The sequence below is a fragment of the Bacillus sp. FSL W8-0519 genome, assembly GCF_038005585.1.
Taxonomy (GTDB): Bacteria; Bacillota; Bacilli; order Bacillales; family Bacillaceae_G; genus Bacillus_A; species Bacillus_A paranthracis.
The window spans coordinates 1368351-1483332 of the sequence record NZ_JBBOTL010000001.1 but is presented as its reverse complement, the minus strand read 5'-3'; the positions used below and the strand labels follow the sequence as shown (position 1 = coordinate 1483332).

Here is a 114982-nt window from a genome sequence, read left to right as displayed (position 1 = left end):
TAATCCTTTCCTTTACACATATAAAAGAGGAGAGTGCGTGAAATGAAACAAGCAGGACAACCTATTCAAAATGAAAAACAATTAGAAACTATCAAAAATATACTTTTACAATCTTCGAAACGTGATGGCTTATTATTCGTATTAGCTGTAAATTCTGGCTTAAAAGTAAGTGAAATCTTACAATTAAAAGTTAGTGATGTAATCGATGAAAATGAAAATGTTCGCCATTCCATTTTATTTTACAATGAAAAAGTAAAGAAACATAAATGGTTCGCTGTAAATGAAGACTTACAGCACGCAATCGAAGACTACATGAAAGAACGTAAAACTTGGAAACGTAATGAACCATTATTAAAGTCTCAAAAAGGAACAAAATCTATTACGAGACAACATGCGTGGTACATTTTAAACAAAGCTGCAAAAGAAGTTGGATTAGAAGGGATTAGCTCACATACACTTCGAAAAACTTGGGGATATTGTGCATACAAATCAGGTGTTGATATCGCATTTTTACAACACTTCTTTGATCATAGTACTCCATCAAAAACTTTAAAGTATATCGGTATTGCTTAATAACTCTTATACATAAAAAAGGTTACCATTTATAAATGGTAACCTTTTTTATGTTTCACATTCTCTTTTCTTGTCTCTCCTATATTGTAGTGGTACTCTAATAGTAAGGGGGAGAAATTATGAACACTTTAACAATTGAATTACCGAAAGAAACGGCTGAAAAACTTGATTTATTAAAACAAGCTTATGAAAAGAAAACAGGTGCTTCTATTTCTGAGAGCACTCTTGTTCAAACACTTATCTCAAAAGAATTTATCCAAGCGATAACTCCTTTTGATTTACAACAATTCATCACTGGAAAAGAACAGCATTAATTGCTGTTCTTTTTTTATACGTTATCAGGAGTTTGCTAGAAATTTACCTCGAAACAACTCATTACTTCAGCCAAACTTCTATTAGAGATCTCCCTATCGCTCCTATCTCCTAAAAAGTTTTTTATTTATTTTTAGGAAAACTATTGACAATGATAATGATAACCATTATCATTTATTACGAAGCCAACAATTGATGAATCAACCAAACGCTCAGTAACATTGTTACCCCTCTTTTTCATATAGAAAGGCACTGTACATTCCCCCTGTTTGTACAGTGCCTTTCTTGTTTATTATCACTCAAACAAATTTAATTGCTCAGGCTTTGGCTCACCATATGTAATGTTCATCATTTTCATAAGCTGTTTCGCATTATCAGCTGCATCTCCGCCTGAATTATTGTTAAATAGTACATATATGTCCTTTGTCTTCTTTTTTAATTGTTCTAGTCTTTCTACCCATTCTTCTAATTCTTTATTGTTATAGCGATATAAGCAACGAACCGCTCTCCAATTTTCTCCTTTATCAAGCCAGCCATGAACATTCCGGCCATGGAAGCGTATTAACACCATCTCTGCACTCGTTACTTCTAATACGAGCGGTACTGACCCCATCCCTGCCTGTGGCTCATCACAAATTGTATGAATCCATTTCTCCTGCTCTAGAAACTGTAACGTCTTATCTCTCATTTCTGGATAAAACCATGTTTGATTTCGAAATTCTATCGCACACGGCAAACCTTCCATTTTTTCTTTCGTATATCGGAGAAAATCTACATTCTTCTTTTTACAATCAAACCATGGTGGATATTGAAATAAAATCGTTTTTAATTTACTAGCTTCAATTAAAGGAAGAATAGATTGTTTATATACATCAAACATCTCATCGAACGTAGAAAAAGGAATCTCTCCTTTCATATGTCCTGTCATTCCTTGATATGCTTTTACGATAAAAGAAAAATCTTTCGGTGTTTCCATTGCCCATTTTGTATAATTTCGTTCAGGTTGCATCGCATAAAATGAACTGTCCACTTCTACTATAGGAAAATACTCACTATATGTTCGTAATTTATTTCTATTTTCATAGGGGTCTATATATAAAGAATCATGATCTCCCCACCCTGTTACTCCAATGAAAAGCAAATATATTCCTCCCTTTTTCACTTCACTTTCTATCCATTCTACCCACTTTCTGAACACTTTGACCAATCAATTTCATTAAGTAGTCCCATCTTTAAGAGTATTCATATAAAAATATGATATACTAGATGGAAGAATTTTTAAATTGAGGGGTTATTTATTTATGCTTCCAAACGATGATATTATATCTCATGAAAAACGAATAGAAGAACTAGAGAATAAAGTACGTTTTTATGAAGAACTTGTAAATCAATTACCACATCATTTCACATATAAAAATCCACATATTGGTTTACAAATAAAGAAAACGAGATCGAATCATTCCATTCAAAACATACAAAAAGAGAATAAAGAGGCTGACTTTCAACTTACTTGCGATTCATTATTTTTATTTAAACAACTTGAAACATACTTTATTCATATTTTTGATGCTTTTTCACATCATGTAACCTTTGTTGATAATAAAGGAAATATAACTTTATGTAATCAGGCTGCAGCAGATGATTTTGGTGTAGTACGAAATGATATAATTGGAAAACCAATTCAACAATTACTAAAATTGCCTGAAGAAAAAATTAAAGCTCTAGAAACATTAAGAACAGGCACAGAAATATATAATGAAGAAGTTTTAGACAAAAACTATGGCATTTTAAATAACCGAATTATTCGTGATTATAACGGAGAGATTTTTAGGGTTATTAGTGTTTTTCATTATTTAAACACAGAACGTGATGCAGAAAAATTTTCGTTAGCAGGGCGAATCGCGGCTGGTATTGCGCATGAAGTACGTAATCCTCTTACAACCGTACGAGGATATTTACAATTTTTACAAGAAAATGTTTCTCCATCTAATAAAGAACTATTTAAAAACTTACTTATTCCTGAATTAGATCGCGCAAATAGTATCATTACAAAATTTTTATCTATTTCAAAAACACGGGAATTTACAAGAGAACCCTTTCCCATTAATACGTTTTTACGTGAGTATATTCAACAGTTACTAGCTAGTGAAGTCTTTTTACATAACATTTCAATTGATTATAATTTTTCTACCGAATTAGATGATATTTTAGTTCATATTGATCGTCATGAACTTGTGCAAGTTTTTTTAAACTTATTCCAGAACGCTGTCGATGCTCAAGGAGAAAAAAAACTTTCTATACAAATTACTAGTTACCGCCTTGATAATTTTGTTCGTATTACTTTCACTGATAATGGGACTGGTATTCCACCAGCGATTCAAGAATATATCTTTGATCCATTCTTCTCAACAAAAGATTCCGGTACAGGACTCGGCTTGGCAGTAACGAAAAAAATTATTCAAAATCATAATGGTACATTAAAAATGACTAGCAATGAAGATGGTACTACTTTTACTATTTCAATTCCAATCTTACCTAAAACAGCCCTTGAAAGATTAAATCAAGACAAATAAAATCCAATCCACGAACTGCATGTCAATTGTTAAATCCCTTAACAATCGACATGCAGTTTTTTATGTTGAACTTTTCTTCTTTACATTATATGAAACCTTCTCTATATCTTACTTATTTGTTTGCCAAGCGGGCCAATTTCTTATTTTTTTAGAAATGGTAGTTTGTCCATCACGAATTCAGTATAAATTTCATTTTAATATATAGTAATGACTATTGATTCTATGAAAGAAAGGAATGAAAAGATGAACAATAAAAATAAAGGAAAAGTATTTTATGGTAATGACTGTTGCGAAGTCAGAGCTTGTAGTCATATTAACATCTCTAAGTCCGAACTTACAGAATTTGTTAGACTCCTTCAAGTTTTTGGCCAAGCTATTCAAGCTGTCTTTCAAAACCCTTCTCAAACTAATATCGATAACTTGATAGCTGCGCTCAATAACTTACAAAAGTTCCTCAATTGCTTAGATTTATCCCCAGCACAAAAACAAATTGGAAATTCTATCATTGCTAATCTATTAACTATTTTAAGAACAACACCTTTCTCATGCGGAGCATTATACGTTGAACTACAAAGTCTGCTTAATTATTTATTGTATATCGCTAAGTTATTCAAAGTAGATTGTTGTACGACCGACAAACTAGTTAAACTCATAACAGAGATCCAAGCTATCCTAGTTCAATACGGATCAGGTTGTCTTGGAGGCGGAGGCGCTACGGGTGCTACGGGTGCTACCGGTGCTACCGGTGCTACCGGTGCTACTGGTGCTACTGGTGCTACTGGCGCTACTGGGCCTCAAGGACCGGCGGGGGCTACTGGGCCTCAAGGACCAGCGGGGGCTACTGGCGCTACTGGTGCTCAAGGACCTCAAGGCGTTCAAGGACCGGCAGGGGCTACTGGCGCTACTGGACCTCAAGGCGCTCAAGGACCTGCAGGTGTTCAAGGCGCTACTGGACCTCAAGGACCTCAAGGTATTCAAGGACCTGCAGGGGCTACCGGTGCTACTGGTGCTCAAGGTGTTCAAGGACCTGCAGGGGCTACTGGCGCTACTGGACCTCAAGGTATTCAAGGGCCTGCAGGGGCTACTGGCGCTACTGGTGCTCAAGGACCTCAAGGCGTTCAAGGGCCAGCGGGGGCTACTGGCGCTACTGGTGCTCAAGGACCTCAAGGACCAGCGGGGGCTACTGGCGCTACTGGTGCTCAAGGACCTCAAGGTGTTCAAGGGCCAGCAGGGGCTACTGGCGCTACTGGTGCTCAAGGACCTCAAGGCGTTCAAGGGCCAGCGGGGGCTACTGGCGCTACTGGTGCTCAAGGACCGGCAGGCGCAACAGGGGCTACTGGTGCTCAAGGTGCTACTGGTGCAACCGGACCAGCGGGTACACCAATTCCTGTAACGATCGCGGCAATCGGAAACTCAAATCCACAAACTATATCACCTGGAACAAACCTTCAATTCAATCAAGTGTTTGAATTAACTAATATCTCTTTCAATGATACTTCAGATACTTTAACGATTTTAGAAACAGGCGTATATGATATTAGTTTCTCAGCGTCTACAACTTTCCCAGGGTCTTCACCATTTGGATTCGGTATTTCATTCAATGGTCAACCACCTACTCGTAATTTCTCAACTAACGTTATCGGTAGTGCTGTTTCTTTCTCTACAATTGTTACTTTACAAGCTGGTACAACGATTGCTATACAGCCTACAGCAAACACTATTTCAATTCCTAACACAGGCGATACAACAGCAACACTATCTGTATTCCGAATTTACTAATTTTCGCTTAAGAAGTATATTTATAATAATATGTATCGTTTAACCGTGCATTAAATCTCTCTTTATATAGAAAGGAGCACTTATTTGGGAGGATAAGTGTTCCTTCTTTACGTTTCTTTACCTCAAATTTACTCTATCTTAATCCTTATTTTGTATGATAAATAGTGAAGTCAAAGATATGAAAGAGGGATGAAAATGAGAGTTATGTCACTAATACGCATTTGGTTTGCACTTATGGTATGCATTATTTTATGTGTAGGATTTTTTTTAACTCTAAAATATTCCACTATATCAAAAGCAGAGAGAAAAACTGCTCCATACAAACTTTTGTATACAAAACAAAGCAACATCCCTTATTCCAATTCCACAAATAATGAAAAAAGGGTTATAAAAGGAATGCTTATTACGAAAGCTTCTAGTTCCGAGGCGTTACTCCAAATTGCTGAAACGATTAAAAATCAGTATACAAATAAAAAAATCGATGAAATTACACTTTCTATCCACAATGAAAATAACGGTAATTACGAAGAAGAATTACCTTACGAACCTATTAGTAAAGGCAAAATAATCGTAACATACGATTCCGAATCCTTTGGCAGTACGAATATTGTACTTAACGAGTAATCTCATGTATCTCAACGGATATGGATTAATAGCTAATTAAGATAGACAAAAATCTCTACCGATTAAAATTTTATTTTGTTTTCATACAAAATAAGAGGCGAATTTTTTTATTCGCCTCTTTCTTTTACCAAAATGAAGGAATCCATTCTTTCACTTTATCAAGCCACTCTTGTTGCTCTTGTTTTCGTTGTTGTTCCTCTTCTTTCCTTCTCTTCTCTTCTTCTTTTCTTCGTTTTTCCTCTTCTATTGTAGTCAATTGTTTTTTATAATCAGCCTCAGATATGAGCGATAACTGAAATGCTTTTTGAGCTGGATTTGCGTTCGCTTTTTTCATAATATCCCGGAACATTGTCGTCGTAATTTGACTACCACCCGGAACATAATGATCGCTATCGGTTTTATCATATCCTACCCAAATCGCACCTACTAAATCTGGTGTGTATCCAACAAACCATGAATCCTTTGCACCGGTGCTCGGGCCATTTACAATTTGAGTAGTTCCTGTCTTACCTGCCGTATCAACATTATTAACTTTTGCCTTTTCGCCCGTTCCCTTTTCGACAACACCTTTTAATAAATATGTCATTTTTTGAGAAACTTTCTCACTCGTCACTCGTGTCTCTTTCTTATACCACTTTCCAAGCGTTTCACCTTCAGCATTTTGTATCTCCCTAATTGCATGAGCTTCCACTTGGACTCCGTCATTTGCAAATGTACTGTATGCTTGAGCCATTACAAATGGAGATGTCCCCACATGCATACCGCCTAAAGCAATCGGATACGTACGATCTTCTGGCACTAATGGAATACCAAATCGCTCTAAAGATTTCAATCCTTTATCTAATCCAATTTGTTCTAATAGCCACACAGCTGAAACATTATACGACTTTGCTACGGCTTCATACATTGTCACATCACCGTGAAAAGTATGATCGCTATTTTGTGGTTTATATTCTTTAATGTTAAATGGTTCATCTTTTAATATATCGTATACTTCATATCCTTGTTCTAACGCTGGTACATATACAGCCAAAGGTTTTAACGTTGAGCCCGGTTGTCTTTTTAATTGGGTTGCATGGTTAAACTGTAAAAACTGATACGGCCCTCTGCCTCCAACTAAAGCTGGTATACCACCTGTTTTGGGATTCATAAGAACTACACCCGTTTGCATGAGTTGGTCTGAGCCACTATCTTTGAAATAACTATCATTATTCACAACGTCTTCTACGGCCTGTTGTTTTTTCGGGTCAAGCTCTGTATAAATACGATAACCACCTGCTAAAATTTCATTTTGTGTTAATTCGTACTTGTCCATCGCCTCTCTAACAATATAGTCTACATATTGAGAGTATTTTCCCTTGTATTTATCATCAACGCCACGTTTTAACACAAGTCCACTCTCTTTTTCTTTATTATACTGTTCGTCCGAAATATACCCTTGCTCTTTCATTAAACTTAATACGACATTACGTCTTTCAATTGACTTGTTAAAGTTTTTATAAGGTGAATACGCAGATGGTGCTTTAATCAAGCCCGCAATCGTTGCTGCTTCTGAAATTGTTAAATCTTTTACATCTTTATCAAAATAAGATTTAGCTGCTCTTTTTATACCCCAAGCACCTTCACCAAAATAAATTTGGTTCATATACATTTCAATGATTTCATCTTTCGTATACGTACGCTCTATTTTTTTTGTTAAAAAATATTCCTTAATTTTTCGAGAGTATGTGCGGTCTTGTGTCAGAAATACATTTTTCGCAAGTTGTTGTGTAATTGTACTTCCCCCTGCTACAACTTCTCCTGCTGTAATATTTTTAAAAACTGCACTTATAATTCCACTATAGTAAATCCCGTGATGGTTAAAAAATTCCTTATCTTCTACTGCAACAATGGCCTGAACCATAATATCAGGAATATCTTTCTTTTTTACGCCTTCTGTTTTAGAAGAAGCTAATTTAGTCGCAACTTCATTATTTGCATCATAAATTAAGGTCGGCTGCGGAACAGCTTGCTTTAATTCAGATATGTCTTGAATAGAAATTATTATATTTATAGCAATAAATAGAGTAGCGAGCAAACTTCCTAATACAATTAATGAATTACGAAGCTTCTTCCTCTTGTTGAACCACTCCTGCATTTTTTTTAAGTGAGTGTTCTTCAATTTCATTCGTTCACTTCCTTCGTTTGTTTACACTCTTCTTTTCAAAAGGAAGAATATACCTCCTTTTAAATTTATTATAATAACGTAGTCTTTCCTGTAGTGTAAAGCTTTTCTTTCACATTCATACTTTTTGCAAGAAAAGGACATTCTACAAGTAAGATATTCAATATTGATTATTAATATTATTAATACAACAATAAGAGTTATGTTAAGTTTTTGTAAACTTTTCGATAAAATGTTTTAAAAAACGACAGTTTTTTGTTAGAATTGACTAGCCAATATATTTTACATATATTACTTTTGTGGGGGTAACTAATAATGGTCTTTAAATCAAAAAAAGATAAATTTTCTGAAATGTTAATGAATGTTTCCGAAAATTTAAAAGAAGGCGCGCAGTTTTTCGTGGAGTATAAAATTAAAAATGCTAGCGATTTAAAAGAGTTTTCTATGCGCATGAAAGAGTATGAGTCAAAAGGTGACTCATTTATTCACGAAATCATTATGGAGCTAAATAAAGCGTTTATTACTCCTATTGAACGTGAGGACATCCTACAGCTTGCAATGAGTATGGATGATGTATTAGACGGATTAGATCATAGTGCTGGTCTATTCGAAATGTATTCTATTACAGAAGCTGATGAATACATGATTAAATTCGTAGAAGCAATTAATCAATGTGCGATTGAAATTGCAAACTCTGTTGAATTAATGTCTAACAAAAAATTAGTCGACATTCGTACAAATGCGATTAAGATTAAAGATTATGAATCACAATGTGATGATATTCGCCGTCACGCGATTAAGCACTTATTCTCTCGTGAAAAAGATCCAATTAAGATCATTCAATACAAAGAGATTTACGAAGAGCTTGAAGAAGTAGCGGATAGCTGCCAAAGCGTTGCAAACGTATTAGAAACAATTATTATGAAGAACGCGTAAGGAGTTTGATCATGGATACACTCTTGATACTGACCGTTTTAGTAGTCATTTGCGCTTTAGCTTTTGACTTTATTAATGGATTTCACGATACAGCAAACGCTATTGCAACGGCTGTTTCAACGAAAGCTCTAAAGCCTAGACATGCAATTATTATGGCAGCTATTATGAACTTTTTAGGTGCGATGACATTTACAGGTGTAGCAAAAACGATTACGAAAGATATCGTTGATCCGTTCGCTTTACAAAATGGTTCTCTTGTAATTTTAGCCGCTTTACTTGCAGCAATAGCATGGAATTTGATTACTTGGTACTACGGTATTCCAAGTAGTTCTTCGCATGCAATCATTGGCTCCATCGCAGGTGCAGCTATCGCTGCTGCTGGTTTTAGTTCATTAAACTTTAAAGGATTCATAAAAATTATTGAAGCTTTAATCATTTCACCAATTATCGCATTTGTTATTGGTTATATCGTATACAGTATTTTTAAAGTCGTCTTTAAAAACTTTAATTTAACGAAGACGAACAAAAACTTCCGTATATTCCAGATTTTCACTGCTGCATTACAAGCTTATACACATGGTACGAATGATGCGCAAAAAGCAATGGGAATTATTACAATGGCTCTTATGGCGAATAGTTATCATACTTCTAGCGACATCCCGTTCTGGGTACAATTATCTTGTGCCATTGCAATGGGTCTTGGTACTTCTGTCGGCGGATGGAAAATTATTAAAACTGTCGGTGGACAAATTATGAAAATTCGTCCTGTAAATGGTGTAGCTGCTGATTTATCATCATCTCTTGTTATTTTCGGGGCAACATTCATTCACTTACCAGTTAGTACGACGCACGTTATCTCCTCTTCTATTTTAGGGGTTGGTGCTTCTCATCGTGTAAAAGGTGTAAAATGGGGAACTGCAAAACGCATGTTAATTACTTGGGTTATCACACTTCCTATTTCAGCTTCATTAGCTGCTTTATTTTATTCTTTATTACACTTAATCTTTTAATTAAAAGTCGTCTTCCTTATTTTTCTAGGAAGACGACTTTTTTGTGAACAAAGCTTTTTCTCATGAAAAAGCGTGTATAATAATTGGTGGATAAGTTATATAGAGGAGTTGGCAATTTTGGAATACATCATGTTACTTTTCATCGGGCTAATCGCCGGGACAGTCGGGAGCCTAGTCGGACTTGGCGGCGGAATTATTATTGTTCCGTTATTAATCGGATTACATAGCCTGTCACCACAACTTGCAGTAGGAACTTCAATGGTAACAGTCGTTTTTACGGGACTATCTTCCACCCTTACTTATATGAAGCATAAACGAGTAGATTACAAAAGTGGACTTATTTTATTTATCGGGAGTGGCCCTGGTGGTATCATCGGCTCGTGGGCGAATAAATTTTTAAACCAAGATACATTTTCTTTATATTTTGGGATTTTTCTTATTTTTGTCTCCATTCTTCTTATGTTACGAGACAAATTAAAACCCCTTTCTTTATCAAATATGACTGTAATCAAGCGCTCTTTTACAGATAACGAAGGAAACACTGTACACTATCAATTCCCACCGCTTCTCGCTATCTTTATCGCCTTTATAGTTGGTTTTATATCTGGATTATTTGGAATTGGTGGCGGTGCTTTACTTGTTCCAGCAATGATGCTACTTTTTGCATTCCCAGCACATATTGCTGTAGCAACTTCGATGTTTATCGTATTTCTATCAGCAATTGTAAGTTCTGCAACTCACATCTCCCTTGGAAATGTCAGCTGGATTTACGCATTAATTCTTATTCCTGGTGCATGGATTGGTGGAAAAATCGGGGCATATATTAATACAAAATTAAGCGGTAACGCCGTAATTAATTTATTGCGTATCACATTAATTATTCTTGGGACTAGATTAATCATTACTTCTTTTTTATAACGCGTTCTTTTTAGAATGCGTTTTTTCTTATACACATGAATATAAAAATCCTCCTAAGAGAACAAATAAAATTAGACAAACACATAATAACATGTAATTGGAAATATGTACTTTCTTCACGTTGACCACTCCTATGACTGCGACTGTTATCTTTATGATAGCGAAAAAATAATTCAGTTGCAGTTACAAAGTGCTAACAATGCAAAATCATTTATTACAAATTTTATCCTTATATTTCATTTCTTTGTATATTCTATCGGTTTAATAAAAAAAGATGTCATATTGACATCTTTTTTAATGAAGAAGTGACCATCCCATAAAATCTTCATGTACTTGGCACGCCCTCTTATCGTTTCGATCATATAATTCAGCATAACTATCTGTTTCTTCATCATAAGCCATCGTATAAATAATTTGGCCGTCTACTTCAACGGATAACACGACTCCACCTTTCATCTCTTCTACATGAATGATGGCATTCGCTGGAATTCTCATATCCGTCATTTTTATCGCATCTAACAATATACTAAACCCCCTACAGCGTATTCATTGCTAGTACTATTACACACTAAATAGTATACTACTGTAATAGCATATATTTCGTCAATGAAATTGCTGTTGTAAAGTATATTATCTTTATACATATACGCTAAAATAAAAGAAATAGAGATGTTTAAATGGGGGGCTAACATTGATTTTACACAAAGGAGATGTACTATTCCGTCAAGGTGAGGACGGTCCTTTATATTTTATAAAAACAGGTTTATTAAAAGTAGTAAGGTTAGAAGAAAATGGAACACCATTTCTATTCAATATTATCGTTCCAGGAGAAACGATACCTCACCATTCTTTAATTTCACCGAAGGAATATCACGGTACAGCAATCGCTTTAATGAAAACAGAAGTTGAACCTATAATGAGTAATGAATGGTATGATCAACTTCAAGCGGATCCTGCATCATATGCAAATATCGCTATGCAATTACAGTCAAAATTAAGAATGATGCAGCAACGTATCGACCAATTGACGACCGTCTCTCCGAAAGAACGCCTTCATCGCTTACAAGAATGGTTCACACTATATTTAGGTGACATTCCTATATATGAAATATTAACGCAAACTGAAATTGGTCAACTGATCGGTATACGCCGTGAAACAGTAAATCGACTATTACGAGAACAAATAAAAAACGAGGTAAAATAACACCTCGTTTTTTTTGCTTCTTAAAGCTCAATTTATTGTAAACTTGCTGCTGGACCGAAAAATTCATAATGAATATGTTCTTGTTTCACACCTAAATCAGTTAGTACAGCATTTATATGTTTCATAAATGGTATTGGACCACAGAAATAAAACTCTGCTTCAGTTGTCGGAATAATAGTTTGTAACCATTCTCTTTCAACAAAACCTTCTTTATCAAAGTTCTTCATTTCTAAATCTTTTTCAGTTGGTGCAGAATAACAAGTATATGCTTTAACTTGTTCATATTCATTATCTACTGCCTCAACGTGTTCTTTCATTGCATGTGTATTACTATTTATCGCTGCATGAACAAAACATACATTACGTTTTGAATCTTGTTCAATTAACGTATTTAGCATACTCATCATTGGTGTAATACCTACTCCACCACTAATTAAGACAACTGGTAAAGTTGAATCCATATTTAATACGAAATCTCCTGCTGGTGCACTTACTGGTAACATATCGCCTTCTTTTACATGATCATGTAAGTAATTAGATACTTTACCATCCGGCGTATCTATACCTTTTTCTTTCTTTACACTAATACGATAATATTCTTTTCCAGGAGCATCTGATAAGCTATATTGACGATTATGTGTATATGTTTCACCTTCGATATTTATTTGAACCGTTACATATTGTCCTGGGATGAATGAAGAAACTTTCCCTCCATCTTCAGGTTTTAAATAAAATGACGTAATAACATCGCTTTCCTTCACTTTTTTAACAACTACAAAGTTACGGAAATCTTTCCATCCACCTTCTTTATGTGCCGCTTCTTCATACATCTCTGCTTCAATGCTAATGAATGCATCAGCAATGACACCATACGCTTCTCCCCATGCGTTTAATACTTCATCAGGTGCACCTGCGACCTCTTTAATTGCACGTAATAAACATGTACCTACAATCGGATAATGCTCTGCTTTAATACCTAAACTTCTATGCTTATGACCAATTTGTTTTACAACTGGAATAATAGCTTCTAAATTATCAATGTACGTTGCAGCTGCATAAACAGCATTCGCTAACGCTTGTTGTTGTCTTCCCTTTTTCTGATTTGTATGGTTGAAAATATTCAATAACTCCGGATGTTCCGAAAATAAAATTTCATAAAATCTCGTTGTAATTTCAACGCCTTTTTCCTGTAATAATGGTACTGTTGACTTTACGATTTCAATTGTTTTTTCACTTAACATTGTATCCCACTCCTCTATTTCCTTAACTGTTTTTAGTTTAACTGAATTGTATAATACAGATTGTGATTTTAATCACTATTAACACGGTGTTTTTGTGAAAAATATATGAACATTGAACTTACAAAATAAAATAAGCCAACTAGAATGCTAGCTCGCTTATTATTTAGACTGTATCGCTTGTTCAATTACCCTTATATCTTTCCCATCTCCAACTTCTGTATACCCCCAGATGTTCGTTTCACCCCTATATTTATTTACAATAATGTCTAAATCATGGTATACGCGATGTGCATACACTACATACTCAATATTTTGGAGCTCCACACCTTTTTTTACAATTTCATAGCTTCTATTTACATCACGTTTTATTTTTTCATTCTTTATGTCTGTATGTATATTTTTTAACGATGATTCTTGTTGTTGAAACCATTGTTTAAATTGGTTCCAGTCCCCTTCTGTATAATTCTCTGCTTTACCATAATTTAAGAAATTATTATAACTTTCATGTGTCATACGAATAAAATCTAGTACTTTTGTCTCTTCTTGCACATCTTCTATTTCAGCTGTTGTACTTACCTCAGCGGGCTTATTCGCATAATGTAATAATACTTTCATAAGACTATAGCTCGCAATGATCATTACGATAATAATCACGAATACATTTAACAATTTCTTCATATACAGAACTCCTTCTCTACTAAAGATATTACAATGTATGACTATACTTGTAACATTCTCTCGTAGAAATATAATTCCTGTATAAATTCTTCCTATCATTTCGACAATATTCTTTTATACATTTCTCGTTGGCAAATGTTCTTGTAAAACAATATATCCTTCATAAGCTGCGTAGCCAAGTATAGCCATTAATCCGATATAACAAGCAAATACCGTCCATTTCGTTTTTGTATCCACTTTATAGTAGTTTTCCTGTTGTCTCTTTTCCGCATCCCATTCCTCTAATTTTCTTTCTGACATTTCAAATGCTTCTCTTATATGAATGGTATGTGTTTCTTTTTCATCTTCATACGGGACGTAATCCAGTGGCTCAAACTTCGGTAACAAATACTCTAACACTTCAATCTTTTGAAATTCTCCTGTTTTTAATTCTTTCTCTCTTTCTTTTTGCCTTAATACATTTATTTCATGTTGCATCATATATATATTTCGATGCACAGCACCAGTTTCTTTTAACTCCTCTTCAAGCCTTGCAACATATTCTTTCATTCCATCAATTTTATATCCTAATTCCTTAATTGGCTCATCTCTTTTTATTACTCTATACAATTCCATACAGCCGATAATAACAATAAATCCTCCCAAAATACTTTTAAAATAAATTGAATACCCAAATAATAAAACAAGCCCCGCTCCCCAAATTTTCGTACTTACAACTGAAATAATCCGTCCCCCGTCTAACGGAGAAACCGGAATTAAATTAAAGAAATTAATCATACTTCCGAGTAAAATAATGAGCGCCCAAAACGGCTCTTTCGTTATCATATAAAGTGGAATAGCCGGTAAAAATGAAAATAATCCGAAAAGAGGTCCCATATAGGCAATATATGCTTCATCTTTTGCATTTTTAGGCATCTCTTTCATCCCAATAAGAGCGCCCATAAATGGAATAAATATTGCTGGCGATGTTGGTATACCTTTCCTTTTCGCAGCCCATAAATGGCCCATTTCATGAATAAACAACAAATAAATGAGCGCTACCCCAAATTTCCAACCATATATAACCGCGTACGCACCAAGTGATAGAAACATACTAAATACCGTTGAAAACTTTGCTAATTTAAAAATTGCAAATACCCACTTTAACTTAGAAAGTAAAAATAGCCCTATTGCAACAAGAATTCCCCATAATCCTTTTTTATTATTTTTCATATTCCTCTCCTTTATCTTTCATTAATGAATCATATACATTCATCAAAGCTTGTTCTTTTCTCTATTATGACATATTTTTTTCTATTGTTAGAAATAATGTTTATATAATCCATTTTTAGCCAAAAATATAAATAAAAGGAGGTGCACACAATTGAATTTACAATCTCTCATAATAGGCGCTCTATCGTTTTTAGCTTCAACTCTTATTTTTTATACTGTTAGTTACGTATTATTATTAGATTTGTTGCCCAATCACGTATTTATTGCCCTTATCATCCTTTCCGCTCTTATGATTTCTTTCCTTATTACACGAAAATCAATGAATGAGCCATCTGCAAAAGCAAAGTAATAGAGAGGGGCGTCCCCTCTCTATTATCATTTCCTAGGAAAGTACATATAAAATTGACAAATTTTTATTCACCCCAATCCGTAAAAACTAAATAAAGATTCACTTTACCTTTGTAAATTCATTTTTTCACCATACTCTTTAACAATTTGAATAATATTTTGAAAAACACCTATTTTTTCTTGTTTACTATTTAATATTTTTAAATCATAATTTTCATAATATGTTTCTAATGACTTTAATTGTGATTCTGAAGCACCTTGTACCAGAACAGTAGCATGCAATTCATACTGTTTATATCCTTCCTTTACCTTTTCTCCTAAGATTTTTTCACTCTCTTTTGCTCCAATTAATTTTTGAACTTTTTCTGGAAAAATAACCTGCAAATAGTATTTTTGTTCCTTCTCTAACTTGTTGTATAGTGATTGTGAAATCGTATACCGTACTGTATAATTCACTTTTTGATCGCCCGCTTTAATATGAAACGCGGTAATCTGCAAATCTTTTTTCGTTACTTCCGTTAAAGGACCTACTTGTATCTCATCTTCTTTTTGTTCTGATACATTTGGAAATATAGCCAAAAGCTTTTCTGTATCTTTTTTATTCAGCATATACATAGCTTTCTTATGTTGTATCCATCCTCGTCTATCCTCTCCTCTTAGCCATGCATAATATGTTTCCTTTTTCCCATCTCTACTAATTTGTATTTCATATTCAGGTTCACCGAAGCTACCTGTTATTTCTTGTTTTTCAGCTTTATCTATAATGTCTATTACTACATTAGCTTCAGATTCCTGTAACTTTTTCTCTTTATCTTTTTTTTGTATAACGGTTACCTCTATTGTTTCTTTCACTTCATTCACCGTCTCTTCCACTTTTTTTGTTTCTTTTTTTTGCTCAACTTGACTACAAGATGCTAGTAACATAGCAAATAACAACAATACATATTTCCTTTTCAACTGAATCCTCCTTTTACAATAAGAAATTCTTATAATCTTCATATAAAAAACAAAAACGTGACACACTATAAAATACGCTATACTAAGCATTGAAAGGAGGTCTTTTTCATGCCCATTAATTTTCACGATGCAAATAATAAATACACATACGCACAGCGAAACGCCCATATTTCTTGGAGAGAAATGATAAAAAATATTACAGACATACAAAACAAACGAATAATTGATATCGGCTGTGGTGGCGGGATTTATACGAAAGAACTTGCTCTTATGGGAGCAAAAAGTGTTGTTGGGCTTGATTTTTCAAAAGAAATATTACAAGCTGCAAAAGAAAACTGTAATGGATTTTCAAATATTTCATTCATTCACGGTGATGCACATAGTACTCCATATCCTAACGATACATTCGACATTGTTATTTCGCGTGCGGTTATTCATCATTTGCAAGACATTCCTACATTTCTACGTGAAGCTTCTCGTATATTAAAGAAAAACGGTGTACTTATTGTACAAGACCGAACCATTGAAGATTGTACAATTCCTGGAAGCCCTGAACACATTCGTGGATATTTTTTCTCTATATTTCCGAAACTTATCGAAATAGAATCAAAAAGACGACCAAAAACCACCACGATACAACAAGAATTACAAAAATATTTTCTTCACGTGTTCCCCACTCAAACACAATGGGAAGTACGAAAAATACATGAGTCTGTCGAAGCATTATTGCAAGATTTATCCCCCCGAACAGGTCGATCCATTCTATACGAATTAACAGATTATGAACTTTCTCAACTTCTACAACAAGTACAGACTGCCTTACAAAACGTCTCTCCTATTATCGAAAGGGATAGGTGGACCATTTGGAGCGCCATGAAGTTGTAAGGAAGGAAGCCTCACAAAATAATGTGAGGCTTCCTTCTTTCATAATCTAATTTTGCAACACTCTTGATACCCTCCACTTCTGGCCTGTGCACTTCCACACTTCGGACATACTAAATATCTAGACTGATTTGTCAACAAACTACCTTTTTGAAAGAGTAAAACTTCTGCTTGTTTAAACGAACGCGAATAATATAACCACATAAAACCAATTATAGCAATAATGCCAAATAATACTCCCATCGCAAGCATTCCAGTCACCTCTTTTGGTTTGTTCTTTCCAGCAAGTGGATTGTTGTATTATTCTCTGTAAATTCAAATAATCCCTTCTTTACTCCTATAAATATCAACTTTCTCCGCAAACTTTACAATTCTCTACAACTTTTTACTCCCATTTTACAATCCAATTTACATCCCCCTTTACCTCAAAAAAAGAATATTACCTCAAATAATTCCGCATATAAATATATCTTTTTCAAAAAAATATTGACTTTCAAAAAAAAACATGTAACAATACTGTCAGAATACTTGAATAAAAATTCATTGACGAGAACGAGTACGTTATAGGACTGTCCCCCAGAGAGTTGGCGATTTGCTGAAAGCCAACGTTCAGTGCATAACCGAAAATCATCTCCGAGAAGTAGAACCGAATGTTATAGTAAGTTCTTACCGGCTGTCCCCCGTTACAAGGAACACGTATCATGTTGTACGTTGTAAAGCCGTATACATATAGACTCATTTCTACATGTATAAATTAGGGTGGTATCGCGGGTAAATATAACTCGTCCCTTTCTTTAGGGACGAGTTTTTTGTGTTCTTACAAATGAATGTAAAAAAGGAGGAAAAACAATGAACACTGTATCAAAAAAACATATTTTTTTCACGGGTCTTATGCTATTTTCTTTATTTTTTGGGGCAGGTAATTTAATTTTCCCTCCCATGCTTGGACAAAATGCAGGTGAAAACTTTTGGCCGGCAATGATTGGATTTTTATTAACAGGAGTCGGTTTACCACTACTAACTGTTATCGCAATTTCTCTATCAGGAAATGGTATGCAACAACTTGCAAGTCATGTTCACCCATTATTCGGAATATTCTTTACGGTAGTTGTATACATTGCCATTGGTCCTTCTATGGGTATTCCACGCGTTGCAAATGTCGCTTATGAAATGGGTGTAAGTTCTTTCTTACCAGAAACAATCCGTTCTAGCAGCCTAGTGCTATTTGTATATACAATCATATTCTTTGCTATCGTATATTGGCTGAGCTTGAATCCATCTAAACTTGTAGATCGCATTGGAAATATATTAACACCTATTTTATTACTCTCTATTTTCTTATTGTTTGTTAAAAGTGTATTTACACCACTCGGGCAATCAGGACCAGCGATGCAAGAGTATCAAACTTCCCCGATCTTCAAAGGATTTATGGAAGGATACTTAACGATGGATACCATTTCAGCACTTGCATTTGGAATTATCGTTGTAAATGCTATTCGCTCTAAAGGTGTGAATGATCGTAAATCCATTGCCATCGCAACAGCAAAAGCAGGACTTATTGCCGCTACTGGTCTCGTACTTGTATATGGTGCGCTTGGCTGGCTCGGTACAACTAGCGTCTCGCTCGGATATGCAAAAAATGGCGGACAGTTACTTACTGTTATCGTACAACAATTATTCGGTCCATACGGCTTACTTCTACTAGCTCTAATCGTTACACTCGCTTGCTTAACGACATGTGTTGGACTCGTATCTGCATGTAGTCAATATTTCTCAACATTATTGACTAAATTTTCATACAAAACATTCGCAAGTATCATTTGTGCTTTAGGGTTACTAGTTGCTAACTTAGGTTTAACAAAAATCATTGCCATCTCTGTTCCAATTCTACTCGTTGTATATCCAATTGCAATCGTACTTGTTCTACTATCGTTACTTCATAAATATTTTGGTGGATATCGTTCTGTTTATGTAGGTGCTTTAATTGGAGCAGCTATAGTGAGCGTATTTGATGGATTAAAACAAGGAGGTATTTCAGTTTCATTTATCACATCATATTTTGAATTTATCCCTTTATATAATGAAGGCATAGGCTGGCTAGTACCTGCATTAGCTGGAGCTCTTATTGGCCTTGCAATCGCTAAGCTAAGTGGCGCGAAAAAAGTTCCCTTACTAACCGAATCTTGTGAAGTAAAAGCATCCTAAAAAAACTCCCAAAAGGGAGTTTTTTACTTTTGATAAGCAGTATGATTAAAACTGCTTATTTTATACGCTTTCGTATAATAGTCGATATTTGTATCCACTGTTTCTACTTTGACAACATCGTAGCACTCTTCTTGCTTTATTAAAAATAAATAGTACTCTTCTGTCGCCTCAACAATTGCAATTTTATCTGTTTCAACATTATATTGTTCACAAAGCGCTTGTAATGCGTTCACATAATCCCCTAATTTTTTTGATTTATCCATGCCAAATATCGTTTGAACTAGCATATACATTCTCCCCTTTGTATGTACTGTTAACAACTAAATGATAACGCTTACATTTATTAGCGTCAATAAAAAGATTTTGTACAAACTAATAACCAGTGGGGACCACCCCACTGGTTAAAATTTCACTTTCTCATTTCGTCAATTGATGTCGAAACGCATAAATAACTGCCTGTGTGCGGTCACTTACATTTAGCTTATTTAATATATTGCTCACATGTGTCTTTACTGTTTTGAGGGCAATAAACAACTCGTCTGCAATCTCTTGATTACTTTTCCCCTCTGCAATTAATAACAAAATTTCAGACTCTCTTTCTGTTAACTCCTCATGCAAAGGTTGTTCTTTCTTCTGACGCATACGAGACATCATTTTACCAGTAACTTTCGGCTCTAATACCGTTTCTCCATCATAAGTAGCTCGTACAGCGTCTGCTATATCACTCGCTCTTGATGTTTTTAATAAATAACTTGTCGCTCCGGCCTCAATAACAGGATACAATTTCTCATCATCTAAAAAGCTCGTTACAACTACAATTTTTGCTTCTGGCCATTCTTGAATAATAGCACGTGTTGCTTCAACACCATCCATCTCATCCATGACAAGGTCCATCAAAATAATATCCGGCCTTAATTGCAAAGCTAACTCTGAACCTTTTCTTCCATTTTCAGCTTCTCCAACTACTTCAATATCTGGCTGCGTTGATAAATATGCTGATACACCCATTCGAACCATTTCATGATCATCCACTAGTAATACTTTAATCATGATTCTCCCCCTCTCTCAATCATAATCGGTACTTTTACTTCTATTTGTGTACCTTTATTTGGAAAACTAAGTACCTTTAATGTCCCACCAATTTCATGAACACGCTCTTGTATTGACCTTAATCCGTAAGAACCAGCCTTATTCACTCCTACTTTAAAACCTACACCATCATCAATAATTTTCAATATTGCATATTGATCAATTTTTCGAAGACGCACTTCTGTTTTCTTTGCCTTCGCATGACGTAAAGTGTTAGATAGCGCCTCTTGTACAATGCGGAATAAGTGATCTTCTACACCTTTTTTTAATTGAATCGGTTCAATTAACCATTCAATTTTCATATGTTGCTTTCTAGATAGTTCTGTTAATAATTCTTCTATACCTTCTGTTAGTTTCTTACCTTCTAACTGTACTGGGCGTAAATGAAGAAGCAATGCTCTCATCTCTGATTGTGCATTTACAACCATATTTTCAACAAGTTGCAACTGCTTTTTCGTCGTTTCTGGAAATTCAGCTACTTGTTCATTAATAGCCGACATCATCATCGACATTGCAAAAAGCTGCTGACTTACAGAATCATGCAGCTCCCTCGCCAATCGATGCCTTTCTTGGGAAATCGCTTCTTGTCTCATCTCTTCATTCCAATGAGCTCGTTCATTCGTTACTTTTTGAAAGAGTCCAGCTTGCTCCTCTAATCGACGAGCCAGACCGATTACTTTTCGTTCCACTTCATGAAATTCATCATCTGCAGTAAACGAAACATCGCTTGGAAAATTCCCTCGCTCCACTTCAAATAGAAACGTATTTAACCCTTGTATACGCTGCTCTATATAGTAACCGATTGCATATCCTACAATTCCCCCGATAAGTAAACTTGTAGTCATAATAAACAAGCCAATTGGAACAGAAGCGATGGATTCCTTCCATAATAAATCATATACTTGTTGCTCACTTTTCCATACATATACAATTGTACAAATGAGTGCGATACTAACTGAGGACAACATAGAATAACGAATATACATCCACGAAATATTTTTTTGTTTCTTCATTATACTTTCCTCACTTCCGTATCGCCTACGACAAGCGAAGAAATAATTTTAATACGACGAGGAGCCTCTTTATACTGCTCTGTTCTAAATGTAACATTGCGGTTAAACCCTGTCTCCTCATGACCTGGCAAGAGCACACGTCCGACAATAACAGAATGATTTAAAGACAGTTCAATATCATATGGCACATATAAACGAATATTACCAACGACACCCCGAATAACAATTACCGTTTCTCCTTCTGGAATCATGGCAGTTGTTAAATCTATTTCCACATCACAAGCACCATATTGAACATTTATATCCTCAAGTTCATAAATATGATCCATCATTCGTACATTGCCTACAAACATATTTTTCAAATATGGTTCTGTACGATATATTTGCTTCTCTTCGTCTATAATCCCTTTTTCTTTAATTTCAACCTTCATTGCCTTTTGCTTATGTCCTTGTTGAATCAATTGATAACCAATTAAAGCTAAACAAGCAAATACGACAAGAACAAATGCTGCTGATGAAAATAAGAAGAATAAAAATACGATACCACCAATAAATAAAAATACATTTCCCCGTACATAACGATTCTTTTTACGATAATGTCTTCCAAACATAAGCATAATAAATGCAAAAATGAGACCACCTGGTTCAAAATGTCCAAGTATCATATCAAGAAAAAGACCGAATCCAAATATGATGAGGAGCATCCCCATTAATTGTGTCTTTGAAAAATGTTTCTTCATTTCAGCTCCCCCCTTCTTGTCACATATACATAGAAGAAAAGGCATTGCTTTCCAACACCTTTTCTCCTATCACTATATCATAAGCCTGTTTTATAATATACTACTATTATTTTGTTAACTCTTTCGTTAACGATACATCATTCTTTTCTTTCATTTCACGCTCAAGCTTTGCAATCTTCATATCAAATGTATCACGTTCATGCTCCTCGTTCATACGAGTTTCTAAGTCGCGAATATGATCTTCAATTTCTTCAAAGCGTAAGAATGGATTATTTTCATCCATTTTATGCATCGCAGTATTCATACGACGATTTGCATGTGCCATATTTTCACGTGCCATTAATTCCATACGTTTTGCGTGCATTTCTTTTAATTTATTTTTCATTTCAGAAAGACGACGCTCTAACTCATCAATTTGTTCTACAACACCTGTATACATTTCTTCTAATCGAGTTACTTGCCCTTCATAATAAGCTACTTCTTCTAATGCACGCTCATGTAGTTGTAATTCGCCTGCTTCTTGAGCGATAATCGCTTGCTTAGATCTTTTATTCACGAAATAACGTGCTTGCTCAAGCTCACGGGCAAAGTTAGATTTTAATGTTTTATGACGCTGAATTAACTTCTCAATTTTTGTTATTTCACGCTCACTATCACGTAAATATTGGTTTAACATAGCAATTGGATTTTTTCTTTCTTTCTCATCTAACACATTATGAAAATCTGCTAAAATTGCATCGCGTACACGTCCGAATAAAGATTGTTTCATTATAATCTTCCTCTCTTCTACTTTATAAATTTGATTGATTTTATATTAGTTTTTCATTAACTTGTTCCACTCATCTTCAAAGTTGCTATATGGTTTAGAACTTTCTGGAGCAGAATCAACAACTACATCTTTTTCTTTTTTCCACTCACGGTATCCGTAGTATAAAACTACTAATGCTGCAATACCAATTAATGCTGGGGAATGAGAAAGGGCGATGGACAAGCCGATCAAACCAACAATACCCCAAGCTAACTTTCCAAAAAATGATTGTGCTCGCACAAATGATTTATAGCTCCAGTACACAACTCCTGCTCCGATTGCGAATCCTACAATACCAGCAAGACTACCAAGAGCAATTAAAGCTAAAATACCAGCCGCGATAAACGCTAGAAATTGTTTCATCTTGTGCTTGCCTCCCTTCGATTTGATACTCTTATCTTAACTATTTTTTCTTTTTTCCATAACGAGCTTAAGAACCGTTTTTAACTCAGACTTAAGACCGAGTTGCATTCAGCCTTTTGTAAAAACATACGGTAGCATGGGATCATTCACTCTTTTCCCGCACATAAAAAGCCGTACAGAGAACATTCTCTGTACGGCTTTCGTTACTTTTCATACACTTCATTTTCATTATGCTGTTTTATGATACTCTTTCTTTTCCGCTACTTTAGAAAACCTCGGGAAACCAATTAATATAGAAATGATTCCACATACTCCAACTAAGATTGGATAAAACGCATATGGTAACAGTTCAATTGGAGATAACGCCGCAAATCCTGCTGCTGTTAACATTTGCGCACCATACGGAATTAACCCTTGCACACAGCACGAGAAAAGATCTAATACACTCGCTGATTTACGAGGATCAATTTCATATTGATCTGCAATGTTTTTCGCAAGCGGACCTGTAAATATAATAGAAATTGTATTATTCGCTGTACACATATTCGTCATACCTACTAAACCAGCTATACCGAACTCTGCTCCTTTTTTTGAACGAATGTTACGCGTTAAAATATTCATTAAATATTGAATGCCACCATTATATTGAATCAATTCGACCATACCGCCAATTAAAATAGCGAGTAATACTAACTCCATCATACCGCCCATTCCAGTCGTTACACTTTTAAAGAAACTCTCTAACGTATAACTTCCATCTAAAAGACCGATAACCCCAGATAGTACAGTTCCACCAGTTAACACGATAAGTACATTCCAACCAAGTAGCGCTGTAATAAGTACTCCTGCATACGGTAAAATCTTTATCCAGTCAAAGCTATGCGTTTTAATCTGCGTATCACTTCCTAAAGTAATGATTACTAATAGTACGATTGTAATAATAGCCGCTGGTAATACAATTAAAAAGTTCGTTTTAAACTTATCTTTCATTTCTGTTCCTTGTGAACGTACAGCTGCGATTGTTGTATCTGAAATAAATGATAAATTATCACCAAACATCGCTCCGCCAACAACAGTAGCCATCGTAAGTGCAATTGAGATATCAGTTTGCCCACTAATACCTACAGCAATTGGTGCTAATGCAGCAATTGTTCCCATTGAAGTTCCCATCGCTAATGAAATAAATGCTCCTATAACGAAAATGCCAGCTACGATAAATCCTTGTGGTAAAATTGATAGCGCTAAGTTAACTGTAGAATCAACGCCACCCATCCCTTTTGCTGTTTCAGAAAATGCTCCTGCCAGTACAAAAATTAGAACCATAATCATAATGTCTGGGTTCCCTGCACCTTTAGCAAATCGTTCCACTTTTACATGAAAACTTTCTTTACGATTCATTGCTAAAGCGACTCCTACAGCAATTGCAATTGCTACAAGTATCGGCAATTTATAGAAATCACCTGTAATAATTCCAGAACCAATAAATAGCGCCAAAAATATCCCAAGTGGTAATAATGCCAAACCATTTCCTCTCGTTTCTTTCAAAGTACCATCTCTCCCTAGTTTCAACCTTTTTCTAATGAATAACAAAAGACCTCTTCCAACGAGAAGAGGTCTTATACATCTATAAGAAACGCTCTTCTCATCTTTCAAGCATATGCTTGCTGGATTTGGCACAGCACTCTGAAATCGAGTCCGCTGCCGAGGCATCGTAGGGCCAGTCCCTCCGCCTCTCTTTATAAGAAGGTTTCATATTTATTTTTTAATAATAATTTCTTCCCTAACTTTACTCGCTTACAAAACAAAAGTCAATTATTTTTTGTATAGATTTTTTTGGTAATTATACAAAAATTTGAATACAATAATCATTTTAACTTTTTGATTTCTTCTTCCAATATTGAAATCCAATAAAATTCATTATTTTTTATTGCAGCTATAATCCACTTTGTAGTGTACCAAGCTAACTCATACTCTTCTTTTGTAACATCGCCACTTTTATAAGCATCCTCTAACTCATCTTCATCCAATACATAGATTTTACCATTCGGTAATAATACTACATCTAAATATAAATCATCAAAATACGGTAAACCACGCTCGTCTATTTCATAGTCTTTCGCCACATCGATATAATATTGCACTAATTCCTTTTGATCATCTAACATAGCGGTAATCGCAAAGTTTTTCTCGTCTATGAAATATTGAATCCACGTATACTGATTACCAGCAATACAAAGTTCCTTACCATCATATTCTTTACAACTAGGTTCTCTCACCTTTTTTATTTCCAGTATTCCTAGCATTCCTTCTTCTATTTGCTTAACCGTATAATCCTTCTCTAGTAGTCGCTTCCACGAAGAACCGTCACCATATTTACGTTTCATTACGTCTGCTCCCCTTCTATATAGAAAAGCCCCCACATATTATGTGAGAGCTTGTTCAAATTATAATTAAGCTGCTTGCTTATTAGAAATTTCTTTCAAGTAGGCTTGTCCTTTTTCAGCGTCATATTGACCTTCCCATTTAGACATAACTACAGCTGCTAAAGAGTTACCTACAACGTTAACTGCTGTACGAGCCATATCTAGAATACGGTCAATACCTGCAATAAACGCTAAACCTTCAGGTGGAATACCTACTGTACCAAGTGTCGCTAATAATACAACGAACGATACGCCTGGTACACCTGCGATACCTTTTGATGTAACCATTAATACAAGCAATAATGTAATTTGTTGTGTAATGGATAAATCAATACCATACATTTGCGCTAAGAAAATAGCCGCAATTGCTTGATATAAAGTTGATCCATCTAAGTTAAATGAATAACCTGTCGGAATAACGAAAGATGTAATTGCTTTCGGACAACCGAACTTCTCCATCTTCTCCATGATTTTCGGTAAAACTGTTTCTGAACTCGCTGTAGAATATGCTAAGATCAGCTCGTCTTTTAAAATCTTAAAGAATTGGAAAATGTTAATTCCAAATATTTTCGCTGTAAGTCCTAAGACAACTACAACGAAGAAAATCATTGCCCCGTATACTACAATTAATAATTTCCCTAATGGAATTAACGAAGCAAGACCAAATGTAGAAACTGTAACTCCAATTAGTGCAAACACACCAAATGGTGCAAATTTCATAACTTGATTTGTTACGTAAAACATCGCATCAGCTACACCTTGGAAAAATTGAAGAACCGGTCTTCCTCTTTCACCAATTGCTGCTACACCTAAACCAAATAATACAGAGAAGAAGATAATAGCAAGCATATCTCCGTCAGCTAATGACTTTACAATGTTTGTTGGAACAATATTTACAAATGTATCTGCAAACGAATGACTTTGTACTTGCTCTGTCGTATGTGTATATTTCGAAATATCTGTCTTTGTTAACTGCTCCATATTTACGCCTTTTCCTGGTTGGAAAATATTCGCAATTAATAGACCGACAATAATTGCAATTGTTGTAATAATTTCAAAGTAAATAATTGTTTTTCCGCCTAGTCGACCTAATTTTTTAACATCGCCAACACCAGCAACCCCAACAACAATACTTGCTACAACAATCGGTACTACAATCATTTTAATTAGTCGGATGAAAATATCACCAATTGGTTGTAAGTAACTCACCACTGCTGGATTGCCAAAGAAAATCGCACCAACCGCAATACCAAGCACAAGTCCTATTAATATTTGCCATGCAAGTCCTATTCTTTTCATATTTGTTGTAACCCCCTCTTCGATGTGTCACTCTACCTCTCATTCTATATCTATAAAACTTGAAATTAAGAGTATTACATATTATTCGACAATTCACTACATTTTGTCCCTGTTAAAAATCATAAATCAAAATTTAAAATCTGACAACAAAATAAGTTTGCCCGAACGCAAATAATTTTCTTGACAAAAATAAAACCCATGTCAGAAAACCTAACATGAGAACGATTCCTTACTAGTATTTTATTGAGTTTCCAAATTAAATTTCACTACATAAAATAGACCTATTTATTCCTTTATTTAACAAAACATAATCCAGAACACACCTTTGTTACACAAATTAAGAAAGAGAATCACCATTACAATTATCGTAAAAAAATGATAAATTCCGACAAAACTTAGTAATTTTATAAAATTTTCTTTACATTATGGTTACAACGATAGACACTCTTCTTCTTATGATATATAACATTCATAGGGAAAGGAGCCAGACAACCATGAAAAAGAAATTTGTAGCGTTCAGCGTTTTAGCAGCAGGAACGATTTTTGCTTCCCCGTTACTTTCACCCGCATACGCTGAAACGAATCAAGATAAATTATCTAATATTCAATCTGAATTAGAAGGAAAACAAAATGACTTACAAAATAAATCAGCCGAGAAAGAACAAATAGAAAAAGAAATTCAAGAATTACAAAAGAAAATCGACGATTTAACTACTTCTATTAATAAAAACGAAGCTGAATTAAACGATACAAAAAAAGAAATTAGTAAGACACAACAAGTAATTACTGAAAAAAAGAAACATATAGAGCAATTACAAACAAACATAGATACGCGTCAGGAAGTTATTAAGCAACGACTGCAATCTATGCAAGAAAAACCTCGCACAAATATCATTACGGAAGTATTAACAAATTCTGCAAACATTGCTGATCTTGTTGATAATATGTACTCTGTCAGTTTAATTTTAAATAATGATACTGATATTGTGAAAAAACAAACAAATGACCAAGATGCTGTGACGAAAGAAAAAGAGGCTGTTGAGAAAAAAGAGCAACAACTGAAAGAATCCGAGCAAAAATTAGAACAAAAACAACAAGAATTACAAAACAACCAACAACAGCAACAAACTCTTATTAGCGATCTACATACGAAAGTAGCAAAAGTAGATTCAGAGATTGAAGGATTAGAAGAATCTAAAGGCATTTTAGAAAATCAGCGTCAAGCTGTTCAAAAGGCAATTGAAGAAGAAAAACGCGCAGAAGAAGCTCGTAAAGCTGAGGAAGCTCGCAAGGCGGAAGAAGCTCGTAAACAAGCTGCTACATCTGCTCAAACAGCTCAAGCGGCCCCAACACCACACGATACAAACATCGGAGGATTTATTAAACCAGCAGCTGGATCAAAAACTTCTGGTTTTGGCGTACGCTCTATAGATAACCATAAAGGAATCGATATCGCTGCTTCAGGAACTGTTCCAATTATTGCCGCTGCAGATGGCGTTGTTATTCGCTCAGAATTATCATCTAGTTACGGAAATGTTGTGTACTTATCTCACCGTATTAACGGAAAAACATATACAACAGTATATGCTCATATGAGTAGCCGTTCTGTATCAAATGGACAAACTGTAAAACAAGGAACTCAACTTGGATTTATGGGGAATACTGGCCAATCATACGGACAACATTTACACTTCGAACTTCATCTGGGAGAATGGAATGTCGGCAAGACAAACGCAGTTGATCCATCTCCTTATATAGGATTATAAAAAAACTCGGTGCATACCGAGTTCTTTTATTTCCACTTCACACACTATAGGCATTCTACATAGACTATAACTAAATGCCTATAGTTTACGGGGTGAATTATATGAATACACAATTACAGCAAGAAATACAAGAAGCTAGAGAGACTTTTATTGGCCGGATATTTACATTTGGTGGCTCAGTTTTATTTTTAATCGGATCATTCCTCGCAGTCATCACAGCCTACAAAGCATATAATCGCTTACTAAATACACCTACAACATAATAAAAAGACGGAGAAATCTCCGTCTTTTTATTATGCAAACATTTTAAATACACCTATCACATTTAAAAATACAATAATTACAGTTACTGGAATAACATAACGAAGTAAGAAGAACCAAATATTAAATAATGTTTTCCCTTTCGTTTCCGTAACTTCTAATTCTTTCATTAACATTTCTTTACTCATTTTATTTGGTACGAATAGCGAAATAGCTAGTACCCCTAACGGCAGCAATACGTTACTTACTGAGAAGTCGACTAAGTCAAAGAATGTTTTCCCAAATATTTTCACATCACTCATAATACCAAACGATAACGCTGACGGAATTCCAACCGCAAAAATTAGAATACCAATTAATAATGATGCTGACGGACGCTTTTTCTCATTATCTTTCGCAACAGATGCTACTACAATTTCAAGCATGGAAATCGCAGATGTTAGCGTTGCAAAGAAGAATAACACCAAAAACATAATGAAGAAAAATTGTCCAAATGGTATTTTCGCAAATACCGCTGGAAGGACGATAAATAGTAACCCCGGTCCTTCAGTCGGCTTAACACCTAATGCGAAAATCGCTGGAAAAATCGCTAATCCTGCAAGTACTGTAATAAAAACAGTTAAACTTACAATAGATGTTGCTGATTTTGCTAAATGTTCTTCTTTCTTCAAATAAGAACTATACGTGACCATTACCGAGGCCCCAACTGTTAGCGAGAAGAATGATTGTCCCATCGCGTATAAAATCGTATCTGCTGTCAGCTTTGAAAAATCTGGTTTTAAGAAGAACTCTACCCCAGCAAAAGCACCATCCAGTGTTAACGCACGAACAATAATTGCAATAAACAAAATAAATAATAGCGGCATCATATACTTACTTGCTTTTTCTATCCCTTTCTCTACACCTTTACTTACAACAAAAATCGTACAAAGCATAAAGACAAATTGCGCTCCAATCGCGCTTACTGGATTTGAAATCGTCTCACCGAATAATTGCCCATAATCAGTCACTCCATTCCAGAAACTTCCTGTCACACTATAGTATAAGTAAAGTAAAATCCATCCACCTACAACACTATAAAAAGATAGTACACTAAAACAAGTAACAACTCCCATACGACCAATCCAAGGATATAACTTGCTATTTGGCACCAATACTTTATACGCTGTAACTGCCTCTTTTTGCGTACTACGTCCAATAACAAATTCAGCTAAAAGGAGTGGCATACCTATAAATAAAGTTAATAGTAAAAATACAAGGAAGAATGCGCCTCCCCCGCCATTACCTGCAACATATGGAAATTTCCATATTGCACCAAGACCTACTGCGGCTCCGGCTGCTGCGAGTACAAAGCCTATTTTCGACGTCCATTGCTGTGTTTCTTTCATCATAAATTCCCCTTTTCTGAATATTTAAACTTTTATCAATTATACACTTTCATTTCATACTCGCACACCTCCTTTAGAAAATAAAAAAGTCCCCTACACGCAAATATGCATGTAGAGGACGATATATGTAATGTTAATACCGTGGTACCACCTCAATTGGATTGATAAATCCCACTTGTTCAAGTACAGGAAAAACTCCGATACTCTATCCTTTTAACGGCGGAACCCGGGTTGCCTACTACAATGTTCAACATACCTCTCGCAAGCCCATTCTGTATATCTTATCGTACCGGGCTCACACCTTACCCCAGCTCTCTGAACGTATCAAATATACATACTCTTCTTGCTCATCGATTTCATCTATTGAAGTTACTTGTGATTATAAATTATATTTTTATAGTTGTAAAGTACAATTTACTCATTATCCTATATGAACTCTTCTCTCTAATTCTTGTAAAAAAAATTCTCTTTTTTGTTCATTTTGAACATATATCGACTTCAATACCTCTTGCAACAATATATTTTTCTCTCTTTTCTCTATTTGTAATTCTTTCACCTTTATTCTAACTTCGTATAAAAAATCAAGATACGATTCATACGTCTCATCATATTTATTTGCGATATCATCTCGAATTTTTTTTGCAAGTTTTGGGCTCGCTCCGCCAGTAGAAACAGCCACATTCAGTAATCCACGATGAATCGCTGCCGGAAAATGAACATTACCACTTTCCGGATTCGTAATAACATTTACTAATTGATTCTCTGCGACATCTTCAGCAATTTGTTCATTCAATACAGCATCACTACTCGCTGCAACAACTAAAAAGGCGTCTTTAATATCACTTTTTTCATACTCCCTTTGATACCAACGAATTTTCTTTTCTTCTACAAGTTTCACTAAATTTGCATCCAATTCAGGACTTACCACGACTATATCTGCACCTTGTTTGAGTAAAGGAATAATTTTGAATCCCGCGACTTTCCCTCCACCAATGACAACAACACGTTTCTTCTCAACTCGCACTGTAAGTGGATACATATTGATCTCCCTTCAATAATTTCTTCGTTTTCTGAATTAACATATACTGAAACGCTTCATTCTTCCCTAAATATGGACTTATTTTTATCTCATCTAGCTCATATTGGCGTACTTCTTTTTCAATATGCTTCATAAGCAAACCTGTAAATAACAAGTAAGGCAGTACAACGATATTCTTTTCTTTTCGTTCTACAACTTCCTTTAACTTCTCCTCAAATTTCGGCTCGGCAGCTGCTAAATAACAAACTTCTACTTTTTTAATTTTCTCTTCCGTTTGAAATAAAGAAGCGATCCAGTTTATATCTTTTAGTACTTCAGGATCACTGCTCCCTCTTGCAACGAGAAGTAACGTCACTTCATTCTTATCTTCCTGTTCAATGCCACTTCCGCTATACACCGATTTAACAAGTGTTTCTGATACACCAAACGGATTACCATAGGTCACTTTAACATTCAAAAATTGATTAGTTAACTTTTCCAATTCAAACGGAATATCTTTTTTCACATGACCTGCCGCTAATAAAAAAACTGGAATAACAATAATCTCTGTAGCACCACGCTTCACACATGTACGGAAGCCTTCATCAATAGTTGGACTCGCTAACTCTAAAAAACAAATTTCTTGAATACTTGCCTCTACACGGTTCATACATGACGTAATAAATGCAACCGCTTCTTCTTTCGCTGCTTTCAAGCGACTTCCATGACATATATATAAGATGGCTTTCATTTTATAACACTCCACTTACTTGATACGTACTTTCTGTCTGTTTCTCAAACCAATGAATTTTTTCTCTAAAACGGACGACTTCTCCAATTACAATCATGCTTGGATTTTGGATTTGTTCTTTTTTCGCAACATCTACAATTGTTCCTAACGTCCCAACAACTGTGCGCTGCATAGATGTCGTTCCCCGCTCAATAATAGCAGCAGGCGTACTTTTATCTTTTCCATGCTTTATCAGTTGCTCACATATGTAGGGTAAATTGCTAACCCCCATATATACAGCTAAAGTCTCTACACCTTTCGCTAAATTTTCCCACTTCACTTCCTCTTCAGCATCTTCTTTTCTATGCCCTGTCACAATAGCAAAACTTGCACTTGCATCACGATGTGTCACTGGGATACCCGCATAAGCAGGTGCAGCTATTCCAGCTGAAATACCAGGAACAATTTCAAACGGTACACCTTGCTTTGCTAACGCTTCGGCCTCTTCTCCCCCTCTACCAAATACAAATGGATCCCCACCTTTTAGCCTCGTTACAATTTTTCCTTTTTTCGCATATTTGATAAGAAACGTGTTAATTGTCTCTTGCTTCATCGTGTGATAATTTGGTAGTTTTCCGCAATAAATTAAATCCGCTTCAGGCTTTGCATAAGAAAGCAATTCTTTATTCACGAGACGGTCGTATAAAATAACATCTGCTTTCTCAATGCATTTCAATCCTTTTACAGTAATTAAATCTGGATCACCAGGGCCCGCTCCAACGATATATACTTTTCCCATCATCTCTCCTCATTTCTACTATTAAAGTGAAACTTCCATCCTTATATAGGAATGGAAGTTTTCATTTCTTCATATTTCAATGTTCCTTACTCATGAATAACAAAGGCTGCGCTTTTTCGAATCTTCTTTTTTTCAAATAAAGCAATCTCCTTTACTTCTGGTAACGGTAAAAAATGTTTTTCAAGTTCAATCTCCGCCATCTTAAATGCCTTTTCTTCACTTTCAGCAACAACAACAATTGGAACAATACTATTCTCTAATACAGCTTCAAATCGATATAAATCCATATTGTCCCTCCTAAGACGCTATTACTTCTTCTAACACGTTATTTAACGCTGTTTGTAATGTCTCTACACCAACACGGCCTACAAAATCATAAAACGTTTCAGCTGGTAATTTATTTTCTTTGAAATAACTTATAAATGATGCGAGTACATCAGGTAGATCCTCGCCATCTATTTTTCCTTTTAACTTTTGATTATAAGCACCACCATCTAACAACGTTCCACCTACATATATTTCAAAGGCTTCAACAATTCCTTTTTCCTTCGTTTTCATTTTTACACCTTGTAATCCAATGTCAGCAATTTGACGTTGACCACATGAATTCGGGCATCCTACCATATGAATACGAATCGGAACATCGAGTGCAATTTGCGTATCTAAGTATTCGGCAATTTTTCGTAATCTTTCTTTCGTTTCTACTAAAGCAAGATTGCAATATTCAATACCAGTACAAGAAACCGCGTGACCAATAAACGATTTCGGATTTGCTGATATCGCTTCAAACAACGGCTCATTTAGCAAGCCAGTTACATTTTCTGGCGGAACATTCGGAATAATGAAGTTTTGTGAATTACATGTACGAATTTGTCCATTTCCATATTGTTTAGCAATTCTTGCAATCTCAAACATTTCTTCTGCATGTAGGCGTCCTACCGGCACATTAAAACCTACATATTTTAGTCCCTCTTGTTTTTGGTCTTGGACACCATAAAAGTATCCCGCATTCCAGCCTTTAAGAGCACTTTCTCCTTTACTTTGTAATGGTCCTGTATATTCTATTAGTTTCTCTTTAAACTTCTCTGCTCCCCAGTCTGCAACAAGAAATTTCAAACGAGCTAAATGACGTTTTTCACGATATCCAAAATCACGGAATATCGTAGCAATTGCAATCGCTACCGCCTTCACTTCTTCTGGCAAAACGAATACATCTAATTCATCAGCTAAATATGGACGAGCCGATAACCCACCGCCTACTTTTATATGAAAACCAACTTTTTTCTCACCATCTATTTCTTTCGTAGCAGGTGTAAATGCAACACAGTTAATCTCTGCGTTTGCTGCGTTATAAATGTTAGAACTAATAGACATTTTAAATTTACGTGGTAAGTTAGAAAACTCTTCATTATGTTGGAAGTAGTCATATACCTCTTTCACAATATGCGTTGTATCAAATAATTCATTTGCATCAATGCCAGCAAGTGGATTTCCCGTAATATTACGCGTTATATCACCACACGCCCCAGCTGAAGATAACCCAACTCTTGCTAACCTTTTAAAAATATCTGGAATTTGATGAATTTCTAACCAATGAAACTGAATCGCCTGTCTTGTCGTAATATCGATTACGTCACGTCCATAATCCTCAGCGATAGAAGCAAGCACTTCTGCCTGTGCATTCGTAATAATTCCAGAAGGAATATTTACGCGCATCATAAAATAACCCGCTTCTTTCGGTCTTTGTAAATACAACCCTGCCCATTTGAATGCGTCCCACTCTTCTTTCGGAATAGATTCGAAGCCATTCTCTGCATAGTAAGGAATATCATCAAAGATTTCCAATCCATCTTTTTTTAATTTATTTTTCTCAGTTTGATTTAATTTTTCATTGTTAGCCCATACTTTTTCATAACTCATTTTTTATCCCCCTATATAAAACTACGCTCTTGTAAGTATTTCACGATTTGTTCTGCACATTCTTCAATAGAATACTTGTGCGTTTGTACAATTAATTCCGCTTTCTCTGGTTCCTCATACGGTGAATCGATACCTGTAAAGTCTTTAATATCACCTTTTCTTGCTTTTTTATAAAGCCCTTTCGGATCACGTTTCTCACACTCTTCAATTGGACATTTTACAAACACTTCTATAAATTCATCTGCAGCTAATAGATCTCTAACTTGTTTTCGGTCTACTCGAAACGGTGAAATAAACGCTGTAAGAACAACAGTCCCTTGATCTACAAATAACTTCGCCACTTCGCCAATCCGTCTTATATTTTCCATACGATCACTTTCAGAAAAGCCTAAGTCTTTATTTAAACCGTGGCGTATATTATCTCCATCTAGTACATAGTTTCCAATATTCTTTTCAAATAGTTTACGAGCAACCGCGTTTGCTACTGTAGATTTACCCGACGCTGATAAACCAGTAAACCAAATTACAAAACTATGATGCCCATTCTTCACTCTTCTCTCATCTTTTGAAACAGAAGCTGTATGCCAAGTAATATTCGTATCCATTTCATTCTCTCCCTATTCTGTTACTACTTCTTTTTTCAAACCTTTAATTAGTACCTCTACTACCTCTTTACGACTAAATGTACTTGGAGGAATCTCACCGTTTCTTAATAGTTCTCTTACTTTCGTACCCGATAAAATAACATGATCTTCTTTTCCGTGCGGGCATGTTTTTGTCGAAGCCATCGCTTCACATTTCGTACAGTAAAAACTATGTTCAAAAAATAATGGTGTAATCCCTAACTCTTCCACTGTAAAGTTTGTAAAAATTTCTTGTGCTTCATAAGTTCCGTAATAATCTCCTACCCCAGCATGATCGCGCCCTACAATAAAGTGGGTACATCCAAAATTCTTTCTAACTAACGCATGGAATATTGCTTCCCTCGGTCCTGCGTAACGCATTGCCGCAGGAAATACACTTAAAAAGACACGATCTTTCGGATAATAGTTTTGAAGTAATACTTCATAGCTTTCCATCCTTACATCAGCTGGAATATCATCCGACTTCGTTTCCCCAACGAGTGGATTTAAAAAGAGTCCATCTACAATTTCAAGAGCAGATTTTTGAATGTATTCATGGGCACGATGCACCGGGTTCCTCGTTTGAAATCCTACTACTGTTTTCCAACCACGTTTTTTAAATTCTTCTCTCGTTTCAATTGGGTCTAAATGATAAGAAGGAAACGGATTATTTTCAAAGCGTTTCGTAAGAACAATAGCCCCACCGACATAAACATTCGGTCGTTCATATAATTTTTTCACTCCCGGATGAGCCTCATCCGTCGTTTTATATACTAGTAACGCTTCTTTTTCCTTATCAGGCACAAAAATATCTTCTATTTGAATGACACCATATACGTTTCCACCGTTAACAAGTTTTACTTCCTCTCCAACTTTTAGCGTCTCTGCTACTTCTTCTGTTACTGGTAATGTAATTGGTATACTCCAAACGCTCCCATTAGCTAAACGAAGCGTTTCTACAACCGAATCATAATCTTTCTTTCCTAAAAAACCAGTAAGCGGGCTATATCCCCCTGTTGCTAATAGTTCTAAATCACTTAACGCAATGTTATCTAGCCCAATTTCTTTTTCAATTTGTAATACGTCATATGTCTCGTCTACACGGTTTACTAATTCGTTTACTGTACTCATGTTCTATATCCCCTCTTAGTTTTATTTCAAGATTCATCTTATTGATAATGAAGACCACATTCAGTTTTCACTTTCCCAGCCCATCTACCATCTCTTGAATCGCCACCCTCTCCTACAGGCAACGTACACTTCTCACACCCAATACTTGGATATCCAATATCATGTAATGGGTTATACGGCAAGCTATGCTTGTATACATATCGCCATACCTCTTTCCACGTCCAATGAATGAGCGGACAAACTTTAATAGATTGAAAGCGATGATCTTGATTTATAAACTTTGTATGCTTACGCGTTTCTGATTGTTCCCTCCTCAACCCCGAGATCCACGCTTTTTCATTCGCTAATGATTCTTCTAACGGTAAAATTTTCCTAATCTTACAACAAAGATTAGGATTGCTTTCCCATAGCTTGTTACCATGCAAGTTAGCTTGTTCATCAAGTGTAAGTTTTGGCTGTTTTTCTATAATATTTAATGAAGGAAATCGTTCCCGCACTTTTTGAATTAATTCATACGTTTCTTGAAAATGAACATTTGTATCCAAAAATACAACTTTAGCAGATGGATTTACTTGGTTAATAAGATGCAGTAGTACCATCCCTTCCACTCCGAAGCTACATGCGTATACAATTTCACTTTTATATTCTTTATAAGCCCAACTCAATACAGATAACGCGCCTTTTGTTTCATCTTCTTCTGAAAATAAAACATCATTTTCTTCCCACGTTTCATACGTCAACATGTTTTTTCCCCCTGTAAAAGCAAAAAGGCGGTTTTAACCTAATGAAATAGGTTAAAACCGCCTCTAGTTTTTCTAGTCAGCGCTTTTTACTTTAAACGTACTTTTTCACTTTTCTCTAATTGAATGACTTTTCCATCTTGCACAACAATTGTAATTGAACCATATTTCATATCAGCAAGCATCGCTTCAATTTTCTCAGATACTTCCTCAAAATGTTCCCGTACGCTCACGCGAACAGCCCCCCTTTTTATTCATAAAAAAAATCTTTCCCATTTCGAAAAGACTGTTCGGTAATATATTTTACCTTATCTTTCAAAATGGATTCCATTTTGCTGGATTTAGCACCTTGCTTTCTATAAGCAGGTTGCCGAGCTTCGCCGGGCCAGTTCCCTCCGCTTCTCTTGATAAGCTTTGTATTTGTATTTTATCATAATTCTGATTTTTTTCAATCCTAGTTTTCCGATATATTTTAATTATTTTATTTTACAAAAAAGGAATTGCCCATCCGAACAACTCCTTTTTCCTCATTTAAACAAGTTCTTTAATACGTATGCGATCGTTCCCAATAATATTTTCATATGTTTCGCGCTCTACAACAATTTGTGATGTACCGCCTTTCACGAAGACGACAGCTGGTCTACGAATCCGATTATAATTATTCGCCATCGAGTACCCGTATGCCCCTGTACAAGAAATCGCTAGTAAATCGGCAGAGGCAACCTTCGGTAAAGTAATATCCCAAATTAACATATCTCCACTCTCACAGCATTTCCCTGCAATCGAAACAACTTCCTCGTTCTCATCATTCCCTCGATTCGCTAACATCGCTTCATAACGAGCGTTATATAAAGCAGGTCTTAAATTATCAGTCATCCCACCATCCACTGATACATATTTCCGAATACCCGGAATGTCCTTCACAGATCCGACTGTATAAAGTGTCGTTCCAGCATCACCTACAATGCTACGGCCTGGTTCAATCCATATTTCTGGCAATGGATAATTACATAACGTAAATTGTTCTCTCACCGCACTTGTTACAGCTCGCACATACGTCTCAAGAGTTAATGGTGTATCGGACTCTGTGTAGCGTATTCCGAATCCTCCCCCTACATTTAGCACTTTTACTACATAGTTTGTTCGCTCTCTCACTGCTTCTAAAAATTGACGAAGAACTTCAATCGCTCGCACAAAGCCAGCCGTTTCAAATATTTGTGATCCGATATGTGAATGAATTCCTAACACGTTATAATTTGATTTTTGTAAAGCAAGCTCAATTGCCTGCATCGCTTGACCATTTGACACGCCAAATCCAAATTTTGAATCATCTTGACCTGTTGTAATATATTCATGTGTGTGCGCCTCTACTCCGGGCGTTACACGAATTAATATGTTCACAAATTTCCCATGTTGCACTGCTAAATCATGCAAAATTTCTAATTCTAAGAAGTTATCTACGACAAAACAACCAATATTCGCCTGAAGAGCCATCACAATTTCTTCATCTGTTTTGTTATTGCCATGAAAATGAATGCGCGATGCAGGAAATCCTGCTTGTAGTGCAGTATATAATTCTCCTCCAGAAACAACATCTAATGACATATTCTCTTCACGAGCTACTCGGCACATCTCCATGCACAAGAACGCCTTGCTTGCATATGCTACTTGATAAGAGAACCCACTTTCTTTAAAAGCACGATGAAACGCGCGGCACTTTCCTCGAATTGACTCTTCATCGTATACATAAAGTGGTGTTCCATATTGTTTTGCTAGCTGCGTCGTGTCGCACCCTCCAATTTCTAAGTGTCCTTGCCCATTGATTCGGCTTGTGCCGTGTAAATACATTTGAATTCCTCCCTTATTTCCTCTAAAACTCATAACCCCAATCTTCTATTCATTGCAGCACGCTTTTAGATAGACAAAAAACGCGCGGAACAATGTTCACACGCGTTTCTTATTAGGAAAAATATATATTGAAAAAATAAACGAGTTGTTATCTCCTCAAAATAAGAAACCGCATCAACATCTCCAAATAGCTCTCCATAAAATAAATCTTATGACAGTACTACATTTATTCAATGCAGTCCCAATATATGAATAAGATGGTTATTCTTATATTTCGGCAATAGTCCCTTTCAACCTATGATCACAGATTCCATTAAATCTCCCATAGCTTACTCTTTCCTATCGCGGCCTCTACCTTTGAGAGTAGATGAGGTAAGTCTATTTAATTTTCAAACATCTAATTGTTGCTATTAACAATACCAAAGGACCATTTTATTTGTCAAACAATTTTTTATATTGCTTTTTTACAGTTTAGTTTCGTATCGTTTGGTAAGCGCTTTACTGAAACCTTTGTCACTTCCCATTCACCTTCTTCGTTATTAAATGTAATCGTTACCTTCTCAAATGGTGGCGCAATTTTCCCTGCAACACGTTCATACTTAGTCACTTCAATACTCGCTTGAAATAAATATGTACCGCTATACACTTTTTTTAAACTAATAATTTTCGGGCATTGATAAGGCTTCAAGCTCCCATATTGTTTTTCGATTGCTTTATTTATTTTCGGAAATAACACAGAATAAAGGGCATCTTCCATAAGAGGTGCATCATACTCTGCTACCGACACACTTGGTGAAGCAAAAAGTATAACACTACTGCATACTATAAAATATAATAATTTTCGCATTATAACCTCCGTATTGTTACACGATTCTTTCCGCGCACGATAATAATCATACATAGACACTCCATTTTATTGTCTCCTACTGCCCTTTTTCTACTCAATTGTTATAAAAAAGTCCACAACTCTCTTTTATTTTCGTATAATGATACTCATAGTATAATAAACATAATAATAAAGGACTGTTCGTATATATAAAATGAGGCGCTAATCAAATAGGCCCACAAGAACCGTCATGCTTTTTAGGAGAGGAGTATATTATGCTACAACGTCTGTTTCCAAAACTGCGATTCGCACTCGTTGCAGTCGTTTTATTATGGATAAAAACATATATTGTGTACAAGCTAGCGTTTGATATTAAAATTGATAATTTCTTTGAAGAATTTATGCTTTTTATGAATCCACTAGCTGCGTTACTTTTATTTTTCGGTTTTGCATTATTTGCATCTAAACACCGAAATCGCATTATAGTTGGAATTAGTTTTATACTGTCATTCATTTTATTTGGAAATGCAATGTTTTATGGGTTTTATAACGATTTCGTTACGTTCCCAGTATTATTTCAAACAAATAATATGGCTGATTTAGGGACGAGTATAAAAGAACTCTTTACGTATAAAACATTACTGTTATTCGCAGATGCGATCATCTTAATGTTTCTTTCGCGTAAATTCCCATCATTTTGCGACAAAACGCCGCTTTCTCGCTCTGAGAAGAGAACTTTCTTTAGCGGTGTAACAGCTCTATTAGCACTACAAATTGTTGTTTCTGTTATTTATAAACCACAAATGTTCTCACGCTCATTCGATCGTCAAACTGTCGTGAAAAATTTAGGTTTATACACATATCATCTATTTGATATTACACTGCAATCAAAATCTTCAGCTGAACGTGTATTTGCAAGTGGGGACGGGTTCTCTGAAATTAAAAACTATACAGACTCAAAAGATAAGCAAGTTGATAAGAACTTATTTGGATCTGCAAAAGGTAAAAATGTCATTTTGATTTCAATGGAATCTACACAAAGTTTTGTTATTAATAAAAAAATAAATGGAAAAGAAATTACTCCATTTTTAAACGAATTTATTAAAGATAGTTTTTATTTCGATAACTTCTATCATCAAACAGGACAAGGTAAAACTTCTGATGCTGAATTTATCGTTGAAAATTCACTTTATCCGTTAGACCGCGGTTCTGTATTCTTTACTCACGCAACAAATGAATATACAGCTACACCCGAACAATTAAAAAAATACGGATATTCTTCTGCTGTCTTCCATTCAAACGATAAAGCGTTTTGGAATCGTGATGTAATGTATCCTGCACTTGGATATGATCGTTACTTTAATTTGAATGATTACGTAGGCACAGAACAAATGTCTGTCGGTTGGGGATTAAAAGATAAAGAGTTCTTTGAACAATCTATTCCAAAGTTAAAATCCTTACCACAGCCGTTCTATACAAAATTCATTACTTTAACAAATCATTTTCCATTTCTTCTAAATCCAGAAGATCAATATGTTGATGAGTTTAATTCGGAAAGTGGCGTTGTAAACCGTTACTTCCCAACCGTTCGTTATACGGATGAAGCTCTTAAACAATTTATTAAACAATTAAAAGCAGAAGGACTGTATGACAACTCTGTTATTGTCATTTACGGAGATCATTACGGTATTTCTGAAAACCATAACGCAGCTATGGCTCAGTTCCTTGGGAAAGACGCTATTACACCATTTGATTCTATGCAATTACAACGCGTCCCTCTCATTATTCATGTACCTGGTCAAGAAGGAAAAGTCATTTCTAAAGTGTCTGGTCAAATTGATATTAAACCAACGCTACTTCATTTACTTGGTATTAAAACAAATAAATCAGTTGAATTTGGAACTGACTTATTTATTAAAGAAGAAGATCCACTTATGGTAATGCGTGATGGTAGCTTCGTTTCGAAAGATTATGTGTATACAAAAAACATGTGCTATAAACGAAACACAGGTGAAGAAGCAGACATCTCATTATGTCAACCGAATATTGAAAAAGCAAAAACAGAATTGAAACTTTCCGACAAACTCATTTATGGAGATTTGTTACGTTTCGATCCTAACAATCGGTATAAAACTGGAACTATGATAACGAACTTTGAATAATACAAGAAGAGGCTGTCCCAAAAAGTGCTTTTTAGCCAAAATCGAATAAAAAGTGAAGGGCAGAAATGTTAATTTTATAACGTTTCTGCCTTTTCAATTTCATGTGATCTTACTTCGAAAGAGACTTATGAGACAGCCCCTTCTTTTTTCACTTATTTTTCAAATCATTCTGATATGAAATCTTTCACAAATTGGGAATTTCTTTCGTGTGAAGAAGAAATTTATGGTATGATAAAATAAGTAAACTTTCATACACTAATTAAGAATTTATTACAGAAAGCAAGGGATCAGATTTTGTATAGAGCAGCTATTCCAAACTTATTTACACTCGGAAATTTATATAGTGGATTCTTGTCAATCGGCTATGCATCTTTAGGATATTATAAATCAGCTGCTATTTTAGTACTTATCGGGATGATGTTAGATAGTCTTGATGGGCGTGTTGCTCGTTTATTACGTGTTGATTCACAAATGGGAAAAGAGCTTGACTCGCTTGCGGATGTCGTAACATTTGGTGCAGCACCTGCTGTTCTCATGTATTACACATCTTTCTCTAATTATGGAATCATCGGACTATACATAGCGGGGCTATTCCCTCTTTTCGGAGCATATCGTTTAGCACGATTTAATGTAACACCATCTTCTACTTCAATGAAATATTTCACTGGGGTACCGATTACAGCAGCGGGAGGGCTTGTTGCTTTCTTAACATTATTTTCACATACCATTCCAAAAATCGTTCTTATTACAGTATTTGTAACGTTCGCATTTTTAATGGTGAGCCGCATTCGTATCCCAAGTTTAAAAGATGTACCAATTCCACGATATAGCATCATTATTACACTATTTTTAGTGGGCATCATTATCACAATGTACCAAACAGGGTTCGGTAATTTTTCTGTTTTCTTATTCATTGCTATTCCACTATATATTTTGTACATGCTATCTCAATTCCTTAGACAAAGACCATCAAAAAGAGCAAATAAAGAAAAATAAAAAGAAACCTTCCGATTCCGGAAGGTTTTTTTTTATTTTGTAACGAATACTTTTTGATTGACAGGCGTTACAGCTTCTTCGCCATTTAATACAGCTAAAATATTTCTTACCGCCGTTTCGGCCATCGCATCACGCGTTTCGAATGTTGCATTTCCTACGTGAGGAGCAAGTACCACATTCTTTAATCCTTTTAGCTCTTCAGTAATTTTCGGCTCAAATTCAAACACGTCAAGAGCTGCCCCTTCAATTTCATTTGTTTTTAAAGCATGAGCAAGTGCCGCTTCATGCATAATTGGTCCGCGTGAAGCATTTATAATATACGCTGTTTTCTTCATCATTTTGAACTGTTCTTCATCAATCATATGGTGCAATTTCGGATTATACGCACAGTTAATTGTAATAAAGTCTGCTGTTTGTAATAATTCTTCCAATGTTACATATGTTGCTTCCAGTTCACTTTCAGCTTCAGGCTTTCGATTTGGTCCTGTATATAAAACATTCATTCCAAACGCTTTCGCACGCTTTGCAACTGCCTTTCCGATTTCTCCAAGGCCGATAATTCCAATTGTCTTACCATGTACTTCGCGGCCTAAGAAAAATAACGGTGCCCATCCGTTAAATCCAGTTGTACGACATAGCGTATCACCTTCAGGAATTCTACGTGCCGCTGCTAAAAGAAGTGCAAATGTTAGTTCTGCAGTAGCTTCCGTTGATACTTTCGGTGTATTCGTTACCGCAATCCCTTTTTTTTCGGCATATGAGTAATCAATATTATCGTAACCAGCACCGTAGTTTGCAACAATCTTCAAATTAGGTGCCGCATCAATCACTTCTTTTGTCACCTTTGTAGAAAGTAGGCTTAACAATGCATCTTTGTCTTTTACACGCTCTGTTAATTCATCTAAAGAAATTAACTCCTCTTTATCGTACATTTCTACATCATGATCCTTTAATAGTTCTAATCCGATTGCTGGAATTTTCCCTGCTACTAATATTTTTGCCACTACTAACACCTCTTCTATAGAAAATAAGATCTCTCTTATCTTTCATTGTAAGAAATCCACATATAAAAACCAAGGAATTTGATTATAGTTTTGAAAATCGACACTTTTCCACAAAAAAAGAGGAGATGCAAGTCTCCCCCTCTTCTTATGCTTTTTCTTGCGATTGTTTTCCAAGCTTCACATCGATCGTTCCTTCTGCAACTGTATCACTAATTTGTTCCTCAATAACGGATTGAGATGTAGCATTCGTTTCAGAAGTATACGCTTGTTGCTGTGCACCTTGTACATTTTGTTTATTTTGCTGTTTCGACATTTCTTACCCTCCTTTTTATTCTTTCTTATTTTGAACAAAAAGATGGGTTTTCATCAAAAAATCGTGATCATTTTGAAATTGTTACTTCTTCTAGTAATCTCATCGTTCTAACTCGTTTCGTAAATGTAGCTAAGTGAGCAATATCATGATTACGTAACGTCTTTATATTCTCTTCCACATATTTTCCTAAATCATTCGGATAATGAGCATCTGAAGAGAGTGTGATCGGAACTTCGTGTTTAGCTAATACTTGTAAATATAGCGGACTCGGACACATTTCGCGCACAGGATAGCGATAGTACAATCCCGCATTTATTTCCGTTGCTGTATTTGTTTCTACTAATGCACGCGCAATTTTCTTATAATAAGAAAGTTGTTCATTCTCATTTAATCGATAATTAAATACTTTTATGTTGTCAAGATGAGCAATAATATCAAATAACTCAGAACGAACTGCGCACTCAACCGTTTTGAAAAACGTATCATATAAAACATATAAGTCATGTTCCTTAAAATATTCTTTCGTATCTGGATTATCAAATCCCCAGCCATTTAAAAAATGAACAGAACCAATTACATAATCAAAATCTCCTAATGCAAGTAAAGATTGTAATTGTTGTTCACCACCAATAAAATAATCTGCTTCAATTCCAAGTTTAAGCGTAACACCTCTTTTACTCCACCGTTCTTTCGCCTCTTCAATTGCCCTTGTAAAATCATGTAGTGAAGCTACCCTTACTTGGTCTAACCATTCCTTTTGTAAACGTCCAAGCCCCGAATCACTAATATCAACATATGTTTCATAGTATTCTTTCGCTTCATAAAAACGATATAAATGATCGACAATACCAACTTCTTTTATCCCTTTTCGCAAAGCTTCTTCTAAATATAAATCAATCCATTTCATTGTAAATGGCCCTTCATTCACACGTCTTTGCAGGCGTTCTTGTGTTTTCACAAGCCATTCCATAGAATGTTTTTCTTCTTTTAGCGGTTCATAATGTTGTAATGATTCATTTATTTTAGCTAGCCATCCTATTGAATATGGCCCTTCTTCTAAATGAATGTGATAATCCACCTTCATACATATTCCCCCTATAATGTATCTATTTCTCTTCTGTCCCCTACTCTCGAAAGCTTCCCATTTCTTTCTGTCACTTCCTCCATAATATCTTCTAATGATATATTTTTTTCGGCTAATAAAACGAAGCAGTGATACATTACATCAACCATTTCTTTCACTAGCTCTTCGTTATCATTATTTTTGGATGCAATAATTACTTCCGTACATTCCTCACCAATTTTCTTTAAAATTTTATCTTCTCCTTTTGAAAACAAGTAATTTGTATATGATTCAGAAAGTGGATTTCTCTTTCGTTCTTTAATTGTTTCGAATAGTAATGTAAAGGCGTTTTTCATATGTATCCCCCTATATAATTTTGTAATGAAAACATGTTTTTTCTCCCGTATGACATGCAGGCCCTACTTGCTTTACGACAACAACGATTGCATCTTGATCACAATCTAAATAAAGAGATTGCACATGTTGGACATTACCTGATGTTTCTCCTTTATTCCATAACGACCTTCTTGAACGAGAATAAAACCATGTTCTTTTCGTTTCTATTGTTTTTTCATACGCTTCTTCATTCATATAAGCTAGCATTAAAACTTCTTTTGTATCTTCTTCAATTACAACTGCTGGTAATAGTCCTTTTGAAAAGTTAGGTTTCATAGCCGCACCTCAACATTTGCATTTCTTAACTTTCTCTTTACGTCCCCTATTGTCGCCTCACCGTAATGAAAGATTGATGCCGCTAATGCTGCATCAACTGTTGTCTTTTGAAACACTTCTATAATGTGATCATCATGACCGCATCCACCTGACGCGATGACAGGTACGGAAACACTTTTTGAAATTTCTTCTGTTAAACGAAGGTCATATCCGTTTTTCGTTCCGTCTGCATCCATACTCGTTAATAAAATTTCGCCTGCGCCTAGCTCTGTAACGCGCTTTGCCCACCCGATTGCATCCATTCCCGTATCAACTCTTCCGCCGTTCACATATACATTCCACTTATCCTCCGCTACTTTTCTAGCATCAATTGCGACGACAATACATTGTGAGCCAAAATGCTCTGCCCCTTCTTCGATTAATTTTGGATTTCGCACTGCTGCTGAGTTAATTGAAACTTTATCTGCTCCCGCTCTTAGTAAATTGTACATATCTTTCACACTTGAAATTCCTCCGCCAACTGTAAGAGGAATAAATACTTTTGAAGCCGTTTTTTCTACAACATCTATAATCGTTTTTCGTCCTTCATGCGTTGCCGTAATATCTAAAAATACTATTTCATCTGCTCCTGCATCATTATATAAAGCTGCTATTTCAACAGGATCCCCGACATCTTGTAGTCCTATAAAATTTACACCCTTTACGACTCGCCCTTCTTTCACATCTAGACATGGAATAATGCGTTTCGCTAACATAACTTTGTTACCTCTAGCACTTCTTCTAAATCAATCGTTTTCTCGTAAAGAGCCTTACCAATTATGACGCCGTATATGTTCATATCATTTAACTTTTTCACATCTTGTATAGATGCAATTCCTCCAGAAGCAATAAGTCGAGTAGCAACGTTCTTTTGTAGTAACTCCAATTGCTCTACATTCGGTCCTGCAAGTGTTCCGTCTTTCGAAATGTCTGTAAACACAATCGTTTGAACACCTATCTTCTCCATTTGTTTTGCTAAATCAATGTAAGAAATTTCAGACACATCAAGCCAGCCTCTCGTTGCTACAAAACCATTTTTCGCATCAATTCCGACGATGATTTTTTCTTTATATAGACGAACTGTCTCTTCTAAAAATGGCTTATCATAAAGAGCGGCTGTTCCTAAAATCACTTTATCTACTCCTACTGAAAATAATTTCTCTACGGATACAAGTGATCGAATTCCTCCGCCAACTTGCACTGGAATACGTACTGCCTTGCAAATTCTTTCAATGACGGACAAGTTTAACGACTCACCAGCAACTGCACCATCTAAATCAACAATGTGCAACCGTTTCGCTCCAAATGTTTCAAATATAATCGCTTGCGCAACTGGGTCTTCATTCATTACTGTTTCTTTACTAAATTCTCCTTGATACAGTCTAACGCATCTCCCTTCTTTTAAATCGATAGCTGGGAAGATTTCCATGTTTCTACCACTCCTTTAAAATTTTTCAACATTTGCATGCCAATGTCACCACTTTTTTCAGGATGAAACTGCGCACCGTATATATTTCCTTTTGCTACAAAACCAGGTACTTTCACTCCATATTCACTTATTCCATATACAATTTCATTTGGACAATCTGCGTAATAAGAGTGGACATAATATACGAAAGAACCGTCCTCTACTCCATTCCAAAGCGCTATTTCTCCTTCTTTCTTTAACTCATTCCATCCCATATGAGGAATTTTATAAGGAACCTTTAACTTTCGAATAACGCCTGGCAATAAACTTAACCCGTTACAGTCTTGTAGTTCCTCACTTTTTTCAAACAAAAGCTGCATTCCTAGGCAAATACCTAGAAGTGGTTTTCTGGAACGTCCAATTTCTTGTAACACACGTACTAAATCTTTTTCTTCCAATACATCCATTGCTTTTGGAAATGCACCTACTCCTGGTAAAATCACTCCATCACTTCTAAAAATCTCTTCTTTATCACTCGTTACGATATACGCTGCTCCAATATGCTTTAATGCTTGTTCTACACTACGAATGTTTCCCATTCCATAATCTATAATGGCAATCAATTACAACATCCCTTTCGTTGAATTTACACCAGTAATATTGGCATTTCTTTCGACTGCTTCTCTAAGCGCTCTACCAAACGCTTTAAATAACGCTTCAATTTTGTGATGTGTATTGCTTCCGTATAAAATACGAGCATGTAATGTAATATTGGCAGCATGAGCAACTGCTCTAAAAAATTCTTCCGTTAGTTCTGTATCAAAATCCCCAAGCTTCGGATTCGTTAATTCTCCTTGAAATACAATATATGAGCGTCCACTTATATCAATTGCAACAAAGCCTAAAGACTCATCCATCGGTACATATGCTGAGCCGTACCTGTTAATCCCCTCTTTACTGTGCAATGCTTCTTTCAAACAATTTCCGAGTACAATCCCAACATCCTCAACTGTATGATGTGCATCAACGAATACATCCCCTTCTGCCTCCACTTGCAAACCGAATCTTCCATGCCTTGCAAATAAAGTTAGCATATGATCAAAAAAACCAACTCCCGTTCGTACAGAAACGTTCTTCCCATCATCAAGCTGTAAACTTAATTTTATTTTTGTCTCTGTCGTCTCACGTATTTGACTAGACTCACGCATTATTCTTCCTCCTCAAATCTTATTTGAATTGCTCTCGCATGCGCATGTAACCCTTCTTTATTGGCAAGCTCTACAATATGATGTTGGACATCTCTTAATGCTTCCTCTGTATAAGACAGAAAGCTTGATTTTTTCACAAAATCATCGACTGATAACGGTGAGAAAAACCTTGCCGTTCCACTTGTCGGTAACACGTGATTCGGTCCTGCTAAATAATCCCCGAGCGGTTCTGGTGCATATGGTCCAAGAAAGATAGATCCTGCATGTTTCACATAAGCTAGAGCATTCATCGGTTCTTTTATATGTAACTCTAAATGTTCCGGGGCAATTTCATTCGATAAATTTAGCGCCTCCTCTAAAGAAGGAACGATAAAAATGGCCCCATTTCTCTTTATTGATTCACGTGCAATTTCGCTTCTTGGTAATGTTTCTAACTGCCTTTCTATCTCTTTTTCTACTTCTTTTGCTAACTCTATATTTGTTGTAATACAAATTGCTGTCGCTCTCTCGTCATGTTCTGCTTGTGATAATAAATCAGCAGCAATATATTTTGCATTGCCGGTTTCATCTGCAATAACTACAATTTCTGACGGTCCAGCAATCATATCAATATTTACTATTCCATATACTTCTCGTTTCGCTAGAGCGACGTACAAATTTCCTGGTCCAACTATTTTATCCACTTTCGGAATCGATTCCGTCCCGTATGCTAAAGCAGCAATTGCTTGCGCACCACCTATCGTATAAATTTCATCTACTCCTGCAAGACTTGCAGCAACTAAAATATGTGGATCAATTCCTCCTTCTCTTGGCGGTGTTACCATTACAATCTTTTTCACACCAGCGAGTTTTGCTGGCAATACATTCATTAATACTGACGAAGGATACGAAGCAGTTCCGCCTGGCACATATACGCCTACATTCTCTAATGGCCGAATGATTTGTCCTCTCATGATGCCTTTACTCGCGCAATCGAACATCGATTGTCTTTTTTGCTTTTCATGGTACGAAATAATGTTTTTCTTCGCCTCTTGTAACGCTTCTAAAAATGAATTCTCTACAAACATACTCGCTCGTTTTATTTCTTCTTCACTTACACGAAACTCTTTCATCTTTACACCATCAAACTTTTTTGTATAAAAAGATAAGGCCTCATCCCTACTCTCCCTTACATTTTGAACGATTTCACTTACATTTCTTTGAACAGTTTCTTCTATTATATTAGCGTTTTCTCGTAGCAATTTTATTTTCGATAACGCCTTTTGAAAATCTTCAAAAACGATCTCCATTACAAGTCCCCCTATTTTCCTGACAAAATTTCTTGCTCCATCATATTTATAATACTGAATATTTCGTCTTTTTTAGTTTTTAATGCAGCCTTATTTACAATCATTCGAGCAGATATAGAATACATTTCCTCAAATACAATGAGTCCATTTTCTTGTAATGTTTTTCCTGTTTCAACAATATCAACAATCGCATCTGCCAATCCAAGAATAGGAGCAATTTCTACAGAACCTTCTATTTTAATAATTTCTACATCCTCTCCTTTATCATGAAAATAGTTAGAAGTAATATGTGGATATTTCGTCGCAATGCATTTCTTCCGATAGCTCTTCGGATTATAAGTAGGAATAGAAGCGACACAAAACTTACACACGCCTACTCCTAAATCTAACATTTCATAAATATCTTTCTCGTTTTCCATTAAAATATCTTTTCCAACGACTCCGATATCCGCTACTCCATGTTCTACATAAGTAGCAACATCTACTGCTTTCACTAAAATAAATGAGATATCCGTATTTTTACTTTGAAAGACAAGTTTTCTTCCTTTATTTTTGAGCTCTGAACAATCAATTCCAATCTGCTCAAAGAGCGGAATCACATGTTTTTCTAATCTCCCTTTCGTTAACGCAATTTGAATGTTACGCATGAAGTTTCTCCTTCTTTCTGGACGACCCATTTCTCTTTCCATACATATTCCACTAATGATTCGTTCTTTGCCTCAACGACCGTTACAATTTGATTTTTTCTAGCAAATTGAAAAGTATCATTTAAATTAGAGAATAAAGATAGCGCTACTTTTTTCCCGTCCTTTTGAAGTAAATTTCGTAATCGTTCCGCTTCTGCTAATCTATTTAACTCGTAATGAATCATAATATCTATTCTCTTTCGTTCATATGGCTCTTGCTGCTCTTGCAGCGCCTTTACAATTTGATTAACTTGCACCGCGAGTCCAACAGCCGGTAACATTTCTCCAAAATTTCCAATTAACTCATCATATCTTCCGCCACTAACAATTTCTTCCCCAATTTCATATATATACCCTTTGAAAATAACACCTGTATAATAGTCCAAATGTTGAATCATACCTAAATCAATGGATATGTACGATCCATAGCCTAGCTTGTCAATTGCTTCATATATTTCTTTCACTTTTGTAATGGCCATTTTCATTTCATTACTGGAGGCGAGTTTTTCTGCTTCCTCAATCACTTCTAAATTCCCAAATAACCTCGGTAATTTCTCCAGTAACTTTACTGTCTCATCACATCGATCTAATTTCTTATCTCTAATAAAATTGGATAAAGCGGCATAATTTTTACTTTCAATATATGTTCTAAGAACTTTCTCTTCTTCCTCATGAATGGAGAGCTTTTTGACAATACATTTATATAACTGTACTTGCCCAATCTCTATTGTAAAAGATTGCACCTTCAACTTTTGAAGTGATTGAATGACGCTTATAACACATTCAATTTCAGCTCTTACATTATCAATACCGATAATTTCAATACCACTTTGCACGATCTCATTATATTTTCCAGTAAGGGACTCATTCGCTCGAAATACATTTCCGCTATACGTCACTTTAAGTGGTGTATCACACCTCTGCGTTCCGATCACTCTCGCTAAAGGAATTGTCATATCTGGACGCAATACGATAATCCTCCCCTTTTCATCAAAAAATTTATACATCTTTTCTTCATCTATCGGCCTGCTTTGAAAGGCGAACACATCATAAAATTCAATTGTTGGTGTCCTTATTTCTTCATAACCTCTCTCTAAAAAAGTACGCCTTAATTTTTGCTCCACTTCTTCAATTAACGTACATTCTTCGAATAAATAATCTCTCGTTCCATTTGGATTTGCCCGTTTCCATTTTGTCATCGAAATTCTCACACCTTTCCCTTTCTAATGTATGCTTATTTCATGCACCTAAACCGAAAATAAAAAGAGCCTTGTAGATAAAATATACCTACAAGGCTCTTTAGTAGCGTGTAGGTACAACGGGAATAACCCTTGCACCTACACGTTTTCACGCTAGGTTCAAGGGCTTTATGTATGATGATGTAGTTGTGTAAGCATTTTAATAGATTGCATTGTTTTCATAATACTTACTCCCTTTCTCCTCTAATTTTTACATAGTATATAATACTTAATTCTGAATGTAAATACATTTTAAATATTCCGTTATCTTTTAATATACAGCTATCCTTCTTTCATACTCTTTTATTTCTTGTTCATATTGCATTGTAATACTAATTTCATCTAAACCATTTAATAATTTCTCTTTCCACATTTTCTCGATTGTAAAATGAAACCTGTGCGTACTTGTTGTAATTACTTCATCCTCTAAATCTACTTCTATTGGTTCTCTTGCATCCGTTTGGGCAAGCTTTTCTCGCATTTCTTTATCCATTACAATTGGTAACATACCATTCTTCATACAATTCATATAAAAAATATCTGCAAACCCTCCCGCGATAATTACGCGGAAACCATAATCAGCAAGTGCCCACGGTGCGTGTTCTCTTGAAGAACCACATCCAAAATTATCACCTGTAATTAATATACTTGCTCCTTTTCTATCTGGTGCATTTAGTGGGAAATTAGGGTTTTCGTGTCGTTCATTATCATATCGCCACTCATCAAATAAAAACTTTCCAAACCCAGTTCTTTCAATTCTCTTTAAATATTGCTTCGGAATAATTTGATCCGTATCAATGTTATTATTCATAAGTACTGCGGCAGTACCTTTATGAATACGAAATGGCTCCATCATAACTCTCCTTTCTTGTATCAACAAAATGACCATATAACGCAGCTGCTGCCGCCATTGCTGGGCTAACTAAATGCGTTCGTGCTCCTTTTCCTTGTCTTCCTTCAAAATTACGATTTGAAGTTGAAGCGCAATGCTCTCCTTCAGGTACTTGATCTGGATTCATTCCAAGACACATGGAACATCCAGGTTCTCTCCATTCAAATCCTGCTTCTTCAAATATGTGATGTAGTCCTTTTTGCATCGCCGCGTCCCTTACTCTTTTCGATCCAGGTACAACGAGTGCTCGCACACCTTCTTTTACCTTTCTCCCTTTCACAACAGCTGCAGCAATTTCTAAATCAGAGAGCCTGGAATTTGTACAAGATCCAATGAAAACATGCTGAACTGGAATATCATACGTACTTTGTCCAGGGCTTAATCCCATATAAGAAAATGCTCTTTCGTCATTTACATCATGTTTTTCTGGCAATTTCTCATCAATACGAACTCCCATACTCGGATTTGTTCCCCACGTAACGTATGGCGCTAAATCTGTAACATCTATCGAAATATGTAAATCATAAATTGCATCTGCATCTGTATACAGTTCAAACCATTTCTTCTCGAAAGTTTCATAGTCTCTCGGTGCATATTTACGTCCTTTTACATAAGCAACTGTTTTTTCATCCGGCGCGATAATACCCGCTTTTGCTCCTCCTTCAATCGCCATATTACAAAGCGTCATTCTCTCTTCCATCTCCATAGCCTGAATCGTCTCTCCGTAAAATTCCATTACGTATCCAGTTCCAACTGCTACACCGTACTTTGAAAGGAGATGCAAAATAATATCTTTTGCGTAAACGCCTTTCTGTAATTTTCCTTTTAACTCAATTCCCATCGCTTTCGGTTTTCTTTGCCATAACGTTTGCGTTGCCAATACATGTTCCACTTCACTCGTACCAATACCAAATGCTAGCGCGCCAAACGCACCGTGCGTTGCTGTATGACTATCACCACAAACAATTGTTTTTCCTGGCTGCGTGAGCCCAAGTTCTGGTCCGATAACATGAACGATCCCTTGCTCTTCATCTCCGATATCTGCTAACGGCACCTGAAATTGTTTACAATTTTCCCGAAGTGTATCTAATTGCTGCTTCGCAATGCGATCGGTAATATTCCAAACATCTTTCGTTGGAATATTATGATCCATCGTTGCGAATGTTAAATCTGGTCTGCGTACCGTTCGATTTGTAAGCCGCAAGCCTTCAAAGGCTTGCGGTGACGTTACTTCATGAACAAGGTGCAGATCGATATATAATAAATCTAATCCATTTTCATTTGTCGCAACTACGTGTCTTTCCCAAAGCTTATCTAGCAACCTTTTCCCCATTATCTTCCTCTCCCTACTAGCGCTTGCTCTTCCATTTCTTGCATTACTGCCTTCGTAAATGAAGTTGTCGTTTCAGTCCCCCCGATATCTGCTGTACATTTTCCTAATTTAAGGACTGCTGAAATCGCTTCTTCAATTGCACACCCTTCTCTCGTTAATCCGAACGATTGTCCAAGCATCATGGCAACAGAGCGCATCATCGCAATTGGATTCGCCTTATTTTTCCCGGCAATATCCGGTGCCGATCCGTGAATAGGCTCGTATAATGAAGGACCCTTTTCCGCGTGACTTGCTGACGGAAGCATTCCTAATGATCCAGCTAATACGGAAGCTTCGTCACTTAAAATATCCCCAAATAAATTTTCTGTTACAATTACATCAAACCGTCCTGGATTCCGAATTAACTCCATAGTAGCTGCATCTACTAAAATATGTTCTAGTTCAACATCTGGATAACGAAGTGCTACTTCTTCTGTTACAGTTCTCCATAGTTTACTAGATTCTAAAACATTCGCCTTATCAATAGATGTTACTTTTTTCTTCCGTTTACTCGCTAATTGAAAAGCATAAGAAACGATACGTTCAATTTCATGGCGATGATACGTAAGTGTATCCGTTGCTACTTCGTCGGTTCGTTCTTTCGGATAAGAAAAATAAATCCCACCTGTTAATTCACGAACGACAACGAAATCAATTTCATCAGCCTTTTTTAATGGCGATAAATGTGCCGTTGCACTTTCTACCGTTACAGGGCGAACGTTCGCAAATACACCGAGCCCTTTTCTTAAAGCTAATAATCCTTTCTCTGGTCTTTCTTTCGCACTATCCCACCTTGGTCCACCAACTGCTCCTAGTAAAACCGCATCACTTGCTAAACAAGCGGCAAGCGTTCGTTGTGGTAATGGTTGCCCATTTAAATCGATAGCACTCCCGCCGAAGTACTCATCTTGCAAATGAAAATGATGACCATATAACCTTTCTACCATATGCAATACTTCCTTCGCACTTTCCATAACTTCCGGTCCAACCCCATCACCAGCTAAACAAACGATACGTTTTTCCAATTTCAACACTCCTTTTAACTGAATTTTCAGAACTTTAATTCGATAGGTGAGAATAGCCCCTCTCACCTATCAAACACTTATTTCACCAGCTGGATAAAAGATTTCAATTTCCCCGCTGCGTGGACATATGCTCTCGCCGACGCTTCCAATACGTCTTGCGCAACACCAAAACCTGATACTTGATGTGTTCCTTCTTTTAATTCAACATGAACATGAGCCAGTGCATCTTGACCTTGTGTAATAGATTGTATGCGATAATCCGCCAATTCACATTCTAATCCTAAAATTCTTTGGATTGCATTATAAATTGCTTCAATACTACCAGAGCCAGTAGCTGCATCTTCGAATACATTTCCTTCCTCATCTTTTAGTACAACTGTCGCACATTGTGTACTATTTGATACGAAATGTACTTGCAGTTGCGTAATATTAAATTGCTGAGCCGCAAATGCTGCTTCACCAAGCATAAGTGCTCGTAAATCTTCCTCCGTAATTTCCTTCTTACGATCAGCTAATTTTTTAAACGCTTCAAACACTGCATCTCGTTCTTCCGTTGTAAATTCATAGCCAAGCTCTTTCATTTTTTCTGTAAACGCGTGACGTCCAGAATGTTTTCCAAGTACAAATAGATTTTGAGATTCGCCTACTAACTCTGGTTCAATAATTTCATATGTTGTCACTTCTTTTAATACACCATCTTGATGAATGCCTGATTCATGAGCGAATGCATTTGCTCCAACAATCGCTTTATTTTTCGGTACAACCATACCTGTTAATCTGCTTACTAATGTACTTGTCGCTTTAATTTCTTTTAGCGTCATAGAAGGCTCTGCTTTATAGAAATCTTTTCTAATATGAAGAGCAACTGCAACCTCTTCTAACGCCGCATTCCCTGCTCTCTCTCCAATTCCATTAATTGTTCCTTCTACTTGCAATGCTCCCCCTTCAACTGCAGCTAACGAATTTGCTACAGCCATTCCAAGGTCATCGTGACAATGACAAGAGAAAATTGCTTTTTCATATGAAGGAACGGATTCTTGTAAGTACTTAAAAAGAGAATAATATTCTTCTGGATTCGTATATCCAACTGTATCTGGAATGTTAATTACATTGGCTCCTGCACGAATCGCAACTTCTACTGCCTCAGCTAAAAAATCTCTTGCTGTTCTTGTCGCATCTTCTGCAGAAAATTGTACTGTTGGAAATAATGATTTTCCAAGTGTAACAGAACGATGAATACTATCTAACACATCCTCTTTTGACATACAAAGTTTATATTTCATATGAATATCACTCGTAGCTAAAAATACGTGTAAACGAGGAGATACCGCACCTTTCACAGCTTCATATGCTCTTCGAATATCGCTTTCTTTCGCTCTAGCTAAACTCATAACTGTAGCATTTTGAATTGTATTCGCGATACGTTTTACCGATTGAAAATCCCCTTCGGAAGCTGCTGCAAAGCCAGCTTCCATAACATGAATCCCTAGTCTTTCTAATTGCCTTGCAATTTGCAATTTCTCTTGTTCATTTAAATTCACTCCTGGTGATTGTTCGCCATCACGTAGCGTCGTATCCATGAACAAAATCTGCTTCATATTATTTCATCCCTACCTTTACTCGCGGCTGTACGAAAGGCATCATTTCACGTAATTTACGTCCAACTACTTCGATTTCGTGTTCATTCTCTTTCTCATTTGTCGCATGGAAATTCGGTCTTCCTGCTTTATGCTCTGCAATCCAACCTCTTGCAAATGTACCATCTTGAATTTCTGCTAGTACTGTACCCATCGCTTTCTTCGTATCTTCCGTTACAACACGTGGTCCTGATACGAAGTCGCCCCACTGCGCTGTATCTGAAACTGAATATCTCATATTTTCAAGTCCACCTTCATACATAAGGTCAACAATAAGTTTCAGTTCATGTAAACATTCAAAATATGCAAGTTCCGGCTGATATCCGGCATCAACTAACGTTTCAAATCCAGCTTTCACCAGCGCAGTTACTCCGCCGCAAAGTACAGCTTGCTCTCCAAATAAATCTGTTTCCGTTTCTTCTTTAAATGTCGTTTCTAATACACCAGCTCTCGTCGCTCCAATTCCATCAGCATAAGAAAGTGCCTTTTCAGTCGCAACTCCTGTTGCATCTTGGTATACTGCAAATAATGCAGGAACAGCTCCGCCTTCAACAAATGTACGGCGTACAAGATGTCCTGGACCTTTTGGCGCTACTAGAAATACATCTACATTCGCTGGTGGTTTCACTTGATCAAAGTGAACATTAAATCCGTGTGCAAAAACGAGAGAATTTCCTGCCTGTAAATTTGGCGCAATTTCCGCTTCATATACTTCTGGTTGCAGTTCATCTGGCAGCAAAATCATTACTACATCAGCCTGCTTTGCTGCTTCTGCTACTGTATATACAGAAAATCCATCTTCTTTCGCTTTATCCCAAGACTTACCTTTTCTTAAACCTACTACTACATCAAATCCGTTATCACGTAAATTTTGCGCATGCGCATGACCTTGCGAGCCATATCCAATGATTGCTACTTTCTTTTCCTTTAATACATTTACCGTTACATCTTTTTCATAATAAACTTTTGCCATTTTCATTTCCCCCTATATTTAAATGATTATTGAATTAACATTACTTGCTTATCTTGCTTTTTCATACTACGCGTAAAGGCTGTTACACCTGTTCTTGCAATTTCTTTCAAACCGTATGGACGAAGTAATTCAATTAATGCTTCTACTTTTTCCTGCGTACCTGTTACTTGCACAACTATGGAATCCTTCCCAACATCTATTACAGCGGCTCGAAACGGTTCAATTAAACTGTATAATTCTGCTCTTGCTACTGATGTTGCTACTTTAATAAGTGCGAGTTCTCTTGCAATCATCGCTTCTTCTGTAATATCTGATACTTTCAAAACATCAATTTGCTTATGAAGTTGTTTAATTAACTGCTCAACTTGCTGTTCATTTTCAACGTGTACAACAATCGTCATCCGCGATATGTCCGATGATTCCGTATGACCTACTGAAATACTTTCAATATTAAAATGTCTTCGTGTCATAACACCTGTAATTCGGTTTAACACACCACTTTGATTTCGAACTGTTGCTGTAACAATTCTCTTCACCTTTTTTCCACTCCCTCCATTTGGTGAACACCTTTCCCTGGCGCAACCATCGGCATTACCTTTTCTGATTGAAGTACACGGCAATCAATTACAACTGGCTCTTGTAATTGAATTGCATGCTGCAATTGTTTCTTCGCAAGAAGTGGATCATCTATGCGAACCCCTTTTATGCCATACGCATTCGCAAGAGCAACGAAATCTGGTTGACACGATAGTAAAGAGTGCGAATATCTTTTGTTATAAAATTCATCTTGCCATTGTCTTACCATTCCTAAAGCTTCATTATTTAAAATAAATACTTTAACAGGTAAAGAGTGTTCTTTTAACACACTTAATTCTTGCAGAGTCATTTGAAATCCAGCGTCACCAACAATTGCAATAACTAATTCATCAGGCTTTGCAATTTGGGCACCAATTGCTGCTGGAAATCCGAAGCCCATCGTTCCTAGTCCTCCTGAAGTTACCCATTTATCTGGAGTTTTCAGCGGATAATATTGGGCCGCCCACATTTGATGTTGCCCCACATCTGTTGTTACAATCGCTTCTCCCTTCGTAATTTCATATAACATATCAATTGCATATTGAGGCTTAATACTTTCAGAATTTCGTTTATAAGAGAATGGATACTTTTCTTTTCTATTCTTTAATAAAGAGATCCACTCATGATGATTTTCTTTCCTTCCTTCTGGTTGAAGTAATACTTGGAGCGCTTGCTTAGCACTTGCAACAATAGGAATTTCAGTCGGTACATTTTTTCCGATTTCTGCTGGATCAATATCGATATGCGCGACAGTCGCCTCTTTCGCAAAATAAGCTAAATTTCCAGTAAGACGATCATCGAATCTAGCGCCTATATTAATGAGTAAGTCGCATTCATATAACGCCATATTAGCTGTGTAAGAACCATGCATTCCTCCCATCCCTAGAAATAGTTCATCATCTGGTGGAAACCCACCGAGACCAAGTAATGTATGCACAACAGGAATTTCATATTTACGAGCAAAACTTGTTAATTCTTTCGAAGCTTTCGCATGCAATACACCTGCTCCAGCTAAAATTAATGGCTTGTTTGCAACCTGAATTGCTTGTAATAATTTGTTTATTTGCAGTAGATTCGGTTCATAATTAGGGTTGTATCCTGGTAAATCCATTTGCACATCACTACATCGTTCGCCTTGCTCTACTACCATATCTTTCGGAAGATCAATAACGACTGGGCCTGGTCTTCCTGTTCTAGCAATATGAAATGCCTCTTTAATAATTCGAGGTAAATCGGAAGCCTTTCGCACTTGATAGTTATGTTTTGTCACTGGCATCGTAAGCCCCATAATATCCGCTTCTTGGAAAGCATCACTTCCAATTAACGTTGTTGCTACTTGCCCTGTAAATACAACAAGTGGCAATGAATCAATCATCGCATCTGCTAGACCAGTAATCACATTTGTAGCACCTGGTCCACTCGTTGCAATGACAACCCCTGGATTGCCAGTAATTCTGGCATACCCTTCAGCAGCGTGAATAGCACCTTGTTCATGCCTTGTTAAAATATGCGGAATTTCACAGTCATAGAGTGCATCATAAAGAGGTAAAACAGCACCACCAGGATAACCGAAAATCACTTCTACTCCTTCCTTTTCTAGCGCTTCTAACAATAGCTGTGCACCAGTTGCCAGTTTCTCTTCCGTTTTTGAAGACATTGTTCTTATAAGCCCCCTTTTAAAAACTTTTATCAATAAAAAAAATCCTACGTCCACACTCCAGCTATGTGCTGAAGGGACGAAAGATTTCGCGGTACCACCCTTCTTTGCAAGAATACTCTTGCCTCAGTGACCCATAAAATGAGTCTAGCTAATAACGGAGCTACCGTCTAAGCCTAGACAAATGCTTCAGCTTAGCACTCAAGGGCGATGTTCGTCGACGTGAACCATCGGTTTCCAGCAACCACCGACTCTCTGTGAGGCTTCACAATCAACTACTCCTCCCTATCAACGCTTTCTTATGTTATAAAAAGTTGTTATCCAACTTTATTTTCTTCGTAAATTTTCTCTCCATCTTCTATAACTAACTTTCGGAATTCTTCTAATAAACGATTCGTATGTGGACCCGTTTGCCCTAAACCAATCGTTCTACCATCTACTGTCGTAACAGCAATTACTTCCGCTGCTGTTCCTGTTAAAAATACTTCATCAGCTACATATACGTCATGTCTTGTAAATAACTCTTCTCTAACGTCATATCCAAGTTTTTCACCAATTTCTAAAATAGCATTTCGTGTAATGCCTTCTAACGCTCCAGCAGAACTTGGTGGTGTAATTAATTTATTTCCTTTTACAATAAATACGTTATCCCCTGAGCCTTCAGCTACGTATCCTTGATCATTTAACATAAGCGCTTCTTGTACTCCAGCCAATTTCGCTTCGATGCGAACTAAAATATTGTTTAAGTAATTTAAAGATTTTACTTGAGGCGACAATACATCTGGACGGTTTCGGCGCGTTGCAACTGTTACAACTGGAATCCCTTTTTCATAATATTCTTGTGGGAATAAAGATAGTTGCTCTGCAATTACTACTACATTCGGTTTTTTACAAGAATCAGGATCTAACCCAAGATTTCCTGCTCCTCTCGATACAACTAGGCGAATGTATCCATTAGATAAATTATTTTGTCGAATCGTCTCAACAACAATATTCGTTACTTCATCTAAAGAATATGGAATTTCTAACATGATGGATTTTGCTGATTCATATAACCGGACAAGATGCTCTCTCAAACGGAAAACATTACCGCTATAAACTCTAATTCCTTCAAATACTCCATCTCCATATAAATAACCATGATCATATACTGATACTTTTGCCTCGTCTTTTGGAACAAATTCTCCATTTAAGAAAATCCATTGCTCGTTCACTGGAAAGCGCCTCCTATGTTCTATGAATTTTTTATTGTTTCCTAGTTTACTCTCCTTTCTAAATAAATCAAGTGAATTTTTAGAAAATTTATAATTTTTATTCGTACGTACATCTTTAATTATATTGATTTAACAACATTGTTAACGTTTACAAAAAGTCAAAAAAATTTTTTCGTCAATTTCCATTAAAAAAATATTTGTTTAAAAGAAGGATTTTCGTCAATTGATACGAATCTATTGTATTCAATAAACGGACGTCCGTTTTTATAAATTCGGGAATATACAACGACTTTTGCTGAAAAAGGGGGAAAATAACAAAAATAACGCTGTCTAAAAATAACATTCATATTTTTCATTTCGGAATCATAATCCTATTTTTAAAAAACAATTTGTCAAAATGAAGGAGGAAATCAATATGGCGTGTGTACAAATTAAAGGAACGAGACAAGAAGTAGTAGAGATGCTTCAACTATTTGATCTAATGGATACGAAAGGTTTTTGTAAATTTGATAATTATGTAGAGGTAGAACCAAATAATAAAGAATATAACAATTTCATTGCTTCAATCGACATTCATTCAAATACTTCTTCCGCCCAAGATACTTTAAACGATCAATTCGTAAGTCAAATGCTTACTGGTGTATATAACGACTAAATAAAGTCGTACTTTAATCAGACTACCCGTAAATAACAGATAAATATATGCTTCCTACCGTCTTTATATAAATATATACGATGAAACTTGAGCATACTAACAACTAGATGGTAGGAGGTGAGAATTATGGCTAAAATTGGTGTTGAAAATTCGTTAACAGATGTCCAACAAGCTCTTCAGCAACAGGGGCATGAAGTCATTACAATTAACTCGGAACATGACGCACAAGGATGCGACTGTTGCGTTGTAACTGGGCAAGATTCTAATATGATGGGTATTGCAGATACATCAATAAAAGGATCGGTAATTAACGCCCACGGTTTAACAACAGATGAAATTTGCCAGCAAGTTGAGAGCCGCATTTAAATTCAATACAAAAAAGAAAGAGGACCCCTTTTGAAAAGGAGTCCTCTTTTTTATATTCACCTAACGGGAAAGTAACATATACTGGATGAAAGCCCTACCTCTCTCTCATCATTACGGTTCCACTGACCGCTCCTTGATTCACTAGTATACCTATAAAGCCTATAATTATAATTTATAGGGTTTGTTCACAAAAGTTGTTGGTAAAACTACCCGATCTTTCGCAAACTTTTCGTATTATATTTATAAGATTTATTTACTTTACACTAGCTGTAACCGAGACACGAATTAAAATTTTAACATCAATATAGCAACTTGTCAACATTTTTCACAAATTTAAAACAGACAATAACGGTTTGTCTGTTTTAGAATGGAGCTTTTTCTTTTATTACATATACAACAAAACCGCTTACTAACATACATAAGCCAACTACTAAGTTTTTGATATTAATCATAAATTCCTCTCCCTTATTCCACACATCATATATATTTACAGTTCAATTATTCCGATCATCCTAAAGCGCACTTTTTCTAATATATCATAATTCCTAAAAAATGCAAGTTCACCTTTAGCGACCATTTACAAATTTATCTACAGTGCTTGGTACGGTATTTAAAGCTTTTTCAATTAAATGTGTACTACTATTGAGATGCAATACTTGCACACCGTTAGAACCAACTACTAAAAAAGCAACTGGGCTAATAGAAACCCCAGCCCCGCTTCCGCCTCCAAATGGATGACTTTGCTTATTCTCTTTATGCTGCCCTTGTCCATTATTATGTTTTTCGGAAATAAATTCACCTTTAAAGTCACTTCCTCCAGCTCCAAAACCAAAGGCCACTTGAGATACTGTTAATACTACATTTCCGTCAGCTGTTGAAACTGGACTTCCAACAATCGTATTTACATCTACCATCTCTTTTAAATTTGTCATTGCTGTTTTCATTAAATTTTCAATTGGATGTTCCATTATGTATTGCACCCTTTCCTCATTATTCTTTTTTATACTTTCCAAAATAGAGGAAGTCATACTAACTTTTCCTATTTCAAAAAAACAATCTTCACCTTTTAAATGGATATTACTCCCTGTACATACTCGGATAAAAAGGAAAAAGAGATACATACTACTATTGAACCTTGTTATGAAAGGAGTCATGACTTTGACTGAGAAATTTGATGAGTATAAAAAAAGAGATAGAATAGATAGTGATTATAGTGACTATAAAGAAGAATATGCAGCTGAGGTTGCACCACAGCGCATTGATTATGATTACGATGAGAAGGAACATAAAGATGATGTAAGATCGTCCGCTGCTGGATCAACGGCTGGCTTTATCTCTCTTGCCTTATCTATCTTATCACTTTTCACCTTCCCAACATTATTCGGTCTTGTTTCTGTACTACTAGGTATTTACGCTTATAACCGCGGAGCTACTGTAACTGGTGGTATCGCTGCGATTGTCGGTGGAATTGCAGCACTCATTGCAATTTTATTCCGAGTAGCGCTTATCGGCTTATTGTTCTCCCTCTTTTAAAAAGAAAAAGGTATCTCGCTTATGCGGGATACCTTATCCTGTAAATACATCTTCTGACGGATATTTAATTTTTTGTTTTGCTGGTCGCGCTAAAGAAAATACAAGTGTTAACGGTCCGATTAATCCACAAAACATAACAAACATAATCATACATTTTCCAAACGCTGATAACTTTGCAGTAATTCCCATCGTTAATCCTACTGTTCCAAACGCTGAAATTGTTTCAAATAGTAACTGAATAAAACTGAAGTCTTCTGTAAGCATTAACATAAATACTGCTGCAAAAATAAGGATTTGACTAGCAACGGCAATTGCTAATGCTCTCGTTACTGTCGACATTTTAATTGTGCGCTGAAATAATACGATTTCCTCTTTCTTTCTAAAGAAAGAAAGAACAGATGTAACTAAAATAACAAACGTTGTTAATTTAATCCCTCCACCTGTTGATACACTTCCTGCACCAATAAACATTAAAACCATCGTAAATAATATAGATGATTCTTCCATTCCCCCGTAGTCAACTGTATTAAATCCAGCCGTACGAGGAGTAATCCCTTGGAAAAAAGAAGCCCATAACTTTTCATTTAACGGTAAATTCCCTAACGTCTTCACATTATTATATTCCAATACAAAAATCACAATCATCGCTATCACATTTAGCGCTACCGTTCCAATAATCATGATTTTGGAATGAAGCGATAGTTTTCGAAAACTCCGGCTATACCATATATCAATTAGTACGGTAAATCCGAGACCGCCTATTACGATTAAAGAGCAAATCCCAATATTAATAATCGGATCGCCTACATACCTTGTTAAATTATCCGGCCATAGAGCAAATCCAGCATTATTATAAGATGCGATCACGTGAAAAATACTATAGTATACACCTTTTCCAAAGCCAAACTCTGGAATAAAACGAAATGATAAAAAGATGACTCCAATAAACTCAATACAAATTGAAAATATAAAGACACGTTTTACTAATTTTACGAGACCACCTATATTTGTCTGATTAAATGCCTCTCCAATTAATAAGCGATGACGTAATCCGATTTTTTTACCTAATACCCAAACAATTAAAATGGCAATTGTCATAAGACCTAAACCGCCCGTTTGAATTAAAAACATAATTACAATTTCGCCAAACATCGTAAACGTACTTGCAGTATCTACTACTCCCAATCCCGTTACAGTTGCTGCTGATGTTGCCGTAAAGAAAGCATCTACCCAACTAATATGTACTTTCGTTGCGAATGGTAACTTTAATAACAAACCGCCAACCACAATTAAGCAGAAAAAACCTAATGCTAATATTTGTGGTGGATTTAATCGTATAATACGATTATACAGCCTTTGTCTTTTTGTTACTTCCATATTCACTAGCTCCCTTTTTCCCCTCATAACTAAAGGCTTATAAAAAACCTTAAATAGCAGGATAAACCTTATATTCTTATAATATAGTTGAGCATAATCCTTTTTTTCATAGTTTTCAACTTTTATTTATACTCGAACTTCACTTCATTTATGAAAAGACTCTTTCTATTATAAATACCCTTACTCTATAACTCTCACAACAATCATTTTATATGTATCATTGCTTAAATCCTCATACCTTTCACTGTATGTTCACATAGGGGTCACATCTATCTTTTATAGTATATGTATCGGAGCTGTTCCTCCCTAATTTATAAGACATTCCCCAGTGTCTTGAACAGCTTTCCATCCCTAATTAAATTGACATAAATTGTCCCCTTCCTTTGGCCATCCTGCGTGATGGTCTTATTTTTTGTCTTTTTATCTTCTATTTAAAACTCCCTCTCTCTTTCACTCTATGTTCACACGGGCGTCACATCCACATTTTATAGTATATGTATCGAAGTTGTTCCTCCCTAATTTATAAGACATTCCCCAGTGTCTTGAACAACTTCCATCCCTAATTAAATTGACATAAATTTGTCCCCTTCCTTTGGCCATCATATGTGATGGTCTTATTTTTTGTCTTTCTATCTTCTATTTAAAACTCCCTCTCTCTTTCACTCTATGTTCACACCCCGGTCACATCTATCTTTTATAGTATATGTATCGAAGTTGTTCCTCCCTAATTTATAAGACATTCCCCAGTGTCTTGAACAACTTCCATCCCTAATTAAATTGACATAAATTGTCCCCTTCCCTAGGTCATCCAATGTGATGGCCTAATTTGTTTTTCAAATACAAAATGTAATCCTCTCTACATTAAAATAAAGTGAAACTTTAATCAGTGGGGAGTTTTTCATCCCCCACTGATTATTAGTTGAACCAATCGGACTTTTATGGGCAGCCCGACCCCCACCTAACTTCTTTGCTTTCGCTGAATCTTGAGGTGGGGGTCTTACTGCCCATTAAAGCGGGATAAATATTTTGTACAAAATATTCAGAAAATATTGTCAAAATAGGTATTTTTTCGGTACAATTAATGTAGAAAGCTATTTTACAAAAAATAAGGGGGGATTTTATTGAAACAAACAAAAGCAATCTTACTTGCATTATTTCTCGGTTTAGTTGTCGGACTCACTTTAAATTTAGCTGCACCATCCATTTTTGAACCATTAAATCAATATGTGTTCAATCCACTTGGTCAATTGTTTATTCGCCTCATTAAAATGCTAGTTGTCCCTGTTGTATTCATTTCTATCGTACTTGGAGCTGCTGGTCTTGGAGATCCGAAGCAACTTGGAAGAATTGGTTTAAAATCAATTTCATTCTTTCTTGTAACTACAGCCGTTGCCATCTCTATTGCAGTTACATTTGCACTGATTATACAACCAGGATCTGGTGGTAATTTTAAAACCGAAGGGCTTAAATATGAAGGTGCAAAAACCGAAACATCTTTCGTCGATACATTGCTAAATATCGTACCAGATAATCCAGCAAAAGCGATGGCTGATGGAAACATGTTACAAATTATTGCCTTTGCCGTATTAATTGGACTTGGTATAGCTATTTTAGGAAAACGTGTCCAAGGTATTCATTCATTACTTGAACAGGGCAACGAATTAATGATGTATCTCGTTAATCTCGTTATGAAATTAGCTCCAATCGGAACATTTGGGTTGCTTGCTTCATCCGTTGGTAAAATGGGTCTTGCAGGCGTCGCTGCGATGTTCAAGTATATGATTGTCGTTATGCTAGTACTTATTATTCACGGTGTCTTCGTATATGGTGGCTTATTAAAAGTATTGGCAAAAGAAAGCATTGTCCGTTTCTTTAAACATTTCGGACCAGTAATGGCGATTGGATTTAGTACATCTAGCTCTAATGCATCTCTTCCATTTGCAATGAAAACCGCACAAGAGAAGCTTGGTGTTCCAAAAGCAATTAGCTCTTTTGTACAACCACTAGGTGCAACAATTAATATGGATGGTACTGCCATTATGCAAGGTGTAGCAACTGTATTTATCGCTCAAGTATACGGCGTTGAACTTACTATTTCCCAACTAGCTGTAGTCGTATTAACTGCTGTACTAGCTAGTATCGGCACTGCTGGTGTACCAGGTGTTGGGCTTGTAATGCTGACGATGGTTTTAAATCAAGTAAATCTACCGGTAGAAGGTATTGCCTTAATTATCGGTATTGACCGCATTCTAGATATGTCAAGAACAGCTGTAAATATTTCTGGTGATGCAATTTGCGCAATGATTGTCGCAAAATCAGAAGAAAAATATAATACAGATCAATCTGCCGCATCTTAAATCAAAAAAGGAGTGAAATGATTCACTCCTTTTTTGATTTACTTCCCTTTTTCGAACGATATTCTTTTCCTTTATTATCGTTACCAGTTTCAAATTCTGCACTAAACTCTTGTTGAAATTGCCCTGATTTCGGTGAGCCTTGATTTCCGCTCCCTTTACTACCATTTCGATTTGTCATATTTCTGCCCCCTTCCTTTATTAGTAGTATGTTACATATTTTCTTTTTTATAATCTTTTACATACGAAAAAAGACCTTCCTCATATAAGGAAAGTCTTTTTTTTCGAAGTGTAAGCGTTTTCTTACTTGTAATAACTTAAATAAGTTTTTTAGAAATAGATATCATTATATTCATTTCTTCTTCTGAAAGCGTAGAAAATCTTTCTTGTAAATATTGTTTTTTCGCATCTTCCATTTTCGCAACTAAATCTTTTCCTTGTTCAGTAATCTCCAAATATACAACTCGGCGATCTGACGTAGAACGTGAACGAGTTACAAAACCTTTATTAATTAATTTTTCTGTAACAGCTGTAATATGACTATTCGACACATTTAATTCATTCGCTACACGTGATACCATTTCTTTATTCGTACGATTCAATATTCTAAGGACGATGAACTCATTCCACGGTATGTAACCACCAAATATTTTTCCAATATCATTACGCAACGTGCGGAACATAGCAAAAACATTTGTCGATAGTTCTTCCATTAATTGCTCTCGATTTTGAGACAACTTTGACAGCCCCTTTTATTTCATTTAGTTAAATAAAAACCTTATTAATAATTCTACATGAAATCTTACTTTTTGTCACCTTATTTTCCCATAATTCGTAGTTTTTTAATAGATATTTCATGATAAAATGAAGTTGAATTTCCAAAAAAAGGAGTTGGGATAGTGGGTGAAGAAGACAAATTTTCGAATTTCAATCTAAAAGATAAAACTTTGATCATTGGTTTTGTTATTCTGTTCCTCATTGTAATTTTTGCATTTATATTTTATATATATGTAGGAATCTTTCATATTACTGGTGTAGAGTATCGATCGCGCACTGCCTTACTTCTATTTTTTTTATTAATTACTTTCTTAGACGGTATTATATTTTTCATCTTCGTTTTCTTCAAGGCACTGCTATATCCAATGACACAAAACATGCCAAATTGGCTTTCTATTACTCTTTTTGCAATCATTGAAATTACGCTAGATTGGTTCGTCATTCATACCGCTGACGATTGGATAGAGAGCGTGCAACTATCCAACATAGCTGAATTATGTGTCGTACTATTCTTTTTCCTATTAAGTAAATTATTAAGTGACAAGAAAGAGTAAGAATACAAGCTTTTCTATATAAAAATTGGTACAATGAAAACAAATCATACTAAAGAGGTGTTACTTATGAACTTACAAAAATGGGCTGATAAAGGTATGTCCTTTGATACATATGTGAATGAAATGAAAGTAAATCAATACGAGCTACTGCACATTTACAATAATTTTTTAATTCCAAATGAATTACTTCCTGTATTAGAAGAACGTCAAAATGATGGCTGGCGTGTTATCGTATTAACAGCTGATTGGTGTGGCGATGCTCTTTTATGCGTGCCTGTTATGAAACGAATTTCTGAAGTTGCAAATATTGATATGTCATTATTAATTCGCGATGAAAACTTAGAATTAATGGATCAATATTTAACAAACGGAACAGCACGTGCGATTCCAATCTTTATTTTCATTGATAAAGATGGAAACGAACAAGCCGTTTGGGGACCACGTGCTCCAAAAGTACAAGAGTTAGTAACTTCAATGCGCGCTACATTGCCTGAAAAAGAAGATCCAACATTCGAAGAGAAACAAAAAGAAATGTACGCTAATTTCCGTGCCACATTAGCTGATGACACTTCTCTTTGGGAACATGTAATGGAAAGCATGATGGAAAAAGTAGTAAAATAAAAAAACTGCCGAACTCGGCAGTTTTTTTATTACATAATGAAGAAATAGAATACCGCAGCTAAAATGAAACGGTAGTAAGCAAACGGTGTTAGTTTTACACGAGATAATAATTTTAAGAATGAAACAATTGCAAGCATTGCAACAACGAACGCCGTAATAAATCCTGTTGCAAATAGCGGTATATCAGCCGCACTTAATATATCCCAGCTTTTAATTAAATCTAAGCCACTTGCAGCTACCATCATTGGTACTGCTAAAATGAATGTATATTCAGCTGCCGCTGTATGTGACACGCGAGCTAATAAACCACCACTTATTGTAGAACCAGAACGAGAAAATCCTGGCCAAAGCGCTAAACATTGGAACATTCCGATTGTAAATGCTTGCTTATATGTGATTTCATCTAATGTTCTTGCTGTACTTGGTTTTGAAAACTTCTCAGCAACAATCATTAAAATACCACCAGCCACTAAACTAATGACAACTGGGCCTGGCCCAAATAAAACTTCTTTAATCGCACTATGGAACAATACGCCAAGTACGCCGGCAGGAATCATTCCGATAATAATATGTAATAAATTTAACGATGGTCCGTCTGTTACTTTCCCTATACCTACTAAAGACCATAGACGCTTCCAAAATATAACTACAACTGCTAAAATCGATCCCAATTGAATAACAACTTCGAAAACTTTCGCTCTCTCATCGTCAAATCCAAGTAAATGACCTGTTAAAATCATATGCCCTGTTGATGAAACTGGTAAAAACTCTGTTAAACCTTCAACAGCACCCATGATTATTCCAATTAACCAATCAGCCACGAGTAGTGCCTCCTTAATAACTAATAATATGTAATTTTTTCATACCTTACCATAATACCTTATCCCCTTTCAAAGTGCATCCTTTTTTATAGTCAAACCGTAGTTTTAATAAGCTTATTCCTTTTCTATTTTTTGATTAAATTGTATGATAGTAAGAGTTTTCTTTTTTACGTAGAAAGGGGATTTTATGAAAGAAACTAGTACATTCTCACAAAAATTAAAGCAATTTGTATTACTATTTTTCCCGATTTTTGTTACGCAAATGTCATTATTTGCAATGAGCTTTTTTGATACAACAATGTCAGGACATGCAAGCCCTATTGATTTAGCAGGGGTTGCTATCGGAACGAGTATATGGATTCCAGTTAGTACGGGATTAACAGGTATTTTGATGGCTACAACTCCAATTGTTGCGCAACTCGTTGGATCTAAGAAAAAAGAAGATGTTCCCCAAGTCGTCATACAAGCAGTCTATTTAGCAATTTGCGCTAGCTTCGTCGTTATGCTTATTGGATTTTTCGCTGTTACACCCATTTTAAATGGCATGCGATTAGAAGAACCGGTAGAACGTATTGCAGCACAATTTTTAAGTATTATTGCAATGGGAATTATTCCTTTATTTACTTACACTGTTTTACGTGGATTTATTGATGCATTAGGAAAAACTCGCACAACGATGATTATTACGTTACTATCATTACCTATTAACGTAATATTAAATTATGCATTAATTTTTGGGCATTTCGGTTTTCCAAAACTCGGTGGTGTCGGAGCAGCAATTGCTTCTGCAGCAACCTATTGGTGCATTTTAATTATTACCGTTATGATTATTCGTACGAAAGAGCCTTTTGCATCTTTCCATATTTTTAAACAGTTATATCGCCCTTCTCTTTCTAGTTGGAAAGAGTTCTTAAAACTTGGCGTCCCTATCGGATTTGCTATCTTTTTTGAAACGAGTATTTTCGCTGCAGTAACACTTATGATGAGTAATTTTAGTACGACAACAATCGCAGCTCATCAAGCAGCTATGAACTTCGCTTCCTTGCTATATATGACTCCTTTAAGTTTAGCAATGGCCATGACCATCTCTGTTGGATTTGAAGTTGGAGCGAAACGATATAATAACGCAAAACAATATGGATTTATCGGGATTGGCTTAGCACTTGCATTCGCCCTATTATATTCCATTCTTCTTTACTTCTTTGATGATGAAATTGCTTCTATTTATACGACAGATATACAAGTTCATCATTTAGCAAAAGAATTTCTTATATTTGCGATTTTATTTCAAATCTCAGATGCAATTGCAACTCCTGTACAAGGGGCACTACGTGGTTATAAAGATGTAAATGTCGCCTTAATTATGACATTAATCGCCTATTGGGTAATTGGTCTCCCTCTCGGTTACATATTAGCAACCTATACTGATTGGGCAGCAAAAGGATATTGGATCGGTCTTATTATCGGTCTAGCATTTGGAGCAACCTTCCTCCTTATCCGTCTCTTTCAAGTTCAGAGAAAATATACAACGCAAAACAGCCGCTCATAATATAGCGGTTGTTTTCTTTATGCATATTTTTTCTTGTAACGTATAACATAATGAAAAAGAAAGGTGGATACATATGGACGAAAAAGAAAAAAAGCAATCATTCGACGAAGAATTCGCCCCTGAAATTTCACCTGGATATCGGCAAGATGTACATAAACAACCTAAATATAAAAACACTTCGTTTTTAATGGGGATTACCATTTTTGCCGCTGTATTGCTTGTGCTTATCATTTTCGTTTATTTTTGATGGAAGGTGATTTATTATATGAAGAAACAAAATTCCAATCGTTCAAAAAGAATTGTGAAAACAGAAAAAGGGTATGCAGGTGATTCGGTTCTTACTCAGAAACAAGTCGAGCAAGGAAATTTATATATTGCTCAAAAAGAACTTGGTCAACAAAATGAAAATCTTTAAAATCCCTCAAAGAACTGGGGGATTTTTTATACCGCTATTTATGGTACTGGTTCATATTTCTCTTTATTGTACGTACTGTTTTTGTTCTAATACCTTAAATGTATGATTAACCTTTACAATTTTCATTTCATAATTCAATTTCATTTCGCTTCTCTTACCATTTTCAGTACCCGCCACGTACGCTACAGTTTGATAGAGAAAACTTCCATCCGTCACTTCACGTATCTCCTCGTTTATAAATTTATACTCTAAATCCTGAAAACGATTTGGATAATAATTTTTCATTAATTGTTCATACCCTCTATTTAAAAATAGTTCTTCACCTTTTCGTTTCACATCTTCTTTATTAGTAAACTCAAAAACTGATAGTTGCTCGGTCACAAAATGTTCTCCTACCTTTTTCATTTCATTATGAGTTAAAGTTTCTATACCTTTGTTTTTTAATTCCTTATTTAATCCGTACTGATCAATCGGTTTATAGCCCGCAAAAACCTCTTCTTTATATGACCAAAACAATCCAAAAGCGATACAGGGAGAAGTGATTAATAGTCTTTTCTTTATAACACTCCCGCCCCTCTTCATAATGATAATTATATTTTAACATATAGAAAGAAAATTCTGATATCATAAAGTGGAATAACTTAGAAACGAGGAACAATTATGGACTCTTACAAACAATATATAAAAGAAGCTTTGCCTAATCTTTCTATACATTCCTATAAACAAAATGAAGAAGGATGGGATAATGTAGCGATTATAGTAAATGATGAGCTGCTGTTTCGTTTCCCGCGAAAACAGGAATATGCAATGCGAATTCCGTTAGAAAAAGAACTGTGCACAATTCTCACTCAATCACTACAAGAAATCGAAGTTCCACAATATCACCTAATTTATACAAATGAATCTGATGAGGTTCCTCTTTGTAGCTACTATACTCTCATTCATGGTGAACCGTTAAAAACAGAAATAGTTGCGAACTTAGATGAAAAAGAACGAAAAATAATTATTACACAATTAGCTACTTTCCTTGCGGCTCTACATAGCATTCCTCTAAAAAGTGTTACAGCGTTAGGGTTCCCTACCGAAAAAACACTTACCTACTGGAAAGAGCTACAAACTAAATTAAATGAGTATGTTACTAACAGTCTAACTTCGTTCCAGAAATCAACCTTAAACCGTTTATTCGAGAATTTCTTTGCCTGTCTAGCTACATCCAAATTTCAAAATACAATCATTCACGCTGATTTTACACATCATCACATTTTATTTGATAAACAAAATAAAACCATTTCAGGAATCATTGATTTTGGTGATGCTCAAATTGGAGATCCTGCCTTTGACTTTGCTGGGCTATATGATGATTTCGGACATGAATTTACTACATCAGTATATGAACAATACTGTACACTTACTTCACACCATGATCCATTACTCATTCACCGCATCACGAGTTTTTATCAATACAGTCCTTTACTACATAATATAATTTATAACTTTGAAACAAAGAATGAACTTGAATTTTTAGCTGGTATAGAACAACTGAAAGCAATACTACAGGGATGAGATTACATTCTCTCCCTATATTCTCTCTCCTCATATAACATTAACTTTTTATCCATTTCAACAATGACTTTATACAGTTGAAATGCCTGTAAAATTTGCAGTTGAATTCCAAAAGGGGCATTCTGTTCTTTTAACCATTGAAATACTTTCGTTTCATCTTTCATTGATTATTCCTCCCTTTATTAAAATCTGCTACAAATATACGGTACATGATGAAAAGCTTTTCATGTCAACAACAAAAAAGGATGCAAATTTGCATCCTTTAATGTACGATATTTTTCTTCTGTTTCGCTTCTTTCTTTACTTCTTCCCCTTGGCATTCACTACGAAATGCACAACTTATACACTCAGAACGAAAATGACGCTCTGTATAATGCTCTGGTTGCTGTAACATTTCTTTCATTCTAGATAAATGAGCCATTCCAGTTATAATATCTTCCTGTTTCGGAGTGTAGTCATACTTAGTTCCTTCTATTAAATTAATAACTTCAATTTTCCCTGGAAGAATGCCAAAAGCTTTATAACTAAATACTGTCATTAGCTTTTGACAAAGAGCAAGCATTTCCTCATCCGCATCGACAACATACTTTTTAATTACAAACGACTCAGTACTCCACTCACCAACTTCTAATGTCAATGACATGTGGACACCTAACTCTTCCATATATGTTTGAAATTTTTCATATAAAAATAATGGTGGTGTCTGACTATCATCTCTTTCAACAAACTGTAATAAGTGATCCGTTAGCTTCGCTAACACAATGTAATACTCCATCTTCGAAGCAAACATATTCACCCTTACTTTTTTCCAATACTTTTCTATTAATATTAAAAGTACAATTTTCGTTTGTTGGCCTGCCGGTAATGTGTAATATTCGTTAATAATTCGATTCACAATCATTTGTGCGATTTGTTGCCATTCAAACGAAGAAGGTTCTCTTCTTTTGATATGACGAAAATAAAATTTATGTGGACAACGCATAAAATCATACAAATGATAATCTGTCATCGTTTTAATTGCGATTTTCTCATGCACTTGCTCTTCATCTCCCTTCTGCCATTAAGAAAGGTGTTTTACAAATTCAGCTCCAAACTGTAAACATTTTTCTACATCTTCATCTTCTGGCGTTAATTCTACTTTTAATCCTTCTGACACAACTTCTGCCCCGCGTTCTTTTAGCTTTTCTATTAAAATGTCAACTGCCACGCCATATTTTGGATAAGCTGAATCACCTGATCCGAATACTGCCGCTTTTTTCCCAGTTAAATCAATAGAATCCATTGCGTCATAAAAATCTAAGAAATCATCCGGAAGGTCACCATCTCCCCAAGTGTATGCACCTAAAATAATTCCATCATACTGTTCTAATATAGAAGCTTCTGGTGAATCCATAATATCAATCACTTCAATTTCATTTTCAGTTTCACGAATCACGCCGGCAATATGATCAGCCATTTCCTCTGTATTTCCACTCATACTTGCAAAAATCATTACTAACTTACTCAACTGAACCTCTCCCCTTACTTTGTATCTCTTTTTCTGTTTGAATGCTCTTCTTCTCATCTACATATTCCGAACGAATTACATTTCGTTGCCATTCCATATGCTGATCAACTTCTTTATTTTTATCTTTTAATCCCCTCCGTAGAAGGTGAAATTTTTTTCTCATTAACATGTCGCATCCATCCTATTGATAATAATTATCAATTTCAACTATTTTTAGATTAATTGATATTGATTATCACTGTCAACAACTTTTTTTAAAAAATGATTAAAATGTACAAGCTTGTCCGTTAGCTATTCATATACTATAAATGAGCATAGTTCTTTCTCAGCCCTCTCTGACGGAAAGAAATAAAAGCAACTGCGATAGAGCGCAGTTGCCTTTTTTTATCCCACTTTAATGGGCAGTAAAACCCCCACTGATTAAAGTTGCACTTTATACTTTTCTATGATTTCAATAATCTCATTGTTGTTTCTAAAAATAATTCCACTCCATAAATGAGAGCTGATTCATCTACATCAAATTTTGGATGATGATGCGGGTAGCAAGTATCTATCTTTTTATTACCAGTCCCTAATTTAATAAAACAACCAGGTGCTTTTCTTAAATATGCCGAAAAATCTTCTCCTCCCATAGAAGGTTCAAGCTTCACAACACGCTCATTTCCAAACAAATGTAGTGCACTTTCTTCTACTACTTTCGTAATATATTCATCATTAATAACCGGATCATATCCATATCGATACGAATATGTATACGACCCTCCATGTGCTTCTGTAATTCCTTTCACGATTTTCTCAATTTTCTCTTCTGCTTCCAACCTTAATGCTTGATTAAATGAACGAACAGTGCCCATTAAAGTTGCTGCACTAGGAATAATATTATCAGCCATTCCCCCATGAAACTGCGTAACTGAAACGACTCTTTGCATGAAAGCACTTGTATTTCTTGATACAATATGTTGTAGATTTGTAATAATCTGCGCTCCGATAGCAATAGGATCTATCGTTTCCTCCGGCCTCGCCGCATGTCCCCCTTTCCCTTGAATTTCAACTGTAAATACGTCTGGTGCCGCCATCATCGGCCCATACGCAATGCCTATCTTTCCGCTCTCAAGTCCTGACATAACATGTAAACCTATTACATAATCAACACCGTCCATTACACCTGCCTCAACCATTTCTTGTCCCCCGCCGGGATATACCTCTTCTGCGTGCTGAAAAAATAGACGAATCTCCCCTGCAAAATCTTCCTTTATATTTGACAGTACTTCTGCTGTCCCCAACAAAATAGCTGCGTGAGCATCATGTCCACATGCATGCATTACACCTTTATTCACAGACGTATAAGATTTACTCGTCTCCTCTTGAATTGGCAGAGCATCTATATCAGCTCGAATCGCAACTACTTTCCCTTGTTCCGTTCCTCTTTTAATTGCTAGTACACTATACTTCGTCGGTCTCGTTACTTCAAAAGAAGAAAATGTGCATAATGTATCATATATAAATTGTGAAGTTTCTTTTTCATGAAACGATAATTCTGGATACTTATGGAAATATCTTCTCCATTTCACGATATTTTCTTCCGAAATTAGATTCTTCCACACTCTATCCATGATAATTTCCTCCTTTTTAAAAGGGCTAGAAATGTAAAAGTTTACTTTGTCTCGAATGACTCATAAGCACAAATACTATATTTTACGTATTCTTCTAGTCCACTTTTATGTATTCACACAATCCACTTCCTATTTACATATCAAATCCATTACAAATTGATGCTGAATGTAATATAATTGCTAAGTTAGGGATTTTCTTTTTTAGTATTTAGTGCTAATATCAGAAAAGAGCCTTTTGACTTATTTTTACCTAAAATGTGGAATTTTGTTTTTTTCACAATAATGTAGGACATGATACCTACAAAGAGCTATTATTTCATTAAGAGAGGGAAAGACATGGAAAGATTAAAAGAGATATGGTCTCGACCACTCACACAATGGGTTGCAAAGACGGTTTATTACCTTGCAATTTTATTTGCATTACTTTGGTTGTATGGATTCCATGATACAAACACAAGTACATTTATTTACAATGAATTCTAGGGTGGGAACGTTATGAAGTTATTAGAACAAATTGAAAAGTGGGCTATTGAAACGCCTGATCAAACTGCTTTTGTTTGGCGAGATGCGAAAATTACGTACAAACAATTAAAGGAAGATTCTGATGCGTTAGCACATTGGATTTCTTCTGAGTATCCAGATGATCGTTCACCAATTATGGTGTATGGCCATATGCAACCTGAAATGATTATTAACTTTTTAGGATGTGTAAAAGCTGGACATGCTTATATTCCTGTAGATTTATCTATCCCAGCTGATCGTGTACAACGTATCGCTGAAAATTCTGGTGCGAAACTACTTTTATCAGGAACTGAAGTAACTGTAACTGATTTACCAGTTCGCATTGTAAGTGAGGACAACTTAAAAGATATTTTCTTTACTCATAAAGGGAAAACTCCAAATCCTGAACATGCGGTAACAGGTGATGAAAACTTCTACATTATTTACACATCAGGAAGCACAGGTAATCCGAAAGGGGTTCAGATTACTTATAACTGCCTTGTAAGTTTTACAAAATGGGCTGTAGAAGATTTCAACTTACAAACGGGGCAAGTATTCTTAAACCAAGCACCTTTCTCATTTGATTTATCTGTCATGGATATTTACCCATCATTAGTAACAGGTGGTACACTTTGGGCAATTGATAAAGATATGATTGCACGTCCAAAAGACTTGTTTGCTTCTTTAGAGCAATCGGATATACAAGTATGGACTTCCACACCATCTTTCGCAGAAATGTGTTTAATGGAAGCATCTTTCTCTGAGAGTATGCTACCAAACATGAAAACATTCTTATTCTGCGGTGAAGTGTTACCAAATGAAGTAGCTAGAAAATTAATTGAGCGTTTCCCAAAAGCAACAATTATGAATACGTACGGTCCAACTGAAGCTACTGTCGCTGTAACAGGTATTCACGTTACAGAAGAAGTGCTTGATCAATACAAATCACTTCCAGTTGGCTACTGTAAATCAGACTGCTGCCTTCTTATTATGAAAGAAGATGGTACGATTGCGCCTGATGGTGAAAAAGGTGAAATCGTAATTGTTGGTCCAAGCGTAAGCGTTGGATATTTAGGAAGCCCTGAATTAACAGAAAAAGCATTTACTATGATTGACGGTGAGCGCGCCTATAAAACAGGCGATGCTGGCTATGTTGAAAATGGTCTTCTATTCTATAATGGTCGTCTTGATTTCCAAATTAAGCTGCATGGTTATCGAATGGAATTAGAAGAAATTGAGCATCACCTTCGTGCGTGTTCTTACGTAGAAGGAGCAGTTATCGTTCCAATTAAAAAAGGTGAGAAATACGATTATTTATTAGCGGTTGTTGTTCCTGGAGAACATTCATTTGAAAAAGAATTCAAATTAACATCTGCAATCAAAAAAGAACTCAATGAGCGATTACCAAACTACATGATTCCACGTAAATTCATGTATCAATCTTCTATTCCAATGACACCAAATGGAAAGGTAGATCGCAAAAAATTATTGAGTGAGGTTACAGCATGACCGCATATGGATCATTTTATTTTTTCGCTATAGTGGGCATTTTGTTAATACCTACTATCATAGCTGGATTAAAAGGTAAAATGTTGCGTAAATATAATGCCGTTTTAACATTAGTCATGCTTGCTATTATCTTCTCAGATAAACCGAAGCAAGCGATTATGTTAGCCGCATTTATTATTTGGCAATATGCCCTAATTAAAGGCTATTTACTTTTAAGAAAACAAAATAATAGTACATTCACGTTTTGTATAGCTGTTATTTTATCAATTTTGCCACTTATTTTGGCAAAAATCGCACCATTTGCACCTGACCTAAAGTTTATTGTATTTTTAGGTATGTCTTATGTAACATTTAGGGCAGTACAAATGGTATTTGAAGTTCGTGATGGTTTAATTAAAGAACTATCCTTCTTTAATTTTTGGGAATTCGTTTTATTCTTCCCAGCAATTTCAACAGGACCTATCGATCGTTACCGTAGATTCCAAAAAGATATTCAAAAGCCACCTAGTGCAGAAGAATATCAAAATTTACTATATACTGGATTAAACCGTATTTTCCAAGGTTTCTTGTATAAATTTATTATCGCTTACTTAATAAAGCAATATTTTATGGATCCGGCATTTGCACAGCAAGATACAATCCTATCCAATATGATTTACATGTATAGCTATAGCTTATATTTATTCTTCGACTTTGCTGGTTATAGCTCATTTGTAATTGGTGTGAGTTATATGATGGGTATTAAAACGCCAGAAAACTTTAATAAACCGTTCCTTAGTCGTAATATTAAAGACTTCTGGAACCGCTGGCACATGAGTTTATCATTCTGGTTCCGTGATTTTATTTACATGCGTTTCGTCTTTTTTGCAACGAAGAAAAAGTTAATTAAGAACCGTTACACTATTTCGTATATCGGGGCGTTTTTAAACTTCTTCATTATGGGAATTTGGCATATTACTGGTGAGCATGTGTATCAATACATTATTTATGGTCTTTATCATGCCGCACTGTTTATTCTATTCGATATTTTCGAACGAAAAAACAAAAAGCATAAGTTTTGGCCAAACAACAAATTTACACACGTCCTTGCGATCGTAATTACGTTCCACGTTGTATGTTTCGGTTTCCTAATTTTCTCTGGACACCTTAACAGATACTTTTAATGCACCCTTCTTATACCATTAAGAAGTTGCACATATAATATATTTCGGATATAAAGGAGATTTTAAAAATGGCAGAATTTAAAGAGCAAGTATTAGATATTTTAGAAGAAGTATGTGAAAACGATATTGTAAAAGAAAACTTAGATGTTCAATTATTTGAAGAAGGTATTCTTGATTCTTTCGCTGTAGTATCTTTATTAGTTGAATTCCAAGAGCGTTTAGATATTGAAGTTTCTATTTCTGATTTTGATCGTGACGAGTGGGCTACTCCAAACATGGTTATTAAGAAGTTGGAAGAAATCCGATGAACAAAGCAAAATTTGGTCCGATGCTTTTAGCATTGGCCCTTTTTGCTGTATTCCTACTTATTCCGACGCGCTTTCTACTCCCGCTTTTAAGTGACGAAAAAGTAGAACAAGCTGCAACTTCTTTAAAAGAAGAAAAGATTCAAAGTATGATTTTACAGCAAAAGATGTTAGCAGACTCGAAATACCTTCCGATGTATGGTTCATCGGAATTCGCACGTATGGATGCTTACCATCCATCAAATTATTTCAAAGTAAAGCCTGAAGGATTCACACCATTCCTACTTGGACGTGGCGGAACACAAGACCTTGTACATGTATTAAACTTTGCATCTACAATGGATCAATTGAAAGATAAGAAAATGGTATTCGTTCTTTCTCCGCAATGGTTTGTACCACAAGGTATTGATGAAACACACTTTGCACCTAACTTTTCAAAGCAACAAGGTTACCACTTCATTTTCAACGATGATGTAAAACCTGAAATGAAAAAGCAAATTGCAAAGCGTTTATTAAACTTTGAGATCGTTAAGAAAGAAACTTTATTAAAAATTTCGCTTGAAGGTATCGTTTACGATGATACAAAGCATAAAGTAAAAGCACTTGCTGCTAAACCTTTCGCTTATATTTATCGTAACATTTTAGATCGTAAAGATTTATTTACAGCTATGTTTAATATTAAACCGCATAAAGAAAAACTTGATCCTTCATTAAAACAAATGAGCTGGGAAGAGGCTCGTAAACATGCAGATCAAACAGGTGCAGCAGAATCTGGATCTAACAATTACGGTATTGAAGATGGTTACTTCAACAGCAAAATCAAGAAAAAATTAAAGCAACGTGAAGGCTACTTAAAAAATGATGCTTATGATCAATCGCCAGAATATGAAGATTTACAAATTGCACTTGATTTATTAAAACAATCTGGTGCAAAACCACTCTTCATTTCTGTTCCTGTAAAAGGTCCTTGGTACGATTACGCTGGCTTCCCGAAAGAACGCCGAGAATTGTACTATAAGAAAGTTCATGAGCAAATTGAGAAAGCTGGCTATCCAATTGCTGACTTCTCAAATCATGAGTATGATAAATACTTCTTAAAAGATCACATGCACTTAGGTTGGAAAGGCTGGGTTTATATCGATGAAGCCATCCAACAATTTTATAAAGCAAACTAATGAAAAGACCGCTTGAATTATTCAAGTGGTCTTTTTCTATATACATTTTGCAATTGTTCAATTGTGTTATCTGCTTCTTTCATCACTCTCTCCACTACATGCTGAGCTGATTCTATTCGTGCTAATGATGACGCTTGTCCTGCCCAAAGTGACATATATTCTCCATTATTTTGCTTTGCTGCTTGTTGGCGTATTTTAGAGGTTAATACATTTTGCACCGGATACATCGGAAGGTCTTCTTCTTTCCCTTCATGCTTCTCTATAAATTCATTACGAATACCTCGTGCATATTTCCCGGAAAACGCACGAGTCACAGTTGTACTCGTATCTGTACTACGTAAAACCGCTTTTTTATACACGTCATGCGTAATACTCTCTTCACTCGTTAAAAAGGCTGATCCCATTTGAACAGCTTCTGCTCCCAGTGTAAATGCAGCAACAAGCCCTTGCCCGTTCATTACACCACCTGCTGCAACAATCGGGATATGCGGAACTGCTGCTACTAGCTGCGGAATTAATGCAAACGTACCAATCATAGCGTCCTGTTCTTTCCCGATAAACGTTCCTCTATGCCCTCCTGCCTCGCTGCCTTGACCGACAATAATGTCTACTCCTAATTCAGCAAGCACTTTCGCCTCTGCCACATGAGTAGCTGTGCCGATGACTTTTATTCCACTTCTTTTCAAATCATTTATCTCTTCTTTTTCTAACGTTTGAAACGCAAAGCTAACGACTGGTACTTTTTCTTCTACTAACACTTGTAATTGTTCTTTATAACTTTTTGGAAGCTTTACCTGCTCTTCTTCCTCTATACCGAATTCTCTATTCACTCTGCTAAGTAATCTCTTTGCCAAGTTTATCTTCTCTTCTTCTATCTGTATCTCTTTTGTTAAAAGTAAATTAACACCGAAGGGCTTATCTGTTAGCTCCCTTATTGTATAAATTGCTTCACGAATTTGTTCTGGGCTCATATAGCCTGCTCCAAGCGTTCCTAATCCTCCGCTATTACTCACAGCTGCAACGAGTTCTGGCGTCGTAATCGCACCCGCCATACCGGCTTGAATGATGGGATACTTAATTTGTAATGTATCTATGACTCGACTTGTAAACATTGTTTCTCCTCCTATTCTCTTTATATCTTCTTTATTTGACAAACTTTTCCCTTCTTTTACAAGGATTGAACTTCCTATGAAGCGAATATATTGAAAGTGAAGGAGGCTGAAAACAATGATATATCCAAATGCATTACAACAAGGTGATACAGTAATGATTATTGCACCGTCCGGGCCACCAACAATTGAAAATGTATTAAAAGGTGTAAAGGTATTACAAGAAATGGGTTTATCTGTAGTAATCGGGAAGAGTGTTTATGAGAAATATGGATATTTAGCTGGAAGGGATCAAGTCCGGCTTGATGATATACATGAAGCATTTTCAAACCATGAGGTAAAGGCCGTTTTCTGTGCACGGGGTGGTTACGGTAGCGCTCGTCTCCTCCCTCACATTCAATATGAAATCATTCGGCAAAATCCAAAAATCTTTTGGGGATATAGCGATATTACAGCTTTACATACTGCCTTTTCACGTTATGCAAAGCTTATTACTTTTCATGGCCCAATGGTTGAAGAATTAGGGAAAGGGGTAGATTCTCTTTCTTTATCTTCTTTCAACCAACTATTTCATCCGTATTCAACCATCTTATCTGCTTCAGAATGTATCGTACCTAGCTCTTCCCGTACAGTTACAGGTCAGTTAGTTGGAGGCAATTTAGCGGTGTTAACGAGTATCATTGGCTCCTCCTACGAGATAAATACAGCCAATAAACTTTTATTGCTTGAAGACATTGGGGAAGAACCGTATCGCGTTGATCGTATGTTAAATCAGCTACTTTTATCTGGAAAGTTTCATGAATGTAGTGGTGTTATTTTTACAAGTTGTCATGACTGCACTCCTTCTAAACCATCTCAATCATTGCAAACAATACTATATGAATATTTCACTTCATATGCTATACCTGTCCTATTCGGTTTACCGATTGGACATATAAGCCCAAACATCGGAATCCCTCTTGGAGCTACAGCGACAATAAATACAAATAATAAAACACTCTCTATTTCTTCTGGCATAGCCACTCCGTGTTCAAATTAAAAAGGAAAAGCAATTCAGCTTTTCCTTTTATCCCGCTTTAATGGGCAGTAAGACCCCCACATCAAAATTCAGCGAAAGTAAAGAAGTTAGGTGGGGGTCGGGCTGCCCATTAAAGCCCGATTGGTTCAACTAATAATCAGTGGGGGATGAAGAAAACCCCCACTGATTAAAGCTTCACTTTATTTATAATAGTTAAAAATTCGTCCAGATGCGATATCTGCAATTTCTTCTGGAATAAATGTTTTACTTATATCAGTACCGACATTTAATACTGCTGTAGCATCTTTCTCAATGCTACCAAATAATTCTTTCCCACGTATCGTAATAAGGGGTGTTCCTTCTGGCAACACATCTTTTACAAATTCCATTTGTGTAAAGAACGGAACGATCCATCTACCCTCTCCTTGGAAATGACGCAAACGAAGTATCCCTTCTGTTGCACCTTCCTCTGCTTCTAATGAGCCAGCAACATAAAACTCAGTAGATAAGAGCAATTCATAAAATTCCTTTTGCTTTTGTTTGTCATCCCCTGCTACAACAAGTACTTCTTCTATTCTCTTTACCGGAATTTGCTCCATACGATGCCACCCCTATTTTTAAAATGATTGTACTTAGATTATACGAAATATTCTTATTTTTTTCTACATAATTCGCAATTATTTTCTTAAAATAATTTCAATACTTCTTTTGTCGTCATAATTGTAGCAAACTCTTCATGTAAATTTACAAGTGTCATATTATGAATATCTTCTGCACTATACTCTTTACCATCTAGACCATTACGGTTAAAAGTAGCCGTCGCATCACTCACTAAATATGTTTTAAATCCTAAATTCCCTGCCATTCGTGTCGTAGTCTCCACACAATGATTTGTCGTTAATCCTACAATCACTACTGCATTACATTTGTTCTCTCTTAATTGCTCTTCTAAATTTGTCCCAATGAATGCGCTATTAACAGATTTTTGAATAACCACTTCACCTGGTAGTGGTTGCAACTCTTCTTTAAAGTTGACTGTTTCCGCTCCCTCATAAAACATCGACTGATCATTTTCTTTATTTACATGTTGAATATGAAAAACTGGTCGTTTCCTTTTTCTCCATTCTGCTAACAAAATTCTCATATTTTCTTCAGCAAAAAGATTATTTCTCTCACCCCAGTATGGTAATTGAAACGCCTTTTGTACATCAATTATAATAAGTGCTATTTGATTATTCATCATTTTCTCCTTCTTTCGGCTGTAATTGAAATAGAAAACCAAATTGTTGTGACGCAGTAATAAAACAAATATACGCACAAAGCTCTACAATTTCTTTTTCCGTCCAGTATTGTTTCAATACATGAAACATATTATCATCTATCGCCTTTTTGTCATGAATAAATGTATGCGCAAAAGTAACTGCTACACCAATTTCTTCTACCTTTTGCATATCATCAGGCCTTCCCTTCGCCATACAGTACGGGCATTCATTCCCATACGCTAATGTTCTTCTCACTTGCTCCTTTAACTCTGCTGAAAGAGTTCCTTTATTGTATAATGTATTTTCTAATGTACTCCACGAATGTAATATTTCCGGATTATGACCTAATAACCTTTGAAACTTTGTATCTCCTACATTTGATAATGAAATTCTCTCCATTATTTTTCCTCCTATTCCCTTCAGTTTTATTGTAAAATAAATAAAGTTCTCTTTACATTTCATATGAATCTTAATTTATATTTTTCCTTTACAAAAATTATCATTTTACTGGAGGTATATTTACACATGCAACTAGATCGTGTTGATCGAAAAATTTTAAATGAATTATATAATGATAGTCGCCTTTCCATGCGTGAATTGGCGAAACGAGTAAACTTATCTGCTCCGTCTACTGCAGAACGTGTTCGTAAGCTCGAAAGTGAAGGCGTTATCCAAAAATACACAATCGATATCGATTATAAAAAAGCAGGACTTGTTTTAGACTGTATTTTAGAAATCACTTTAAAAAACGGGGATACAACGCGTATGCAACAGTTTATTCAGTCTTATCCGTCCGCAAGTTTTTGTTACCGCGTAACAGGAAGCTTATGCTACATTGTAAAAATTTCTGTTCCTTCACTCGTTGAACTTGAAGAATTTATTAATGATGTTTCTTCATATGCAACGACTGTTTCTCATATCGTATTATCAGAAATATCTCTTACTCCTGATATTGAACATATCTTTCCAGAAGATTAATTAATTTTTATTCATAAAATATATAAAAACCCCTTACAATAAGAATAAAAATAATATATTATGTATTAAAATACATATAGTTCGAGAAAGGGGTTTTACATTGAAAATCTGGTTTTATGAAAAAACGGCACAATTAGATGACTTGCTTGGCATTTGGGACAATGTTCCGACTATCCCTCGAATTGGTGAAAAAGTTGAGATTTTAAAAGCAGTCCGCACTGTTACAGATATTAAATATGTAAAGAACGGCAATAATTTTCGTGTGGAAATTATTACAAAGTAAAAAGTAGCTCACAAGGAGCTACTTTTTACTTATCTATCATGCGCTTTCTTTATAACGATTTTATCGTCTTCTACAGATACTGTTACATAATCATTTTCTTCTAACCCGAGCTTATTTACAGCCTCATCTGGTAGCTCTACAGCCATCAATCTATCTGTTACAATCACTTGACTATACACTTCATTTTCTTGTGATGCACTCACTACTTTTTCCTCATTTATGAAGCGCACTGGTGGCACACCCACTTCTTTTACCGTACGCCATTGTTTCCAAACGTAAGGAATTAACCAAAGTAATCCAACAACTGTAAGACCGATACCGATCCATAAATTACTTTGCGCTTGTAATTCAGGAATTGAAATTGCGCTACTCTCTTCTCCGCCAACAAATTGCATACTTGTTGCAATTAAATTATTTAGAGCGTGTACAGCGATATTCGTCCATATATTTTGTGTCTTTAAGTATAAAAGACACATAACAACACCAAACATGAACGCACCAATAACATCAAAATGTCCTAAGCCAAAAATAATGGAAGATATAATGACAGCTTTTTTAATCCCCCATTTATAAGCCATTCGCTGTAAAAAGAAGCCCCTAAAAATAACCTCTTCCATAATTGGTGCTAATACACATGCTGAAACGAAAGTAAATATCGTCATATATATGTTACTCGTATTAATAACATTTCCGTCTTCTAACATAGTAACTAAGAAATTCGGTAACGTATGTGCTAATATGTAAAATTGAATATGAGATATACCGACTGAAAAAATCATTCCCATTATCGTTGCTAATACAATTAATCCCCACGGTAAACGTCCTGGCTTATCAAAAAAACTATTAAATACAACATTATTTTTATTGGTTTTTACGTATAACCAAAATAACGGAAATACAAAAAACAAAGTTATTTGTGAAATAACCTCCGTTGTATTCTCAGAAACATTTGATAGACCTAATGGGATCATCGTAAGGAACAGCCCTATGATCATCCATCCAAAAAAGCTACGTAGCCTTATACGTGAAAATGCATAGTGCATATAGAACACCTCCAAAGTTAGTAAAAGTAAATGGGCGGATAACTACATTATAATATGAATATAGTTGAACTCTTCCTATTTTTCTCAATTACTTTCAAACAACATATCTATTAAAATACTATATTACTGCTCTTCAAGTTGCACTACCTGAGCAAGTTATGTAATAAAAATCCCCGTTTTTACAAGCGGGGATTTCTTTTATTATAATACGTCACGTTTTTGGAATAATGCACTTGATGCTACAAGCAATACAACAAAGTATGCAGCTACAAGTAATAATGAAGTTGTAAACGTAAATTCTGTGAATGTAGGTTCTACTCCGCCACTAATTAATTTATTGCCATCGTAAGCTCTTAAATCCAAATGGAAGAATACTATAAACTTCGCTACGCCTTTTGCAAACATCATTAATACCATATTAATTGCTCCTTGTAAGAAGAACAGGAACATCGTAATAATTAATGGTAATACAGATTTTCTAAATACGTTTGCTAAGAAAAATGCAAGCGTCGCAAAGAAGAGCGGTGAAAGTACTTGATATAAGGTAGATTTCATTACGATTCCTAACGTTAATTCTGTTTTACTACCATCCATTACAATTAATCCAATAATCATAGCAATTAACGTACTAGCAAATATGATAAATACTATAGTAAGTAACACTGTAATATATTTAGAGAATAAAACTGTCATTCGTTTTCTTGGACGGATTAATAACTGCTTAATTGTACCTTTTTGGAACTCATCCGTAATCATACGCGAAGCAATCGTAATGCCAAAAATTGTTGCAAACAAAGTAATTAAACCAATCTCTGAACTTGCAAAATCTAAATAGGATCCTTTAAATTCACTTCCATCTCCCCATTTCAGCATCGCTAAAACTCCCAAAATCTCCAATACTGCAATAACACCAATTAAAATATACATTCCTTTTTTCGCATGCAGCTTTAAAAATTCATTTTGAATTAATTTAAACATTACGCTTTCACTCCCCCTGTAATCGCTAAGAACTCATCCTCTAACGTTTTATTTTGAACAGTAACTCCGTATACAAGCACATCGTCATTCACAAGTTTCTTTACAAGTTGCGGAATTTCTTCTTTCGTTACAGATACTACAATGACATTTCCTTGCGCCTTACCTTTAATGATTTCATTTGCTTTCTGTACTTGATCTACTTCAAACGCTACAACTACTGTCTCATCATGTTTTGCTTGTTCATGTAAGTTGTACTCTTGTACAAACTCACCTTGCTTAATAATAACGACGCGATCACACATGAGTTCAATTTCACTTAATAAGTGACTTGATACGATTACAGCAATATTCTCTTCTTTCGCTAAACGTTGTAAATAATCACGAATTTGACGAATACCAGCTGGATCTAATCCATTTGTCGGTTCATCTAAAATTAAAATTTTCGGCTGATGAAGTAATGCCTGTGCAATTCCTAAACGTTGTTTCATACCAAGTGAATATGTTTTCACCTTTTTATGAATCGCATGCTCTAATTCAACCAGTTTTACAATTTCAGCAATGCGCTCTTTACTAATTTGTGTAATTGCCATGTTCGCAAAATGCTTTAAGTTTTGCATTCCTGTCATATAATCATATAGTTCAGGATTTTCTACAATCGCTCCAATTTTCTCTAGCGCCTTTTCACGCTCCGTGCGAATACTATGACCACAAATTGTAATATCGCCCTCTGTCATTGAAATAAGACCTGTCATCATACGGATCGTCGTTGTCTTACCGCTACCGTTTGGTCCAAGGAACCCGTATACTTCCCCTTCACGAACTTCAAATGATAAACCACGAATAATTTCCGTTCCACCAATTTTTTTTCGAACCTTCTCTAATTTTACTACTACGTTTCCCAATGCTGATTCCTCCTTTAGACTTCTAGTTTTTTATCGATTATGCGACCTGTTATATAAACAAGTAGAATAAATATTCCTATAGAAAAACTAAGGCTATATAAATTCATAAGTTTTTCCGGATAGAGAAACACATCCGCTCCTGATGGTTCATCTATATATACTAATTTTTTTATTAGAGGTGCAGCAGGTGCAAGACCGCCCAACATTCCATATATAGTACCTAATAATTTTGTTACTAGTAAAAATAAGAAAAATACCATTGGATATTTTAACTTCTTCTTTTTCAAAGAAAACACTTTAACGCTTGCTACTGAAAAAAGTAATACTAGCAATATGCTAGATAAATTAAATACATATAACATAGTACTAAAGAGGTGCTTTAGTGGATTGAATACACTTTGAGTAAATAATACTTCATAGAGCTCTGTACCTTTTATTATTTTCATAGAAATACCATATAAAAAAATAGAACCCATTAATTCGAAAATAAGTAAATAAATTACAACGTATAACAATATTGCTAAAACAATCTTTTTACCCGATATCGATGTTAACCGAAATAATGTGCTTTCAGTCATTTTTCCAAATGCAGACACCGCCTGAATAACTATCATTGCTAAAAAAGTTATATATACTAGAATAACGAAACTAACTATAATTGTTTGTCTTACTTCTCCTGATTCTTGCTTAATATAATTCCCCAAACTTACGAAAGCTACAGCGATAACGAATATAAATGATAGCAACGAAATAATAATTTGCTTTTTATTTATATTGTACATGTATATTAAGCTCGGCTTCATCTACTAAACACCTCCTTAAACACATCTGTGACCGCTTTCCCTCTTTGAAAACGTAATTCTTCTACATTTTCATACAATACAATTTCCCCATCTTTTAAAAAGATTACTTCATCAAAAATATTTTCAACTTCATTTATTAAATGAGTCGAAATTAGGATTGTACAATCTTCTCTATAAAATTGTAGAATAAGTTCCAGTACGTGTTCCCTAGAAATGAGATCAATCCCTCCCAACGGTTCATCTAGTACGTATAACTTCGCTTTCCTCGAAAATGTTAAAATGATTTGTAGCTTTTCAACCATCCCTTTTGATAAAGCTGTAATTTTTTCTTCTAACGGTATTTTAAACTCCGCAACCGTATCTACCGCTTTTTGAATGTCGAAGTCTTTATAAAAATCGCGGTAGAAAAATATAGAATCTTTTACTGTCATCCAATCATCAAATACTGGTTTATCAGACATAAAAGAAACGATTTCTTTCGTTTCTAACCCTACCTTTTTACTAGCGATTGTAATACTACCTTCAGAAGGGTGCTGCAGACCAGCAATCATTTTCAATAACGTCGTTTTCCCGCTCCCGTTATCTCCAACAAGTCCAACAATTTTTCCTTCGGTAATCTCTATGTTTAATTCACGAATCACTGCTTTTAATCCGTATCTTTTCCATAAGTTTTCTATTTTTAATAGCTCTGTCATTCGCTCTCCTCCCTTTTCTCATGTAATGAAGAACGAAGAATTGTAAGAATTTCTTCTTCTGAAAAACCTAAATTGTCCATTCCATCTATAAAAGAGTGAAGTAATTCTTTCGCCATCTCTTTTCGCAGCTCCATAATTTTCTCCCCTTCATTCGTTACATATCGTCCCATTCCCCTACGTGTTACAACAACCCCATCTCGTTCTAGCTCTTGAAATGTACGCTGGATCGTATTTGGATTTACTTGTAATTCACTCGCTAATTCACGTACAGAGGGAATTTTATCACCAGGCAATAAATGTCCTGTTACGATTTCTTTTTTTATGTATTCCATTACCTGAATGTAAATTGGTGTATTTGGAGAAAACTCTATTTTCATTTCTTCCCTCCTTTTGTATCGGTGTACTAGTTAAATAATACACCGATACAAAAGGATTGTAAATACCCATTTACTTACAAAAAAATTCTATCCGTTAGCTGGATAGAATTTTTCAAACAGAAATCGTTATACGAAAATAATAGTGTTATGTAAACAAAACCATAAAGAAAAGCTGTCTTATCAATGAATAAGACAGCTTTTCTTTATGATCATATATTAAAAATTAAACACGAAGTCATCATCAGATAACTTTTCAACGTTCGTTGCTTTTACGTAACCATTTCCTTTTACAGAGAAGAAATCATGGTTTTTCGTATCTGTACGCAAACCATTTAAAACGATTGGGTTAATTTCTTCTTCTTCAAACTTCGGCTCAAGTCCTAAGTTCATAAGTCCTTTATTCGCATTGTAACGAACGAAACGATTTACATCTTCTACAAGACCGATAGAAGTGTAAATTTCTTCTGTGTATGCCATTTCGATTTCATATAGTTCCATTAATAACTCTTGCGTTTCTTTTTGCACTTCTTGTTGATCTTCTGCAGAAAGTTCCGCGAAGATTTGTTGTGCTAAAATACCGACGAATACGCCGTGAATTGACTCATCACGAATTATTAAGTTAATAATCTCACCACTCGCCGTCAGTTTACCTTGACCAGCTAAGTAAAGCGGATAGAAGAATCCACTATAGAATAAGTAACTTTCTAAGAACACACTTGCTACCATTGCCATGTATAACTCTTTTTTCGTCACTTCAGGTTTTAATAAACGACGATAGTAACTTGTAATAATACCAGCCTTTTTCTCAAGTAACGGATGATTGTCTACCCAGTCAAAAATCTCATCGATTTCTTCTTCAGTAGCTAATGTTGTAAAGATATGACTGTAGCTCTTCGCATGTACTTCTTCCATAGCACCCATGAAAGCTAATACACTTTTCGCTTGTAAATTTTCAAGATGAACAAGTACAAGTGGCATCCCTTCGCCGCCTTGTTTCGTATCTAAAAGTGTTAAACCACCTAATACACGCTTATAAGCAATTTGCTCTTCTTTTGATAATTGCACCCAAGTATTTTTGTCAGAAGACACCGCGATTTCTTCTTCTGTCCAAAACTGAGCGATGTTTTGCTTCCAAAACATTAAACTAAAATCATCTTCTTTTTTGTTCCAGTTTACCGCACGCATTCAATCGCCCCTTCTCTAAATAAACATGAAAAATTGATAACTGAGCATGAGCAGGGTTCAGAAAACCCTGCTCATCATGTCTCGCTTTTTATATTAAACAGTACAAGCCACACACTCTTCCACGCTTAATTTACGCGTTCTCGTATAATACAGACTCTTTAAGCCTTTTTTATGTGCATAGATGTAGTAACGTGCTAATTCACGTGTTGAAATATCACTATTAACGTAAAGAATTGTACTAATTCCTTGGTCAATATGTTCTTGAATTTCTGCGATTAAATCAATTAATTTAAACTGATTCATATCGTAAGAAGATTTATAGTACCAGAACGTATCTTTTGATAAATACGGCATCGGATAATATGTTGTCGCATTCGCATACGTTCTTGATTCGATTTGACTTACAATCGGCATTACGCTTGAAGTTGCATTTTGAACGTAACTGATCGATTGCGTAGGAGCGATGGCAAGACGATATGAGTTGTATAAACCATTCTTCTGCACTTGCTCTTTTAAACTTGTCCAATCTTCTTTTGTTGGAATATGAATTCCTTCAAATAATTGCTGAACTTTTTCAGTTACTGGACTGTAATCTGTCGTTTCATACTTTTCAAAGTATGTGCCGCTCGCATAATCAGATTTATCGAAGTCTTTAAATGTCTCGCCTTTTTCTTTAGCGATTTCCATACTTTTCTCAATAGAGTAGTAATTTAACATCATAAAGAATGTACGAGCGAACTCTTTCGCTTCTGCACTTTCATAAGCGATTTTATTTTTTGCTAAATATCCGTGTAAGTTCATTGCGCCAAGTCCAACGGAATGAAGCTCATCATTAGCTTTTTTCACAGTTGGTGCATTCGGAATAATCGTCATATCAGAAACAGCTGTTAAAGCTTCCATTCCCGCATGAACCGCTTCACGAATTTCTTTGTTTTCCATTACATTTACGATATTTAACGATCCTAAGTTACAGTTAATATCACGACGAATAATGTCATCTGTACCGTAATCATTTATTTCAGAAGTTTCTTGAAGCTGGAAGATTTCTGTCTCGAATGTTCAACCGAGTTCGCTACTCCTCAGTCCGTTGCTCATGCAACTGCTGTATGTCACCATACAGGACAGACTATATCATCACCTACAGCATTACCTGATTAGGTGCTCCGCTTTTCGAACGCCAATCGCTTGCGCTCTACTCCCATAAGGGATAGTCGTTAGGCTTTTACTTATCTTAATCTTTCAGAAAGTCTCTTATTACTTTATGTTGTCCCATAACTCTGCTATACAAAATAATAAGATACATTCTGAACTTTTATATTTTCATTCTAAGATAAGATTTAGCACGGTAGGTTACCTCAAATTTGAGGCTTTCCCCGTTTAACGGAGTTTTCGACTAGCATTTCTACTAGAAGGTGCTACATATTTAACACAAGTTCGACATCTTCACAGTTCCAATATCCTTCAATGGATGTTGGTTATTTGCATTTGATTTAAACATTAAGTACGGATAACCAGACTCAAGCTGGATCATAGCAATTTTAATAAGCATATCACGCGCACTAATATCTAGCGGCTTCTTCTTCACTTTCGGATTGCTCATTAATTCATCGTACATTTCATCGATATCAATATCATCTAAATGCTTTCCGTATTCTTTATACACCGTATAAGGCGCGAAAACATGGAAAGGTTCGTTTTTCTCAGCAAGCTCAAAGAACTTACTTGGAACGATAATTCCGATTGATAGAGACTGAATACGGCTCTTCTCATCGGCATTTATTTTTTTTGTATCAAGGAATTCAATAATGTCCCAATGGAAAATGTTCAAGTATACTGCGCCAGCACCTTTTCGTTGGCCAAGCTGATTCGCATATGAAAACGAATCTTCAAGTAACTTCATAACAGGTACTACACCACTTGCAGCGTTGTCGATACCTTTAATTTGCTCACCGCGTGCGCGTAGCTTAGATAAGTTTAAAGCTACTCCTCCGCCGATTTTTGATAATTGCATTGCAGTATTAATGTTAAAGCCGATTGAATTTAAGCTATCATCCATCTCTAACAAGAAACAAGACACCATTTCTCCTCTTCTGCTTCTTCCCGCATTTAAAAAGGTTGGTGTCGCTGGTTGGTAGTTTTGTTTGACAATCATGCTTGCGAATTGTTTTGCCTTCGCAACATCACCGCGTCCTAAGTATAATGACACAATTGCTACACGATCTTCATAGCTTTCTAAGTATTGTTTTTGATCATTTGTTTTTAACGCATAATCTTTGTAGAACTTAGATGCTGCCATATAAGATTGGAACTCGAAGTTTTCACCATAAGCGATGTTATATACCTCTTCTACTTCCTCCAAGTTATACTCGTCCAGAACGTTGTAATAGTAATCATGTTCTTTCATATACTCCATTCGCTCTGCCACGCTATTAAAATGAACGGTATTCTCTCTAGCTTCTTCCATAAAGACTTCTAATGCCTCTTTATCTTTATGAAGCTGATAAAAACCGTCCTGCATTTGCGTGATTTCATTATTCAGTTCAATGTGTCGCAATCTCCCGCACCCTTTCCTTAAAATATTCTACATCGTTATTTGTTCCTGATAACTCAAATTTTGATACAATAGGCACTTCATATTTAGCAGAAATTTTGTCAGCACTTGCACCGAACATGTCTCCCCAGTTACGATTGCCGCTTGCAGATACGCCTTTTAATTTTTCATTATTGCGCTCTAAAAATTCTAAAACACGTTCTGGTACATTGCCAAAACCTGTTGTATACGTAATTAAAATAAAGTCTTCATCTATTACTAGATCTTCACCAATTTGAACGGCCGGCATATTTAATTTGTGGATGAAACGCTTCACGTTTCCTGTCATAGAATCATATGCAACTAACATTTCCGACCCTCCCTTTTCAATCTATACTCTCTGTATGTTGTTTCTTGATTTCTCTATATATTGTATTACGTTTCAAAATAAGACACAAGATATATGTATAAATTCTTTCTTTTTTTAACTTTTACTTTTCGACAAGACCGTCGATTTTTTTCAATACAATGACTATGAAACAACATTCTAAAACTCATGTCAATAAAGTGCTTTTCAAAAAAGTTGTCAACGAATTTAACCTTATTTTTAAAAAAGTTAACAATATATTTTGTCATAAAACGGCAAATGCTGGAGGAATATATTTCTCCAGCATCACGCAAAAAAGAACAGACATGAAACGATAATCTGTTCTAAAAAACGATTACATTTATCAACTTTACTTTATTAAATATTATACATATACTTTCGATTCGCGTTACATACTAAAAGATAACTATTATAGAAAAAGATTATTATTATGGAAATTCAACTTATTTATGAAAAGATTATGCAGAGTGCTCAATACGCAAAATATCTTTTACAAATATATGATGTGGATTTTCATCTTTATCAATCATTGTACATACAGGAGCTTCTTCATCAAAGTACACAATCATTCCTTCAACGTACTGACATGTATGTTGAACTTGTACAGTTACTTTAATTTCTACAGCCTCTTCATATGCTCTTTTTATTTTCTGAAGCATTTTTGTCGAACACTTTCTTTTCTCTGGATACATGACCATTCCCATAAATCGGTTGCCGGCTCTATCTTTCCACATATAATCCCAATGCGATAATATGCCTTGTTTAAAATCGCCCATAAGTCTCCTCCCTATATTCTTCTAGTTACGAACGTGGCGTTTCTGAGTATGTATAAATGACTTGTCCGCCGCGCTGTGCGTTACCAATGAAATGTTTAAAGTCTTCTCGATTTACTAAAACTTCTCTGAACGTATAAAATACATCTTTCGTAACAACATACTCCTTTATTTCACCATTTTTCAGCTGATCCAAAATTGTATTTGCTAATTCTTTATCCATGTATTTCACCTCTATGCAATATTTTATTTTAACTTATATTCTATAGGTCAACAACTGTAAAATTATCCAGATGCTATACCTTCATTTCATTTTCATTATTTTTCAAAAGATATCTCTTTAGTATATGTCCACTAAATATCATATACTAACATAGCTACTTCTCTATATCAAACATTTCGACATTCAATTATGCAAAGTTTCACACCGCTATGCTACAATATATGAATAGAACTAGGAGGGATACTATGATTCGGAAAGCAAAAAAGACAGATGCGAAACTGGTAGCACCTTTATTGTATAACGCTCTGCACGAAATTGCTGAAAAAATCACAGGTAGCACAGTTGAGACAGAAGTATTACTAGGACTTGAAACATGGTTCTCAAAAGAGAAAAATCGACTGAGCTATGAAAACTGTTTTGTATATGAACAAGACGGGGATGCAGTTGGAGTTATTGTCGCTTATCACGGTAGTGAAGCAACAATGCTTGATGCACCAATCGTACATCACTTAAGAGAATTACATAAAGATGAATCGATTACGTTAGAAAAAGAAGCCGAGCTTGATGAATATTACATTGATACTTTATCCGTTTCAAGTGTATATGGCGGAAAAGGAATTGGTTCTAAATTAATTGAAGCTGCTGAAATACATGCAACTGAAAAGGAGTATGAAAAAATCGCATTACTTGTTAATTTAGAAAACAAACGTGCCTATTCACTATACGAAAAACTAGGTTATAAAAAAGATCAAATCGTTATGCTTGTAGGCGAACCTTATGCACATCTCGTAAAACCATTAAACATCAAAATTTCTATATCTTAAAAAAAGCACACGATTTATATAAATCGTGTGCTTTTATGTTAAATTCGTATTTAATACATTTCCATTCATCGCCTCATGAAACGTATATGTTGTACATCCCCATGGCTCTCTGTGCAAAATAGGAGAACCAGACCATCCCATCGCTCTCAGTTCGGCACCAATCATTACATTCACATAATTATGACCTACAAGAGCAATACTTCCATGTACGAGAGCGTAACGATGTAATAAGTAAGCCGCTTGTCTCGCCCTCTCTCTTACTTCCTTATAAGACTCAACATCTTTATGGTAACCAAGTATCCATACTGTTCGTCCGATAAACATCCATACGTTAGGTTTACACTTCAACCATTTTGGAGCATAAAAGCTCGTCGGAACTGTAGCTTCTCTAAAGAGAGAATTTTGTATAAACGATAAAGAATCCATTAATTCAGCTGCTGACTGTACAGCGCACTTTTGATCACTCGTTACAATCAATTTTGCCGCTTCAACCGCTTCCCTTGTTTCCGTAGGTATTGGTACTTTTTTTGTTATAGTATGTAAGTCATATCCTTTCATCCATTCATGAAAGGATGTAACCGTCATTGGTTCTATAGTACGATTTAAGCGACCATGACGAATAAAAGAAATCTTCATTCTTTCCACTCTCCATTCATCACTTACGAACTTTATTATGTACTATTTTTACATATCATACCACGCAAAAAAAGAAAGTTATACACCTTTACATATCCCCGCCACTCTCATGTGTGACCCCAGCATGTATACCATCCATCCCATCAAAATATGTAGTCGTTTCATGATGACGAATCTTTTTTAAATGTATATAAGAAAATACAAATAAAATTAATGCTATAACACTCCCCACAAATTCAAACATCATTTTACCGCCTCTAATTTCTCCCACTTTAATAGGTTATTGTATTTCTTTATTATAACTCTATATAAAGATTTTTTCATTTCTCCTATTTCTTCTCAAAAAACATGGCTTTTCTACATATTTTCTTACAAAAAGTGAATATTTTTCGAATTTTTACTTTGAAAACATTTACAAAACAGGAAACATAGTTCAAAATAAAGGAAAATAAAAAATCCCAAATTATTCTTTTTTGGAAAAACTGTAACAAGGAGAGTTGCTTATGCAGATCGCAGAAACTGGAGATATCATTGAATTTAAAGGTGGAATGCAAGGCCGTGTTCAAAAAGTAAATCAAAACTCTGTTATTGTAGATATAACAATTATGGAGAATTTTAGAGAACTAGATATGGAACCTCTTACAGTTGTTAGTCATAAAAACTATACTGTCATTAATCAAAATGCATAATATAATAGAAAGAAAGGATCTGTATAACATACAGATCCTTTCTTTCTATTATATATTAACGATTATCAATTGTTTCTGGATATAAATCATGGTTCATCATGCGGTAGTCAGCCATTTGTTCATACTTCGTTCCTGGGCGACCGTAGTTACAGTAAGGATCAATTGAAATCCCTCCACGTGGTGTGAATTTACCCCATACCTCGATGTAACGTGGATCCATTAATTTAATTAAGTCATTCATAATAACGTTCATACAATCTTCGTGGAAGTCACCATGATTGCGGAAACTAAATAAATATAGTTTTAAAGATTTACTCTCTACCATTCTTTGTTCTGGAATGTAGCTAATGTAAATTGTCGCAAAATCTGGTTGGCCTGTTTTCGGACATAAGCTTGTAAATTCAGGACAATTGAATTTTACAAAATAATCACGGTTTGGATGATTATTATCAAAAACCTCTAAAATTTCTGGGCTATATTCAAATAAATATTTTGTATTTTGATTTCCTAATAATGTTACATCTTTTAAATCTTCATCTAATCTTCCTGCCATTTTAAACATCCCTTCTCATTATACTCCGCGTTTATTTCCCCATACTAACGCATGAAGCTGCGGCAATACTTTTGCATTATTCATTTCTTTGCAGTTAACCGCTTTTTCAATAAGCCACTCATACTTATCTAATAGCTTTTTAATCAACATCGCATCATCCACAGTTTTTGTATCATCATTTCCTACTTGTAAGAAAAATGGTACATCTGGATAACGTTCGTGCATCTTAACTGCATACTCAAAATCATAATCGTCAAATACTACTACCTTTAAGCTAATATCTTTTCCTGCTAGCTTCTGAATTACATCATCTAACTTCTGAAAATCAGTATTCATCGTCGAGCTTGGCGGCTTCGGAGAAATCGTTATTTCATCAATTTCAAGTAACCAATCTTGCCATTTGCTCCCTTGCGTTTCGATTGCCGTTCGCATTCCATTCTCTTTTAATATAGAAAGAAGAAACTCAATATTTTTCAACAATACCGGATTTCCACCTGAAATCGTAACATGAGAAAAATTTTCGCCGCCAATTTCTACAAGCTCATTCCAAACGTCTTCTGCTGTCATCTGTCTAATTTGATCTTTAGCCGATCCATCCCACGTAAAAGCAGAATCACACCAAGCGCAGCTATAATCACAGCCAGCTGTACGGATAAACATCGTCTTTTGTCCTACAACCATTCCTTCACCTTGAATAGTCGGACCAAATATTTCTAAGACAGGGATTTTACTCATCGAGCATCCACTCCCGTCTTACTTCTGCATAACTAGTCGGAGTCTCAAATAGACGAACAAATTCAACACGAGCTCCTTTATATTCATTCACACGATTATCTTTTGTTAACGCTTCTGCCATCTTTTCATAAATCCAAACGACCATATTTTCAGCAGTTGTATTCATCGCTGGTAACGTTTCGTTTAAATAACGATGATCTAAATAAATTTCTATTTCATTCTTCCAAATTTCTTTTATATCTCCAAAGTCAATTGCAAGACCGATTTCATTTACATATCCACTAATCCCAAATACAACTTTATATGTGTGACCATGTAAGTTTTTACATTTCCCTTCATAACAGTGTAAATGGTGTGCTGCATCAAATGTAAATTCCTTGCTGACCATTACTCGTTTATTATGATATTTGAGCTGTTTACGCTGAATATCCTTGTCCATTTTTTGCAAATTTTCTACGATGCGAAATCCAAAGAAATTATCCATTAGTTACTCGCTCCTTCGCGTTCTTGTAGGTACGTATCTAATCCTGCTTTACGAAGTTGACATGCTGGACATTCACCGCAACCATCACCAATGATTCCGTTATAACATGTTAATGTTTTTTCTCGAACAAACTCGAATGCTCCAAGTTCATCTGATAATTTCCATGTTTCCGCTTTATCAATCCACATAAGTGGTGTATGAATCACAAACGGATAATCCATGGATAAATTTAAAGTAACGTTTAACGATTTCACAAACACGTCACGGCAATCTGGATAACCACTAAAATCAGTTTCACATACACCCGTTACAATATGACGTGCTCCAACTTGTTTTGCTAATACAGCAGCAAATGATAAGAATAGTAAATTTCGTCCATCTACAAACGTCGATGGTAATTCCCCTTCTTCATGTGTAATCTCCATATCCGTTCTCGTTAACGCATTTGGAGCAAGTTGATTTAATAGACTCATATCTAGTACTGTATGTTTAATTCCTAGCTCTTTTGCAATTTCCGCTGCACAATCAATTTCTAACTTATGACGTTGATTGTAATTAAACGTTACAGCCTCTACTTCTGCAAACTGCTCCATTGCCCAAAATAAACATGTCGTACTATCTTGTCCTCCACTAAAAACAACAACTGCCTTTTCTTTTTTCATTTCACTCATTCTCCTTCTCTACTACGAATAAGAAGAAAGAACGTTCTTGAACTGTCACAATAAAAAAACAAAACAATACCTAAAGATATTGTTGTTTCCATAGTTTTTTATAGAGGGAGTTCGCGAACCTCTCCCGTGCATTGCACGGAATTCCTTCTTTCATTGACAAAGCTTATTGTAACATATTGTATACTACCAGAAAAAATTTCTGATTTTTCCGCTATTTCTCATTTCATTTCTTTCATTTTATAGTATGATTAATTTACTATAAGAAGAGAGGAGGCATCCCACTGAAATCCTTTATTATTTATCTCTTTCTAAATATATTATTCATCCTTGTTACAATGCTCGTATACCATTTATTTTGGAATCAAAAAGGGAAACGCTCTCCTAAATTAAATTCAGCTATATTTATTGTATTATGCTGCCTCGTTACTATACTATGTATCACTTTCGCAGCAAAAACAAATTATGGATTTCAATTTGATATGCGTCATATCGTATTAGTTGTCGGTACATTAACCGGAGGTCCTATTGCTGGTGGATCAATATTAGTTGTATTAAATATATATCGCTTCTTATTAGGAGGAATAGGTGTTTTCCCATCGCTTATCGGTTCTATCCTTCTATTTATTGTTCTACTATTTACATATAAATTTTTCAATCGAACTTCTAATCGTATAAAAATAATACTCGCTATTATATACAGTCTCACATACGGATTGAGTTGGATACCTTTCTTCCTTTCAAAGGTTACAAATAAGACTGATTATATACCACATATTATTGTGTATGAGTTATGTACGATACTTGGTACGATTCTTATTTTATATTTACTACACATATTACAAACTCAAGTTCGTCTCCAAAACGAACTTATGAATGCTGAAAAATTTCATTTAATTGGCGAAATGGCAGCGTCCATCTCTCATGAGATTCGCAATCCGTTAACTTCAACAAAAGGATTTTTACAACTTTTGCAGTCAGGTACATGCACTGAGCAAGAGCGAAAATTATATATTGACATAGCCATCAACGGAATCGAACAAGCAAATCACGTTCTTACAGATTATTTAACCTTTGCAAAACCAAGTATTGAAAAAGAACAAACATTACAGTTAGAAGAAGAACTACTGCATGCATTATCGTTAATTACACCGCTTGCTAATTTAACAAATGTGCGTACACATTATATAAAGCAAAGTACTTCTTTTTTTATCGCGGGAGAAAAACAAAAACTAAATCAATGTTTGTTAAATATTTTAAAAAACTGCATTGAGGCCATGCCAAAAGGCGGTGATCTTTATTTCACATTAGTTCCTGATCATAAGCATATTCAATTATATATAAAAGATACAGGAGTTGGTATGGATCAAGAACAAGTAAAACGTCTTGGATCCCCTTTCTATTCAACAAAAGAAAAAGGTACTGGTCTTGGAATGATGGTCGTATTCAGTGTTGTGCAAGCTATGAACGGAAAAATTGATATTATAAGTGAAAAAGGTACAGGTACAACTTTCTTATTAACTTTTCCACTCATACAAAAAACGTGATGAAATACTCATCACGTTTTTTCTGTTCCTTCAACTAATTCAGCAAAAGCTTTCACTTTTCCATGTGGTTTTTGATTTTCTTTACGTGCTTTCCAAGCGCGCTCTTCTTCTTTCTTTTTATTGGACATACTTTTCAACTCCTTCTTTTCTTTCTCTCTGTAGTATTCCAAAATAAGAAGAAAAACTATGCACATATGAAAAAGAAGTGGTCTCCCACTTCTTCCTAATTATCGCTGTAAAATTGCGTGTTTCGCTTCTTTTAACTGCGTAAGATGTCTTTGTTCATGCAAATCAAGAAATTGAACCCACTGATATAAATTCAGATCATTAAAAACAGGATGCTTTAACCCATTTTCAAATAGGTCTTTTTCATCTATAACGCTATGAAGCGCATGTAATAGTTCTTGTCGTGAATGTTCTAGTAATTGGATTCCTTGCTGTTTTTTCATTAGCGTTTCTGTTGGTTTCATTTGCTGAGGAGCTTCTCGTTTATGTGTGCGATCCAGCGTAAGTTGGAGGTCTTTAAATGGAGTCGTGTTTCTTTCATTTTTTTGTAAGGCATATACAAGGGCAGACGTGACAGATTGTTCAACTAAATGCAAGTGATGCAAAATCTGAATAATACTCCATTTATCACGACGTGGCTTTACATTCACTTCTGTATCATTTAACATTTCAATTTCTGACAATAGCGTGCTTCGGGTAGACTGTAATGAGTTCACTAAACTTTCTAAACTCACATCCATATTAGATTGAAGCATACTTCTTTCCCCCCTTTTGTTGGTGAAAAGAGGCGCTCCTTATTAGAAACACCTCTTTAGTATTCTGAATTTTCTTTTATTATCTCATCATTTTCTCATTATGTCGATGTTAAACATGTGAAAAAAAGCGCATGTTTTTTACAATTTTGTGTCGTCAATTGCTTGTAGCCATGCTTCAATTTCTGTAATAACACTTTTCACACAGCCTTCAGTAAATGGTGATGTTAAATTGGCAACTTCTACTAATTCCAAGAATGATTTACTTCCACCTTGTTGGCACAGATTCACATAATCTTCCCACGCCTCTTGTCTATTATCTCTTGCACGTTTCCAAAATTGCAGTGCACAAATTTGTGCTAACGTGTAGTCAATATAGTAGAACGGCGAGCTATAAATATGTCCTTGACGTTGCCAGAATCCACCGCGCTCTAAATAATCATTATCTTCATAATCACGATGCGGTAAATACTTTTTCTCTATATTACGCCATGCTGTCTTACGATCTTCTGGTGATGCTTCAGGGTTTTCATATACATAATGTTGATATTCATCAACAGATACACCATACGGTAAAAACAGAAGTGCTGAACTTAAGTGAGAGAAGTAATATTTATCTGCATCTTCTTCAAAGAATAACTTCATCCATGGCCATGTGAAGAATTCCATACTCATAGAGTGAATTTCACACGCTTCATATGTTGGCCAATTATATTCTGGAATTTCAAATTTACGACTTTCGTATACTTGGAAAGCATGGCCTGCTTCATGTGTTAATACGTCAATATCACCAGACGTTCCGTTAAAATTCGAGAAGATAAACGGCGCTTTATAATTCTCAATATATGTACAATATCCACCGCCAGCTTTTCCTTTTTTCGCAACTAAATCTAATAAATCATTATCTAACATGAAATTGAAAAATTCATCTGTTTCAGCCGATAACTCTTTATACATCGTTTTTCCATGATTAACAATCCAATCCGCATCTCCTTTTGGAGTTGGGTTACCTGTAGGGAATTCAAAGTTTTCGTCGTAATATGCTAACTTCTCTACACCGATACGTGCTTGTTGACGTTTTCTTAATTCCGTTGTAACGGGAACGATATAATCTAGCACTTGCTGACGATAATTTGCTACCATTTCCGCATTATAATCTGTACGGTACATTCTTGCATATCCAAGTTCAACAAAGTTTTTGAAACCTAAAGATTTGGCGATTTTCGTTCTCACTTTAACAAGCTCGTCATAAATACGATCTAACTCTTCTTCATTCTCAGCTAAAAATCCGTAATACGCCTCACTTGCTGCTTTACGTTCACTTCTCTCTTTCCCTTGCATAAATGGAATAAGCTGTGATAAAGTTCTTTCTTCTCCTGCAAAATCAATTTTTGCAGATGCTAATAATTGTGTATATTGTGAAGACAATTTATTCTCTAATTGTAAATCCTTCACGACTTCATCAGAATATGTTTTTAAATCACACTCCGCAAGAGCAAATAATTGCTTCCCATAATATGCTTCTAATTCTTCACGGAATGGAGAATGAATTAACGCATTATAATACTTTGTACCATATCCTTGTACAACTGGAGAGAATTCATCAAAGAAATCTTGCTCTTTCTTATAAAAAGCATCTGTTGTATCAACAGAATGACGAATGTAACAAAGATTCCCCATTGTACCAAAATCGTTACGAATTTCGTTAATTGAATGAATGACTTGTTTTTGTTCCTCTACAGTTTTTGCGTTATCAAACCTCTCTAAAGCAGCTGTAAACTTCTCTTTTAATTCTTCAATATTTGGCCTTTTATATTCATAGTCTTTAAATGACATGAACGAGCCTCCTCTCCATTAAATGCATCCTTTACTATAATTCAATACTTACTTCCAAATCTCCTCTTATTCTTCAACAAAATACGGCATATACTGTCATCATTACATGTAAACAAAAAAGCTTTGGATTTCTTTATCCAAAGCTCCTTTGGAACATATTATTACTTTTCATACTTTCCAATCTTTTTTAATAAATCCAGTAATTCGTCCTTTTCCTCTTTCGTTAACATTTCAAAAGACTGATGAATAACTTGCTCATGCCCTGGAAAAATAGAAGAAATAAAGTTCTCTCCAGATTCAGTTAATTGTGCATAAATAACACGTCGGTCATTCGGGCATGGAATTCTCTTTACTAGTCCCTTTTTCTCTAACTTATCTACAACATATGTAATGCTGCCACTAGCTATTAAAATACGCTCACCAATTTGCTGAAGTGGTTGACCGCCTTTATGATATAGCAGTTCTAATACAGCAAACTCAGTTGGATTTAAACCGTTACTTTGTATAGACTTATTTGTCGTATCCATAACAGAACGATGTACACGAGATAATGCAATAAATACTTTTAAAGATTGAGAAATATCTTCTCGTTCATTATTTGATGTCATACAACTTTCAACCCTTCACTTAAATTCTCAATAATAAAAAGAACAAAATAGTACTTCATATAAATTCCGAATGAGTATTCACTCATTCATTATCTCTCCCCAAATATATTATGAATGATTCTTGAATAAAAACATGACAATTTTAACATAGTTTATATATAATGATAATAAAAAAGAAGGAGTACCAAATTTGAAATTCAAATTCCACAGCATAGTTTTATATATATTGCTTGTTATCCTACCAACAACAGGGATTGGTGCTACATTTTATTCATATCATTCGTATAAAATGAAACAAGAAAATAAACAAGTTGCCCATACGGTTCTCTTTTTATATAGAGACTATTTAGATCACCACCTTGGCGAAGCAATTTCTGCCCTAGAAATGCTCGCAAAGGTCGTAGGAACCGAGACTGGAAATATTAATGGGATGAAAGAAATTGTACATGATACAGATGGAAACGATGCACGTTTTTCTGGTCTATATTACGCTACACCAGAAGGTATCATTACAATCGCATCGGAAGGTGACCGACCACCTGTTGATGTCTCAGATCGTAAATATATTCAAAACGCCTTACAAACTAAGAAAACAACTGTATCATCCGTCATTACAGATCGTGTTCTTGGCCATCAAGCTATTATGATTGCTTCCCCCATTTTTAATAAACAGAAGGAGCTCTCAGGCTTATTGTTAGCAAGTTTACGCTTTGACTACATTTCATCATCTTTAAATGCCATTAAGCCACAATACCATTTTGAAGTAACTGATAAGTATGATGTAGTTTTTCTAACCGATGATAATAACGAAACAAGTGATGCACATTCTAATATGCTTACTACTCCACTCCAAAGATTAGATTGGAAGGTCTCTGTTTCTCCGTTACCTATTCATCAAAAAACTTTAAACCAGTGGGTTGCCGTAGAATGTATAGCTACTTTATTTTTAATGTCAATTTTATTTTTACTCGCTCAATATATGTTGTTAAAACGACAAACAAAACTAGAAAGACAACAAAATGAACTACAAAAAATTGAATTAGTTGGAACTTTTGCAGCCAGTACCGCCCACGAAATCCGTAATCCACTTACCGGAATTAAAGGGCTCGTCGCTCTATTAAAAGAGAAATATAAAGATGAACAAGATCAGTTCTATTTTTCCATCATCGAACAAGAAATAGAACGAATTAATGAAATTGTAAGTGAATTTCTTATTCTGGGAAAGCCAACTGCAATCATTGAACAAACATATGATGTGAGAACCATTCTAAATGAGGTAGCATTAATTATTCAATCTGAGGCGAATCTACATAATATTGTATTCCATTTACATTTGCCAGACCGTCCTGTTCATATCCGATGCTCGAAAGACCATATGAAACAAGTGGTTTTAAACATTACAAAAAATGCAATTGAAGCTATGACTTTTGGCGATACACTAACTATTTTCGTAACAAACAATGAAACACACGCACAATTGCAAATTATAGATACTGGAAAAGGGATTCCAAAACATATTCAAAAACACCTCTTTCATCCGTTCTTTACTAATAAAGATACTGGAACAGGTCTTGGACTTGTCATATGTAAACGAATTATAGAGATGTACAACGGGCATATTTTTATTAACAGTATAGAAAACGAAGGAACGACAGTTCATATCGAAATTCCGTTACACATAGTATAATTATCCTTATCCCTAAAGGGTAATTATACTTATTTCATAAAACCAGCCACAAGCATTCGCCAAAAATTACTTGATTTCCCTTCATACCCAATTTGAAAAATAGGTACCTTTATAATTGATAACCATTTTGGTGTTTGTTTTTCTTTATAACACTGGTACTGTAAAATAAGCTTGTCCAATTCTTGACTAACTTGAATCGTCTCCGTACTATTTAACCCACTCGTTAAACCTAATTGAATCATCTCTTCACGTTTCATATGAATATCACGTGAAAGCTTTTCTAATGTGTACTTCCTTTTTGCAGTAAACATTCATATCCCCCTTATTATACTTCCATGCTCTCTACTTCACTTCTCCATTGAACTTTTAACTGCTTATCATATTTGAATTTGAAGAATCAGAAAATTAAACATTTTCTCCCTGTAATTTACAAATCTTTACCCTCACTTTGAGAATTATTACAAATTATTCTATCTTTGTAAATACATTCGCAATAATAGACAATTTTTTTATCTCCTTTTTTTACAAACACCAATTAAATAGCGGATTCCCTATTTTCCATATACTTTTCTTCGACATTTTTTGTTTAATTTATATAAAAACGCAAACCATAATGGTGATTGATAATATAGAAAGGAAATAGTTATATGCGCAAATATACGATTGCATTGCTTATTTTGACTATGTTTTTACCAGCCTTCTTGTTTCCTATTGAGGCTAAGGCCCATACAAATAAAGTAGCTATTGTCATTGATGACTTCGGCAATAATATGAAAGGAACTGATAAAATGTTATCACTTCCTATTCCACTAACTGTTGCTGTTATGCCTTTTCTTCCTTCCACAAAGGAAGATGCGATAGCGGCTCATAAGAAAGGACACGAAGTTATTATACATATGCCAATGGAACCGATTAAAGGTAAAAAAGAATGGCTTGGACCAAAAGCAATTACAACTGATTTAAGCGACGAAGAAATAAATAATCGACTCGAACAAGCGATTCAAGAAGTACCACATGCAATTGGGATGAATAATCATATGGGATCAAAGGTGACTGCAGACGAAAGAATTGTACGACTTATACTCGCAGCTTGTAAAAAACACGGTTTATTTTATTTAGATAGCAAAACAAATCCTAAGAGTGTCGTCCCAAAAATCGGGAAAGAATTAGGAGTACCAATTATTGAAAATCAATTATTTTTTGATGACGTGTACACAGCGGCACATATTTCAAAACAAGCCCAATTACTCATTAAAAAACTTCAAGAAAAACCGATTATGGTAGCTATCGGACATGTTGGGCCTCCAGGTGAAATTACATCACGTGTTATAGAAACCTCTATCCCTAAAATTCGTGAACATGCAGATTTTATTTTTTTATCCGATTTAGCATTATCTCCGCCTCCTGTTTCAAAATAAGATTCATGACTCAAACTAAAAAAGAGAGCAATCTGCATATAGCAAATTGCTCCCTTTCCTTTTCATCTTAAATATAATCTACATGACTCACCCTGAATCCTTTTTTCTCTATTTTTTCGATTAATTGCTTTAATCTTTTTTCATTTAACTCATCTGTTATATTGACAATAACGCGGCGAATATATTGATCGCCGTTATCTAGCGTAAATAGTCCACCGATATGAAATGCTTTCAACAATGTCCCAAGTTCTTTAATCGTTCCCTTACAATCTTGTGTTGCAATTGTTAATATATAACCACCCGTCCGCATACCAAATGAATCCTCAATAACATCAAATATATTGGAATGAGTTAAGATGCCAACAAATTCATTATAATCATTTAATACAGCTAAAAACGGCAAACGACGAATAACATAAAATGCTCTGAAAAAAGAGTCCTTTTCAAAAATAAATGCAGTGGAATCTTCCAGCATATGTTCCGTACTTAATTCCTCTAATCCACCATTACACTTCTTTTCTAAAAGATCCACTTTATAAATAATCCCCATGAATTTCTTTTCATCTTCTGCTAATACAGGGATTGCTCGAAATCCCGTTTCATTCATAATTTGCAGAGCCTTCTTACCTGAATCGTTCATTTTGCAAAATGTTACTTGCTGTTTTGGCAGAAAATGATATTTAACTCGCAAAATATGTTCCTCCTTACATGTCAACATGTAATCTATATATAATAAGGAGACCTATATTTTATGAGTAAAATTATTTTTAAAACGCTTTCATTTACTTATTGACTTGTAACGACATCACAAACATTTCATATAACAGAGCTCTTTGCACCTTTTATCATTAACAATTTTACATGGTAGTTCATTAAATATTCTATACCCTCCAACCATTTTTTCGCGTATTCTGGAGTTTTTCCCCACACAATCATGCCATAATTATGAACGAGAACTACTCCTCCACCTTCAATAAAATTCGGCACATTATTCTCTAATAAATCTGCGAATTTTTTCTCATCTTCTACAATGGGAATTGTCATTTCTGTTATACCTTCTTTTCCAAAAACACGTTCCACGCTACGTTTATCGAATGTTACTTCCCCTTTTTCTCCATACAACTCTGATATTAAATGACTATCTACAGTCTGTACTTGTAAAATACATTCTGCACTACTTTTTTTATAAATATCTGCATGCATAAATGATTCCGCAGCTGGTTTTTCTTCATTTTCAAATACTGGTTCACACATACAGTTTACAACAATAAAATCTTCTTCTGAAAATAACCCTTTATCTCTTCCTTCAACGTTTACTAAAAAAGTTAACGGCTCTTTTGACGTACAAAGTGATAAGCTAATTTTTGTACCATAAAACCAATCACGAAGTGCTAGTTCAGATTTCACATCTTTTAATTCATTCCATTTCTTTAGAAAAAATAACATTTCGTCACCCCCGGCGTAATATTCATATAATGTTCGAATCCTTTCTATGTAAAAGGAGTATTTTTTGATTATTCTAAAAATTTAATTGAATTATCACATGAGAACGCCTTTTTGTCAATATAGTTTCACGTCTCTTCTTTAAAAAGGGCTATTCATATGTCTATACTCATGTATCTTGACTATTTCATTTTATACATAAAAAATACGTTATTCTTTTTCAATCAAAGAATAACGTATTTTCTCATCTTTTATTTCGTCATTGCGTTATATAAGAACTGTGCATATTGTTCACGTGTTACAAAATCATCACCTAAAAAGTTTCCTTTTCCATCACCTTTTGATATGTTATTGTCCGCTAACGCTTTCACATATTCTTCTGCCCAATGACCAGTTGGTACATCATTAAAGTTCACTTTATTATTTTCATCTTCTTTTAGCTGAAATACTTTATATAATACTACAGACATTTCGTATCGAGTTAATACTCCATCTGGACGAAACTCCCCAGTACCATCTCCTTGCATAATTCCAGCTTGCGCAACTGTAGCAATATCTTGCTCAAACATATGTCCTTTCGTATCTGTAAATCTCTCTTTCTGCTCTACTTTATGTTCTAATTTCAAATACCTTTGTACTAAAGACGCAACTTGTCCACGAGTAATACGATCCCCAAATCCAAATTGTCCATTTCCATATCCCTTAAAAATATTTTCTTTCGCTAAATAATGAATTGCTTCCTCTGACCAATGTCCTTTTGGTACATCTTTAAATTCTACTACTCCTACTTTTTCATCTTCTTTAGAATTATTGTCTTCTTTAGAAGTGTTATCTTCTTTACTTTCTACCACATTTTGAATCACAGATCCTGTGAAGAAGATTCCTGTATCCGCAAATGGATCTTTTACACCAAATTCATATACTTTCTCACCCGGTGTACTCCACTTAACTGCATCATTACTATACGTACCACCTTCGCTCTTTAAACGAACTTTTGTAGAGATTTTACCATCTTTCTCGTATATAGGTACTTTTACTTCTTTATTTACTTCTGTTTCCTCTAAAAATACTTTTTGATTTTGAACATTGATATAGGCTGTTTTACTTAGTTCTATAACTGGTCGAACATCACGAATTTCATTTGCAACAAAACTTAAGAATACTAACTTTTTCAAATTGCTAGCTGGTGTTAAGTCTGAAATATAATTCGCTTCTAAATCAAGCTTTTGTAAGTTTACTAGACTTGATAATGGAGTAATATCCTTTAACTCATTGTTAGGTAAGTGTAATTGTTTTAACTGGGTCATCTTACTTAGAGGAGTAACATCTTTTATTTCATTTTTCCCGATCCACAATTCTTCTAATTGCTTCATTTGCTCAATACCGGATAAATCTTTTACTTTATTACGTGTTAATACTAAGTCTTTTAAAGGTAATGAATATAACGGTTTAATATCTTCAATTTGATTACCTGCTAAAGTTAAATATGTTACATTTTTCAACGCGCTTAATGGCGCAACATTCGTAATTTTATTATTTGCTAAATTCAAGTAATCTAGTTGTTCCATTTTCGCTAATGCTGTTACATCTTCTATTTGGTTACCTGATAAATATAAACTTTTTACATTTTTCATCTCAATTAGTGGTGCAACGTTCGTAATTTTATTATTACTTAAATCAAGAGAATCTAAATTATCCATCTTAACAAGTGTTGTTACATCTGAAAATTCATTACCACGTAAAGCTAAATGTTTCAATTGTTTTAAGCTCGTAAAGAATGATGGATCTTTTATCTTCGCATTCGCAACTGTTAAAGATTTTAAATTTGGCATATATTTTAATGCACTATAATCCAGTATCTCATTCGTATTTAAAAACAAGTCCTTTACTTGTAATAACTCTTCTTTCGTGATTGGTGTATTTAAATCTTTTCTATTAAATACCTTTTTATTAACAAGCTCTCTTAATTTATTATCTGTTATCATATTTTGATTATCAACTGGATGATCCGTCTCCATATTGCCTGAATTAGAGTTATCATCTCGTTTCTCTGTTTCTTTGTCACCTACAGTTGGATCTTTAATTTCAAATTGAACTTGATATTTGTGATCATATCCAATAGCCGGAATAAGTATATGCATTTGCATATTGTGCTTCTTCTCAAACTCACCAATTTCAAATTGAACTACTTTCGTTCCATTCTTCCTCTTATCTTCTGACAAAACTTTCACATCATGAAATACGCCAGGTTGGTTTTTATCCTCTATTCTAAGGTATTGAAAATAATCGCTATCTTGCATTGTTACAGTTACAATTTTTTTCCCATCCGCAATCGTTACTTTAGGATTTTTTATATATTGAGAAACCATAGATGGCTCGTCTTTTTGATCCTTATATATTTTAATCTCAGTATCGTATGTACGTTCACTAGCTGCCGCTACCGATTGGTTTGCTTCAATTTTTATTGCTGCTAACGCTGGAGTAGAGTATGCAGCAAATGGAATTGCTAATGTTGTCGCTACTACTAGCGCCTTCATATAATTTTTTTTCAAAATAATATCCCCTATCATATATAATCTTTATAATTGATAAACATTATCAATTACTCATAAATAAATGATAATGAATATCATTATCGATGTCAACGAGAATATTACATTAAATTTATATTTTTAAAGGCAAAAAATATAAAAGCCCTTTATTCAAAGAGCTTTTTTACCTATCGTATGAAGAATTTCATTTTTCTCCTTCTCATTGATGACACCAATTTTTTGCAAAATATTTGCATACAATACAAGTTTATTATATATCCGTTCTGACATACTTCCCCTTCTTTCCTTCGACCAACTTTTTTTGTATTGGTAAATTATATGAAAGAGATGGGAAAATGTGTCCACTTTTTTTGCATAAATACAAATCTTTTATCCCGCTATTTGCAGGCAGTAAAACTCCCACCTCACAATCAGGTGGGAGTTCTACGTATTTAACAAATTGTCCATTGAATATTATGCCTTTTAACTTCCTCTTCAAAACTATAGGGCATTTTCTTATCACAAATTACATGTTGAATGCGCGAAAACGCTGCTATTCGGTAATTTCCTTTTACACCTACCTTTGTATGATCACATAAAATATATGTTTTCTCTGCTAATTTCATCATCGCTTCTGACAGTTTCGCCTTTTCTAATTCAAAACTAGAAACTCCAAAACCAGGTAATAATCCATCAATCGAAACAAATGCTTTATGAAAATGAAATTGCTGGATAACTTGCTGCGAAATAGATCCTGATACGCGTGAATGTTTTGGAGATACTTTTCCACCAATAAATAAAACTTCACCGTGAAACATCTTTTTATTAATAGAAGAAATTAATTGTGTCGCTACTGGAAATGAACTTGTTACAATCGTTAAATTTTTGCGATGTACAAGATATGGTACCATTTGAAGTGGTGTACTTCCGTCATCAATCGCAATCACATCTCCATCTTCTACAAATGTTGCTGCTTTATACCCAATTCGCTTCTTCTCTTCTATATGTAGCATCTCTCGTTCTAACATTGGTGCCTCTATTCCAGCTCCCGGAAGTTGGACGGCTCCACCATACACTTTCTTCAACTTCTTTTCACGATCCAATTCTTCTAAATAACGACGAATCGTCTCTGTTGATACAGCAAACTCTCTCGCTAATTCTGAAACTTTTACCTTCCCTTTAAACTCTACCTTCTCAAGAATGGTTCGCTTTCTTTCTTCACCTACTACAGACATAACCTCACCCCATTGATTTCTACCTCATACACTGCCTTACTTATACAAAGTTATAACTTTCCTTTTCAACGAAAACTTCCTCGTGAATATGAATACCACGCTTTTTTAGTTCATCAAAAATAATTTGTGGTTTGACAAAAGCTTCCTCGGGTGTCACAACACCAACTTTATTTACATTCCCATTTGCGATTAGCTCTGTAGCAATCCCAAATGGAATACCGACGTTTCTCGTATAAGCTCTTAATTTTTCCCATCCTACAACAGATCCATCAGATAACGGGTGTGTATGATATAATACACGTCTTTGTTTCTCATTATTTTTCATACCTATTACTTCTACATGAAGTGCATAACCGTAAATCTCTGTTTCTTGTCCTTCTTTCGATTGCAATAAATACTTCGCAATACAATCCATTATGCCGATTTCTTTTCCATTTATTTCAACTGGATCATTACGCAATATACCGTAATCATACAATGCACGTACGAGCTGCATATTTTGCTTTGGCCAAGTTCCTCTCGTCTCTATTAGTTTAACGCCTTTATTTTCTAATGCTTTTGCTAACGTAATCGTTTCAGAATGCGGTATGATATACTGCG

General features: G+C 35.2%; 131 protein-coding genes, 1 pseudogene, 4 riboswitches and 3 other annotated features (1 of these 139 running past the window's edge). Of the genes and pseudogenes, 39 read left to right on the top strand and 93 right to left on the bottom strand.

All coding sequences use genetic code 11. From position 1 onward, the window contains the following. Positions 1 to 42 precede the first annotated feature (42 nt). Complete coding sequence (locus NST14_RS07745) at positions 43 to 573, top strand: tyrosine-type recombinase/integrase (RefSeq protein ID WP_000806236.1); 531 nt, start codon at positions 43 to 45, stop codon at positions 571 to 573. Between the two features lie 119 nt (positions 574 to 692). Further along, positions 693 to 887 (top strand): DUF3924 domain-containing protein, encoded by a 195-nt coding sequence (locus tag NST14_RS07740; protein WP_001094858.1) that lies wholly within the window; start codon positions 693 to 695, stop codon positions 885 to 887. 293 nt (positions 888 to 1180) lie between these two features. Here NST14_RS07740 and NST14_RS07735 read toward each other — a convergent pair whose 3' ends face one another. Continuing rightward, positions 1181 to 2026, bottom strand: a complete 846-nt coding sequence (locus tag NST14_RS07735) for a DUF72 domain-containing protein (RefSeq protein WP_000897346.1) — start codon at positions 2024 to 2026, stop codon at positions 1181 to 1183. Between the two features lie 160 nt (positions 2027 to 2186). Between NST14_RS07735 and NST14_RS07730 the strand changes: the two genes are divergently transcribed. The 3 genes from NST14_RS07730 to NST14_RS07720 all read left to right on the top strand — a co-directional run bounded on the left by NST14_RS07730 (position 2187) and on the right by NST14_RS07720 (position 5861). Next, complete coding sequence (locus tag NST14_RS07730; RefSeq protein ID WP_000937251.1) at positions 2187 to 3458, top strand: ATP-binding protein; 1272 nt, start codon at positions 2187 to 2189, stop codon at positions 3456 to 3458. A gap of 243 nt (positions 3459 to 3701) precedes the next feature. Then, positions 3702 to 5237: a Gly-Xaa-Xaa repeat protein gene (locus NST14_RS07725; RefSeq protein WP_229142937.1), complete on the top strand. Its 1536-nt coding sequence runs from the start codon at positions 3702 to 3704 to the stop codon at positions 5235 to 5237. Between the two features lie 195 nt (positions 5238 to 5432). Next, on the top strand, positions 5433 to 5861 hold the full coding sequence (locus NST14_RS07720) for a hypothetical protein (RefSeq protein WP_001265565.1): 429 nt from the start codon (positions 5433 to 5435) through the stop codon (positions 5859 to 5861). A 124-nt stretch (positions 5862 to 5985) separates the two neighbouring features. On the opposite strand, the gene NST14_RS07715 is transcribed toward NST14_RS07720, so the two are convergent. Beyond that, positions 5986 to 8028, bottom strand: coding sequence for a transglycosylase domain-containing protein (locus NST14_RS07715; RefSeq protein WP_000769281.1), 2043 nt, complete (start codon positions 8026 to 8028; stop codon positions 5986 to 5988). Positions 8029 to 8340: 312 nt separating this feature from the next. On the opposite strand from NST14_RS07715, the gene NST14_RS07710 reads away from it, so the two are divergent. From NST14_RS07710 to NST14_RS07700, 3 genes are all read left to right on the top strand, one after another. Next, positions 8341 to 8961: a DUF47 domain-containing protein gene (locus tag NST14_RS07710; protein WP_000231448.1), complete on the top strand. Its 621-nt coding sequence runs from the start codon at positions 8341 to 8343 to the stop codon at positions 8959 to 8961. A gap of 11 nt (positions 8962 to 8972) precedes the next feature. Further along, entirely contained in the window at positions 8973 to 9971 is a 999-nt protein-coding gene (locus NST14_RS07705) for an inorganic phosphate transporter (RefSeq protein WP_000380271.1), read from the top strand. A 117-nt stretch (positions 9972 to 10088) separates the two neighbouring features. Continuing rightward, positions 10089 to 10889 carry a sulfite exporter TauE/SafE family protein gene (locus NST14_RS07700; RefSeq protein ID WP_000455758.1) on the top strand — a complete coding sequence of 267 codons (801 nt, stop codon included), beginning with the start codon at positions 10089 to 10091 and terminating at the stop codon, positions 10887 to 10889. A 294-nt stretch (positions 10890 to 11183) separates the two neighbouring features. On the opposite strand, the gene NST14_RS07695 is transcribed toward NST14_RS07700, so the two are convergent. Beyond that, positions 11184 to 11411, bottom strand: a complete 228-nt coding sequence (locus NST14_RS07695; protein WP_000882907.1) for a hypothetical protein — start codon at positions 11409 to 11411, stop codon at positions 11184 to 11186. 169 nt (positions 11412 to 11580) lie between these two features. Here NST14_RS07695 and NST14_RS07690 point away from each other — a divergent pair, with 169 nt between their 5' ends. Beyond that, positions 11581 to 12093: a Crp/Fnr family transcriptional regulator gene (locus NST14_RS07690; RefSeq protein ID WP_000600590.1), complete on the top strand. Its 513-nt coding sequence runs from the start codon at positions 11581 to 11583 to the stop codon at positions 12091 to 12093. A 32-nt stretch (positions 12094 to 12125) separates the two neighbouring features. Here NST14_RS07690 and hmpA read toward each other — a convergent pair whose 3' ends face one another. From hmpA to NST14_RS07675, 3 genes are all read right to left on the bottom strand, one after another. After that, positions 12126 to 13334, bottom strand: a complete 1209-nt coding sequence (hmpA, locus tag NST14_RS07685; RefSeq protein WP_000947704.1) for an NO-inducible flavohemoprotein — start codon at positions 13332 to 13334, stop codon at positions 12126 to 12128. A 159-nt stretch (positions 13335 to 13493) separates the two neighbouring features. Further along, positions 13494 to 14012, bottom strand: coding sequence for a hypothetical protein (locus NST14_RS07680; RefSeq protein WP_000735216.1), 519 nt, complete (start codon positions 14010 to 14012; stop codon positions 13494 to 13496). 114 nt (positions 14013 to 14126) lie between these two features. Further along, a complete protein-coding gene (locus NST14_RS07675; protein WP_229142936.1) occupies positions 14127 to 15224 on the bottom strand; it encodes a site-2 protease family protein in 1098 nt (365 codons plus the stop codon). A gap of 151 nt (positions 15225 to 15375) precedes the next feature. Here NST14_RS07675 and NST14_RS07670 point away from each other — a divergent pair, with 151 nt between their 5' ends. Beyond that, complete coding sequence (locus NST14_RS07670; RefSeq protein WP_001053353.1) at positions 15376 to 15573, top strand: hypothetical protein; 198 nt, start codon at positions 15376 to 15378, stop codon at positions 15571 to 15573. A gap of 104 nt (positions 15574 to 15677) precedes the next feature. Here the strand turns inward: NST14_RS07670 and NST14_RS07665 are convergent, their stop codons facing one another. Next, positions 15678 to 16529 carry a hypothetical protein gene (locus tag NST14_RS07665; protein ID WP_142422997.1) on the bottom strand — a complete coding sequence of 284 codons (852 nt, stop codon included), beginning with the start codon at positions 16527 to 16529 and terminating at the stop codon, positions 15678 to 15680. Between the two features lie 108 nt (positions 16530 to 16637). On the opposite strand from NST14_RS07665, the gene NST14_RS07660 reads away from it, so the two are divergent. Further along, positions 16638 to 17414, top strand: coding sequence for a class I SAM-dependent methyltransferase (locus NST14_RS07660; protein WP_001122121.1), 777 nt, complete (start codon positions 16638 to 16640; stop codon positions 17412 to 17414). A 39-nt stretch (positions 17415 to 17453) separates the two neighbouring features. Here the strand turns inward: NST14_RS07660 and NST14_RS07655 are convergent, their stop codons facing one another. Next, a complete protein-coding gene (locus NST14_RS07655; RefSeq protein ID WP_000880630.1) occupies positions 17454 to 17663 on the bottom strand; it encodes a hypothetical protein in 210 nt (69 codons plus the stop codon). 282 nt (positions 17664 to 17945) lie between these two features. Further along, positions 17946 to 18204: a binding site (T-box leader), on the top strand. A gap of 56 nt (positions 18205 to 18260) precedes the next feature. Here NST14_RS07655 and brnQ3 point away from each other — a divergent pair. After that, a complete protein-coding gene (gene brnQ3, locus NST14_RS07650; protein ID WP_001099164.1) occupies positions 18261 to 19616 on the top strand; it encodes a branched-chain amino acid transport system II carrier protein BrnQ3 in 1356 nt (451 codons plus the stop codon). A gap of 23 nt (positions 19617 to 19639) precedes the next feature. On the opposite strand, the gene NST14_RS07645 is transcribed toward brnQ3, so the two are convergent. The 9 genes from NST14_RS07645 to gltP form a co-directional block, all read right to left on the bottom strand. Next, a complete protein-coding gene (locus tag NST14_RS07645; RefSeq protein ID WP_001997062.1) occupies positions 19640 to 19909 on the bottom strand; it encodes a DUF3992 domain-containing protein in 270 nt (89 codons plus the stop codon). A 124-nt stretch (positions 19910 to 20033) separates the two neighbouring features. After that, entirely contained in the window at positions 20034 to 20666 is a 633-nt protein-coding gene (locus NST14_RS07640) for a response regulator (protein ID WP_000598709.1), read from the bottom strand. Further along, positions 20663 to 21718 carry a sensor histidine kinase gene (locus NST14_RS07635; RefSeq protein ID WP_000744320.1) on the bottom strand — a complete coding sequence of 352 codons (1056 nt, stop codon included), beginning with the start codon at positions 21716 to 21718 and terminating at the stop codon, positions 20663 to 20665. Before NST14_RS07635 ends, NST14_RS07640 begins: the two co-directional genes overlap by 4 nt. Next, the gene (gene liaF / locus NST14_RS07630) at positions 21718 to 22458 is read right to left on the bottom strand and encodes a cell wall-active antibiotics response protein LiaF (RefSeq protein ID WP_000716087.1); all 741 of its coding nucleotides are present in this window, start codon (positions 22456 to 22458) and stop codon (positions 21718 to 21720) included. The genes NST14_RS07635 and liaF overlap by 1 nt, the downstream gene beginning before the upstream one ends. Positions 22459 to 22564: 106 nt before the next feature. Further along, positions 22565 to 23227, bottom strand: a complete 663-nt coding sequence (locus NST14_RS07625) for a PspA/IM30 family protein (protein ID WP_000814144.1) — start codon at positions 23225 to 23227, stop codon at positions 22565 to 22567. A 45-nt stretch (positions 23228 to 23272) separates the two neighbouring features. Beyond that, the gene (locus NST14_RS07620) at positions 23273 to 23629 is read right to left on the bottom strand and encodes a lmo0954 family membrane protein (RefSeq protein WP_000808648.1); all 357 of its coding nucleotides are present in this window, start codon (positions 23627 to 23629) and stop codon (positions 23273 to 23275) included. Between the two features lie 228 nt (positions 23630 to 23857). Then, positions 23858 to 25174 (bottom strand): Na+/H+ antiporter NhaC family protein, encoded by a 1317-nt coding sequence (locus tag NST14_RS07615; RefSeq protein ID WP_229142935.1) that lies wholly within the window; start codon positions 25172 to 25174, stop codon positions 23858 to 23860. Between the two features lie 94 nt (positions 25175 to 25268). Beyond that, positions 25269 to 25374: riboswitch (SAM riboswitch) on the bottom strand. 120 nt (positions 25375 to 25494) lie between these two features. Continuing rightward, a complete protein-coding gene (locus tag NST14_RS07610) occupies positions 25495 to 26013 on the bottom strand; it encodes a DUF402 domain-containing protein (protein ID WP_000824677.1) in 519 nt (172 codons plus the stop codon). Positions 26014 to 26079: 66 nt separating this feature from the next. After that, positions 26080 to 27351, bottom strand: coding sequence for a glutamate/aspartate:proton symporter GltP (gltP, locus tag NST14_RS07605; protein WP_000821149.1), 1272 nt, complete (start codon positions 27349 to 27351; stop codon positions 26080 to 26082). 494 nt (positions 27352 to 27845) lie between these two features. Between gltP and NST14_RS07600 the strand changes: the two genes are divergently transcribed. Together NST14_RS07600 and NST14_RS07595 are read left to right on the top strand one after the other, a co-directional pair. Next, complete coding sequence (locus NST14_RS07600) at positions 27846 to 29117, top strand: murein hydrolase activator EnvC family protein (RefSeq protein ID WP_000726431.1); 1272 nt, start codon at positions 27846 to 27848, stop codon at positions 29115 to 29117. A gap of 101 nt (positions 29118 to 29218) precedes the next feature. Then, positions 29219 to 29380 carry a hypothetical protein gene (locus NST14_RS07595; protein WP_001095993.1) on the top strand — a complete coding sequence of 54 codons (162 nt, stop codon included), beginning with the start codon at positions 29219 to 29221 and terminating at the stop codon, positions 29378 to 29380. 30 nt (positions 29381 to 29410) lie between these two features. Here NST14_RS07595 and NST14_RS07590 read toward each other — a convergent pair whose 3' ends face one another. The 12 genes from NST14_RS07590 to NST14_RS07535 all read right to left on the bottom strand — a co-directional run bounded on the left by NST14_RS07590 (position 29411) and on the right by NST14_RS07535 (position 40476). Beyond that, positions 29411 to 30766 (bottom strand): sodium-dependent transporter, encoded by a 1356-nt coding sequence (locus tag NST14_RS07590; RefSeq protein ID WP_000665448.1) that lies wholly within the window; start codon positions 30764 to 30766, stop codon positions 29411 to 29413. A gap of 111 nt (positions 30767 to 30877) precedes the next feature. Next, positions 30878 to 31126, bottom strand: a binding site (T-box leader). 61 nt (positions 31127 to 31187) lie between these two features. Continuing rightward, positions 31188 to 31805: an NAD(P)-binding protein gene (locus tag NST14_RS07585; protein WP_000283342.1), complete on the bottom strand. Its 618-nt coding sequence runs from the start codon at positions 31803 to 31805 to the stop codon at positions 31188 to 31190. Beyond that, on the bottom strand, positions 31780 to 32535 hold the full coding sequence (locus tag NST14_RS07580) for a sirohydrochlorin chelatase (RefSeq protein WP_000644366.1): 756 nt from the start codon (positions 32533 to 32535) through the stop codon (positions 31780 to 31782). The genes NST14_RS07585 and NST14_RS07580 overlap by 26 nt, the downstream gene beginning before the upstream one ends. 1 nt (position 32536) lies before the next feature. Then, positions 32537 to 33313, bottom strand: a complete 777-nt coding sequence (gene cobA, locus NST14_RS07575; protein ID WP_000521270.1) for a uroporphyrinogen-III C-methyltransferase — start codon at positions 33311 to 33313, stop codon at positions 32537 to 32539. Positions 33314 to 33399: 86 nt separating this feature from the next. Further along, positions 33400 to 33600 carry a DUF3906 family protein gene (locus NST14_RS07570; protein WP_000366909.1) on the bottom strand — a complete coding sequence of 67 codons (201 nt, stop codon included), beginning with the start codon at positions 33598 to 33600 and terminating at the stop codon, positions 33400 to 33402. A gap of 10 nt (positions 33601 to 33610) precedes the next feature. Then, positions 33611 to 35233, bottom strand: a complete 1623-nt coding sequence (locus tag NST14_RS07565; protein ID WP_000119628.1) for a nitrite/sulfite reductase — start codon at positions 35231 to 35233, stop codon at positions 33611 to 33613. An 11-nt stretch (positions 35234 to 35244) separates the two neighbouring features. After that, positions 35245 to 35838 carry an adenylyl-sulfate kinase gene (gene cysC / locus NST14_RS07560; RefSeq protein ID WP_000380508.1) on the bottom strand — a complete coding sequence of 198 codons (594 nt, stop codon included), beginning with the start codon at positions 35836 to 35838 and terminating at the stop codon, positions 35245 to 35247. Between the two features lie 12 nt (positions 35839 to 35850). Beyond that, positions 35851 to 36987 (bottom strand): sulfate adenylyltransferase, encoded by a 1137-nt coding sequence (sat, locus tag NST14_RS07555; protein WP_000108788.1) that lies wholly within the window; start codon positions 36985 to 36987, stop codon positions 35851 to 35853. 38 nt (positions 36988 to 37025) lie between these two features. Next, positions 37026 to 37730 (bottom strand): phosphoadenylyl-sulfate reductase, encoded by a 705-nt coding sequence (gene cysH, locus NST14_RS07550; protein ID WP_000958982.1) that lies wholly within the window; start codon positions 37728 to 37730, stop codon positions 37026 to 37028. Positions 37731 to 37816: 86 nt separating this feature from the next. Then, positions 37817 to 37960, bottom strand: coding sequence for a YezD family protein (locus NST14_RS07545; protein WP_000116161.1), 144 nt, complete (start codon positions 37958 to 37960; stop codon positions 37817 to 37819). Positions 37961 to 38032: 72 nt separating this feature from the next. Further along, positions 38033 to 38141, bottom strand: a riboswitch (SAM riboswitch). A 117-nt stretch (positions 38142 to 38258) separates the two neighbouring features. Next, a complete protein-coding gene (lysA, locus tag NST14_RS07540; protein ID WP_000280637.1) occupies positions 38259 to 39575 on the bottom strand; it encodes a diaminopimelate decarboxylase in 1317 nt (438 codons plus the stop codon). Positions 39576 to 39755: 180 nt separating this feature from the next. Next, positions 39756 to 39937, bottom strand: a riboswitch (Lysine riboswitch). An 89-nt stretch (positions 39938 to 40026) separates the two neighbouring features. Next, positions 40027 to 40476 (bottom strand): DUF3888 domain-containing protein, encoded by a 450-nt coding sequence (locus tag NST14_RS07535; protein ID WP_002163720.1) that lies wholly within the window; start codon positions 40474 to 40476, stop codon positions 40027 to 40029. A 200-nt stretch (positions 40477 to 40676) separates the two neighbouring features. Here NST14_RS07535 and NST14_RS07530 point away from each other — a divergent pair, with 200 nt between their 5' ends. Both NST14_RS07530 and pssA read left to right on the top strand, forming a co-directional pair. Then, positions 40677 to 42563, top strand: coding sequence for an LTA synthase family protein (locus NST14_RS07530; RefSeq protein ID WP_000941734.1), 1887 nt, complete (start codon positions 40677 to 40679; stop codon positions 42561 to 42563). A gap of 294 nt (positions 42564 to 42857) precedes the next feature. Next, complete coding sequence (gene pssA, locus NST14_RS07525; RefSeq protein WP_000285422.1) at positions 42858 to 43559, top strand: CDP-diacylglycerol--serine O-phosphatidyltransferase; 702 nt, start codon at positions 42858 to 42860, stop codon at positions 43557 to 43559. Between the two features lie 32 nt (positions 43560 to 43591). Here pssA and NST14_RS07520 read toward each other — a convergent pair whose 3' ends face one another. From NST14_RS07520 to ilvE, 20 genes are all read right to left on the bottom strand, one after another. Next, positions 43592 to 44563 (bottom strand): NAD(P)-dependent oxidoreductase, encoded by a 972-nt coding sequence (locus tag NST14_RS07520; RefSeq protein ID WP_001062823.1) that lies wholly within the window; start codon positions 44561 to 44563, stop codon positions 43592 to 43594. Between the two features lie 145 nt (positions 44564 to 44708). Further along, a complete protein-coding gene (locus NST14_RS07515) occupies positions 44709 to 44876 on the bottom strand; it encodes a YozQ family protein (protein ID WP_000043572.1) in 168 nt (55 codons plus the stop codon). Between the two features lie 67 nt (positions 44877 to 44943). Beyond that, positions 44944 to 45960 carry a histidinol phosphate phosphatase domain-containing protein gene (locus tag NST14_RS07510; RefSeq protein ID WP_000861820.1) on the bottom strand — a complete coding sequence of 339 codons (1017 nt, stop codon included), beginning with the start codon at positions 45958 to 45960 and terminating at the stop codon, positions 44944 to 44946. Between the two features lie 11 nt (positions 45961 to 45971). Next, positions 45972 to 46295: a phosphoribosyl-ATP diphosphatase gene (gene hisE, locus NST14_RS07505; protein ID WP_000786132.1), complete on the bottom strand. Its 324-nt coding sequence runs from the start codon at positions 46293 to 46295 to the stop codon at positions 45972 to 45974. A gap of 10 nt (positions 46296 to 46305) precedes the next feature. Beyond that, positions 46306 to 46611, bottom strand: coding sequence for a phosphoribosyl-AMP cyclohydrolase (hisI, locus tag NST14_RS07500; protein ID WP_000803968.1), 306 nt, complete (start codon positions 46609 to 46611; stop codon positions 46306 to 46308). Then, the gene (gene hisF / locus NST14_RS07495; RefSeq protein WP_229142934.1) at positions 46608 to 47366 is read right to left on the bottom strand and encodes an imidazoleglycerol phosphate synthase cyclase subunit; all 759 of its coding nucleotides are present in this window, start codon (positions 47364 to 47366) and stop codon (positions 46608 to 46610) included. The genes hisI and hisF overlap by 4 nt, the downstream gene beginning before the upstream one ends. Next, a complete protein-coding gene (gene hisA / locus NST14_RS07490; protein ID WP_000402310.1) occupies positions 47360 to 48079 on the bottom strand; it encodes a 1-(5-phosphoribosyl)-5-[(5-phosphoribosylamino)methylideneamino]imidazole-4-carboxamide isomerase in 720 nt (239 codons plus the stop codon). Before hisA ends, hisF begins: the two co-directional genes overlap by 7 nt. After that, positions 48052 to 48681 carry an imidazole glycerol phosphate synthase subunit HisH gene (gene hisH, locus NST14_RS07485; protein WP_000560333.1) on the bottom strand — a complete coding sequence of 210 codons (630 nt, stop codon included), beginning with the start codon at positions 48679 to 48681 and terminating at the stop codon, positions 48052 to 48054. The genes hisA and hisH overlap by 28 nt, the downstream gene beginning before the upstream one ends. Then, entirely contained in the window at positions 48682 to 49266 is a 585-nt protein-coding gene (gene hisB / locus NST14_RS07480) for an imidazoleglycerol-phosphate dehydratase HisB (RefSeq protein ID WP_001209290.1), read from the bottom strand. Beyond that, positions 49266 to 50555 carry a histidinol dehydrogenase gene (hisD, locus tag NST14_RS07475; RefSeq protein ID WP_074532725.1) on the bottom strand — a complete coding sequence of 430 codons (1290 nt, stop codon included), beginning with the start codon at positions 50553 to 50555 and terminating at the stop codon, positions 49266 to 49268. The genes hisB and hisD overlap by 1 nt, the downstream gene beginning before the upstream one ends. 11 nt (positions 50556 to 50566) lie before the next feature. Next, a complete protein-coding gene (gene hisG, locus NST14_RS07470; RefSeq protein ID WP_001244470.1) occupies positions 50567 to 51202 on the bottom strand; it encodes an ATP phosphoribosyltransferase in 636 nt (211 codons plus the stop codon). Next, entirely contained in the window at positions 51178 to 52440 is a 1263-nt protein-coding gene (gene hisZ, locus NST14_RS07465) for an ATP phosphoribosyltransferase regulatory subunit (RefSeq protein WP_229142933.1), read from the bottom strand. The genes hisG and hisZ overlap by 25 nt, the downstream gene beginning before the upstream one ends. 310 nt (positions 52441 to 52750) lie before the next feature. Beyond that, positions 52751 to 53332: a 3-isopropylmalate dehydratase small subunit gene (gene leuD / locus NST14_RS07460; RefSeq protein ID WP_229142932.1), complete on the bottom strand. Its 582-nt coding sequence runs from the start codon at positions 53330 to 53332 to the stop codon at positions 52751 to 52753. Further along, entirely contained in the window at positions 53310 to 54704 is a 1395-nt protein-coding gene (leuC, locus tag NST14_RS07455; RefSeq protein ID WP_000518108.1) for a 3-isopropylmalate dehydratase large subunit, read from the bottom strand. Before leuC ends, leuD begins: the two co-directional genes overlap by 23 nt. Next, positions 54704 to 55768: a 3-isopropylmalate dehydrogenase gene (gene leuB, locus NST14_RS07450; RefSeq protein ID WP_229142931.1), complete on the bottom strand. Its 1065-nt coding sequence runs from the start codon at positions 55766 to 55768 to the stop codon at positions 54704 to 54706. The genes leuC and leuB overlap by 1 nt, the downstream gene beginning before the upstream one ends. A 77-nt stretch (positions 55769 to 55845) precedes the next feature. Further along, positions 55846 to 57366, bottom strand: a complete 1521-nt coding sequence (leuA, locus tag NST14_RS07445) for a 2-isopropylmalate synthase (RefSeq protein WP_071741625.1) — start codon at positions 57364 to 57366, stop codon at positions 55846 to 55848. Position 57367: 1 nt separating this feature from the next. After that, complete coding sequence (gene ilvC / locus NST14_RS07440; RefSeq protein ID WP_001151736.1) at positions 57368 to 58378, bottom strand: ketol-acid reductoisomerase; 1011 nt, start codon at positions 58376 to 58378, stop codon at positions 57368 to 57370. Positions 58379 to 58404: 26 nt separating this feature from the next. Further along, positions 58405 to 58914 carry an acetolactate synthase small subunit gene (ilvN, locus tag NST14_RS07435; RefSeq protein WP_000822948.1) on the bottom strand — a complete coding sequence of 170 codons (510 nt, stop codon included), beginning with the start codon at positions 58912 to 58914 and terminating at the stop codon, positions 58405 to 58407. Further along, positions 58911 to 60611, bottom strand: a complete 1701-nt coding sequence (ilvB, locus tag NST14_RS07430) for an acetolactate synthase large subunit (protein WP_000095855.1) — start codon at positions 60609 to 60611, stop codon at positions 58911 to 58913. Before ilvB ends, ilvN begins: the two co-directional genes overlap by 4 nt. Positions 60612 to 60683: 72 nt before the next feature. After that, positions 60684 to 60912: a binding site (T-box leader), on the bottom strand. 16 nt (positions 60913 to 60928) lie between these two features. Further along, complete coding sequence (ilvE, locus tag NST14_RS07425) at positions 60929 to 61825, bottom strand: branched-chain-amino-acid transaminase (RefSeq protein ID WP_229142930.1); 897 nt, start codon at positions 61823 to 61825, stop codon at positions 60929 to 60931. Between the two features lie 415 nt (positions 61826 to 62240). Here ilvE and NST14_RS07420 point away from each other — a divergent pair, with 415 nt between their 5' ends. Together NST14_RS07420 and NST14_RS07415 are read left to right on the top strand one after the other, a co-directional pair. After that, positions 62241 to 62480 carry a DUF3911 family protein gene (locus NST14_RS07420; protein WP_000752508.1) on the top strand — a complete coding sequence of 80 codons (240 nt, stop codon included), beginning with the start codon at positions 62241 to 62243 and terminating at the stop codon, positions 62478 to 62480. Between the two features lie 126 nt (positions 62481 to 62606). Then, positions 62607 to 62846 carry a YkuS family protein gene (locus NST14_RS07415; RefSeq protein ID WP_001062580.1) on the top strand — a complete coding sequence of 80 codons (240 nt, stop codon included), beginning with the start codon at positions 62607 to 62609 and terminating at the stop codon, positions 62844 to 62846. A 362-nt stretch (positions 62847 to 63208) separates the two neighbouring features. Here the strand turns inward: NST14_RS07415 and NST14_RS07410 are convergent, their stop codons facing one another. Both NST14_RS07410 and ytfJ read right to left on the bottom strand, forming a co-directional pair. Then, positions 63209 to 63298, bottom strand: a complete 90-nt coding sequence (locus tag NST14_RS07410) for a hypothetical protein (RefSeq protein ID WP_000608225.1) — start codon at positions 63296 to 63298, stop codon at positions 63209 to 63211. A 114-nt stretch (positions 63299 to 63412) separates the two neighbouring features. Beyond that, a complete protein-coding gene (ytfJ, locus tag NST14_RS07405; protein ID WP_001997038.1) occupies positions 63413 to 63874 on the bottom strand; it encodes a GerW family sporulation protein in 462 nt (153 codons plus the stop codon). A 112-nt stretch (positions 63875 to 63986) separates the two neighbouring features. Here ytfJ and NST14_RS07400 point away from each other — a divergent pair, with 112 nt between their 5' ends. Then, positions 63987 to 64379, top strand: a complete 393-nt coding sequence (locus tag NST14_RS07400; RefSeq protein ID WP_229143015.1) for an imidazole glycerol phosphate synthase — start codon at positions 63987 to 63989, stop codon at positions 64377 to 64379. Between the two features lie 33 nt (positions 64380 to 64412). On the opposite strand, the gene NST14_RS07395 is transcribed toward NST14_RS07400, so the two are convergent. Beyond that, on the bottom strand, positions 64413 to 65756 hold the full coding sequence (locus NST14_RS07395) for a TrkH family potassium uptake protein (RefSeq protein ID WP_000454133.1): 1344 nt from the start codon (positions 65754 to 65756) through the stop codon (positions 64413 to 64415). A 1121-nt stretch (positions 65757 to 66877) separates the two neighbouring features. On the opposite strand from NST14_RS07395, the gene NST14_RS07390 reads away from it, so the two are divergent. After that, entirely contained in the window at positions 66878 to 68113 is a 1236-nt protein-coding gene (locus NST14_RS07390; protein ID WP_212957305.1) for a dicarboxylate/amino acid:cation symporter, read from the top strand. Between the two features lie 22 nt (positions 68114 to 68135). On the opposite strand, the gene NST14_RS07385 is transcribed toward NST14_RS07390, so the two are convergent. Then, a complete protein-coding gene (locus NST14_RS07385; protein WP_000184931.1) occupies positions 68136 to 68291 on the bottom strand; it encodes a hypothetical protein in 156 nt (51 codons plus the stop codon). A 136-nt stretch (positions 68292 to 68427) separates the two neighbouring features. Beyond that, the gene (locus NST14_RS07380; protein ID WP_000081435.1) at positions 68428 to 68847 is read right to left on the bottom strand and encodes a MarR family winged helix-turn-helix transcriptional regulator; all 420 of its coding nucleotides are present in this window, start codon (positions 68845 to 68847) and stop codon (positions 68428 to 68430) included. A gap of 162 nt (positions 68848 to 69009) precedes the next feature. Here NST14_RS07380 and NST14_RS07375 point away from each other — a divergent pair, with 162 nt between their 5' ends. Together NST14_RS07375 and NST14_RS07370 are read left to right on the top strand one after the other, a co-directional pair. Then, on the top strand, positions 69010 to 69441 hold the full coding sequence (locus NST14_RS07375; protein WP_229142929.1) for a YrvL family regulatory protein: 432 nt from the start codon (positions 69010 to 69012) through the stop codon (positions 69439 to 69441). 33 nt (positions 69442 to 69474) lie between these two features. After that, positions 69475 to 70062 carry a thioredoxin family protein gene (locus NST14_RS07370; RefSeq protein ID WP_001997033.1) on the top strand — a complete coding sequence of 196 codons (588 nt, stop codon included), beginning with the start codon at positions 69475 to 69477 and terminating at the stop codon, positions 70060 to 70062. A 29-nt stretch (positions 70063 to 70091) separates the two neighbouring features. On the opposite strand, the gene uppP is transcribed toward NST14_RS07370, so the two are convergent. Further along, positions 70092 to 70883 (bottom strand): bacitracin resistance undecaprenyl-diphosphatase, encoded by a 792-nt coding sequence (gene uppP / locus NST14_RS07365; RefSeq protein ID WP_000796248.1) that lies wholly within the window; start codon positions 70881 to 70883, stop codon positions 70092 to 70094. Positions 70884 to 71070: 187 nt separating this feature from the next. On the opposite strand from uppP, the gene NST14_RS07360 reads away from it, so the two are divergent. The 3 genes from NST14_RS07360 to NST14_RS07350 all read left to right on the top strand — a co-directional run bounded on the left by NST14_RS07360 (position 71071) and on the right by NST14_RS07350 (position 72847). Next, a complete protein-coding gene (locus NST14_RS07360; protein ID WP_000665528.1) occupies positions 71071 to 72432 on the top strand; it encodes an MATE family efflux transporter in 1362 nt (453 codons plus the stop codon). 73 nt (positions 72433 to 72505) lie between these two features. After that, complete coding sequence (locus NST14_RS07355; protein WP_000343560.1) at positions 72506 to 72679, top strand: hypothetical protein; 174 nt, start codon at positions 72506 to 72508, stop codon at positions 72677 to 72679. Positions 72680 to 72697: 18 nt separating this feature from the next. Then, the gene (locus NST14_RS07350) at positions 72698 to 72847 is read left to right on the top strand and encodes a hypothetical protein (protein WP_000744620.1); all 150 of its coding nucleotides are present in this window, start codon (positions 72698 to 72700) and stop codon (positions 72845 to 72847) included. A 63-nt stretch (positions 72848 to 72910) separates the two neighbouring features. Here the strand turns inward: NST14_RS07350 and NST14_RS07345 are convergent, their stop codons facing one another. Then, complete coding sequence (locus NST14_RS07345) at positions 72911 to 73429, bottom strand: hypothetical protein (RefSeq protein ID WP_000820144.1); 519 nt, start codon at positions 73427 to 73429, stop codon at positions 72911 to 72913. 78 nt (positions 73430 to 73507) lie between these two features. Here NST14_RS07345 and NST14_RS07340 point away from each other — a divergent pair, with 78 nt between their 5' ends. Further along, a complete protein-coding gene (locus NST14_RS07340; protein WP_000378997.1) occupies positions 73508 to 74410 on the top strand; it encodes an aminoglycoside phosphotransferase family protein in 903 nt (300 codons plus the stop codon). A 2-nt stretch (positions 74411 to 74412) separates the two neighbouring features. On the opposite strand, the gene NST14_RS07335 is transcribed toward NST14_RS07340, so the two are convergent. From NST14_RS07335 to amaA, 5 genes are all read right to left on the bottom strand, one after another. Beyond that, a complete protein-coding gene (locus NST14_RS07335; RefSeq protein ID WP_000651089.1) occupies positions 74413 to 74574 on the bottom strand; it encodes a hypothetical protein in 162 nt (53 codons plus the stop codon). Between the two features lie 98 nt (positions 74575 to 74672). After that, positions 74673 to 75446 (bottom strand): hypothetical protein, encoded by a 774-nt coding sequence (locus tag NST14_RS07330; RefSeq protein WP_000544556.1) that lies wholly within the window; start codon positions 75444 to 75446, stop codon positions 74673 to 74675. A gap of 24 nt (positions 75447 to 75470) precedes the next feature. Further along, positions 75471 to 75917 carry a flavodoxin gene (locus NST14_RS07325; RefSeq protein ID WP_000041156.1) on the bottom strand — a complete coding sequence of 149 codons (447 nt, stop codon included), beginning with the start codon at positions 75915 to 75917 and terminating at the stop codon, positions 75471 to 75473. Next, on the bottom strand, positions 75910 to 76086 hold the full coding sequence (locus NST14_RS07320) for a hypothetical protein (protein ID WP_000929012.1): 177 nt from the start codon (positions 76084 to 76086) through the stop codon (positions 75910 to 75912). The genes NST14_RS07325 and NST14_RS07320 overlap by 8 nt, the downstream gene beginning before the upstream one ends. Positions 76087 to 76360: 274 nt before the next feature. Then, entirely contained in the window at positions 76361 to 77530 is a 1170-nt protein-coding gene (gene amaA / locus NST14_RS07315) for an N-acyl-aliphatic-L-amino acid amidohydrolase (RefSeq protein WP_000376382.1), read from the bottom strand. A gap of 336 nt (positions 77531 to 77866) precedes the next feature. On the opposite strand from amaA, the gene NST14_RS07310 reads away from it, so the two are divergent. The 5 genes from NST14_RS07310 to dltD all read left to right on the top strand — a co-directional run bounded on the left by NST14_RS07310 (position 77867) and on the right by dltD (position 82183). Then, positions 77867 to 78013: a teichoic acid D-Ala incorporation-associated protein DltX gene (locus NST14_RS07310; protein WP_000440293.1), complete on the top strand. Its 147-nt coding sequence runs from the start codon at positions 77867 to 77869 to the stop codon at positions 78011 to 78013. Between the two features lie 12 nt (positions 78014 to 78025). Continuing rightward, positions 78026 to 79540 (top strand): D-alanine--poly(phosphoribitol) ligase subunit DltA, encoded by a 1515-nt coding sequence (gene dltA, locus NST14_RS07305; protein WP_341118427.1) that lies wholly within the window; start codon positions 78026 to 78028, stop codon positions 79538 to 79540. Next, entirely contained in the window at positions 79537 to 80703 is a 1167-nt protein-coding gene (dltB, locus tag NST14_RS07300) for a D-alanyl-lipoteichoic acid biosynthesis protein DltB (protein WP_229132081.1), read from the top strand. The genes dltA and dltB overlap by 4 nt, the downstream gene beginning before the upstream one ends. Positions 80704 to 80771: 68 nt before the next feature. Further along, positions 80772 to 81011 (top strand): D-alanine--poly(phosphoribitol) ligase subunit DltC, encoded by a 240-nt coding sequence (dltC, locus tag NST14_RS07295; RefSeq protein WP_000807310.1) that lies wholly within the window; start codon positions 80772 to 80774, stop codon positions 81009 to 81011. Further along, positions 81008 to 82183 carry a D-alanyl-lipoteichoic acid biosynthesis protein DltD gene (gene dltD / locus NST14_RS07290; protein WP_001030285.1) on the top strand — a complete coding sequence of 392 codons (1176 nt, stop codon included), beginning with the start codon at positions 81008 to 81010 and terminating at the stop codon, positions 82181 to 82183. The genes dltC and dltD overlap by 4 nt, the downstream gene beginning before the upstream one ends. Before the next feature lie 17 nt (positions 82184 to 82200). Here the strand turns inward: dltD and NST14_RS07285 are convergent, their stop codons facing one another. Next, positions 82201 to 83295, bottom strand: coding sequence for an NAD(P)H-dependent flavin oxidoreductase (locus tag NST14_RS07285; protein WP_073542007.1), 1095 nt, complete (start codon positions 83293 to 83295; stop codon positions 82201 to 82203). A gap of 115 nt (positions 83296 to 83410) precedes the next feature. On the opposite strand from NST14_RS07285, the gene NST14_RS07280 reads away from it, so the two are divergent. Further along, positions 83411 to 84331 (top strand): S66 peptidase family protein, encoded by a 921-nt coding sequence (locus NST14_RS07280; RefSeq protein ID WP_000640088.1) that lies wholly within the window; start codon positions 83411 to 83413, stop codon positions 84329 to 84331. A 179-nt stretch (positions 84332 to 84510) separates the two neighbouring features. Here the strand turns inward: NST14_RS07280 and NST14_RS07275 are convergent, their stop codons facing one another. The 3 genes from NST14_RS07275 to NST14_RS07265 form a co-directional block, all read right to left on the bottom strand. Continuing rightward, on the bottom strand, positions 84511 to 84909 hold the full coding sequence (locus tag NST14_RS07275) for an SseB family protein (protein WP_000435208.1): 399 nt from the start codon (positions 84907 to 84909) through the stop codon (positions 84511 to 84513). An 86-nt stretch (positions 84910 to 84995) separates the two neighbouring features. Next, positions 84996 to 85550 (bottom strand): cysteine hydrolase family protein, encoded by a 555-nt coding sequence (locus tag NST14_RS07270; RefSeq protein ID WP_001064616.1) that lies wholly within the window; start codon positions 85548 to 85550, stop codon positions 84996 to 84998. Continuing rightward, on the bottom strand, positions 85543 to 86034 hold the full coding sequence (locus NST14_RS07265; protein WP_001997023.1) for a carboxymuconolactone decarboxylase family protein: 492 nt from the start codon (positions 86032 to 86034) through the stop codon (positions 85543 to 85545). Before NST14_RS07265 ends, NST14_RS07270 begins: the two co-directional genes overlap by 8 nt. A 63-nt stretch (positions 86035 to 86097) precedes the next feature. Between NST14_RS07265 and NST14_RS07260 the strand changes: the two genes are divergently transcribed. Further along, on the top strand, positions 86098 to 86550 hold the full coding sequence (locus NST14_RS07260; RefSeq protein ID WP_001175495.1) for an Lrp/AsnC family transcriptional regulator: 453 nt from the start codon (positions 86098 to 86100) through the stop codon (positions 86548 to 86550). A gap of 100 nt (positions 86551 to 86650) precedes the next feature. Next, positions 86651 to 86833 carry a DUF3913 family protein gene (locus tag NST14_RS07255; RefSeq protein ID WP_000707103.1) on the top strand — a complete coding sequence of 61 codons (183 nt, stop codon included), beginning with the start codon at positions 86651 to 86653 and terminating at the stop codon, positions 86831 to 86833. A gap of 29 nt (positions 86834 to 86862) precedes the next feature. Here NST14_RS07255 and NST14_RS07250 read toward each other — a convergent pair whose 3' ends face one another. The 12 genes and pseudogenes from NST14_RS07250 to NST14_RS07195 all read right to left on the bottom strand — a co-directional run bounded on the left by NST14_RS07250 (position 86863) and on the right by NST14_RS07195 (position 96730). Next, positions 86863 to 87876 (bottom strand): CPBP family intramembrane glutamic endopeptidase, encoded by a 1014-nt coding sequence (locus NST14_RS07250; RefSeq protein ID WP_109630921.1) that lies wholly within the window; start codon positions 87874 to 87876, stop codon positions 86863 to 86865. Between the two features lie 201 nt (positions 87877 to 88077). Further along, positions 88078 to 88854 carry an ABC transporter permease gene (locus NST14_RS07245; protein WP_000475445.1) on the bottom strand — a complete coding sequence of 259 codons (777 nt, stop codon included), beginning with the start codon at positions 88852 to 88854 and terminating at the stop codon, positions 88078 to 88080. Beyond that, on the bottom strand, positions 88854 to 89756 hold the full coding sequence (locus tag NST14_RS07240; RefSeq protein WP_000528779.1) for an ABC transporter ATP-binding protein: 903 nt from the start codon (positions 89754 to 89756) through the stop codon (positions 88854 to 88856). Before NST14_RS07240 ends, NST14_RS07245 begins: the two co-directional genes overlap by 1 nt. A 14-nt stretch (positions 89757 to 89770) precedes the next feature. Then, positions 89771 to 90559 carry a hypothetical protein gene (locus NST14_RS07235; RefSeq protein ID WP_000804797.1) on the bottom strand — a complete coding sequence of 263 codons (789 nt, stop codon included), beginning with the start codon at positions 90557 to 90559 and terminating at the stop codon, positions 89771 to 89773. After that, the gene (locus NST14_RS07230; protein WP_000137737.1) at positions 90556 to 91254 is read right to left on the bottom strand and encodes an ABC transporter ATP-binding protein; all 699 of its coding nucleotides are present in this window, start codon (positions 91252 to 91254) and stop codon (positions 90556 to 90558) included. The genes NST14_RS07235 and NST14_RS07230 overlap by 4 nt, the downstream gene beginning before the upstream one ends. Further along, positions 91251 to 91631, bottom strand: a complete 381-nt coding sequence (locus NST14_RS07225; protein ID WP_000687513.1) for a GntR family transcriptional regulator — start codon at positions 91629 to 91631, stop codon at positions 91251 to 91253. Before NST14_RS07225 ends, NST14_RS07230 begins: the two co-directional genes overlap by 4 nt. Positions 91632 to 91847: 216 nt before the next feature. Then, complete coding sequence (nrdF, locus tag NST14_RS07220; RefSeq protein ID WP_001203035.1) at positions 91848 to 92816, bottom strand: class 1b ribonucleoside-diphosphate reductase subunit beta; 969 nt, start codon at positions 92814 to 92816, stop codon at positions 91848 to 91850. A 93-nt stretch (positions 92817 to 92909) separates the two neighbouring features. Beyond that, entirely contained in the window at positions 92910 to 93860 is a 951-nt protein-coding gene (locus tag NST14_RS07215; RefSeq protein ID WP_073536430.1) for a ribonucleotide reductase, read from the bottom strand. A 382-nt stretch (positions 93861 to 94242) separates the two neighbouring features. After that, positions 94243 to 95370, bottom strand: a pseudogene (locus NST14_RS07210) (ribonucleotide reductase N-terminal alpha domain-containing protein); the annotation flags it as partial. Continuing rightward, positions 95357 to 95716, bottom strand: a complete 360-nt coding sequence (gene nrdI, locus NST14_RS07205) for a class Ib ribonucleoside-diphosphate reductase assembly flavoprotein NrdI (protein WP_000959450.1) — start codon at positions 95714 to 95716, stop codon at positions 95357 to 95359. The pseudogene NST14_RS07210 and the gene nrdI, both read right to left, overlap by 14 nt. A gap of 476 nt (positions 95717 to 96192) precedes the next feature. Next, entirely contained in the window at positions 96193 to 96510 is a 318-nt protein-coding gene (locus NST14_RS07200; RefSeq protein ID WP_229142927.1) for a hypothetical protein, read from the bottom strand. A 25-nt stretch (positions 96511 to 96535) separates the two neighbouring features. Further along, on the bottom strand, positions 96536 to 96730 hold the full coding sequence (locus NST14_RS07195; RefSeq protein WP_000356683.1) for a hypothetical protein: 195 nt from the start codon (positions 96728 to 96730) through the stop codon (positions 96536 to 96538). A 245-nt stretch (positions 96731 to 96975) separates the two neighbouring features. Between NST14_RS07195 and NST14_RS07190 the strand changes: the two genes are divergently transcribed. Beyond that, on the top strand, positions 96976 to 97554 hold the full coding sequence (locus NST14_RS07190; RefSeq protein WP_000619530.1) for a GNAT family N-acetyltransferase: 579 nt from the start codon (positions 96976 to 96978) through the stop codon (positions 97552 to 97554). 33 nt (positions 97555 to 97587) lie between these two features. Here NST14_RS07190 and NST14_RS07185 read toward each other — a convergent pair whose 3' ends face one another. Continuing rightward, positions 97588 to 98190, bottom strand: coding sequence for a phosphoglycerate mutase (locus NST14_RS07185; RefSeq protein ID WP_000703127.1), 603 nt, complete (start codon positions 98188 to 98190; stop codon positions 97588 to 97590). Between the two features lie 88 nt (positions 98191 to 98278). Next, complete coding sequence (locus NST14_RS07180; RefSeq protein WP_001997014.1) at positions 98279 to 98461, bottom strand: hypothetical protein; 183 nt, start codon at positions 98459 to 98461, stop codon at positions 98279 to 98281. Positions 98462 to 98693: 232 nt separating this feature from the next. Here NST14_RS07180 and NST14_RS07175 point away from each other — a divergent pair, with 232 nt between their 5' ends. Continuing rightward, positions 98694 to 98879 (top strand): YkvS family protein, encoded by a 186-nt coding sequence (locus NST14_RS07175; RefSeq protein ID WP_001165081.1) that lies wholly within the window; start codon positions 98694 to 98696, stop codon positions 98877 to 98879. Between the two features lie 55 nt (positions 98880 to 98934). On the opposite strand, the gene queF is transcribed toward NST14_RS07175, so the two are convergent. The 4 genes from queF to queC are packed head-to-tail and all read right to left on the bottom strand — an operon-like array spanning position 98935 to position 101313. Then, on the bottom strand, positions 98935 to 99432 hold the full coding sequence (gene queF / locus NST14_RS07170) for a preQ(1) synthase (RefSeq protein WP_000918895.1): 498 nt from the start codon (positions 99430 to 99432) through the stop codon (positions 98935 to 98937). A gap of 18 nt (positions 99433 to 99450) precedes the next feature. Further along, the gene (queE, locus tag NST14_RS07165) at positions 99451 to 100167 is read right to left on the bottom strand and encodes a 7-carboxy-7-deazaguanine synthase QueE (RefSeq protein WP_000036283.1); all 717 of its coding nucleotides are present in this window, start codon (positions 100165 to 100167) and stop codon (positions 99451 to 99453) included. Continuing rightward, positions 100160 to 100651 (bottom strand): 6-carboxytetrahydropterin synthase QueD, encoded by a 492-nt coding sequence (gene queD / locus NST14_RS07160; RefSeq protein ID WP_000368413.1) that lies wholly within the window; start codon positions 100649 to 100651, stop codon positions 100160 to 100162. The genes queE and queD overlap by 8 nt, the downstream gene beginning before the upstream one ends. After that, positions 100651 to 101313: a 7-cyano-7-deazaguanine synthase QueC gene (gene queC / locus NST14_RS07155; protein ID WP_000711607.1), complete on the bottom strand. Its 663-nt coding sequence runs from the start codon at positions 101311 to 101313 to the stop codon at positions 100651 to 100653. The genes queD and queC overlap by 1 nt, the downstream gene beginning before the upstream one ends. Before the next feature lie 93 nt (positions 101314 to 101406). Continuing rightward, positions 101407 to 101450, bottom strand: a riboswitch (PreQ1 riboswitch). A gap of 207 nt (positions 101451 to 101657) precedes the next feature. On the opposite strand from queC, the gene kinB reads away from it, so the two are divergent. Continuing rightward, positions 101658 to 102866, top strand: a complete 1209-nt coding sequence (gene kinB / locus NST14_RS07150; RefSeq protein WP_001993722.1) for a sporulation sensor histidine kinase KinB — start codon at positions 101658 to 101660, stop codon at positions 102864 to 102866. A gap of 11 nt (positions 102867 to 102877) precedes the next feature. Here kinB and NST14_RS07145 read toward each other — a convergent pair whose 3' ends face one another. From NST14_RS07145 to NST14_RS07130, 4 genes are all read right to left on the bottom strand, one after another. Beyond that, positions 102878 to 102994: a DUF6254 family protein gene (locus NST14_RS07145; protein WP_000066280.1), complete on the bottom strand. Its 117-nt coding sequence runs from the start codon at positions 102992 to 102994 to the stop codon at positions 102878 to 102880. A gap of 99 nt (positions 102995 to 103093) precedes the next feature. Continuing rightward, on the bottom strand, positions 103094 to 103627 hold the full coding sequence (locus NST14_RS07140; protein ID WP_000941973.1) for a DinB family protein: 534 nt from the start codon (positions 103625 to 103627) through the stop codon (positions 103094 to 103096). Between the two features lie 138 nt (positions 103628 to 103765). Continuing rightward, the gene (locus NST14_RS07135; protein WP_000008563.1) at positions 103766 to 105460 is read right to left on the bottom strand and encodes a M3 family oligoendopeptidase; all 1695 of its coding nucleotides are present in this window, start codon (positions 105458 to 105460) and stop codon (positions 103766 to 103768) included. Positions 105461 to 105621: 161 nt separating this feature from the next. Continuing rightward, the gene (locus NST14_RS07130; RefSeq protein ID WP_000203341.1) at positions 105622 to 106068 is read right to left on the bottom strand and encodes a MarR family winged helix-turn-helix transcriptional regulator; all 447 of its coding nucleotides are present in this window, start codon (positions 106066 to 106068) and stop codon (positions 105622 to 105624) included. A 190-nt stretch (positions 106069 to 106258) separates the two neighbouring features. On the opposite strand from NST14_RS07130, the gene NST14_RS07125 reads away from it, so the two are divergent. Beyond that, entirely contained in the window at positions 106259 to 107755 is a 1497-nt protein-coding gene (locus NST14_RS07125) for a DUF3149 domain-containing protein (RefSeq protein WP_000669145.1), read from the top strand. Between the two features lie 29 nt (positions 107756 to 107784). On the opposite strand, the gene NST14_RS07120 is transcribed toward NST14_RS07125, so the two are convergent. Next, the gene (locus NST14_RS07120) at positions 107785 to 108066 is read right to left on the bottom strand and encodes an aspartyl-phosphate phosphatase Spo0E family protein (RefSeq protein WP_000493391.1); all 282 of its coding nucleotides are present in this window, start codon (positions 108064 to 108066) and stop codon (positions 107785 to 107787) included. 336 nt (positions 108067 to 108402) lie between these two features. On the opposite strand from NST14_RS07120, the gene NST14_RS07115 reads away from it, so the two are divergent. Further along, entirely contained in the window at positions 108403 to 109173 is a 771-nt protein-coding gene (locus tag NST14_RS07115) for a divergent polysaccharide deacetylase family protein (RefSeq protein ID WP_001234121.1), read from the top strand. Positions 109174 to 109240: 67 nt separating this feature from the next. On the opposite strand, the gene cbpA is transcribed toward NST14_RS07115, so the two are convergent. The 5 genes from cbpA to NST14_RS07090 form a co-directional block, all read right to left on the bottom strand. Next, on the bottom strand, positions 109241 to 109864 hold the full coding sequence (gene cbpA, locus NST14_RS07110) for a cyclic di-AMP binding protein CbpA (protein ID WP_001264219.1): 624 nt from the start codon (positions 109862 to 109864) through the stop codon (positions 109241 to 109243). A 125-nt stretch (positions 109865 to 109989) separates the two neighbouring features. Continuing rightward, positions 109990 to 110619 carry a class II aldolase/adducin family protein gene (locus NST14_RS07105; protein WP_000895995.1) on the bottom strand — a complete coding sequence of 210 codons (630 nt, stop codon included), beginning with the start codon at positions 110617 to 110619 and terminating at the stop codon, positions 109990 to 109992. 248 nt (positions 110620 to 110867) lie between these two features. After that, the gene (locus NST14_RS07100) at positions 110868 to 113186 is read right to left on the bottom strand and encodes an NEAT domain-containing leucine-rich repeat protein (RefSeq protein WP_074604387.1); all 2319 of its coding nucleotides are present in this window, start codon (positions 113184 to 113186) and stop codon (positions 110868 to 110870) included. 413 nt (positions 113187 to 113599) lie between these two features. Further along, positions 113600 to 114382 carry a DeoR/GlpR family DNA-binding transcription regulator gene (locus NST14_RS07095; RefSeq protein ID WP_000117662.1) on the bottom strand — a complete coding sequence of 261 codons (783 nt, stop codon included), beginning with the start codon at positions 114380 to 114382 and terminating at the stop codon, positions 113600 to 113602. A gap of 40 nt (positions 114383 to 114422) precedes the next feature. Beyond that, positions 114423 to 114982 carry the 3' portion of a saccharopine dehydrogenase family protein gene (locus tag NST14_RS07090; RefSeq protein ID WP_000862149.1) on the bottom strand. Its footprint extends 625 nt past the window's final position, so the window shows 560 of its 1185 coding nt (coding positions 626–1185); its start codon lies beyond the right edge, outside the window; the stop codon is at positions 114423 to 114425.

What these genes read in the sequence shown, in the direction of transcription:
- hisZ (WP_229142933.1), bottom strand. Translation starts at nt 52,440, where the DNA reads ATGACAAAATGGAAACGGGCAAATCCAAATGGAACGAGAGATTATTTA.
- NST14_RS07185 (WP_000703127.1), bottom strand. Translation starts at nt 98,190, where the DNA reads ATGAAGATTTCTTTTATTCGTCATGGTCGCTTAAATCGTACTATAGAA.
- NST14_RS07190 (WP_000619530.1), top strand. Translation starts at nt 96,976, where the DNA reads ATGATTCGGAAAGCAAAAAAGACAGATGCGAAACTGGTAGCACCTTTA.
- NST14_RS07510 (WP_000861820.1), bottom strand. Translation starts at nt 45,960, where the DNA reads ATGAAGGTGGATTATCACATTCATTTAGAAGAAGGGCCATATTCAATA.
- NST14_RS07710 (WP_000231448.1), top strand. Translation starts at nt 8,341, where the DNA reads ATGGTCTTTAAATCAAAAAAAGATAAATTTTCTGAAATGTTAATGAAT.
- NST14_RS07245 (WP_000475445.1), bottom strand. Translation starts at nt 88,854, where the DNA reads ATGTTTAAATTAATTCAAAATGAATTTTTAAAGCTGCATGCGAAAAAA.
- NST14_RS07655 (WP_000880630.1), bottom strand. Translation starts at nt 17,663, where the DNA reads ATGCTTGCGATGGGAGTATTATTTGGCATTATTGCTATAATTGGTTTT.
- NST14_RS07345 (WP_000820144.1), bottom strand. Translation starts at nt 73,429, where the DNA reads ATGAAGAGGGGCGGGAGTGTTATAAAGAAAAGACTATTAATCACTTCT.
- NST14_RS07420 (WP_000752508.1), top strand. Translation starts at nt 62,241, where the DNA reads ATGGCGTGTGTACAAATTAAAGGAACGAGACAAGAAGTAGTAGAGATG.
- NST14_RS07195 (WP_000356683.1), bottom strand. Translation starts at nt 96,730, where the DNA reads ATGGATAAAGAATTAGCAAATACAATTTTGGATCAGCTGAAAAATGGT.
- hisE (WP_000786132.1), bottom strand. Translation starts at nt 46,295, where the DNA reads ATGAAAAACGCCTTTACATTACTATTCGAAACAATTAAAGAACGAAAG.
- NST14_RS07130 (WP_000203341.1), bottom strand. Translation starts at nt 106,068, where the DNA reads ATGACATCAAATAATGAACGAGAAGATATTTCTCAATCTTTAAAAGTA.
- dltC (WP_000807310.1), top strand. Translation starts at nt 80,772, where the DNA reads ATGGCAGAATTTAAAGAGCAAGTATTAGATATTTTAGAAGAAGTATGT.
- NST14_RS07625 (WP_000814144.1), bottom strand. Translation starts at nt 23,227, where the DNA reads ATGAAACAATCTTTATTCGGACGTGTACGCGATGCAATTTTAGCAGAT.
- NST14_RS07265 (WP_001997023.1), bottom strand. Translation starts at nt 86,034, where the DNA reads ATGAAATGTAAAGAGAACTTTATTTATTTTACAATAAAACTGAAGGGA.
- NST14_RS07250 (WP_109630921.1), bottom strand. Translation starts at nt 87,876, where the DNA reads ATGCACTATGCATTTTCACGTATAAGGCTACGTAGCTTTTTTGGATGG.
- NST14_RS07230 (WP_000137737.1), bottom strand. Translation starts at nt 91,254, where the DNA reads ATGACAGAGCTATTAAAAATAGAAAACTTATGGAAAAGATACGGATTA.
- cobA (WP_000521270.1), bottom strand. Translation starts at nt 33,313, where the DNA reads ATGGGAAAAGTATATATCGTTGGAGCGGGCCCTGGTGATCCAGATTTA.
- NST14_RS07745 (WP_000806236.1), top strand. Translation starts at nt 43, where the DNA reads ATGAAACAAGCAGGACAACCTATTCAAAATGAAAAACAATTAGAAACT.
- hisF (WP_229142934.1), bottom strand. Translation starts at nt 47,366, where the DNA reads ATGTTAGCGAAACGCATTATTCCATGTCTAGATGTGAAAGAAGGGCGA.
- NST14_RS07335 (WP_000651089.1), bottom strand. Translation starts at nt 74,574, where the DNA reads ATGAAAGATGAAACGAAAGTATTTCAATGGTTAAAAGAACAGAATGCC.
- dltA (WP_341118427.1), top strand. Translation starts at nt 78,026, where the DNA reads ATGAAGTTATTAGAACAAATTGAAAAGTGGGCTATTGAAACGCCTGAT.
- NST14_RS07675 (WP_229142936.1), bottom strand. Translation starts at nt 15,224, where the DNA reads ATGAAAAATAATAAAAAAGGATTATGGGGAATTCTTGTTGCAATAGGG.
- NST14_RS07200 (WP_229142927.1), bottom strand. Translation starts at nt 96,510, where the DNA reads ATGGGCGATTTTAAACAAGGCATATTATCGCATTGGGATTATATGTGG.
- NST14_RS07095 (WP_000117662.1), bottom strand. Translation starts at nt 114,382, where the DNA reads ATGTCTGTAGTAGGTGAAGAAAGAAAGCGAACCATTCTTGAGAAGGTA.
- NST14_RS07260 (WP_001175495.1), top strand. Translation starts at nt 86,098, where the DNA reads ATGCAACTAGATCGTGTTGATCGAAAAATTTTAAATGAATTATATAAT.
- brnQ3 (WP_001099164.1), top strand. Translation starts at nt 18,261, where the DNA reads ATGAACACTGTATCAAAAAAACATATTTTTTTCACGGGTCTTATGCTA.
- ilvC (WP_001151736.1), bottom strand. Translation starts at nt 58,378, where the DNA reads ATGGCAAAAGTTTATTATGAAAAAGATGTAACGGTAAATGTATTAAAG.
- NST14_RS07115 (WP_001234121.1), top strand. Translation starts at nt 108,403, where the DNA reads ATGCGCAAATATACGATTGCATTGCTTATTTTGACTATGTTTTTACCA.
- NST14_RS07720 (WP_001265565.1), top strand. Translation starts at nt 5,433, where the DNA reads ATGAGAGTTATGTCACTAATACGCATTTGGTTTGCACTTATGGTATGC.
- NST14_RS07595 (WP_001095993.1), top strand. Translation starts at nt 29,219, where the DNA reads ATGAATACACAATTACAGCAAGAAATACAAGAAGCTAGAGAGACTTTT.
- queC (WP_000711607.1), bottom strand. Translation starts at nt 101,313, where the DNA reads ATGAAAAAAGAAAAGGCAGTTGTTGTTTTTAGTGGAGGACAAGATAGT.
- NST14_RS07175 (WP_001165081.1), top strand. Translation starts at nt 98,694, where the DNA reads ATGCAGATCGCAGAAACTGGAGATATCATTGAATTTAAAGGTGGAATG.
- NST14_RS07355 (WP_000343560.1), top strand. Translation starts at nt 72,506, where the DNA reads ATGGACGAAAAAGAAAAAAAGCAATCATTCGACGAAGAATTCGCCCCT.
- leuA (WP_071741625.1), bottom strand. Translation starts at nt 57,366, where the DNA reads ATGAAGCAGATTTTGTTCATGGATACGACGCTACGTGATGGCGAACAA.
- NST14_RS07320 (WP_000929012.1), bottom strand. Translation starts at nt 76,086, where the DNA reads ATGTTAATGAGAAAAAAATTTCACCTTCTACGGAGGGGATTAAAAGAT.
- NST14_RS07310 (WP_000440293.1), top strand. Translation starts at nt 77,867, where the DNA reads ATGGAAAGATTAAAAGAGATATGGTCTCGACCACTCACACAATGGGTT.
- leuC (WP_000518108.1), bottom strand. Translation starts at nt 54,704, where the DNA reads ATGGGGAAAAGGTTGCTAGATAAGCTTTGGGAAAGACACGTAGTTGCG.
- NST14_RS07400 (WP_229143015.1), top strand. Translation starts at nt 63,987, where the DNA reads ATGAAAGGAGTCATGACTTTGACTGAGAAATTTGATGAGTATAAAAAA.
- NST14_RS07235 (WP_000804797.1), bottom strand. Translation starts at nt 90,559, where the DNA reads ATGAAGCCGAGCTTAATATACATGTACAATATAAATAAAAAGCAAATT.
- NST14_RS07715 (WP_000769281.1), bottom strand. Translation starts at nt 8,028, where the DNA reads ATGAAATTGAAGAACACTCACTTAAAAAAAATGCAGGAGTGGTTCAAC.
- NST14_RS07140 (WP_000941973.1), bottom strand. Translation starts at nt 103,627, where the DNA reads ATGCTTCAATCTAATATGGATGTGAGTTTAGAAAGTTTAGTGAACTCA.
- dltD (WP_001030285.1), top strand. Translation starts at nt 81,008, where the DNA reads ATGAACAAAGCAAAATTTGGTCCGATGCTTTTAGCATTGGCCCTTTTT.
- NST14_RS07660 (WP_001122121.1), top strand. Translation starts at nt 16,638, where the DNA reads ATGCCCATTAATTTTCACGATGCAAATAATAAATACACATACGCACAG.
- NST14_RS07395 (WP_000454133.1), bottom strand. Translation starts at nt 65,756, where the DNA reads ATGGAAGTAACAAAAAGACAAAGGCTGTATAATCGTATTATACGATTA.
- NST14_RS07370 (WP_001997033.1), top strand. Translation starts at nt 69,475, where the DNA reads ATGAAAACAAATCATACTAAAGAGGTGTTACTTATGAACTTACAAAAA.
- NST14_RS07385 (WP_000184931.1), bottom strand. Translation starts at nt 68,291, where the DNA reads ATGACAAATCGAAATGGTAGTAAAGGGAGCGGAAATCAAGGCTCACCG.
- NST14_RS07620 (WP_000808648.1), bottom strand. Translation starts at nt 23,629, where the DNA reads ATGAAACAATTTCTAGCGTTTATCGCGGCTGGTATTTTAGCTTTAATT.
- NST14_RS07340 (WP_000378997.1), top strand. Translation starts at nt 73,508, where the DNA reads ATGGACTCTTACAAACAATATATAAAAGAAGCTTTGCCTAATCTTTCT.
- nrdI (WP_000959450.1), bottom strand. Translation starts at nt 95,716, where the DNA reads ATGTTAGTTGCATATGATTCTATGACAGGAAACGTGAAGCGTTTCATC.
- NST14_RS07635 (WP_000744320.1), bottom strand. Translation starts at nt 21,718, where the DNA reads ATGAAGAAACAAAAAAATATTTCGTGGATGTATATTCGTTATTCTATG.
- NST14_RS07225 (WP_000687513.1), bottom strand. Translation starts at nt 91,631, where the DNA reads ATGAAAATAGAGTTTTCTCCAAATACACCAATTTACATTCAGGTAATG.
- NST14_RS07565 (WP_000119628.1), bottom strand. Translation starts at nt 35,233, where the DNA reads ATGAGTTATGAAAAAGTATGGGCTAACAATGAAAAATTAAATCAAACT.
- NST14_RS07145 (WP_000066280.1), bottom strand. Translation starts at nt 102,994, where the DNA reads ATGTCCAATAAAAAGAAAGAAGAAGAGCGCGCTTGGAAAGCACGTAAA.
- hisB (WP_001209290.1), bottom strand. Translation starts at nt 49,266, where the DNA reads ATGCGTGAGTCTAGTCAAATACGTGAGACGACAGAGACAAAAATAAAA.
- NST14_RS07135 (WP_000008563.1), bottom strand. Translation starts at nt 105,460, where the DNA reads ATGTCATTTAAAGACTATGAATATAAAAGGCCAAATATTGAAGAATTA.
- amaA (WP_000376382.1), bottom strand. Translation starts at nt 77,530, where the DNA reads ATGGATAGAGTGTGGAAGAATCTAATTTCGGAAGAAAATATCGTGAAA.
- queF (WP_000918895.1), bottom strand. Translation starts at nt 99,432, where the DNA reads ATGGCAGGAAGATTAGATGAAGATTTAAAAGATGTAACATTATTAGGA.
- NST14_RS07280 (WP_000640088.1), top strand. Translation starts at nt 83,411, where the DNA reads ATGATATATCCAAATGCATTACAACAAGGTGATACAGTAATGATTATT.
- lysA (WP_000280637.1), bottom strand. Translation starts at nt 39,575, where the DNA reads ATGTATTTACACGGCACAAGCCGAATCAATGGGCAAGGACACTTAGAA.
- hmpA (WP_000947704.1), bottom strand. Translation starts at nt 13,334, where the DNA reads ATGTTAAGTGAAAAAACAATTGAAATCGTAAAGTCAACAGTACCATTA.
- kinB (WP_001993722.1), top strand. Translation starts at nt 101,658, where the DNA reads ATGCTCGTATACCATTTATTTTGGAATCAAAAAGGGAAACGCTCTCCT.
- NST14_RS07725 (WP_229142937.1), top strand. Translation starts at nt 3,702, where the DNA reads ATGAACAATAAAAATAAAGGAAAAGTATTTTATGGTAATGACTGTTGC.
- NST14_RS07120 (WP_000493391.1), bottom strand. Translation starts at nt 108,066, where the DNA reads ATGTTTACTGCAAAAAGGAAGTACACATTAGAAAAGCTTTCACGTGAT.
- NST14_RS07535 (WP_002163720.1), bottom strand. Translation starts at nt 40,476, where the DNA reads ATGTATGATTATTATCGTGCGCGGAAAGAATCGTGTAACAATACGGAG.
- NST14_RS07585 (WP_000283342.1), bottom strand. Translation starts at nt 31,805, where the DNA reads ATGTATCCACTTACAGTGCGAGTTGAGAAGAAACGTGTTGTTGTCATT.
- NST14_RS07275 (WP_000435208.1), bottom strand. Translation starts at nt 84,909, where the DNA reads ATGGAGCAAATTCCGGTAAAGAGAATAGAAGAAGTACTTGTTGTAGCA.
- NST14_RS07415 (WP_001062580.1), top strand. Translation starts at nt 62,607, where the DNA reads ATGGCTAAAATTGGTGTTGAAAATTCGTTAACAGATGTCCAACAAGCT.
- NST14_RS07285 (WP_073542007.1), bottom strand. Translation starts at nt 83,295, where the DNA reads ATGTTTACAAGTCGAGTCATAGATACATTACAAATTAAGTATCCCATC.
- leuD (WP_229142932.1), bottom strand. Translation starts at nt 53,332, where the DNA reads ATGGAGCCATTTCGTATTCATAAAGGTACTGCCGCAGTACTTATGAAT.
- NST14_RS07610 (WP_000824677.1), bottom strand. Translation starts at nt 26,013, where the DNA reads ATGAAACGTAAATATGGTGACGGTTCTTCGTGGAAGCGACTACTAGAG.
- NST14_RS07705 (WP_000380271.1), top strand. Translation starts at nt 8,973, where the DNA reads ATGGATACACTCTTGATACTGACCGTTTTAGTAGTCATTTGCGCTTTA.
- sat (WP_000108788.1), bottom strand. Translation starts at nt 36,987, where the DNA reads ATGAGTACAGTAAACGAATTAGTAAACCGTGTAGACGAGACATATGAC.
- NST14_RS07600 (WP_000726431.1), top strand. Translation starts at nt 27,846, where the DNA reads ATGAAAAAGAAATTTGTAGCGTTCAGCGTTTTAGCAGCAGGAACGATT.
- nrdF (WP_001203035.1), bottom strand. Translation starts at nt 92,816, where the DNA reads ATGCGTGCGGTAAACTGGAACAAAAAAGAAGATGATTTTAGTTTAATG.
- NST14_RS07590 (WP_000665448.1), bottom strand. Translation starts at nt 30,766, where the DNA reads ATGAAAGAAACACAGCAATGGACGTCGAAAATAGGCTTTGTACTCGCA.
- queD (WP_000368413.1), bottom strand. Translation starts at nt 100,651, where the DNA reads ATGGATAATTTCTTTGGATTTCGCATCGTAGAAAATTTGCAAAAAATG.
- NST14_RS07580 (WP_000644366.1), bottom strand. Translation starts at nt 32,535, where the DNA reads ATGAAAGCCATCTTATATATATGTCATGGAAGTCGCTTGAAAGCAGCG.
- cysH (WP_000958982.1), bottom strand. Translation starts at nt 37,730, where the DNA reads ATGTTGACGTATGAAACGTGGGAAGAAAATGATGTTTTATTTTCAGAA.
- NST14_RS07645 (WP_001997062.1), bottom strand. Translation starts at nt 19,909, where the DNA reads ATGTATATGCTAGTTCAAACGATATTTGGCATGGATAAATCAAAAAAA.
- NST14_RS07360 (WP_000665528.1), top strand. Translation starts at nt 71,071, where the DNA reads ATGAAAGAAACTAGTACATTCTCACAAAAATTAAAGCAATTTGTATTA.
- NST14_RS07640 (WP_000598709.1), bottom strand. Translation starts at nt 20,666, where the DNA reads ATGATTAAAGTATTACTAGTGGATGATCATGAAATGGTTCGAATGGGT.
- NST14_RS07350 (WP_000744620.1), top strand. Translation starts at nt 72,698, where the DNA reads ATGAAGAAACAAAATTCCAATCGTTCAAAAAGAATTGTGAAAACAGAA.
- liaF (WP_000716087.1), bottom strand. Translation starts at nt 22,458, where the DNA reads ATGAAGAAACATTTTTCAAAGACACAATTAATGGGGATGCTCCTCATC.
- NST14_RS07270 (WP_001064616.1), bottom strand. Translation starts at nt 85,550, where the DNA reads ATGAATAATCAAATAGCACTTATTATAATTGATGTACAAAAGGCGTTT.
- gltP (WP_000821149.1), bottom strand. Translation starts at nt 27,351, where the DNA reads ATGAAAAGAATAGGACTTGCATGGCAAATATTAATAGGACTTGTGCTT.
- queE (WP_000036283.1), bottom strand. Translation starts at nt 100,167, where the DNA reads ATGAGTAAAATCCCTGTCTTAGAAATATTTGGTCCGACTATTCAAGGT.
- NST14_RS07740 (WP_001094858.1), top strand. Translation starts at nt 693, where the DNA reads ATGAACACTTTAACAATTGAATTACCGAAAGAAACGGCTGAAAAACTT.
- NST14_RS07410 (WP_000608225.1), bottom strand. Translation starts at nt 63,298, where the DNA reads ATGATTAATATCAAAAACTTAGTAGTTGGCTTATGTATGTTAGTAAGC.
- hisI (WP_000803968.1), bottom strand. Translation starts at nt 46,611, where the DNA reads ATGAAACCTAACTTTTCAAAAGGACTATTACCAGCAGTTGTAATTGAA.
- NST14_RS07570 (WP_000366909.1), bottom strand. Translation starts at nt 33,600, where the DNA reads ATGGATTTATATCGATTTGAAGCTGTATTAGAGAATAGTATTGTTCCA.
- NST14_RS07105 (WP_000895995.1), bottom strand. Translation starts at nt 110,619, where the DNA reads ATGTTATTTTTTCTAAAGAAATGGAATGAATTAAAAGATGTGAAATCT.
- ytfJ (WP_001997038.1), bottom strand. Translation starts at nt 63,874, where the DNA reads ATGACTTCCTCTATTTTGGAAAGTATAAAAAAGAATAATGAGGAAAGG.
- dltB (WP_229132081.1), top strand. Translation starts at nt 79,537, where the DNA reads ATGACCGCATATGGATCATTTTATTTTTTCGCTATAGTGGGCATTTTG.
- NST14_RS07100 (WP_074604387.1), bottom strand. Translation starts at nt 113,186, where the DNA reads ATGATAGGGGATATTATTTTGAAAAAAAATTATATGAAGGCGCTAGTA.
- NST14_RS07680 (WP_000735216.1), bottom strand. Translation starts at nt 14,012, where the DNA reads ATGAAGAAATTGTTAAATGTATTCGTGATTATTATCGTAATGATCATT.
- NST14_RS07515 (WP_000043572.1), bottom strand. Translation starts at nt 44,876, where the DNA reads ATGTCGAAACAGCAAAATAAACAAAATGTACAAGGTGCACAGCAACAA.
- hisG (WP_001244470.1), bottom strand. Translation starts at nt 51,202, where the DNA reads ATGCGTAACATTCAAATTGCGTTAACGAAAGGGAGATTAGAAAAACAT.
- cysC (WP_000380508.1), bottom strand. Translation starts at nt 35,838, where the DNA reads ATGGATACGAATATTACTTGGCATACAGCTTCTGTTTCAAAAGATGAG.
- ilvB (WP_000095855.1), bottom strand. Translation starts at nt 60,611, where the DNA reads ATGTCTTCAAAAACGGAAGAGAAACTGGCAACTGGTGCACAGCTATTG.
- NST14_RS07730 (WP_000937251.1), top strand. Translation starts at nt 2,187, where the DNA reads ATGCTTCCAAACGATGATATTATATCTCATGAAAAACGAATAGAAGAA.
- hisA (WP_000402310.1), bottom strand. Translation starts at nt 48,079, where the DNA reads ATGGAAATCTTCCCAGCTATCGATTTAAAAGAAGGGAGATGCGTTAGA.
- NST14_RS07530 (WP_000941734.1), top strand. Translation starts at nt 40,677, where the DNA reads ATGCTACAACGTCTGTTTCCAAAACTGCGATTCGCACTCGTTGCAGTC.
- hisD (WP_074532725.1), bottom strand. Translation starts at nt 50,555, where the DNA reads ATGGAGATCGTTTTTGAAGATTTTCAAAAGGCGTTATCGAAAATAAAA.